The 115,343-nt window shown below is 68.1% G+C and carries 96 protein-coding genes, 1 tRNA gene and 2 pseudogenes (1 of these 99 running past the window's edge); 63 read left to right on the top strand and 36 right to left on the bottom strand.

Annotated elements, in window-relative coordinates; genetic code table 11:
• The 3 genes from J5T34_RS00755 to J5T34_RS00745 all read left to right on the top strand — a co-directional run.
• Positions 1-2,506, top strand: partial view of a hypothetical protein gene (locus J5T34_RS00755; RefSeq protein ID WP_208577521.1) — the 3' portion only. 503 nt of this gene lie to the left of the window's left edge; only the last 2,506 of its 3,009 coding nucleotides appear in the window; the start codon falls outside the window, past its left edge; its stop codon occupies positions 2,504-2,506.
• Between the two features lie 68 nt (positions 2,507-2,574).
• A complete protein-coding gene (locus J5T34_RS00750; RefSeq protein WP_208577519.1) occupies positions 2,575-4,419 on the top strand; it encodes a leucine-rich repeat domain-containing protein in 1,845 nt (614 codons plus the stop codon).
• 153 nt (positions 4,420-4,572) lie between these two features.
• Positions 4,573-5,385, top strand: a complete 813-nt coding sequence (locus J5T34_RS00745) for an aminotransferase class IV family protein (protein WP_208577517.1) — start codon at positions 4,573-4,575, stop codon at positions 5,383-5,385.
• Between the two features lie 44 nt (positions 5,386-5,429).
• Here the strand turns inward: J5T34_RS00745 and J5T34_RS00740 are convergent, their stop codons facing one another.
• Entirely contained in the window at positions 5,430-6,449 is a 1,020-nt protein-coding gene (locus tag J5T34_RS00740; RefSeq protein ID WP_208577515.1) for a Bug family tripartite tricarboxylate transporter substrate binding protein, read from the bottom strand.
• 425 nt (positions 6,450-6,874) lie between these two features.
• Between J5T34_RS00740 and J5T34_RS00735 the strand changes: the two genes are divergently transcribed.
• The 3 genes from J5T34_RS00735 to J5T34_RS00725 are packed head-to-tail and all read left to right on the top strand — an operon-like array spanning position 6,875 to position 10,203.
• On the top strand, positions 6,875-8,026 hold the full coding sequence (locus J5T34_RS00735; RefSeq protein WP_208577513.1) for an acyl-CoA dehydrogenase family protein: 1,152 nt from the start codon (positions 6,875-6,877) through the stop codon (positions 8,024-8,026).
• Positions 8,023-9,168, top strand: a complete 1,146-nt coding sequence (locus J5T34_RS00730; protein WP_208577510.1) for an acyl-CoA dehydrogenase family protein — start codon at positions 8,023-8,025, stop codon at positions 9,166-9,168. The genes J5T34_RS00735 and J5T34_RS00730 overlap by 4 nt, the downstream gene beginning before the upstream one ends.
• 51 nt (positions 9,169-9,219) lie before the next feature.
• Positions 9,220-10,203 (top strand): Bug family tripartite tricarboxylate transporter substrate binding protein, encoded by a 984-nt coding sequence (locus J5T34_RS00725; RefSeq protein ID WP_244258610.1) that lies wholly within the window; start codon positions 9,220-9,222, stop codon positions 10,201-10,203.
• Between the two features lie 35 nt (positions 10,204-10,238).
• Here J5T34_RS00725 and J5T34_RS00720 read toward each other — a convergent pair whose 3' ends face one another.
• Positions 10,239-11,216 (bottom strand): LysR family transcriptional regulator, encoded by a 978-nt coding sequence (locus J5T34_RS00720; protein ID WP_208577508.1) that lies wholly within the window; start codon positions 11,214-11,216, stop codon positions 10,239-10,241.
• A gap of 207 nt (positions 11,217-11,423) precedes the next feature.
• Here J5T34_RS00720 and J5T34_RS00715 point away from each other — a divergent pair, with 207 nt between their 5' ends.
• The 5 genes from J5T34_RS00715 (at position 11,424) to J5T34_RS00695 (ending at position 18,207) form a co-directional block, all read left to right on the top strand.
• Positions 11,424-12,197, top strand: coding sequence for an enoyl-CoA hydratase/isomerase family protein (locus J5T34_RS00715; protein WP_208577506.1), 774 nt, complete (start codon positions 11,424-11,426; stop codon positions 12,195-12,197).
• A gap of 23 nt (positions 12,198-12,220) precedes the next feature.
• Positions 12,221-13,438, top strand: coding sequence for a CaiB/BaiF CoA transferase family protein (locus tag J5T34_RS00710; protein ID WP_347880622.1), 1,218 nt, complete (start codon positions 12,221-12,223; stop codon positions 13,436-13,438).
• Positions 13,439-13,835: 397 nt separating this feature from the next.
• Positions 13,836-16,007 carry an alpha/beta hydrolase domain-containing protein gene (locus J5T34_RS00705; RefSeq protein WP_208577502.1) on the top strand — a complete coding sequence of 724 codons (2,172 nt, stop codon included), beginning with the start codon at positions 13,836-13,838 and terminating at the stop codon, positions 16,005-16,007.
• A gap of 29 nt (positions 16,008-16,036) precedes the next feature.
• Positions 16,037-17,698 carry a tannase/feruloyl esterase family alpha/beta hydrolase gene (locus J5T34_RS00700; protein WP_208577500.1) on the top strand — a complete coding sequence of 554 codons (1,662 nt, stop codon included), beginning with the start codon at positions 16,037-16,039 and terminating at the stop codon, positions 17,696-17,698.
• Between the two features lie 176 nt (positions 17,699-17,874).
• Positions 17,875-18,207: a four-helix bundle copper-binding protein gene (locus J5T34_RS00695; RefSeq protein WP_208577492.1), complete on the top strand. Its 333-nt coding sequence runs from the start codon at positions 17,875-17,877 to the stop codon at positions 18,205-18,207.
• A 112-nt stretch (positions 18,208-18,319) separates the two neighbouring features.
• Here the strand turns inward: J5T34_RS00695 and J5T34_RS00690 are convergent, their stop codons facing one another.
• From J5T34_RS00690 to J5T34_RS00680, 3 genes are all read right to left on the bottom strand, one after another.
• Positions 18,320-19,630: an MFS family transporter gene (locus tag J5T34_RS00690; RefSeq protein ID WP_208577490.1), complete on the bottom strand. Its 1,311-nt coding sequence runs from the start codon at positions 19,628-19,630 to the stop codon at positions 18,320-18,322.
• 430 nt (positions 19,631-20,060) lie between these two features.
• Positions 20,061-23,876: an AAA family ATPase gene (locus J5T34_RS00685; protein ID WP_208577488.1), complete on the bottom strand. Its 3,816-nt coding sequence runs from the start codon at positions 23,874-23,876 to the stop codon at positions 20,061-20,063.
• A complete protein-coding gene (locus J5T34_RS00680; protein ID WP_208577486.1) occupies positions 23,873-25,132 on the bottom strand; it encodes an exonuclease SbcCD subunit D C-terminal domain-containing protein in 1,260 nt (419 codons plus the stop codon). The genes J5T34_RS00685 and J5T34_RS00680 overlap by 4 nt, the downstream gene beginning before the upstream one ends.
• A 177-nt stretch (positions 25,133-25,309) precedes the next feature.
• On the opposite strand from J5T34_RS00680, the gene J5T34_RS00675 reads away from it, so the two are divergent.
• Positions 25,310-25,383, top strand: a tRNA-Cys gene (locus tag J5T34_RS00675).
• Positions 25,384-25,454: 71 nt separating this feature from the next.
• Here the strand turns inward: J5T34_RS00675 and dmeF are convergent.
• Positions 25,455-26,504: a CDF family Co(II)/Ni(II) efflux transporter DmeF gene (gene dmeF, locus J5T34_RS00670; protein WP_208577484.1), complete on the bottom strand. Its 1,050-nt coding sequence runs from the start codon at positions 26,502-26,504 to the stop codon at positions 25,455-25,457.
• Positions 26,505-26,928: 424 nt separating this feature from the next.
• Between dmeF and J5T34_RS00665 the strand changes: the two genes are divergently transcribed.
• Positions 26,929-27,501 carry an acyloxyacyl hydrolase gene (locus tag J5T34_RS00665; protein WP_208577469.1) on the top strand — a complete coding sequence of 191 codons (573 nt, stop codon included), beginning with the start codon at positions 26,929-26,931 and terminating at the stop codon, positions 27,499-27,501.
• A gap of 31 nt (positions 27,502-27,532) precedes the next feature.
• Here J5T34_RS00665 and J5T34_RS00660 read toward each other — a convergent pair whose 3' ends face one another.
• The gene (locus J5T34_RS00660; RefSeq protein WP_208577467.1) at positions 27,533-28,975 is read right to left on the bottom strand and encodes a PLP-dependent aminotransferase family protein; all 1,443 of its coding nucleotides are present in this window, start codon (positions 28,973-28,975) and stop codon (positions 27,533-27,535) included.
• A 330-nt stretch (positions 28,976-29,305) separates the two neighbouring features.
• On the opposite strand from J5T34_RS00660, the gene J5T34_RS00655 reads away from it, so the two are divergent.
• The 3 genes from J5T34_RS00655 (at position 29,306) to J5T34_RS00645 (ending at position 33,142) form a co-directional block, all read left to right on the top strand.
• Complete coding sequence (locus tag J5T34_RS00655) at positions 29,306-30,637, top strand: aspartate aminotransferase family protein (protein WP_208577465.1); 1,332 nt, start codon at positions 29,306-29,308, stop codon at positions 30,635-30,637.
• A 438-nt stretch (positions 30,638-31,075) separates the two neighbouring features.
• The gene (locus J5T34_RS00650; RefSeq protein ID WP_208577463.1) at positions 31,076-32,464 is read left to right on the top strand and encodes an amino acid permease; all 1,389 of its coding nucleotides are present in this window, start codon (positions 31,076-31,078) and stop codon (positions 32,462-32,464) included.
• Positions 32,465-32,794: 330 nt separating this feature from the next.
• Complete coding sequence (locus tag J5T34_RS00645; protein ID WP_208577461.1) at positions 32,795-33,142, top strand: DUF2917 domain-containing protein; 348 nt, start codon at positions 32,795-32,797, stop codon at positions 33,140-33,142.
• 46 nt (positions 33,143-33,188) lie between these two features.
• Here J5T34_RS00645 and J5T34_RS00640 read toward each other — a convergent pair whose 3' ends face one another.
• Positions 33,189-34,214 (bottom strand): hypothetical protein, encoded by a 1,026-nt coding sequence (locus J5T34_RS00640; RefSeq protein ID WP_208577459.1) that lies wholly within the window; start codon positions 34,212-34,214, stop codon positions 33,189-33,191.
• A gap of 307 nt (positions 34,215-34,521) precedes the next feature.
• On the opposite strand from J5T34_RS00640, the gene icmF reads away from it, so the two are divergent.
• From icmF to J5T34_RS00615, 5 genes are all read left to right on the top strand, one after another.
• Positions 34,522-37,836, top strand: a complete 3,315-nt coding sequence (gene icmF / locus J5T34_RS00635; RefSeq protein ID WP_208577457.1) for a fused isobutyryl-CoA mutase/GTPase IcmF — start codon at positions 34,522-34,524, stop codon at positions 37,834-37,836.
• Positions 37,837-38,026: 190 nt separating this feature from the next.
• Positions 38,027-38,443, top strand: coding sequence for an HIT family protein (locus J5T34_RS00630; RefSeq protein ID WP_347880626.1), 417 nt, complete (start codon positions 38,027-38,029; stop codon positions 38,441-38,443).
• Between the two features lie 59 nt (positions 38,444-38,502).
• Complete coding sequence (locus J5T34_RS00625; protein ID WP_347880625.1) at positions 38,503-39,384, top strand: 3-hydroxybutyryl-CoA dehydrogenase; 882 nt, start codon at positions 38,503-38,505, stop codon at positions 39,382-39,384.
• A 127-nt stretch (positions 39,385-39,511) separates the two neighbouring features.
• Positions 39,512-42,100, top strand: a complete 2,589-nt coding sequence (locus tag J5T34_RS00620; protein ID WP_208577447.1) for a hypothetical protein — start codon at positions 39,512-39,514, stop codon at positions 42,098-42,100.
• A 120-nt stretch (positions 42,101-42,220) separates the two neighbouring features.
• Positions 42,221-44,680, top strand: a complete 2,460-nt coding sequence (locus J5T34_RS00615) for a hypothetical protein (protein WP_208577445.1) — start codon at positions 42,221-42,223, stop codon at positions 44,678-44,680.
• A gap of 4 nt (positions 44,681-44,684) precedes the next feature.
• On the opposite strand, the gene J5T34_RS00610 is transcribed toward J5T34_RS00615, so the two are convergent.
• On the bottom strand, positions 44,685-45,353 hold the full coding sequence (locus tag J5T34_RS00610) for a Crp/Fnr family transcriptional regulator (protein WP_208577443.1): 669 nt from the start codon (positions 45,351-45,353) through the stop codon (positions 44,685-44,687).
• A 258-nt stretch (positions 45,354-45,611) separates the two neighbouring features.
• On the opposite strand from J5T34_RS00610, the gene J5T34_RS00605 reads away from it, so the two are divergent.
• From J5T34_RS00605 to J5T34_RS00575, 7 genes are all read left to right on the top strand, one after another.
• Positions 45,612-47,615: an AMP-dependent synthetase/ligase gene (locus J5T34_RS00605; protein ID WP_208577441.1), complete on the top strand. Its 2,004-nt coding sequence runs from the start codon at positions 45,612-45,614 to the stop codon at positions 47,613-47,615.
• A 151-nt stretch (positions 47,616-47,766) separates the two neighbouring features.
• Entirely contained in the window at positions 47,767-48,576 is an 810-nt protein-coding gene (locus J5T34_RS00600) for an ABC transporter ATP-binding protein (protein WP_432207616.1), read from the top strand.
• A gap of 55 nt (positions 48,577-48,631) precedes the next feature.
• A complete protein-coding gene (locus J5T34_RS00595; RefSeq protein ID WP_174108956.1) occupies positions 48,632-49,546 on the top strand; it encodes a branched-chain amino acid ABC transporter permease in 915 nt (304 codons plus the stop codon).
• A 30-nt stretch (positions 49,547-49,576) separates the two neighbouring features.
• A complete protein-coding gene (locus tag J5T34_RS00590; protein ID WP_208577437.1) occupies positions 49,577-50,653 on the top strand; it encodes a branched-chain amino acid ABC transporter permease in 1,077 nt (358 codons plus the stop codon).
• 116 nt (positions 50,654-50,769) lie between these two features.
• A complete protein-coding gene (locus J5T34_RS00585) occupies positions 50,770-52,107 on the top strand; it encodes an ABC transporter substrate-binding protein (protein WP_208577435.1) in 1,338 nt (445 codons plus the stop codon).
• Between the two features lie 209 nt (positions 52,108-52,316).
• The gene (locus tag J5T34_RS00580; protein WP_174108953.1) at positions 52,317-53,132 is read left to right on the top strand and encodes an ABC transporter ATP-binding protein; all 816 of its coding nucleotides are present in this window, start codon (positions 52,317-52,319) and stop codon (positions 53,130-53,132) included.
• A gap of 104 nt (positions 53,133-53,236) precedes the next feature.
• Complete coding sequence (locus J5T34_RS00575) at positions 53,237-54,484, top strand: phenylacetate--CoA ligase family protein (RefSeq protein ID WP_208577433.1); 1,248 nt, start codon at positions 53,237-53,239, stop codon at positions 54,482-54,484.
• Between the two features lie 51 nt (positions 54,485-54,535).
• Here J5T34_RS00575 and J5T34_RS00570 read toward each other — a convergent pair whose 3' ends face one another.
• Positions 54,536-54,955: a YbaN family protein gene (locus J5T34_RS00570; protein WP_347880624.1), complete on the bottom strand. Its 420-nt coding sequence runs from the start codon at positions 54,953-54,955 to the stop codon at positions 54,536-54,538.
• Positions 54,956-55,059: 104 nt separating this feature from the next.
• Complete coding sequence (locus J5T34_RS00565; protein ID WP_208577431.1) at positions 55,060-56,037, bottom strand: NAD(P)H-dependent flavin oxidoreductase; 978 nt, start codon at positions 56,035-56,037, stop codon at positions 55,060-55,062.
• 265 nt (positions 56,038-56,302) lie between these two features.
• Here J5T34_RS00565 and J5T34_RS00560 point away from each other — a divergent pair, with 265 nt between their 5' ends.
• Positions 56,303-58,849: a hypothetical protein gene (locus J5T34_RS00560; protein ID WP_208577429.1), complete on the top strand. Its 2,547-nt coding sequence runs from the start codon at positions 56,303-56,305 to the stop codon at positions 58,847-58,849.
• Between the two features lie 192 nt (positions 58,850-59,041).
• Here J5T34_RS00560 and J5T34_RS00555 read toward each other — a convergent pair whose 3' ends face one another.
• The 8 genes from J5T34_RS00555 to J5T34_RS00520 all read right to left on the bottom strand — a co-directional run bounded on the left by J5T34_RS00555 (position 59,042) and on the right by J5T34_RS00520 (position 66,785).
• Entirely contained in the window at positions 59,042-60,244 is a 1,203-nt protein-coding gene (locus J5T34_RS00555; protein ID WP_208577427.1) for a class I SAM-dependent rRNA methyltransferase, read from the bottom strand.
• A gap of 112 nt (positions 60,245-60,356) precedes the next feature.
• Positions 60,357-60,647 (bottom strand): DUF493 family protein, encoded by a 291-nt coding sequence (locus tag J5T34_RS00550; protein WP_053820987.1) that lies wholly within the window; start codon positions 60,645-60,647, stop codon positions 60,357-60,359.
• Between the two features lie 23 nt (positions 60,648-60,670).
• Entirely contained in the window at positions 60,671-61,876 is a 1,206-nt protein-coding gene (locus tag J5T34_RS00545) for a D-alanyl-D-alanine carboxypeptidase family protein (protein WP_208577425.1), read from the bottom strand.
• A gap of 114 nt (positions 61,877-61,990) precedes the next feature.
• Positions 61,991-62,635: an alpha/beta hydrolase gene (locus tag J5T34_RS00540; protein WP_208577423.1), complete on the bottom strand. Its 645-nt coding sequence runs from the start codon at positions 62,633-62,635 to the stop codon at positions 61,991-61,993.
• A 92-nt stretch (positions 62,636-62,727) separates the two neighbouring features.
• Positions 62,728-63,048, bottom strand: a complete 321-nt coding sequence (locus tag J5T34_RS00535; RefSeq protein WP_006578238.1) for a (2Fe-2S) ferredoxin domain-containing protein — start codon at positions 63,046-63,048, stop codon at positions 62,728-62,730.
• Between the two features lie 175 nt (positions 63,049-63,223).
• On the bottom strand, positions 63,224-65,350 hold the full coding sequence (locus J5T34_RS00530; protein ID WP_208577421.1) for an ATP-dependent helicase: 2,127 nt from the start codon (positions 65,348-65,350) through the stop codon (positions 63,224-63,226).
• A 285-nt stretch (positions 65,351-65,635) separates the two neighbouring features.
• Positions 65,636-66,187, bottom strand: a complete 552-nt coding sequence (locus J5T34_RS00525) for a TlpA disulfide reductase family protein (protein WP_208577419.1) — start codon at positions 66,185-66,187, stop codon at positions 65,636-65,638.
• Positions 66,188-66,260: 73 nt separating this feature from the next.
• Complete coding sequence (locus J5T34_RS00520; protein ID WP_208577417.1) at positions 66,261-66,785, bottom strand: thioredoxin fold domain-containing protein; 525 nt, start codon at positions 66,783-66,785, stop codon at positions 66,261-66,263.
• 125 nt (positions 66,786-66,910) lie between these two features.
• Here J5T34_RS00520 and J5T34_RS00515 point away from each other — a divergent pair, with 125 nt between their 5' ends.
• From J5T34_RS00515 to J5T34_RS00505, 3 genes are read left to right on the top strand one after another with little or no spacing between them, the layout of a single operon-like run.
• A complete protein-coding gene (locus tag J5T34_RS00515) occupies positions 66,911-67,495 on the top strand; it encodes a hypothetical protein (protein WP_208577415.1) in 585 nt (194 codons plus the stop codon).
• A 44-nt stretch (positions 67,496-67,539) separates the two neighbouring features.
• Positions 67,540-68,847 carry an MFS transporter gene (locus J5T34_RS00510; RefSeq protein ID WP_208577413.1) on the top strand — a complete coding sequence of 436 codons (1,308 nt, stop codon included), beginning with the start codon at positions 67,540-67,542 and terminating at the stop codon, positions 68,845-68,847.
• A gap of 42 nt (positions 68,848-68,889) precedes the next feature.
• Positions 68,890-69,549, top strand: a complete 660-nt coding sequence (locus J5T34_RS00505) for a LysE family transporter (RefSeq protein WP_208577411.1) — start codon at positions 68,890-68,892, stop codon at positions 69,547-69,549.
• Between the two features lie 293 nt (positions 69,550-69,842).
• Here the strand turns inward: J5T34_RS00505 and J5T34_RS00500 are convergent, their stop codons facing one another.
• Together J5T34_RS00500 and J5T34_RS00495 are read right to left on the bottom strand one after the other, a co-directional pair.
• Positions 69,843-71,381 (bottom strand): YifB family Mg chelatase-like AAA ATPase, encoded by a 1,539-nt coding sequence (locus J5T34_RS00500; protein ID WP_208577409.1) that lies wholly within the window; start codon positions 71,379-71,381, stop codon positions 69,843-69,845.
• Positions 71,382-71,667: 286 nt separating this feature from the next.
• Positions 71,668-71,898: pseudogene (locus tag J5T34_RS00495) on the bottom strand (accessory factor UbiK family protein); the annotation flags it as partial.
• Positions 71,899-72,279: 381 nt separating this feature from the next.
• On the opposite strand from J5T34_RS00495, the gene J5T34_RS00490 reads away from it, so the two are divergent.
• The 3 genes from J5T34_RS00490 (at position 72,280) to amt (ending at position 75,060) form a co-directional block, all read left to right on the top strand.
• A complete protein-coding gene (locus J5T34_RS00490; protein ID WP_208577407.1) occupies positions 72,280-73,050 on the top strand; it encodes a TorF family putative porin in 771 nt (256 codons plus the stop codon).
• 67 nt (positions 73,051-73,117) lie between these two features.
• Complete coding sequence (locus J5T34_RS00485) at positions 73,118-73,456, top strand: P-II family nitrogen regulator (RefSeq protein WP_006159494.1); 339 nt, start codon at positions 73,118-73,120, stop codon at positions 73,454-73,456.
• A gap of 74 nt (positions 73,457-73,530) precedes the next feature.
• A complete protein-coding gene (gene amt, locus J5T34_RS00480; RefSeq protein ID WP_208577405.1) occupies positions 73,531-75,060 on the top strand; it encodes an ammonium transporter in 1,530 nt (509 codons plus the stop codon).
• Between the two features lie 301 nt (positions 75,061-75,361).
• Here amt and J5T34_RS24025 read toward each other — a convergent pair whose 3' ends face one another.
• Positions 75,362-75,484 (bottom strand): hypothetical protein, encoded by a 123-nt coding sequence (locus J5T34_RS24025; RefSeq protein WP_279633719.1) that lies wholly within the window; start codon positions 75,482-75,484, stop codon positions 75,362-75,364.
• A 94-nt stretch (positions 75,485-75,578) separates the two neighbouring features.
• Here J5T34_RS24025 and gshA point away from each other — a divergent pair, with 94 nt between their 5' ends.
• The 9 genes from gshA to mnmH all read left to right on the top strand — a co-directional run bounded on the left by gshA (position 75,579) and on the right by mnmH (position 84,074).
• Positions 75,579-76,874: a glutamate--cysteine ligase gene (gene gshA, locus J5T34_RS00475; protein ID WP_149317153.1), complete on the top strand. Its 1,296-nt coding sequence runs from the start codon at positions 75,579-75,581 to the stop codon at positions 76,872-76,874.
• A gap of 57 nt (positions 76,875-76,931) precedes the next feature.
• Positions 76,932-77,918: a glutathione synthase gene (gshB, locus tag J5T34_RS00470; RefSeq protein ID WP_208577403.1), complete on the top strand. Its 987-nt coding sequence runs from the start codon at positions 76,932-76,934 to the stop codon at positions 77,916-77,918.
• A gap of 90 nt (positions 77,919-78,008) precedes the next feature.
• The gene (locus J5T34_RS00465) at positions 78,009-78,464 is read left to right on the top strand and encodes a PTS sugar transporter subunit IIA (protein WP_174108910.1); all 456 of its coding nucleotides are present in this window, start codon (positions 78,009-78,011) and stop codon (positions 78,462-78,464) included.
• On the top strand, positions 78,433-78,702 hold the full coding sequence (locus tag J5T34_RS00460) for an HPr family phosphocarrier protein (RefSeq protein WP_006579200.1): 270 nt from the start codon (positions 78,433-78,435) through the stop codon (positions 78,700-78,702). Before J5T34_RS00465 ends, J5T34_RS00460 begins: the two co-directional genes overlap by 32 nt.
• A gap of 50 nt (positions 78,703-78,752) precedes the next feature.
• Positions 78,753-80,534, top strand: a complete 1,782-nt coding sequence (gene ptsP / locus J5T34_RS00455; protein WP_208577401.1) for a phosphoenolpyruvate--protein phosphotransferase — start codon at positions 78,753-78,755, stop codon at positions 80,532-80,534.
• 214 nt (positions 80,535-80,748) lie between these two features.
• Positions 80,749-81,057, top strand: a complete 309-nt coding sequence (locus J5T34_RS00450) for a (2Fe-2S)-binding protein (protein WP_174108915.1) — start codon at positions 80,749-80,751, stop codon at positions 81,055-81,057.
• 120 nt (positions 81,058-81,177) lie between these two features.
• Positions 81,178-81,657 (top strand): bacterioferritin, encoded by a 480-nt coding sequence (gene bfr, locus J5T34_RS00445; protein WP_006579203.1) that lies wholly within the window; start codon positions 81,178-81,180, stop codon positions 81,655-81,657.
• 228 nt (positions 81,658-81,885) lie between these two features.
• The gene (gene selD, locus J5T34_RS00440; RefSeq protein ID WP_208577399.1) at positions 81,886-82,941 is read left to right on the top strand and encodes a selenide, water dikinase SelD; all 1,056 of its coding nucleotides are present in this window, start codon (positions 81,886-81,888) and stop codon (positions 82,939-82,941) included.
• Complete coding sequence (mnmH, locus tag J5T34_RS00435) at positions 82,941-84,074, top strand: tRNA 2-selenouridine(34) synthase MnmH (RefSeq protein ID WP_208577397.1); 1,134 nt, start codon at positions 82,941-82,943, stop codon at positions 84,072-84,074. The genes selD and mnmH overlap by 1 nt, the downstream gene beginning before the upstream one ends.
• A 180-nt stretch (positions 84,075-84,254) precedes the next feature.
• On the opposite strand, the gene J5T34_RS00430 is transcribed toward mnmH, so the two are convergent.
• The 3 genes from J5T34_RS00430 to gpmA form a co-directional block, all read right to left on the bottom strand.
• A complete protein-coding gene (locus tag J5T34_RS00430) occupies positions 84,255-85,004 on the bottom strand; it encodes a HesA/MoeB/ThiF family protein (RefSeq protein WP_208577395.1) in 750 nt (249 codons plus the stop codon).
• A gap of 77 nt (positions 85,005-85,081) precedes the next feature.
• A complete protein-coding gene (locus J5T34_RS00425) occupies positions 85,082-86,695 on the bottom strand; it encodes a S41 family peptidase (protein WP_208577393.1) in 1,614 nt (537 codons plus the stop codon).
• 176 nt (positions 86,696-86,871) lie between these two features.
• Entirely contained in the window at positions 86,872-87,618 is a 747-nt protein-coding gene (gene gpmA, locus J5T34_RS00420; protein ID WP_208577391.1) for a 2,3-diphosphoglycerate-dependent phosphoglycerate mutase, read from the bottom strand.
• A 152-nt stretch (positions 87,619-87,770) separates the two neighbouring features.
• Here gpmA and J5T34_RS00415 point away from each other — a divergent pair, with 152 nt between their 5' ends.
• From J5T34_RS00415 to J5T34_RS00395, 5 genes are all read left to right on the top strand, one after another.
• Positions 87,771-88,184, top strand: coding sequence for a rhodanese-like domain-containing protein (locus tag J5T34_RS00415; protein WP_208577389.1), 414 nt, complete (start codon positions 87,771-87,773; stop codon positions 88,182-88,184).
• 149 nt (positions 88,185-88,333) lie between these two features.
• Positions 88,334-88,591: a glutaredoxin 3 gene (gene grxC / locus J5T34_RS00410; RefSeq protein ID WP_006579210.1), complete on the top strand. Its 258-nt coding sequence runs from the start codon at positions 88,334-88,336 to the stop codon at positions 88,589-88,591.
• A 152-nt stretch (positions 88,592-88,743) separates the two neighbouring features.
• Positions 88,744-89,262, top strand: coding sequence for a protein-export chaperone SecB (gene secB / locus J5T34_RS00405; RefSeq protein ID WP_149317143.1), 519 nt, complete (start codon positions 88,744-88,746; stop codon positions 89,260-89,262).
• Between the two features lie 159 nt (positions 89,263-89,421).
• A complete protein-coding gene (locus J5T34_RS00400; RefSeq protein WP_208577387.1) occupies positions 89,422-90,447 on the top strand; it encodes an NAD(P)H-dependent glycerol-3-phosphate dehydrogenase in 1,026 nt (341 codons plus the stop codon).
• The gene (locus J5T34_RS00395) at positions 90,444-91,448 is read left to right on the top strand and encodes a tripartite tricarboxylate transporter substrate binding protein (RefSeq protein WP_208577385.1); all 1,005 of its coding nucleotides are present in this window, start codon (positions 90,444-90,446) and stop codon (positions 91,446-91,448) included. The genes J5T34_RS00400 and J5T34_RS00395 overlap by 4 nt, the downstream gene beginning before the upstream one ends.
• Before the next feature lie 69 nt (positions 91,449-91,517).
• On the opposite strand, the gene trmL is transcribed toward J5T34_RS00395, so the two are convergent.
• A complete protein-coding gene (gene trmL, locus J5T34_RS00390; RefSeq protein WP_208577383.1) occupies positions 91,518-91,988 on the bottom strand; it encodes a tRNA (uridine(34)/cytosine(34)/5-carboxymethylaminomethyluridine(34)-2'-O)-methyltransferase TrmL in 471 nt (156 codons plus the stop codon).
• Between the two features lie 61 nt (positions 91,989-92,049).
• Positions 92,050-92,796, bottom strand: coding sequence for a ComF family protein (locus J5T34_RS00385; protein WP_432207615.1), 747 nt, complete (start codon positions 92,794-92,796; stop codon positions 92,050-92,052).
• A 111-nt stretch (positions 92,797-92,907) separates the two neighbouring features.
• On the opposite strand from J5T34_RS00385, the gene J5T34_RS00380 reads away from it, so the two are divergent.
• The 8 genes from J5T34_RS00380 (at position 92,908) to J5T34_RS00350 (ending at position 99,735) form a co-directional block, all read left to right on the top strand.
• Positions 92,908-93,900, top strand: coding sequence for a methyltransferase domain-containing protein (locus tag J5T34_RS00380; protein ID WP_347880621.1), 993 nt, complete (start codon positions 92,908-92,910; stop codon positions 93,898-93,900).
• Between the two features lie 238 nt (positions 93,901-94,138).
• Entirely contained in the window at positions 94,139-94,651 is a 513-nt protein-coding gene (locus J5T34_RS00375) for a DUF2244 domain-containing protein (protein WP_174108913.1), read from the top strand.
• A gap of 65 nt (positions 94,652-94,716) precedes the next feature.
• Complete coding sequence (gene coxB / locus J5T34_RS00370; RefSeq protein ID WP_208577375.1) at positions 94,717-95,970, top strand: cytochrome c oxidase subunit II; 1,254 nt, start codon at positions 94,717-94,719, stop codon at positions 95,968-95,970.
• Positions 95,971-96,009: 39 nt separating this feature from the next.
• Positions 96,010-97,614, top strand: coding sequence for a cytochrome c oxidase subunit I (ctaD, locus tag J5T34_RS00365; protein WP_023263844.1), 1,605 nt, complete (start codon positions 96,010-96,012; stop codon positions 97,612-97,614).
• 107 nt (positions 97,615-97,721) lie between these two features.
• Positions 97,722-97,853 carry a cytochrome oxidase small assembly protein gene (locus J5T34_RS23870; RefSeq protein WP_217435719.1) on the top strand — a complete coding sequence of 44 codons (132 nt, stop codon included), beginning with the start codon at positions 97,722-97,724 and terminating at the stop codon, positions 97,851-97,853.
• Between the two features lie 21 nt (positions 97,854-97,874).
• Positions 97,875-98,501: a cytochrome c oxidase assembly protein gene (locus tag J5T34_RS00360; RefSeq protein WP_208577373.1), complete on the top strand. Its 627-nt coding sequence runs from the start codon at positions 97,875-97,877 to the stop codon at positions 98,499-98,501.
• Between the two features lie 22 nt (positions 98,502-98,523).
• A complete protein-coding gene (locus J5T34_RS00355; RefSeq protein WP_149317134.1) occupies positions 98,524-98,739 on the top strand; it encodes a DUF2970 domain-containing protein in 216 nt (71 codons plus the stop codon).
• Positions 98,740-98,874: 135 nt separating this feature from the next.
• Positions 98,875-99,735, top strand: coding sequence for a cytochrome c oxidase subunit 3 (locus J5T34_RS00350; protein WP_006579795.1), 861 nt, complete (start codon positions 98,875-98,877; stop codon positions 99,733-99,735).
• Between the two features lie 86 nt (positions 99,736-99,821).
• Here the strand turns inward: J5T34_RS00350 and J5T34_RS00345 are convergent, their stop codons facing one another.
• The 6 genes from J5T34_RS00345 to J5T34_RS00320 are packed head-to-tail and all read right to left on the bottom strand — an operon-like array spanning position 99,822 to position 108,763.
• Positions 99,822-101,114 (bottom strand): MFS transporter, encoded by a 1,293-nt coding sequence (locus J5T34_RS00345; RefSeq protein ID WP_208577371.1) that lies wholly within the window; start codon positions 101,112-101,114, stop codon positions 99,822-99,824.
• Between the two features lie 44 nt (positions 101,115-101,158).
• The gene (locus tag J5T34_RS00340) at positions 101,159-101,953 is read right to left on the bottom strand and encodes a peptidylprolyl isomerase (RefSeq protein ID WP_208577369.1); all 795 of its coding nucleotides are present in this window, start codon (positions 101,951-101,953) and stop codon (positions 101,159-101,161) included.
• A 24-nt stretch (positions 101,954-101,977) separates the two neighbouring features.
• A complete protein-coding gene (gene narI, locus J5T34_RS00335; RefSeq protein ID WP_208577367.1) occupies positions 101,978-102,661 on the bottom strand; it encodes a respiratory nitrate reductase subunit gamma in 684 nt (227 codons plus the stop codon).
• 48 nt (positions 102,662-102,709) lie between these two features.
• Positions 102,710-103,435 carry a nitrate reductase molybdenum cofactor assembly chaperone gene (gene narJ / locus J5T34_RS00330; RefSeq protein WP_208577365.1) on the bottom strand — a complete coding sequence of 242 codons (726 nt, stop codon included), beginning with the start codon at positions 103,433-103,435 and terminating at the stop codon, positions 102,710-102,712.
• A 1-nt stretch (position 103,436) separates the two neighbouring features.
• Positions 103,437-104,963, bottom strand: coding sequence for a nitrate reductase subunit beta (gene narH, locus J5T34_RS00325; protein ID WP_208577363.1), 1,527 nt, complete (start codon positions 104,961-104,963; stop codon positions 103,437-103,439).
• The gene (locus J5T34_RS00320) at positions 104,960-108,763 is read right to left on the bottom strand and encodes a nitrate reductase subunit alpha (protein ID WP_244258625.1); all 3,804 of its coding nucleotides are present in this window, start codon (positions 108,761-108,763) and stop codon (positions 104,960-104,962) included. Before J5T34_RS00320 ends, narH begins: the two co-directional genes overlap by 4 nt.
• Here J5T34_RS00320 and J5T34_RS23865 point away from each other — a divergent pair.
• A complete protein-coding gene (locus J5T34_RS23865) occupies positions 108,659-108,895 on the top strand; it encodes a hypothetical protein (protein WP_244258635.1) in 237 nt (78 codons plus the stop codon). The two genes, J5T34_RS00320 and J5T34_RS23865, sit on opposite strands and share 105 nt — an antisense overlap.
• 337 nt (positions 108,896-109,232) lie before the next feature.
• Here J5T34_RS23865 and J5T34_RS00315 read toward each other — a convergent pair whose 3' ends face one another.
• The gene (locus tag J5T34_RS00315) at positions 109,233-109,445 is read right to left on the bottom strand and encodes a twin transmembrane helix small protein (protein WP_006577163.1); all 213 of its coding nucleotides are present in this window, start codon (positions 109,443-109,445) and stop codon (positions 109,233-109,235) included.
• Positions 109,446-109,505: 60 nt separating this feature from the next.
• Here J5T34_RS00315 and J5T34_RS00310 point away from each other — a divergent pair, with 60 nt between their 5' ends.
• The 5 genes from J5T34_RS00310 to J5T34_RS00290 all read left to right on the top strand — a co-directional run bounded on the left by J5T34_RS00310 (position 109,506) and on the right by J5T34_RS00290 (position 113,932).
• Positions 109,506-110,321, top strand: coding sequence for an SURF1 family protein (locus J5T34_RS00310; protein WP_208577359.1), 816 nt, complete (start codon positions 109,506-109,508; stop codon positions 110,319-110,321).
• Positions 110,322-110,339: 18 nt separating this feature from the next.
• Positions 110,340-110,999, top strand: coding sequence for an SCO family protein (locus J5T34_RS00305; RefSeq protein ID WP_174108886.1), 660 nt, complete (start codon positions 110,340-110,342; stop codon positions 110,997-110,999).
• 10 nt (positions 111,000-111,009) lie between these two features.
• The gene (locus J5T34_RS00300; RefSeq protein ID WP_208577357.1) at positions 111,010-112,188 is read left to right on the top strand and encodes a COX15/CtaA family protein; all 1,179 of its coding nucleotides are present in this window, start codon (positions 111,010-111,012) and stop codon (positions 112,186-112,188) included.
• A complete protein-coding gene (gene cyoE / locus J5T34_RS00295; RefSeq protein ID WP_208577355.1) occupies positions 112,185-113,123 on the top strand; it encodes a heme o synthase in 939 nt (312 codons plus the stop codon). Before J5T34_RS00300 ends, cyoE begins: the two co-directional genes overlap by 4 nt.
• 170 nt (positions 113,124-113,293) lie before the next feature.
• Positions 113,294-113,932: an SCO family protein gene (locus J5T34_RS00290; RefSeq protein ID WP_244258605.1), complete on the top strand. Its 639-nt coding sequence runs from the start codon at positions 113,294-113,296 to the stop codon at positions 113,930-113,932.
• Between the two features lie 39 nt (positions 113,933-113,971).
• Here J5T34_RS00290 and J5T34_RS00285 read toward each other — a convergent pair whose 3' ends face one another.
• Entirely contained in the window at positions 113,972-114,865 is an 894-nt protein-coding gene (locus J5T34_RS00285; RefSeq protein WP_208577353.1) for a GntR family transcriptional regulator, read from the bottom strand.
• Between the two features lie 116 nt (positions 114,866-114,981).
• Positions 114,982-115,343: pseudogene (locus tag J5T34_RS00280) on the bottom strand (allantoinase); the annotation flags it as partial.

The following is a 115,343-nucleotide window of genomic DNA, read 5'->3' as shown; positions in this document are numbered from 1 at the left end:
ACAGCAATGCGTCGCGGCGATCGATCGGCACGACGGTCGGCAGGGCGAGCGGACGCTGACCGTCACGTTTGCGCTGGGCAAGCATACGCAGCGCGTCGAATTTCGCACCGCCCGCGCGGAGACACGTGAACAGGGCGAACGCGCATCGCGCGATCTCTACCGGATGGAGCGGGTGATTCGCGGTCAATACGCGGAACGGTTCGGCAACTACCGTTCGGCCAGAGAGATGATGGCGATCTTCAAGACCGTTACCGTGATCGAGGAAACCAGGCTGGAGCTCCAGAAGCGAGCGCATGCGCTGGTGCCGCAGCCGCACGACATCGCGGGCGGTCACCCCGTCGCCGGGCCTGAAGGAAATCTGCCGGCCAAGGCGTTCTATCTGTCCGTCGCGACCGAATCCGCAGCCCTTGCCAGCGATACGGCGAGGACCATCGACCTGGCCCTGTTGCTGTGCTCCGGCACGATCCTCACGCAAGCGCGGGATGTCGCCCTGAGGTTCACACAACCGGCAGCGCAAAGCTCGCATGACATCGCATCGCGCGACCTGCTCGAATATCACACGGCAGAAACCTTCGCCGTCGCCGAGCGCGCCATCTCCGCGTTGCTGCGCGATCACCGCGCGAGCGCGTTCCGCGACAGATTCAAGCTGGACATCGGTGCCTCGATCAAGGACATCGAACTGCTGGAGACGCATGCCGCCGAATTGGGCAACAGCAAAGGATGGCGAGAGGAAAATCTCGGCGATCGCCATGCGAGCACGAAGCCGAACGATGGTGCGCCCCCCGGCACGCAGATTGTCCTCTTCAACCGAAAACTGTCGCCGTCGGAAGTCGCCCTGCGCCTGCTCACGTTCGACGCAAGCAGCGTACGCAGCGACCGGATGCCGGTGTCGTCCATCGGCGTCGCGGCGGCCCGGGAAGGCAATGTGCCGCGCATGCTGTACAGGCTTTGCATCAACAAGTTTCCCGCCTGTCTGCGCTTTGACCTCGCGTCGGCCACCGCCGATATGCCGGGGCTTCTGACGAGGTTGCATTACCGAAGCCTCGACCAGCTCGCCGACGATCTGTACCAGACGGTCCATGACGACCGCATGCATCGGATCGCGGCGGAGGTCAGAGAAAAGATCGATGGGCAAGTACAACGGATGCGTGCCGACATGCGCGCGAACCTGCGCAGCGGACTGGTTGCCGAGGCCCATGCCGACGAGTTTCTCCGCGGCCTGCCGAACGGCTTGCCGCAGGCGGAGCTTGCGTTGCGACGCACCGCGTTCGAGCAGGGACGGGCGTGTCTGAAGCAGGCAGGCGGCAGCATCGATGCCGAGCAGCGGGAACGCCTTTTGCGCTCCTACGATAGGGGCCTGCAAGGCCAGGCGGCTGACAGAGAGGATCTGGCGATCGGTGTCCAGGCCCGGCTCGCCCATGAAGCCGGCAGGCGCGATGGCGCCTCGGTGCGGCAAGGGCCGGGCGCACAGGCCGATGCGGGATGGCGGCAGAGCATGACGTTCGCGCTGCATGACGCATTCGAGGCCGGCTTGCTTCCGCCTTCGTTCGCCGAGGCAGGGCGGTTGCATCTGCCATGCGCGGACGTCGTCGGCAAGCCCGCGTCCGCGCTCAGGCTGGCGGAGGCCCTGGTGGCGTTCATGCATGCGAGGCACGATTGGGCTGCTGCCCACGTCCAGGCGCAAGAGGCCAGGCGCCATCTGGAAGCATGGCGGTATCTGGCCGACAGTGGCGGCCTGCATGCCGACAGCGGCCGCGCCAAGGCATTCGAGGCCGCCCATGTCGGCGAAGCCAGAGCGAACCATCGTCAGATCCAATGCCGCGCCAACATGATGGCGATGCGCGACGTCATTCTGAATCTGTGCATGGACGCAGGGATGAGCCGAAACGAGGCCGACTATGTGATGGCAGCGTTGGATCAGGGTCAACGGGCCGATCTCGTTCGCCCGACCCAACATGTTTCCCTTCCCCCCGGCGAACTGGACCGACGGCTGGACGCGATGCGCGAAGCCGCACAGCGCGCCAGCGACATGGCGCTGCGCATGGACACGCTGGTCGACGAACGGGAAAGGGAACTGCGTGCGCGGACGGACCTGATGGTGGTAGGCCGGTCTACGCTTGGCGAATTCGACCGCTGGCACCGCGGGGAGATGCGCCATGCCGCGGACCTGCGTCCTCGTCCCGCTGTCCCGGACGCTGCGGAGCAGCCGCCCGCCATTGCCGGTGAACCGGTTCCTCCCGGTGCTGACCCCGGCGCCATCTCCGGCGCAATTGCGCAACCTCGCGCGGAAGTTGGACAGGCGGAACGGGGCGCCGCCCATACGGTGTCGCGAGCGCCGGGCAGGACGGTCTCGGACAGTGCGATGGGCAGCCGGCCGCGTGCCGCCGTGGCGCGGCTGGACGATGGCCCGACGGCGCAATCGCGGGCACGCCGGCACACCGATTCGGACGTCGATCCGCGCGTCGATCGACGCATCGATTCACTTGTCGATTCGCCGTCGAAGTAGTTCCGTGCAGCGTTCGGCAATGCCGGCCTTCCGTCGCGTTCAACGTAATCCACCACCAGGGGAATGGCATGACGATCAGTGAGTTGTCGCTCGATTCCTTCACGCAGTTCACCCATATCGCCGGCAGTCATGACGGCGCCAGGCAAATGTGCCAGGCCGGGGCATTCCGCTTTCAGGCCCATTGCTATCGGCTCCATTACCGCGCCGACGGACCGACCGTCGTGCGCGACGGGCCTGCCTCAGGCATGAAGGACTTCTTCGCACATCGATTGCTGAACGGCACGGTGTATTCGTACGCGTCCCAGCTGACCCGCCATCTGCGCTCGAGCCGGGAAGCGGTGCTCCAATGCATGGTGAAGGTGCTCGATGACTGGATGGCGACGCAGCCGGACCAGCGTTGCATCGAGGCAACCCGCCGCATCCTGTCCTGTCACGAGCGGCACGGCACCGTGCTCGATCTTCGCCATCTGGGCATGACGAGCGTTCCGCTGGTGCTCGGCTGGCTGGAGCAGCTCACGGCGCTGCGTCTGAGCGGCAATGCCCTGACCGCAGTGCCGCCGGCGGTGCAGAGATTGACCGGGCTGCGGGTGCTCGAGCTTGCCGACAACCGGATCGGCGAACTGCCCCCGTGGATGGGGGAATTGAAAGCGCTGCAGGTGCTGTCGTTGAGCGGAAACCGGCTGACTGCATGGCCGCAATGTATCGACAGGCTGCCCCAGCTCGCCTTCGTCTGGCTGGAGGACAATCGCATTGCCGAACTGTGGCCCGGGTCACCGTTCTACCCGGCAAAGTTCGAGGTCTTTCTGCGCGGTAACCCGCTATCGAACCATGCCGCGTACGATGCGGTGCTCGGCGTGGATGTGTGTCGCCGCTCGCCGCTCCATCACGAGGCGTTCGATGAGAATCGACCCGGTACGACGGACCATTTATGGCCCGCTGGCCGTTCGCAGCTTGGCCGGCTCGCGGTGCTGATCCACGGCGCGCCAGGCAATGCGGGTCCGGCATTGCCAGACGCGGCGGACACGCGGCAATGTGGCCCGGAACTTCGCGAAGATGTCGAGCGGCTGGTCGCCGATATGCAGGCATCGCTGGCGAAGCTGGAACGGTCGCGTACGCCGCCGATCCTGTTGCCGCGCTGGCCGCACATCATGGCGTACCGGCTCGAGCTTGTCAGGCGCCTTCTTGTCACCGACGCGGACCTGTATCGCCTGCATGCGCCGGAGCTCCGTGCGTCGGCGCGGTTCTCGGCCGAACTGCTGTTGGACAGGCTGGACGATCTCGAACTGGCGCTCGCGCAAATGCTGGTCGAACGCAGCCATGTTCCGGTACGCGTCGCCGCCGCGCTGGGCCGAAGCGTGCTGCGGATGGCATTGCTCAAGGAAACCGTGCGAGATGTCTGGTCCACGGACGCGCCGTCGCCGGCCCTGGAGCGGCGGGTGCAATACGATATGGCGTTTGCGCTTGACCTGCCCATCGAGGTCCGGCCTTACTTCTCCCTGGCCTGGTACGGAAACGAACACTACGGCGAGATATGGGCGCAATGTGTGCGGGACGGCGTGCTGACACGCGAATCCGCGCACGACTTCCGGCGGCTCGATGAATTCATGGCGGACTGGAAACCCTGGCAGGCCCTGATCCGACGTGTCCGCAGCACAGCCGTGGCCCGCGCCGACAGGACCGTGCGCGAACGGCTGGCGCAGGCCGATGCCGGGGGCGCCGAGTCGGCGCAGGCAGAGGACGCCGCCAGAGCGCAGCGCGCCGCCATCATGGCCGAGGCCGAGCGCGGCTTTCGTGACTTCTGCCGGGACGGCTTCCGTGCCTACCGCCGAGGTGGCGAGCAGGGCTTCGCGGCCTGGTGCCGGGAAGGCGAGCCGAATGCCGTCCCCGCACCCGCAACCGTGGCAGGCGCGTAAGCGCGATCGGGATCTTCAAGCGAGGCTTGACGATTCCGACAGAAATACTCGTTTCCGAAATTGCGCTCGATAGGCGAAAGTTCGCGCTGATCAATGATGTTCGGGCCCGCGACACGGCATCCGTCGTGTCGGGGTCCGAAGCAGGAGCGAGCAATGTCAGCGCAATGGAACCCCCCTATCGTTCATCTCGACGGCCGGCCCGCCTCGGCGGAAGCCTTGGCCCCGATCGCCTTCGCCGGCTATGCCCACTTCACCGCCATGCAGGTCCGCGGCGGGCGCATTCGCGGCCTGGATCTGCATCTGTCTCGACTGCAGTCCGCATCGATGGCGCTGTTCGGCACGGCGCTGTCCGACGAGCAGGTGCGGCAGCATTTGCGGACCGCCTTGCAGTCGGGCCCTGCCGATCTCTCGCTGACCGCGACGGTGTATTCGCCGGAAGGAGAATTCACGGCGCGGGGCGAGGGAGCGCCTCGACTGCTGATCCGGACCGGGCCGCCTTCGTCGGGCCCCACGGGGCCGCTGGCGCTCGATACGGTCGAGCACGAGCGGATCCTGCCCGGCATCAAGCACGTCGGCGAAATCGCCAAGACCTACTACCTGCGCCAGGCGGTTGCGCAAGGGTTCGACGATGCGGCTTTCGTCGACCGTCAGGGACGGCTCAGCGAAGGCACCATCTGGAACCTCGCGTTCTGGGATGGGGAGGCGGTGGTATGGCCGGTGGCCGAGATGTTGACGGGCACCACGATGGGCATCGTTCGGCGTCAGCTGGACCGTCTCGGTATCTCGCAGCGCTCGCGCGAGGTCACCATCACGGATTTGCCGTCGCTCTCCGGTGCCGTGGTGATGAACTCATGGACGCCCGGCGTGCCCGTCCGGCGCATCGGCGCGGTGGCGATTCCCGAGGCGCGGGATTTCCTGGCGCTGCTGCATCGTGCCTACGAAGCGGAACCGGCGGTGGCACCGTAGATGCGCCTCACCGCCTGGGCTCCTTGCTTCGCTTACTGCTTCCCTTACTGCTTCGGAATACCCGCCAACGTGGCGGCCGCCGACCAGCGTTTGATTTCGTCGAGCTGGAACTTGCGCAGCACGTCGGCGCCGCCGGCGAAGATCTGCCCATTGGTGCGGCCGATGAACTCGGCGGCTTCCTTGCTGTTGAAGATCTCCACCGCGGCCTGGCTCAGCTTGTCGACGATCGGCTTGGGCGTGCGGGCCGGCGCGAACAGCGAGACCCAGTTGATCATGTAGTAGTCCTTGAAGCCGAGCTCCTGCAGCGTCGGCACGTCGGGCTCCACGTCCAGCCGCTTGTCGCCGGTGACCGCCAGGATGCGCGTCTTGCCGGCCTGCGCCAGCGCCGCCGCGGCGGTGTAGTCGGACAGCGCGAAGTCGACCTGGCCGCCGGCGAGGTCCGCCACCGCCGGTGCCGCGCCCTTGTAGGGGATGGCCACCGCCTTGACGCCGGCCTGCTTCAGGAACAGCTCGGTGGCGATCTGATACGAGGCCGAGCCCGAGCCGTAGCTCAATTTGCCGGGCCTGGCCTTGCCGTCGCGGATCAGGTCCTGCACGGTGCGATAGGGCGAGCTGGCGGGCACCGACAGCACCATCGCGCCGTAATAAAGCCGCGCCACCGGCGCGAAATCCTTGATCGGATCGTAGGGCAGCGATTTGAACTGAACCGCATTGGTCGCCATTGGCGAGTTGCTGGCGACGAACAGCGTGTAGCCGTCGGGCGCGGCGCGTGCCACCGCTTGCGCCGCGATGAAGCTGTTGGCGCCGGGCCGGTTCTCGACCACGAACGGCTGGCCGAAGCGCGCCTCGAGCTTCTGCGCGAGAAAGCGCGCGGTGCTGTCCGAACCGGTCCCCGGCGGGAACGACACCACGATCTTGACCGGCTTGCTCGGATAGGCGGCCGCATCGCCCGCGCGCGCCGGCGAAGACGACAGCGCCGAGAGCGCCGCCACCGCGACCATCGATGCCGTCGTCAAAGACGCCAGCCGCACAACCTTCCAGGTATTCATCCACTGATGACGCATCGTTCTGTCTCCTTGCGGACGGTGTGATCCCGTCCTGTCGAACCAGTCCACAGACTAAGCGCGCACCGGCGGCCGGGGCAATTGTCGCAGGGGCATATCGCTTATGCGCATGCCGCATGGAGCCCTCGGAGCGCTGCCCTCTCCCGCTCGCGGGAGAGGGGTTGGGGAGAGGGCGAGCGACGGTCGTCATGTCACCGCCGTTTGGAACCACCTCCCTCTCCCCAACCCTCTCCCCCTAAGGGGGAGAGGGAGCAACCCATCGCGACAGCACGAGCAGGAGCGAGAGCAGGAGCATTCGCCGCAGACCGCCGCCGAACCGGATTTTTGTTATGCCGCCGCCGCGATGGGCGGCCCGTGTCCCCGTCGCTAAGCTGGCTGGCATCGCTGCATCGACGAACGCAGCGAATCAATCGACAGGAGGGGAAGTGGACACGGCCAGCCAAATCGTGATTCGACCGGCGCAGCCAGATGGGGATCTTGCGCCATTGCGAGCGCAGGTACGCGCTTTTCTCGCCGAGACCGTCGGCGATCGCCCGCCGCAGAAGCGGGCGCAAAGCTGGTCGGGCTTCGACCCCGCATTCAGTCTCGCGCTCGGCGCCAAAGGCTGGATCGGCATGACGTGGCCGAAGGCTTTCGGCGGGCAGGAGCGCTCGATGCTGGAGCGCTATGTCGTGCTGGAGGAGCTGCTGGCGGCGGGTGCGCCGGTGGGCGGCCATTGGGTGGCGGAGAGGCAGAGCGGTCCGCTGCTGATGCGCTACGCCGACCCCGAAGTCGCACGCGAGATCGTGCCCCGCATCACGCGCGGCGAACTGCGCTTCTGCATCGGCATGAGCGAGCCCGATTCGGGCTCGGACCTGGCGTCGATCCGCACCCGCGCCGATCGCGTCGATGGCGGCTGGGTCGTCAACGGCACCAAGCTGTGGACGTCGAACGCGCATCGCTCGCACTACATGATCGCGCTGGTGCGCACCGACCGCAGCGCCGACGACAAGCACAAGGGGCTGTCGCAGTTGCTGGTCGACATGCAGTCGGAGGGCCTGCAGGTGCGGCCGATCCGCAATCTGGCCGGCGAAGAGCACTTCAACGAAGTGGTGTTCGACAACGTCTTCGTGCCCGACCGGATGGTGATCGGCGAGCCGGGGCAGGGCTGGGCCCAGGTCACCGCCGAGCTGACCTTCGAGCGCAGCGGTCCGGAGCGCTATCTGAGCAGCTATGCGCTGCTGGCCGAGATGGTCGATCACGCCGATGCCGACGACGCGCGGCACGCGGTCGAGCTCGGCTATCTGGTGGCGGAGCTGAGCAATCTGCGGCAGATGTCGCGCGGCATCGCGGCGATGCTTCATCGCGGCGAGAACCCGCAACTGGCGGCGGCCAACGTCAAGGACCTGGGCGCGCTGTTCGAGCAGCGCATTCCCGAGGTTGCGCACCAGCTGTTCGGCCACGAGCTGCGTCCGGACGGTTCGTCCTTTGTCGCCACCCACTGCCATCTGACGCAAACCGTGCCCTCGTTCTCCCTGCGGGGCGGCACGCGCGAAATCCTGCGGGGAATCATTGCCAGAGGGCTGGGGGTCCGATGAACGAACGCGAACAGGAACAGGGACTCGAACTCGAACTCGAACTCGAGCAGATGCTGGCCGACAGCGCGCAACGGCTGTTCGGCAACGAAGTCACTACCGCGCAGCTGGAAGCGGCCGAGCGCGGCGAATGGCAGGCGCAGCTGTGGCGAACCGTGGAGGACAGCGGCCTGACGCGGCTGTTCGCCGGCGAGGACGACGGTGGCGCCGATGCCGACTGGCAGCAGGGCCTGCCCGCGCTGCTGGCGGCCAGCCGCACGCTGGCGCCGATTCCCTTTATCGACACCGCGGTGTGCGGATGGGTGCTGGCGCAGCTGGGCATCGCGATGCCCGATGGACCGATGGCATTGGCCGCGCACGTGGGCGGCACCGAATCGGAGCGGCCTTCGGCGCGCTCGAGCGCCGAAGGCTGGCGTCTCGACGGCACGGTAGACGTGCCCTGGGGCCGGCATGTGCGCCATGTGGTGGTGCGTGCGGTCGATCGCCAGCCGTTTGGGCGGGCCGTGTGGCTGCTGGTGCCGACCGCTGGGGCTCGCGTCGAGACCAGCGCCAATCTGGCCGGCGAGCCGCGCGACCGGCTGCGCTTCGACGACACGCTCGCTGCCGCCGCGGTGGTGGTGGAGAACCCGGCCGACGAAGCGATGCTGGGCGCAGGCGCTTCCTCGTCGCAACCCTCGCCGCTCGGCGTGCTGATGCGTGCGATCCAGATCGCCGGCGTCCTGGAGCGCGTGCTGAATCAGACCGTGCAGTACGCCACCGAGCGGATCCAGTTCGGCCGGCCGATCGCCAGGTTCCAGGCGATCCAGCAGCAGCTCGCGATGCTGGCCAACGAGGTGGTCGCCGCGCGCATGGCGGTGGCCAGCGCCTGCGCGGCAATGCGTGCCGCCGGCTGGGAAGGGCAGGCGATGGTGGCGAAGGTGGTCTGCGGCAACGCGGCCGGCCGCGCCGCCGCGATCGCGCATCAGGTCCATGGCGCGATCGGCTTCACGTACGAGCACACGCTGCACTGGTCGACGCGCCGGCTATGGAGCTGGCGCGCCGAGTACGGCAGCGAGGCGCACTGGGCCCGCGAGATCGGCACGCGCGCGATCCGCGAGGGCGGCGCCGCGCTGTGGCCGCGCATCACCGCGCCGCAGGCGGCCTGAGCCGCATGGCAAAAAACACAGGGATCAACAAGCCCACTTCAGGAGACATCGATGCGAGTACCGGGTTTGCTTCGGGCGCTGCTGCTTGCCAGCATTGCCTTCACCAGCGTCGTCGGGAGCGGCATGGCAGCTGCCGAATCGGCCAGCGAGTTTCCGTCGCGGCCGCTGCGCATCATCGTGCCGTTCACCTCGGGCAGCGGCTCGGACTCGTCGGCCCGCTTCTACGGCGAAGCGCTCGGTCGTGCATTGGGACAGCCGGTGGTGGTCGAAAACCGCCCCGGCGCCAACGGCGTGATCGGCATCCAGGCGCTCAAGAGCGCGCCGGCCGACGGCTACACGATCCTGCTGGCGAGCAATTCGCCGTTGTCGGTCAATCCGATCGTGCTGAAGAACCTGCCCTACGACCCGCTTGCCGATCTGCGTCCGGTGGCTGGCCTGAGCCGGAACATGAATGTCTTCCTGGTGCCGGTCGATTCGCCGTGGAAGACGCTGGCCGATGTGGTGGCCGCCGGCAAGAGCAAGCCGCTGAGCGTCGGCACGTATTCGGCGGGGTATCGGCTGGCCGCGGCATGGTTCGGCAATCTGGCCGGCATCAAGCTGGTCAATATTCCGTACAAGGGCCAGGCGCAGATCATGACCGACATCATCGGCAAGCAGCTCGACCTGGCGGTGGTCGACACCAGCGGCGCGCTGACGCTGATCCGGCAGGGCAAGGTGCGGGCCCTGGCGGTGTCGGGCGAGAAGCGCCACCACGAACTGCCCGAGGTGCCGTCGGTGCGCGAGCTCGGCTATCCGGATTACGTGCAATACAGCTGGGTCTCGTTCTACGTGCGGGCGCAGACGCCGGACGACATCGCCGACAAGCTGGCCACCGCGATGCAGTCGATCCTGAAGACACCCGAATCGATCGCCTTCCTGGCGACCAAGGGCAGCGACCTGATGCCCTATGGTCCGCAAGCCATGCGGTCCTTCCATCAGGCCGAGATCGCGCGCTTCCGGCGCGTCGCGCAGGCGGCCGGCATCCAGCCGGAATGACGGAACGACCGAACGACCGAACGACCGAATAAGGGCTACACCGGCAGCCCGCGCGCGACCTCGGTCAGCAGCGCGCGCAGCAGGGAGACGAAAGGATGGGTATGGACATTGTTGTGCCAGCACAGATGCACCGGAATGGCCAGCGCCGGGTCGTCGATCGGAATGAAGCGCACGCCCGGATGCCGGCACAGTACCGGCGCCAGATAGCCCGGCACCATCGCGTACATGTCGGTGCCGGTGATCGCGTCGGCGACGGCCAGATAGCTGGTCATCGTGCAGGCGATATTGCGCTGCTGGCCGTGCCGGGCGAAGTAGCGGTCGACCATGCGGGTGACGACACCGAACTGGGAGATGTCGAGGCACGGCAGCGGCGCGAGGTCCGCGGCCTGCGGCGTCCGGCCAAGCTGGATGTTGCCGGCATCGCACAGGCAGCCGAACGGCGCGTTGAACAGCAGTTCCGAGCGCAGGGCGTCCGATTCGACTGGGTAGAAGGCGACCATCACGTCGATCGCGCCGCTGGTCATCGCGCTCAGTCCGCTCGGCATCGGCACCGGATGCATGCGCACCCGCGCACGCGGCGCGACCTCGCGCAGCCGGGCCAGGAAGGCCGGCGCGATCAGCGCCTGCAGCGAGTCGTTGATGCCGATCGCATAGGAGCCGGTCTCCTGCGCGGGGTCGTAGCGATCGGTCTGCGTGTAGATGCTTTCGATCGTGCGCAGCGCGGTGTCGAGCGCCTGCTGCAGTTCCTGCGCGCGGCGCGTCGGCAGCATCCTGGCCGCGCTCTTGATCAGCAGCGGGTCGCCGAATTCCTCGCGCAGCCGCTCCAGCATGCGGCTGGTCGACGGCTGGCTGCTGTCGAGACGCCGCGCCGCCTCGCTGACGCTGCGGCTCTCCAGCAGCGCGGCCAGCACGACCAGCAGGTTCAGATCCTTGTGCCGCAATTCGGCCAGCGGCAGGCGCCGGTGGTCGCTGGCGGGCGTCGGCTCGCCCTCTCGATGGTCTCCGCTAGGCATCGTTCGATTCGCGTTGCGCTCCTGGTGAGCGGGTCCGGCAGGCCAATGCCTGCGCCCGCTTTCGCTTGGCTGGCCCGGATGAATCCGTCCGGACGGGTGGCGACATTATCCCGGACCTGCGCCGCGCCGGCCCATCGGCAATTTCCCAAGCCGCTTTCCTCGTCTCCGGCTTCCTTGCCACCGACTTCCTTGTCATAGCCCACTGCCATGGACAAACCTTCTCCCGTTACGCTGCACCGGATGCCGCAGGACCACGTCGCCCACGTGGTGCTGCAGCGCCCGCCCCATAACCATGTCGACGTCGACTGCATGGCCGCGCTGGCCGACGCCTTCGAGCAGGTCGACGCCGACGACGATTGCCGGGCCATCGTGCTGGCCGCCGAAGGCAAGTCGTTCTGCGCCGGCGCCGACTTCGGCACGCCCGACCCGTCGATCCGGCGCGACCCGAGCCCGTTCTACCGGCAGGCGATGCGGCTGTTCCGCACGCGCAAGCCGATCGTCGCCGCGGTGCACGGCGCGGCGATCGGCGCCGGCGTGGGGCTCGCGCTGGTCGCCGACTTTCGCGTGACCTGCCGCGAGGCGCGCTTCAGCGTCAACTTCAACCGGCTCGGTTTTCATCCCGGCTTCGGCCTGAGCCTGACCTTGCCGCGGCTGATCGGCGAACAGCGCGCCGCGCTGCTGTTCTACACCGGCCGCCGCATCGACGGGGCGACCGCGGTCGAGATGGGTCTGGCCGACGAGCTGGCCGAACAGGCCGACGTGCTGTCCCGCGCCCATGCGCTGGCCTGCGAGATCGCGTCCTCCGCGCCGCTGGCGGTCGAAAGCACGCGCGCCACGCTGCGCGCCGGGCTGGCCGATCGCATCGCGCAGATCAACCGGCACGAGCTCGAGGTCCAGCTGACCCAGTTCCCGACCGAGGACTTCCGCGAAGGCGTGGCCGCGATGGCGGAACGGCGTCTGCCCAATTTCCAGCGCCGCTGATGCGGCATCACAGGAGTGCGTCAGTGAACGAACACAATGCGGGCGGCCGCGCCGCCGTGGCGGGGCCGCTGGACGGCGTGCGGGTGCTGGATCTGTCCTCGGTCGTGCTGGGGCCGATGGGCACCCAGGTGCTGGCCGACATGGGCGCCGACGTGATCAAGATCGAAGCGCCCGAAGGCGACCTGATGCGTGCCAACGGCGTGGTCGAGCACGCGGGCATGAGCTCGATCTTCCTCGCCCTCAATCGCAACAAGCGCTCGGTGGTGCTCGACCTGAAGGACGAGCAGGGCGCCGCCGCGCTGCGCGCGCTGATTCCGACCGTCGACGTGCTGGTCCACAACATGCGGATCGGCGCGATAGAACGGCTGGGCTTCGGCTACGAGGCGGTGGCGCGATTGCGGCCCGATATCGTCTATTGCGCCGCCCCGGGCTTCGGCCAGGAGGGTCCCGATCGCGACAAGCCGGCGTTCGACGACATCATCCAGGCGGCCTGCGGCTTCGTCGGCGCGGCCAGCGCGTCCGGTGCGGACCCGCACTATCTGCCAAGCCTGATCGCCGACAAGACCACCGGACTCGCGGTGGCCAATGCCGTGCTGGCCGCGCTGTTCCGGCGCGAACGCCATGGCGAGGGCCAGTACGTCGAGGTGCCGATGCTGGAGACGATGGCAGCGTTCGTGCTGACCGAGCATATGGGCGGCATGATGTTTCCGTCGTCGAGCGCCAAGGCCGGCTATGCGCGGCTGCTCGAAGGCGGCCGCAAGCCGGTGCGCACCGCCGACGGCTGGATCAGCATGCTGCCCTACACCGAGCGGCACTGGAAGGCGTTCTTCCATGACCTGGGCCGCGACGATCTGGCCGAGCGCTATCAGATCGCCAGCCGGCGCGAGCGCAACGCGAACATCAAGGCGCTGTATGGCCATCTGGCCGAGCTGGCGCCGCTGCGCACGACCGCGCAATGGATGGCGCTGTGCGAGCGGCTCGATATTCCGGCCACGCCGATCTATCGGCTCGAGGATCTGCCGGGCCATCCGCATCTGGCGGCGGTCGGGCTGTTCGAGGAATCGGTACATCCGGTCGTCGGTCCGATCCGTCAGGTAAGGCCGACCACGCGCTTTGCCCGCACGCCGACCGCGATCCGGCGGCCGGCACCGTCGCTGGGCGAGCATACGGAGGAGGTGTTGCGCGAGGCCGGTGTCGGGGAGGAGCGGATTGCGGCGTTGATGGGGGCCGTGGGGCGCTGAAAAAAACCACCTCCCTCTCCCCAGCCCTCTCCCCCTGAGGGGGAGAGGGAGAACGCAAGGGGCAGGGCATCACGCCGCGGGTGTTCTCCCCTCTCCCGCTTGCGGGAGAGGGGCGGGGAGCGGGAGAACCCGTGGACGTCTTCGCCTTTGCGGTGGGTTTGCTCCCCTCTCCCGCAAGCGGGAGAGGGGCGGGGGAGAGGGCAGCCGCGCCATGCCGACCGCCATCGCCTGCCCAACCCAAAACACCCGCGAAACCGATTAAGCCAAAACCCCGCTGAATCCATCGAGATTATCCATTTCTCCTGCATCAATTCGCTTTCTAGACTTGGCGCCAACGCTCCGTCAGTGGGCGTGAAGACAAGCGACCCGAAGAAGAACCACCAGGGCAGGAGAAGACATGGAGATCAGGCACGCTCGCCGCGTCGGCACGGCGCGGGCGATGGGATGGGTATTGGCTGCCGTGACCGCGGCGTCCCTATTGGCCGGCTGCGGCAGCGACGATGACGGCCCGCCGGCCGGTGGCCCGCCCGGAGGCGGCGGGCAGCCGGTCACGCCGGCGATCACGCTGACGATTTCCGCACGCGAGGACTTTCCCGGCAACTTCGGCAGCGTCGGCGCCTACGAGAAGCTGACCGGCTCGCTGCACGGCGAGGTCGATCCGAAGGACCCGCGCAATGCCGTGATCCAGGACCTCGACCTGGCGCCGGTCAACGCGCGCGGCATGGTCGAGTACACCACCGAGTTCGTGATGCTCAAGCCGAAGGACATCGGCAAGGCCGGCGGCGTGCTGCGCTACGACGCGCCCAATCGCGGCAATATCCTGACCATGCCGAACCCGGCAGCGGTGCCCGGCGATGCCGTCTATTTCGAGCGCGGCTACGTGTTCCTGTACGCCGCGTGGCAGGGCGACGTGCCCAAGAGCTCGCCGGCCCGGCTGACGCTGACGGTGCCGGTCGCGCGCAACAAGGACGGCAGCAGCATCACGGGCCCCTACGCGACGGAACTGGTGCCCAGCGTCGCCACCTCGACAATGAGCCTGCCCGGCGGCGTGTTCAACGGCTCGATGATTCCCTACGCACCGGCGAGTCTGGACAACACGCAGCCCGGCTACACGCTGACGCGCCGCGTCAACGAGACCGATCCGCGCGTGCCGATCGCGCCGTCCGAGTGGAAGTTCGCCGACTGCGGCGCCAGCGGTGCGCCGTTTCCCGGCAAGCCAGACGGCAGCAAGGTCTGCCTGAAGGACGGCTTCCAGCCTGGCTATCTGTACGAGCTCACCTATGTCGCCAAGGACCCGAAGGTGATGGGCGTCGGTCTGGCCGCGCTGCGCGATACCGTGACCTTCTTCCGTCATCGCAGCGCCGACGCGGCGGGCATGCCCAATCCGATCGCCGGTGCGATCCGCTACGCGATCGGGCAGGGTACCTCGCAGTCGGGCAATGCGATGAAGACCTTCCTGCATCTGGGCTTCAACGCGGCGCTGGACGGCGGCAAGGTGTTCGACGGCATCTTCGCGCATGTGGCCGCGCGCCAGACCAATATCAACACGCGCTTCGCGGTGCCGGGCGGCGGCGGTGGCCTGCGCACCGACCATCGCGCCTTCGGCCAGACCGCGCCGCGCGGCCTGGCGCCCGACTACGAGGACGCAATCGCCGGCCGCACCGGCGGCGTGATGAAGCGCTGCAGCGAGACGCGAACCTGCCCGCGCTTCTTCCTCGGCCTGTCGGGCACCGAGTTCTGGCAGCTGCAGGGCTCGCCGGTGCTGACCGACGCCTACGGCTTCACCGATCTGACCCAGCCCGACAACGCGCGGATCTACTACTACGCCAGCACGCATCACGGCGGGCGCTCGGCGCAGATCAACTACAACCCCTCGCAGACCGTCTATCCGGCCGGCTCGATGATCGACTTCGCCGATACCTTCCGCGCGCTGTTCATCGCGCTGGAGGACTGGGTGGCGCGCGACATCGCGCCGCCGGACAACCAGGTGCCCCGCATCGCCGACGGCACGCTGGTGCGCCCCGACCAACTGCAGGTGCCGGTGATCAAGGGCGTCAGCTGGACCGGTGCAAGCGGAACCGTGCCGATCCCGGACTTCCGGTACCTGGGCCGCTACAACGGCTTCCCCTTGCTCGACTACGGCCCGCAGTACCGGCCGCAGGACGAGTCCGGCATCGCCACCGTGCTGCCGCCCGCCTATCTGGGCCGCGACTACGCGATCCTGGTGCCGCAGCTCGACCCGACGACGGGGCTGGCGAAAGCGGGCATCCGCGCGCTGGACGTGCAGGTGCCGGTCGGCACCAGCCTCGAATTCAACTACGTAGCCACGCCGGGCATCGTCGATCTGGTCAATCTGACCGGCAGCTATATCCCCTTCCACAAGACCGAGGCCGCGCGCACGGCGGCGGGCGACCAGCGGCCTTCGCTCGAAGCGCTGTACGGCGACCAGGCCGGCTATCTGGCCAAGCTGCGGGCCGCGGCCGATACGCTGGTGGCGCAGCGCTTCCTGCTGCCGGCCGACGCGCAGCGTGCGATCGCGCGGGCGCAGGCCAATCCGGTGTTGCCTTGAGGCGGTACCGACAGAACGGAGGAGACGAGATGGACAAGCCAGGAGACAAGCCAGGACCTTGGCGCGCGCCCGCGATGGCGGCGCTTGCCGCGATCGCCATGACGATGGCCGGCTGCGGCGGTGACGGCGGTGACGGCGACCGGCCGCCCGCACCGCCACCGACGGCGAACCAGCAACCGAAGTCCTGCGCGCAGATGGCGGCAGCGACGCTCGACGGCGCCACGGTGCAGGCGGCCACCGAAATTCCGGCCGGCAGCTTTTCGCCCAGCGCCGGCACCACGGTGACGGTGCCCGCCTTCTGCCGCGTGCAGGCTGTCGCCCGGCCGAGCAGCGATTCGGAGATCCGCTTCGAGGTCTGGATTCCGGCGGCGGCGCAATGGAACGGCAAGCTGCTCGTCACCGGCAACGGCGGCTACAGCCCGGCGCTGGGCTACCGGGCGATGGCGATGGGGCTGCAACGCGGCTATGCCACCGTCGGCGGCGATACCGGCCACCAGTCCGCCAATCCGAACGACATGCTGTTCGGCGTCAACCATCCGGAGAAGATCGTCGACTGGGGCACGCGCTCGATCCATGCGATCACGGTGCCGGGCAAACGCCTGGTCGCCGGCATGCACGCGCGCGACATCGAACGCGCGTACTTCTACGGCTGCTCGACCGGCGGCCACCAGGGCTATGCCGAGGCGCAGCGCTACCCCGACGATTTCGACGGCATCATCGCGGGCGCGCCGGGCAACAACCGGGTGCGGCTCAATGCCGGATTCCTGTGGCAGTTCCTGGCCAATCACCGGCCCAACGACAATCTGTCGCCGATCATCCCGGCGGCCAAGCTGCCGATGGTCACGCGTGCGGCGGTGGCGGCCTGCGATGCGGACGATGGCGTCACCGACGGCGTGGTCGACGACCCGCGGCAATGCGGCTTCGATCCGGCCACGCTGCAATGCACGGGCGCCGACGCCGACAATTGCCTGACGGCGGAGCAGGTGTCGGCCCTGAAGGCGATGTACGCAGGCGCGCGCAATCCCCGCACCCGCGAGCAGGTGTACCCCGGCTGGCCGAAGACCAGCGAGGCGCTGTTCACGGTCGGCGGCTCGCCGGTGGGCTGGAATACCTACTGGGGCACCACCGAGCCGACGCGCGCGGACTTCTGGCGCTACTGGGTCTTCGACAATCCGCAGTGGAACTGGTGGACCTTCGATTTCGACCGCGATCTGGCCTATGCCGATGCCAGGGTCGGCGCGATGGTCGACCAGAACAACCCCGATCTGTCGGCGTTCAAGGCCAGCGGCGGCAAGCTGCTGGTCTACAACGGCTGGCAGGACCCGGTGGTCAATGCGGTCGACACCATCGCCTACTACGATCGCGTCAAGGCCGCGCAAGGCTCGCAGGGGGCGGTGGACGAGTTCTTCCGGCTGTTCATGGTGCCGGGCATGGGGCACTGCTCGGGCGGACCGGGGACGACCCAGTTCGGCAATGGCGATACGCCGGCGCCGGTGGTCGACGCGAACCACGACATCCTGGAGGCGCTCGATGCGTGGGTCACGCGCGGCACCGCACCGGACCGGATCGTCGCCTCCGCGGTCAGCGGCGGCACGGTAACGCGCACGCGGCCGCTGTGCCCGTATCCGCGCAAGGCGGTCTATCTGGGCAGCGGCAGTACCGACGATGCGGCCAGTTTCTCGTGCCGGTAACGGCCAGCGTCCGCTGAAAGGCAGGCAGAAGTTGCAAGGCATGTAAGACCGATCCCGGGCGGGGACAAGGCGCGGATCGCGGCGGGCAGGGCGGACAACGCCGCGCCGCGGTGGTCCGCGCCTTGCTGCATTCGGCGTGTCGCCGATCCGGCGTCGACCGACCGAGGAGGGATGTCATGCCTCACGAGCAATATCAAGCCTGTATCGATGCCTGCACGCGCTGCGCGCAGGCCTGTCGCCACTGTGCGGCGTCCTGCCTGCAGGAACACGATGTGCAAAAGATGACCGAGTGCATCCGGCTGGACCTGGACTGCGCCGGCATTTGCGAACTGTCGGTGGCCTATATGTCGCGCGGCAGCGAACATTCGCGCCAGCTATGTGCGTTGTGCGCGCAGATCTGCGAACGCTGCGCCGAGGAGTGTGCGCGCCATCAGGCCCAGCATTGCCAGCAATGCGCACAGGCCTGCCGGGACTGCGCGCAGGCTTGCCGGCAGATGGCGGCGGCCTAGGCGGGTGCGAAGCGGCGGCGGGCAGGAGGGAGCCGGATCTTCTGGAGAGGAATCCGGCGTCCTGACAAAGCCAGGCCGCTGGGTCCCCGCGTCGGCGGGGACGACAGGCGGGTCAATCGTCGTGATGGAGGTACTTCGCCTGGCGCGGCAGCCGCATGCTGACCAGGAAGGCCAGCACCATCATCGCGGTCACGTACCAGTAGAAGGCGGACTCGTGTCCGACCGCCTTCAGGTTCAGCGCCACGTATTCCGCCGAGCCGCCGAACACCGCATTCGCAATCGCATAGGCCAGGCCGACACCGAGCGCGCGCACCTCGGGCGGGAACATCTCGGCCTTGACGATGCCGCTGATCGACGTATAGAGGCTGACCACCGCCATCGCCAGCGTGATCAGCACGAAGGCGACGGCCGGATTGGTGATCGTATGCAGCGCGGTCAGCACCGGCACCGTGATCAGCGCACCGAGCGCGCCGAACAGCATCATGTTGGTACGCCGGCCGATGCGGTCCGACAGCGCGCCGAAGATCGGCTGCATGCACATGTAGACGAACAGCGCGCCGGTCATCACGTAGCTGGCGGTCTTGATCGGCATGCCGGCCGTATTGACCAGGTACTTCTGCATATACGTCGTGAACGTATAGAAGATCAGCGAGCCGCCCGCGGTGTAGCCGAGCACCGTGAAGAAGGCCGCCTTGTGGTCGCGCAGCAGCGTGACGACGCTGCCCGCACCCTCGCTGTTGCGCGAGGCCGCGCTCGAGGTTTCCTTCAGCGTCCGGCGCAACAGCAGCGCCACCACCGCGGTGATCGCGCCGATCACGAACGGGATGCGCCAGGCCCAGGCCCGCAGTTCCTGCTCGGTGTACAGCTGCTGCAGCACGACCACCACCAGCACCGCCAGCAGCTGGCCGCCGATCAGCGTCACGTACTGGAACGACGAGAAGAAGCCGCGCCGGCCCTTGAGCGCGACCTCGCTCATATAGGTGGCGGTGGTGCCGTACTCCCCGCCGACCGACAGGCCCTGCAGCAGCCGCGCCAGCAGCAGCAGGGCGGGCGCCCAGGCGCCGATGCTGTCGTAGGTCGGCAGGCACGCGATCATCAGCGAGCCCGTGCACATCATCACGACCGAGATCAGCAGCGAATGCTTGCGGCCGTGGCGATCGGCGATGCGGCCGAACACCCAGCCGCCGATCGGCCGCATCAAAAAGCCCGCGGCGAACACGCCCGCGGTATTGAGCAGCTGCACGGTGGGGTCGGACTGCGGGAAGAACGAATGCGCGAAATAGATCGCGCAGAAGGCATAGATATAGAAGTCGAACCACTCGACGAGATTGCCGGACGACGCCGCGACGATGGCGAACACGCGGCGGCGGCTGTCATGGTCCGCCGGGCCGGCCGGAATGGTGGTGCTGGTCAGTTCTGTCATAGGAGATCGCTGAGTAGGACGCCGGCGATCATGCGCGGGCATGCGTGCGCCGGCGTCGGGCGAAGCGCGCGGCGGGGGCACCGCCGCTGCAACAGAGGCCGCCCGCGGGCCAGGGGGTTGGCAGGCGGCAGCATCGCGTAAGGGTAACCCCTAGGGTGGATGCTTGCACGGGGCGGGGACGCGGCCGCCGGGAGTCGGCGATGGCGGGTCACGGCATGGCGCGGGATGGCGAGCCATTGTTCGTGATCGCGAACACAGTGTCTGGTGGAGCGTTCGGGGAATGGCAGGCGCTGTTGCCCTCTCCCCCGCCCCCTCTCCCGCGCGCGGGAGAGGGGAGTACTACCACGTGGATCGAATCCCGATGGTTTGCTCCCCTCTCCCGCTTGCGGGAGAGGGGTTGGGGGAGAGGGCAACCCCCGCTCGCTACACCCTACGAACCCACCATCACCCGGCTCTGCCCGCCCGATAGCCTGCGCACCTCGATGCGCGTGCCGATCCGTTCGGTCATCTCGTGCACGTGCGAGATCACGCCGACCTTGCGGCCCTGGGCCTGCAGGCTGTCGAGCGCGTCCATCGCGACGCGCAGCGTGTCGGCGTCGAGGCTGCCGAAGCCCTCGTCGATAAACAGCGATTCGACGCGCACGCGATGCGACGACAGCGACGCCAGGCCCAGCGCCAGCGCGAGCGATACCAGGAACGACTCGCCGCCGGAGAGCGAATGCACCGAGCGGGCCTCGTCGGCCATGTCCTGGTCGATCACCAGCAGCGCCAGGCTCTGGCGTACGCGTTCGAGCCGGTAGCGGCGCGACAGCGTGGCCAGATGCCGGTTGGCGTAGCCGAGCAGGATGTCCAGCGTCATCTGCTGGGCATGGTTGCGGAATTTCTTGCCGTCGGCCGAGCCGATCAGTTCGTTGAGCACCTGCCAGGTGTGCGCGGCGGCCTGCTGCCGATCGATGCGCGCGATCAGCTCGCTGGCCTGCGCGCGCCGCTCGTCGTCGCGGCGCAGCGTGAAATCGGCCTCGGTCAGCGCCTGCTTGGCGCGCTCCAGCTCCGCGCGGGCCGCCGCGAGCGCGGCTTCGACGGTGACCGCGTCGTCCTCGCCGGGCCGTCGCGCCAGATGCCGTTCGCGCTCGGCGCGGCGCGTCTGCACGACGGCATGCGCGGCATCGACGTCGCGTTGCAGCGCGTGCAGCGCCGCTTCCTCGCGCGCCAGCCAGTCGGCATCGAGCGCCAGCAGCGCACGCAGGCCCGTTTCGTCGAGCGGGATGCGCGTGTCCTGTTCGTCGTCCTGTTCGTCGTCTTGCTGGGCGTCGTGCCCGCGCTGCCATGCCCCCAGCCACGCATCGAGCCGCGCCGCGGCGTCGCGTGCCTGCTCGTCCAGCGCCTTGCCTTGAGACCGGGCCTGCTCGGCGCGCGCGGTCTGTCGCGCCCGCTGTTCGCTGGCGGCCTGGCTCGCCCGCTGTGCCGCGTCGACGCGCGCCGCGGCGTCGGCACTGGCTTGCGTGAGTCGGGCCGCGATCGCATCGACCGCCAGGCCCGCATCGGGCGTGTCGGCAAACAGCGCGTCGCGGCGCGCGCGCTGCTCGGACAGGCGCGCGTCGGCGAACGCCAACGCTCCAGCGGCCTGGCGATGCGCTTCGACGGCATGCTCGTGCGCCTGCGTGGCGGTGGCCAGGGCGCCGTCGAGCTGCACGATGCGCTGGCGCTGCGCGTCGCGTTCGTCGCGATGCCGCGTCCACTGGCCTGCATCCGCCGCGCAGCGCGTGCGGAATGCCGCGGGATCGTCGTGCCACTGGTCTCGCCAGTCGACGCCGGCCGCCTGCCCCAGCGCGCCGCGGTCCAGGTCGTGCAGGGCTTGATCGCGCTGCGCCGCCGTTGCCGCCGCCGACTCGTTCGCCGCGCCATGGCGCAGCGCCAGTTCGGCGGCCAGCGCCTGGGCGCGCTGCAGCGCGCTGTCGGCCGCCGTCTGCTCGGCCTGGCAGGCGTCCAGGCGCGCGCGTGCGGCCTGCAATTGCTTGTCGAGCGCGCGCAGCGTGGCTTCGAGCGCGGCCGCGCTGCGTTGCTGCGCATCGGCGTCAGCCAGCTGCCGCGCAAACCAGTCGGTGCGTTGGTCGGCATCGATGGTTTCGGCCTGCGCGGCGAGCGTGTCGGCTTGCCACTCGCGTTCGGCCTGATCGCGCTGCTGCCGTGCCGCGGCGAGGCGCGAGTCCAGCTGCGTCAGCGCTTCGCCGTGGCTGTGCGCCAGCGCGGCGGCGCTGCGTTCGTCGGCGTCGAGCTGGGCCAGCGCCTGCTGGCACCGGCGGTATTCGTCCTCCAGCGCGCCGAGCGTGGCCTGCAGCGCCGCGCGCAGCGGCGAATCGTCATGCGCGTAGGGGTGTTCGCTGGCGCCGCAGACCGGGCAGGGCTCGCCCGGCTCCAGCGTCTCGCGCAATTGCTCGACGCTTTGCTGACAGGCGGCGAGCGCGCGTTGCCAGGAGCGTTCGGCCTGGGTGGCGGCCTGCTGTGCGGCGGGCCGCGCGGCGCGGGCGGCGTCGATGCGTTGCTGGCATTGCTGCCGTTGCGCGAACAGCGTGTCGCGCTGCTCGATGAGCTCCGCCAACCGCGCTTCGGCGGCAAGCCGGTCGCGCCAACGCGCCGCGGCCTGCTGCAGCGCGTCGCGGTGCCGCTGCAAATCGGACGCCCGGGCTGCGATGGCATCGCGGTCGTGCCCGGCCAGCGCGCGCTGCGCCTCGGCGTACTGTTGCTGCGCGGCTTGCAGGGATGCGGCGCCTGCGGCGAGCCGCGCCTGCGCCGCGGCCTCGTCGCGCTGCGCCGCGGCCAGCCGCTCGGCCAGTTGCCCGGCCTGCTGCATGGCGGCGGCGTGCCGGCCGTGCCAATCGTCGGCCTGCACGAACAGCGCCTGCCAGCGCGGCCATTGCGTGCCGAGGGCTTCGAGTCCGGCATGGCGGGCGAGCCAGTCCTCGGCGGCGGCCAGCGCGGCGCCGGCGGATTCCCGCTCGGCCCGCAGCCGCGCCTGTTCGCGGCGCGCTTCGTCCAGCGCCTGCGCGGCCTGCCGCTCCGCTTGCGCGGCGCGTTCGCGGTCCGGCGTCAGCGTCGCGATCACGGCGTCGAGTTCGCGCGCCTGTGCCAGGCGCGGCGCCATCTCGGCCTCGGCGCGGCGGGCCGCTTCCAGGGCCGCCACCGCGCGCTGCCATTCGGCCTGGGCGTCCTGCGCCGCGCGTTCCGACGCGGCCTGTGCTTGTGCCGCGCGCGCCAGCTCCTGGCGCTGCGCTTCGCCCGCCGCGGCGAGCCGGTCGACCTCGGCAACCAGCGTTCGCGCGCCCTGCGCCGCGTGCGCGTCGGCCAGCCGGGCGCGCCGCGGTGCCGCGGCATCGTATGCGGCGGCGGCGGCCTGGTGCCGGCCGATCGCCTGCTGTTCGAGGCGCGCCAGCTCGGCCGCGTCGGCATGCCAGCGCAACTGGGCCTCGTGTTGCCGCAGCCGTTCGTCCAGCGCGTTGACCGCGTCCTGCTGCTGCCGCCGTTGCAGCTCGCACTGCGCGCGCGTCTCGGCGTCCAGCGGCTGGTGCTGGGCGGCCTGCTCGCGCAACTGGCGCAAGGCTTCCTGCTCGGCCTTGTTGCGCTCGAAGGCGCGCCGCGAGATCGCCTCGAAGCGGCCGGTGCCGGTCAGCGCCTGCAGCAGCGCCGCACGTTCGTCGTCGCCGGCCTTCAGGAAGGCGAAGAACTCGTTCTGCGCCAGCAGCACCGCGCGCGTGAATTGCTCGAAGGTCAGTCCCACGCGTTCGACGATCGCGGCCTGGACCTCGCTCTTGAGCCCGCCGCCGACCGGCTCTTCGCCGGGCAGCCGCGCCAGCGACATCTGGGTCGGCTGCAGCTTGCCGCCGGCCCGGGTGCGCGCGCGCCGCACGCTCCAGCGGGCGCGGTAGGCCTGGCCGTCGCCGCCGACGAAGTCGACTTCGGCGTGGCCCTCGGCGGCGCCGCGGCGCAGCAGCGTACGCGTGTCGTGGGCGCCGATGGTCTCGCCGGCGACATCGGGCAGCACCGTGGCGCGGCCGCCGACGCGGGCCACGCGCGGGGTCTCGTCGTACAGCGCCAGACACAGCGCATCGAGCAGCGTGCTCTTGCCGGCGCCGGTGGGGCCGCAGATCGCGAACAGGCCGGCCGAGGCCAGCGGTTCGGCGGTGAAGTCGATGTCGAACTCGCCCGACAGCGAGGCGAGGTTGCGGCCGCGAATGGCGAGGATCTTCATGGCGCGGCCACCTCGTCCGGGGCGTGCAGCAGTTCGGCCAGCGCGGCCGCCAGCGTGGCGGGCGCCTCGGCGCCATGCCGCTCGCGATACAGCGAGGCGAACACCGCGGCCGGGTCGAGCCGGTTCAGGTCGTCGAGCGACAGCATCGGTGCGGCCGTGTCGCCGGCCGCGACGGCGCTGACCTCGATGCGCGCCAGGCGAACCGGCTTGCCGTCGAGCGCGGCCTCGATCTTCGCGCGCAGCGTCGGTTCGGGCGCGTCCAGTGCGACGCGGACCTGCAGATAGGGCTGCAGGGCGTCGGGCAACGGCGGCAGGTCGAGCGCGCGCAGCGCGTCGAGCGCCTGTTCGACCGGCCGGGGCGTCAGGGGCACGCGCATCAGATCGACTGGCCTGGGCACCGGGATCGCGTGCCACTCGGCCAGCGTCTCGCCGTCGAGCCGGGCGCTGACGACCTGGTGCGGGTAGTGGATCTCGGAGAACGACATCGGCAGCGGACTGCCGCAGTAGCGGATGTGCTCGTGACGGCCGACCTTCTGCGGCCGGTGCAGATGGCCTAGCGCGACATAGGCGATGGCCGGATCGAAGATGCCGGCCGGCAGCGCCTCGGCGCCGCCGATCACGATGCGCCGTTCCGAATCCTCCGAGACTTCGCCGTCGCGCATGTGGCAGTGGCCGAGCGCGACGATGGGCTGGCCGGGTTGGCGGCGGGCGAGCGCCAGCTCGAGCGCGCTGCGATAGAGCGCGGCGACGCCGGCCTGGTAGGGGTCGGCGTCGGTGCCAGTGTCATCGTGAGCCGCCTCCACACGCGGCACATCGCTGGGACGCAGGAACGGGATGGCCAGGCACCACGCAGCGATCCGGCCGCCCACATCGCGCACCGGCACCACCAGTTTTTCGACGTCGATCGCGCCGTCGGGCAGCCGGTGGACCTGGCCGACGCAGGCCGCGCCGAACCAGTCCAGGAACGGCGCGGGCGCCTCCAGCCGCGCCGGCGAGTCGTGATTGCCGGCGATCATCACGATCGCCAGATGGGGGCGCCGGCGCCGCGCCTCGGTCAGGAAGCGGTACAGCTGCCGTTGCGCCGCGGCCGACGGATTGGCGGTGTCGAAGATATCGCCGGCGACCAGCAGCAGGTCGGTCGCCTCGGCGTCCAGCGTATCGAGCAGCCAGTCGAGGAACTGCTGGTGTTCGTGGGTACGGTCGTAGTGATGCAGGGTCTGGCCGAGGTGCCAGTCGGAGGTGTGCAGCAGTCGCATGCCTGGGGGGCGGAGTGGCCTTTCAACGATGGCCGAGACGATAGCAGAGATCGGTGCCCGCTCCGGCTCATCGTCGATCCGGGCCGGCTCGGCCCCATACGATGGCCGCCTGCACGATCGGGAGAATCGGGCTACACTTCGGCCCGCGCTGTCCGCAGCGCACCGCTTCAGACCAGCGGCGGGGTGGCAGAGTGGCATGCCACGGCCTGCAAAGCCGTGTACGACGGTTCGATCCCGTTCCCCCGCCTCCAGACTTCCTGCCCGCGCCGATGCGATCGGCGCGAGCCAGCGCCGCTAGCCGGCCGCGATCAACCGGCCCGGATCAACCGGCCGGCGTCATCATCGCGCCATCGTCGCAGCGCGCGATTTCCACCGTCACATGCGCCAGTTCCTCGTGCACGCCCAGCGCGGTACGCACGCGCGCCGGCGTCAGCGTGGGATCGTGCGTGACCAGCGCGACGATGCAGGCGAACTTGTCCTTGCCGACCCGCCAGACGTGCAGGTCGGTCACGCGGGTGCCGTCGCGGCCCTGGTCGAAGCCCGCCAGCACCTCGCGCACCTCGTCGACCACCGGGTGGTCCATCTCGCGATCGAGCAGCACCGCGGAGGTCTGGCGGATCAGGCCCAGCGCCCAGTGTCCGACCAGCACCGCGCCGACGATGCCCATCACCGGATCGAGCCAGTTCCAGCCCAGCCACCAGCCGCCGGCCAGCGCCAGCAGCGCCAGTACCGAGGTGGCAGCGTCGGCCAGCACGTGCAGGTAGGCCGAGCGCAGGTTCAGGTCGTGGCCATGCGCATGGCCATGCCCGTGCGCGTGGTGGTGGCCGTGGTGGTGACCGTGATCGTCGTGGTGATGGTCGCGATGGTGGTGGTGATGGTGGTGATCATCGTGGTCGTGCCCGTGGTGATGATGGTGGTGCGCGCCGCCCAGCAGCCAGGCGCTTGCCAGATTGACCAGCAGGCCGAGGCAGGTGACCGTCATCGCCTCCGGATAGCGGATCGCCGCCGGGGCGAACAGCCGCTCGATCGACGCGAAGCCCATCAGCGCCGCCACGCCCATCAGGAAGACCGCGCTGGCGAAGCCGGCCAGCACCTCGATCTTCCAGGTGCCGAAGGCGAAGCGGCGGTCGTTGGCGAAGCGGCGCGCGGCGGCATAGGCGAACACCGACAGACCGATCGCGAGCGCATGCGAGCTCATGTGCCAGCCGTCGGCCAGCAGCGCCATCGAGCCGAACCACCAGCCGGCGCCGATCTCCGCCACCATCGCCGCCGCCGTCAGCAGCAGCACCAGGCGCGTGCCGCGCTCGCCGGCGGCGTTGCCGCGATCGAAGACATGCGAATGGGTCCAGGGGGACAGATCGTGGGTATGCATCGGTTGGCCTCTTTTTCGATGGCCGCAAGGGTAGCAGGATGCGCGCCGCGGCAGGCGCAAATCCCTGCTGGCGGTGCGCCGACCGGGGCCGGCCCTAAAGTTCGGCGGGTGATCGCACGTTTACCCCCAGACGCAAAATGGATTTATCGCCGCATAACATACATTCATGAATGCATGTATCATCCGAGTCACGATTTTGCGTAATTTCGCTCTTTGCTTGCCAAAAGTACGATGACTTATCGATTCATTGCCGGTTGCATGGTGGCGTGGCTCGGCTTGTGCGCCACCGCCGGGTGGCTGATCGAGCGGCTCTGGGCCTAGTCCCCGGGCCGTTCGTGCGCCGCCGATGCGGGTGGCGTTTCCTGCCTGGCACGGACTGTGCCAGTGCCTTCGCCGGCATCTTTCAACTCCTCTCCCCTCGACCATGACACAACAACAAGAACGGGCGGCGCGTTCGCTGCGCCGATCGGCCGCGCTATGCTGCGCCGCCGCAGCGCTGCTCGTCGCCGCGCCTGCCCAGGCAGATCCCGCCGTCCATGTGGCCTACGGCCGCGACCCCGGCCACGGTCTGAACAAGTACGAGATCGGCCTGAACTGGGATTCGGGCTTCGCCTACGGCAATCCGCAAGGCTGGCTGGCCAAGCTGCAATGGGAAGTCGAACTGGCCCGCTGGAACGCGCGCACCGGCAACAACCGCCGCGACGTGACCGAGCTCGGCTTCTCGCCGATCCTGCGCGTCGAAAAGCATGGCTGGAGCGTGGTGCCGTTTGCCGAGCTGTCGGTGGGCCTGCGCCTGATGAGCGCCACCTCGACCTCGGACTCGCACGACTACAGCACGGCGTTCCAGTTCTCGGACATGGTCGGTGTCGGCGTGGCGTTCGGCCCGCAAAAGCGTGCCGAGGCGGGCTTCCGCTTCCAGCACATCTCGAACGCCAGCATCAAGCGGCCGAACCCGGGTACCAACTTCTATACCGGCTACGTGCGTTACCGCTTCTGAGAACGCCTGCAGTCGCAAACGGCGTGCGCGGCTAGCTCGCAGCGCGCACGCCGTCGAAGAAGTCCCACAGCGCCGGCGCATCGCTGGTCGCGATATTGAAGCGGATCCACGGCGAATCGGTCTCGTCCGGCGCGAAATAGCTGCCCGGAGCGAGCCACACGCCGTGCGACAGCGCGCGCGTCGCCAACTGTCCGCCGGACAGCCCGCGCGCCGCCGCCGCCGCGCCGTCGGGCGCGCCGCGGACCCGTGCCCAGGCGAACATGCCGCCTTCCGGGCGCAGCAGCACTTCGAGGCCATGCGCCTCCATCTTCTCGGTGACCCGGTCCTGCTGGGCGCGCAGGCGTGCGGCCAGCGCGTCCACATGGCGCGCGTAGTGGCCACCGGTCAGCACCGCATAGACCAGCCGCTCGGTGACCTCCGAAGACGTCAGCCCGACCGCCATCTTGGTGCGGGCGAACGCCTTGGCCAGCTCCGGGCTCGCCGCCAGATAGCCGACGCGCAGCGACGGCGTGATGGTCTTCGAGAACCCGTTCACATAGACCACGTGCGACAGCCCGTCCATCGCCGCCAGCATCGGCGCGCCGGCCGGCGCCAGTTCGCGGTAGATATCGTCCTCGACCACCAGCAGCCGATGCTGCTCGGCCAGCTGCAGCACGCGGTGCGCGTTCATGCTGGTCAGCGTGCCGCCGGTCGGATTCTGCAGCACCGTATTGACGAACAGCGCGCGCGGCCCGTGCCGGCGGATGGCGACGTCGAGCGCGTCGGTGTCGAGCCCGGCCGCGCCGCGCGGCACGCCGACCACTTTCAGCCCCGCCAGCCGCAGGATCTGCAGCAGATTGCAGTAGCACGGGTCCTCGACCAGCACGGTATCGCCGGCACGCAGCAGCGTGCGCACCACCAGGTCCAGCGCCTGGGTCGCGCCCTGCGTCAGCACGACCTGCTGGGACTGCATCGGCATGCCGTACTGCGCCAGCCGCGTGGCGATGTGCTCGCGCAGCGGGGCGAAGCCGTAGGGGTGGCCATAGCCCGATACCTGCCCGGCCGGCACGCGGGCGGCGGCGCGGATCGCCTGGTGCAGGCCCTCCTGGTTGAGCCAGTCGCCCGGCAGCCAGCCGGCCCCGGCCTTGATCGGCACCGAGTGGTCGGCGAACACGTCCGACAGCAGCCAGGCCGCATTCAATGCCGGGGTTTCCCAGCGCGGGCTGGGGGCCTGTTCGGAACTGGCCTGGCGATGCGCCACCGTGTAGCCCGAGCCGGCGCGCGCGGCGAGATAGCCGAGCGCGGTCAGCCGGCCATAGGCCTCGGCCACCGTGAAGGTGCTGACGCCGTGCTGCGCGGCGAAGCGCCGCACCGAGGGCACGGCGATGCCGGGGCGCAGCGCGCGCCGGTCCACCAGCGCCGCGATGCCGGCGACGATCTGTTCGGTCAGCGTGTCACCGCCACGGCGGCTGCGGGTCAGTTCGAGCTGGATCATGCGACCGCATTGTGCGAGGGTTGCCTGTACAGTTCAAGCGTGGCGAAGGGCGACGCCTTGCCGTTGCGGCATGCCGCGATGGCGCCTATTCCGGGCGGATGCGGTCATGCGAGCGCCCTGGCGGGCGGGGCTGTCGTCGCCTGACCTGTACGGTTCGTGCGGAAAAACCTGTACGGTAAGGCGAGCATTTCACGACCGTATATTTTTAGCTTGCGCCGGGCTCGCTACAGTGGCCGGATCGCACTGTCGCACCATCGCGCGCTCCGGCACGATGGTCGATACCCCGGGGCGACACCCCGACGACACCCGGACAAAACCAAGGAGGAAGTAATGGACGCCGCCAAGACAGTGATTCCCGATCTCGATGCGCTGTGGATGCCGTTTACCGCCAACCGTCAGTACAAGGCGGCGCCGCGGCTGCTGGCTTCGGCCAGCGGCATGTATTACACGACCCACGACGGCCGCAAGGTGCTCGACGGCTGCGCCGGCCTGTGGTGCGTGGCCGCAGGGCACTGCCGCAAGGAGATCGCCGACGCGATCGCGCGCCAGGTGCAGACGCTGGACTATGCACCGCCGTTCCAGATGGGACATCCGCTGTCGTTCGAGGCGGCCAGCAAGGTGGCGGCGATCATGCCGTCCGGCCTGGACCGCATCTTCTTCACCAACTCGGGCTCCGAGTCGGTCGATACCGCGCTGAAGATCGCGCTGGCCTACCACCGGGCCCGCGGCGAAGCGCAGCGCACCCGCTTCATCGGCCGCGAGCGCGGCTATCACGGCGTCGGCTTCGGCGGCATGGCGGTCGGCGGCATCGGTCCGAACCGCAAGGCCTTCTCGGCCAACCTGATGCCGGGCACCGACCATCTGCCGGCCACGCTCAATATCGCCGAGGCGGCCTACTCCAAGGGCCAGCCGGCCTGGGGCGCGCACCTGGCCGACGACCTGGAGCGCATCATCGCGCTGCACGATCCGTCCAACGTCGCCGCCGTGATCGTCGAGCCGCTGGCCGGCTCGGCCGGCGTGCTGGTGCCGCCGGTCGGCTATCTGGAGCGGCTGCGCGAGATCACCAGCAAGCACGGCATCCTGCTGATCTTTGACGAGGTGATCACTGCCTTCGGCCGGCTGGGCGCCGCCACCGCGGCCGAGCGCTTCAAGGTCACGCCGGACCTGATCACGATGGCCAAGGCGATCAACAACGCGGCGGTGCCGATGGGCGCGGTGGCGGTGCGGCGCGAGGTGCACGACACCGTGATCGACGCCGCGGCAGCGGGCGCGATCGAACTGCCGCATGGCTACACCTATTCGGGCCACCCGCTGGCCGCCGCTGCGGCGATCGCCACGCTGGACCTGTACCGCAGCGAGGACCTGTTCGGGCGCGCGGCCAAGCTGGCGCCGCTGTTCGAGGAGGCCGCGCACGGCGTGCGGGGCGCCCCGCACGTCAAGGACATCCGCAACCTCGGCCTGGTCGCCGGCATCGAACTCGAGCCGCGGCCGGGACAGCCGGGCGCGCGCGGCTACGAGGTCTTCCTCAAGTGCCTGGAGCGCGGCGTGCTGGTGCGCTACACCGGCGACATCCTGGCCTTCTCGCCGCCGCTGATCATCACCGAGGCGCAGATCGCCGAGATGTTCGACACGGTGCGGCAGGTGCTGAAGGACGTGCAGTAAGGCGGCGCAGCCGCGTTCGTGCGGTCGGCCGGTTTTCTCCCCTCTCCCGCTTGCGGGAGAGGGGCGGGGGAGAGGGCAGCGGGGCGGTGAACATGCCGTCGCGGTTTGACACCACCCCCTCTCCCCAACCCTCTCCCCCGTGAGGGGGAGAGGGAGAACACCTACCCCTCGAATTATTCTTCCCCCCTTCATCTCCTGCCCAGAACCCCAAAGCCCGCCTCCATAAGTGACGGTTCGGCTCGAGCGGTTCGCTAAACTAGGCGCCTTTTTTTGCCCCGGCCGGCACACCTTGCCGGCCCGCGGGCTGCTCGCGCGTCCGCCCAGGCGGCGGCGCGTGCGGGCACTGGCGACCGGTCATCCACAGGCCGGCCAACTCGATCCAGGCGACACCGCGTGACCGACCCCGGGGCGGATGCCGCCAATGCAGGAGATCCCTTCATGAGCTTGTTCCGCACCAAGGACATCGAAACGATGCTGGCCGCGAGCCGCGACGATGGCTTGAAAAAGGTGCTTGGCCCGGTCGATCTGGTGATGATGGGCATCGGCGCCATCATCGGCACCGGCATCTTCGTGCTGACCGGTACCGGCGCGCTGACCGCCGGCCCGGCGCTGACGCTGTCCTTCGTGATCGCCGCGCTGGCCTGCGGTTTCGCCGCGCTGTGCTACGCCGAATTCGCGACCGCGATCCCGGTGTCCGGCTCGATCTATACCTACAGCTACGCCACGCTGGGCGAGATCGTCGCCTGGATGATCGGCTGGGACCTGCTGCTCGAATACGGGCTGGCGACCTCGGCGGTGTCGGTGGGCTGGTCAGGCTATTTCCAGTCGCTGCTGTCCGGCTTCGGCGTGCATTTGCCGGCGGCGCTGACCGCCGCGCCCGGCGCGGTGCCCGGCGTGCCGACGGTGCTGAACCTGCCGGCGGTGCTGATCATGCTGGCGATTACCTGGGTGGTGTCGTACGGCGTGCGGGAATCGGCGCGGGTCAACAACATCATGGTGGCGATCAAGGTCGCGGTGGTGCTGCTGTTCATCGCGGTCGGCGTCTGGCATGTCAAGCCGCTCAACTGGCAGCCCTATGCGCCGTTCGGCTTCGCCGGCATCGTCAATGCGGCCGCGCTGGTGTTCTTCGCCTTCATCGGCTTCGACGCGGTGACGTCGGCAGCGGAGGAGGTGCGCAACCCGCGCCGCGACCTGCCGATCGGCATCATCGGTTCGCTGGCGGTCTGCACGCTGCTCTATGTCGCGGTGGCGGCGATCATGACGGGCATCGTGCCGTTCCCCAAGTTCGAGGGCATCGACCATCCGGTCTCGCTGGCGCTGCAGTACGCCGGCGAGAACTGGGTCGCCGGCTTCGTCGACCTCGGGGCGATCCTCGGCATGACCACCGTGATCCTGGTGATGACCTATGGCCAGACCCGGATCCTGTTCGCGATGTCGCGCGACGGGCTGCTGCCGGCCAAGCTATCGCAGGTGCACCCGGTGCACGCGACGCCGTTTCACGCAACCTGGGCGGTCGGCATCGTGTTCTCGTCCATCGCCGGCCTGGTGCCGTTGAACGTGCTGGCCGAGCTGATCAATATCGGCACGCTGTCGGCCTTCGCGCTGATCTCGATCGCGGTGCTGGTGCTGCGCAGAACCCGGCCGGATCTGCCGCGCACCTTCCGCTGCCCGGGCGTGCCGGTGGTACCGCTGCTGTCGGTGGGCTTCTGCCTGTTCCTGATGGCGCATCTGCAGCCGTTCACCTGGATCGCCTTCCTGCTGTGGCTGGCGCTCGGTCTGCTGATCTATTTCGGCTATGCGCGGCGCAACGCCGTGCTGCATCGCTAGGGCGCCGGTCCTGGCTGTCCGTAACTGTCAGAAAAAACGCCGGAACAGTACTTGGGAAACTGTTCGGAACTGTCGCTGGGATTGCCGCACCGGCTGTCCATAATGCAATCGTGCATCGGAGCACGGGGTGGCGCGGCCGTCGGTGCGGTCGGCCACATCGGCAAGAGGCCGGTGCGGCGAGCAACAACCGCCGGACAATACCGAAAGGCTTCGCGGCCATCGCTGCCCAATATGCCCGCCTTGGCAACACCGGTCCGCTGCCGCGCGACCGGCGGGCGGCAAGCCTGGCAAGGCCGGCTCCGCTCGATGCGCATCGACAGGAGCAGCACCATGCAGGAACTCAGGGACTTCGAACTGGACGAGGTTGGCACGCCAGTCAGCTGGCGCGCGCGGCCGGGGCAGCGCATCGTCGCCCGGCACGGACACATCTGGTTGACGGTGGAGGGGCAGCGCCGCGATGTCTGGCTGGCGCCGGGCCAGTCCTTCGCGCTGCCCGAGGGCGCCTGGATCTGGATTTCGGGCGACGCGCCGGGGGCGCGCTTCACCGTGGCCCAGCAGGCTGCGCCGTTGTCCTGGCGCGGGCTGCTTGCACTGCTGCGCCGGCGGCCGCGGCCGGACCCGGTACGGCTACCGGAGCCGTCAGCGGGCTGGTGGCCGGCGCGGCATCTGTCGCGATAACGCGGAACGTCCGGCCCGGACGGGGGCGGGGCCGGACGGGGGGGGCTCAGCGTGCCGGCGGCGCCGTCGACAGCGTGGCGGCGCCCGCCTGCCACAGCGGCTCGAGCCGCTGCCGCTCGTTGTCGGCGGCCTGCGGCGACAACGACGGCGTCCGGCACAGCAGCACCGCGGTCTGGCCCGCCTCCGGCAGCGGCACCCACCAGACCCGGCCGTACTGCAGGCGGCCGCTGTCGCCGGCGATGGAAAAGCTGGCCCAGTTGGCGCGGTGATTCGCCAGCCGTACCGTGCCCTGGGCAATGACCTTGGCGCTGGCGCCGGTCAGCGCCTTCAGTTCCTCGGTCGCGCGCGCGGCCACCGCCGCGCTTGCACTTTCCTTCGCCCCTTCCTTTGCACTGTCTTTCGGCAGCGGGCGCGCCAGCAGGTCGATGGTCGACAGGCCGTTGCCGCCCTGGCTGGTGAAGGCGAAGATGGCGTTGTCCGGCAGCAGCTTTTCCCGGGCCGGATCGCGCTCCCAGGACAGCGGCATGCGCAGCATCAGGTCGATCGCACCCGCCTGCCGGATTCCCTTGGTGGTGTAGCTCCTGGCCATCGGCGAGGCCAGTTCGGCGGCGGGTTTGTCCTCGTAGACCGCGGCCAGCAGCAGCTGCAGCGATGCCTTCTCCATGTCGCCCTGGGCGCTTTCGCGCACGCGCTGCAGATAGGCCTGCATCGCGGGCTCGGAGGCCAGTGCCGACTGCATCGCTTCGCGGTCCATTTCCAGCACCTTGGTCGCCAGCCGGGCACGGTCGGTCGCCGGCAGCGGAATGTCCTGGAACAGCCGGGTCACCATGGCCAGCGCATCCGGATACTGGCGGTCGAACGCCGCCCGCACCTGCTGGATGTCGTTGCGCAGCGACGGGTATTTGGCCGCGGCGCGCTCCAGCGTGGCGTTCTGGTTGGTCAGGTAGCCGTACAGGCTGGTCAGACCCGAGATGGCCGCAGGCGTGTAGTCCCACGCGATGGCGCTGGCAGGCAGGCCGATCAGGCCCGCCAGCAGCGCAAGGCGCGGCAGCCACGGCACGCAATGCCGCATAGGAATCTCCCTTCAGTAGGTCGACACGGCCGGCTGTGCGTGTCCTTTGTTGTGCCGACCGGAGGTCCGAGTCCCGGCGGATGCTTTGGATTGTAGCCGAAGGCAGGGGGCGTCACGTGCCGTTTGCTGCCCGCTGGTCACGTCCGGCAGGTGAGCCTACAATCGACTGGCCCGCCGGCGGGAGAGCCGGCCCGGGGCAACCCAAGACAACCCAAGACAATATGGCCAGCAATGGCCGCACAACGCGATGGCCGGTGCTTCGGCGGCGCAGTCTGTCCGCCCGCCCCGGCCTCACCGGGTGGAGACCATGACCGATCTTTCCGACCTGCAAAAGGCAGGCGCCGAAGCCGAGGCCGCTACCGTGGCGCCGGCACCCGCGCCAGCCGGCGCGCCGACCCACAAGGTCCGCTTCGTCACGGCCGCATCCTTGTTCGACGGCCACGATGCTTCGATCAACATCATGCGCCGCATCCTGCAGGCGCAGGGCTGCGAGGTGATTCACCTCGGCCACAACCGCTCGGTCGAGGAAGTCGTCGCGGCCGCGCTGCAGGAGGACGTCCAGGGCATTGCGGTATCGAGCTACCAGGGCGGCCACGTCGAATACTTCAAATACATGGTCGACCTGCTGCGCGAGCGCGGCGGCGCTCATATCCAGGTGTTCGGCGGCGGCGGCGGCGTGATCGTGCCGGCCGAGATCCGCGAGCTGCAGGACTACGGCGTGGCCCGCATCTACAGCCCCGAGGACGGTCAGCGCATGGGCCTGGCCGGCATGATCGCCGACATGGTGCGGCGCTGCGACTTCGATCTGTCGCGCCACGCGCCGGCGACGCTCGATTCGCTGCGCGCCGGCGACCGCCGCGCGCTGGCGCAGTGGATCACCGTGCTGGAAAACGGCAAGGCCGACCCCGCGATGGCGGCCGCGCTGCATGCCGACGCCGCCGCCATCGCGACCCCGGTGCTGGGCGTGACAGGCACCGGCGGCGCTGGCAAATCGTCGCTGACCGACGAGCTGATCCGCCGTTTCCGCCTCGATCAGCAGGACAGCCTGCGCATCGCGGTGATCTCGATCGACCCGTCGCGCCGGCGTACTGGCGGTGCGCTGCTGGGCGACCGGATCCGCATGAACGCGATCCACCATCCGCAGATCTACATGCGATCGCTGGCCACGCGCGACGCTGCCAGCGAGGTGTCGCGCGCGCTGCCGGACGCGCTGGCGGCCTGCAAGGTGGCCGGCTTCGATCTGATCGTGGTCGAGACCTCGGGCATCGGCCAGGGCGACGCGGCGATCGTGCCCCATGTCGACCTGTCGCTGTACGTGATGACGCCCGAGTTCGGCGCCGCCAGCCAGCTCGAGAAGATCGACATGCTGGACTTTGCCGATTTCGTCGCGATCAACAAGTTCGACCGCAAGGGCGCGCAGGACGCGTGGCGCGATGTCGCCAAGCAGATGCAGCGCAACCGCGAGCAATGGCATGCGCGCGCCGAGGACATGCCGGTCTACGGCACCCAGGCCTCGCGCTTCAACGACGACGGCGTGACGATGCTGTACCTGGGTTTGCGCGAGGCGCTGGCCGAGCGCGGCCTGGTGCTGCGCGACGGCACGCTGCCGCGGCTGGCGGGGCGGCAGAGCACCGGCCGCAATGCCATCGTGCCACCGGCGCGCAGCCGCTATCTGGCCGAGCTGGCCGATACCGTGCGGGCCTATCACCAGCGCGTGGCCGCGCAGAGCCGGATCGCGCGCGAACGGCAGCAGCTGCGCGAGTCGCGGCGGATGCTGGCGCAGAGCAACGCCTCCGCGGGCGCGCAGGCACAGCAGGCCCTGCAGGCACTCGAAGCCGAACGCGAATCCGCGCTGGGCGAGACCGAGCGGGCGCTGCTGGCCGGCTGGCCGGCGCTGCGCGATGCCTACAGCGGCGACGAGCACGTGGTCACGATCCGCGGCAAGGAGCTGCGCACCGGGCTGGTCACCACCACGCTGTCCGGCACGCGGCTGCGCAAGGTGGTGCTGCCGCGCTTCACCGACGAGGGCGAACTGCTGCGCTGGCTGATGCGCGAGAACCTGCCCGGCTACTTCCCCTACACCGCCGGCGTGTTTCCGTTCAAGCGAGAGAACGAGGACCCGACCCGGATGTTCGCCGGCGAGGGCGATGCCTTCCGCACCAACCGCCGCTTCAAGCTGGTCTCCGAGGGCATGCCGGCCAAGCGGCTGTCGACCGCGTTCGATTCGGTCACGCTGTACGGCGAGGACCCGGACCTGCGTCCCGACATCTACGGCAAGGTCGGCAATTCCGGCGTCTCGATCGCAACGCTCGACGACATGAAGGTGCTGTACGACGGCTTCGATCTGATCGATCCGCAGACCTCGGTATCGATGACGATCAACGGGCCGGCCCCGGCGATCCTGGCGATGTTCATGAACACCGCGATCGACCAGCAGCTGGACCGCTTCCGCCGCGAGCAGGGCCGCGAGCCCGATGCCGAGGAGGCCGCGAAGCTCCGCGCGATGGTGCTGCAGAACGTGCGCGGCACCGTGCAGGCCGACATCCTGAAGGAGGACCAGGGCCAGAACACCTGCATCTTCTCGACCGAGTTCTCGCTGAAGGTGATGGGCGACATCCAGCAGTACTTCGTCGATCATCAGGTGCGCAACTTCTACTCGGTGTCGATCTCCGGCTATCACATCGCCGAGGCCGGCGCGAATCCGATCTCGCAGCTGGCCTTCACGCTGGCCAACGGCTTCACCTATGTCGAGGCCTATCTGGCGCGCGGCATGCATATCGACGACTTCGCGCCCAATCTGTCGTTCTTCTTCTCGAACGGCATGGACCCCGAGTACAGCGTGCTGGGCCGCGTCGCGCGCCGCATCTGGGCCGTCACGCTGCGCGACAAGTACGGCGCCAACGAGCGCAGCCAGAAACTGAAGTACCACATCCAGACCTCGGGCCGCTCGCTGCATGCGCAGGAGATCGACTTCAACGACATCCGTACCACGCTGCAGGCGCTGATCGCGATTTACGACAACTGCAATTCGCTGCACACCAACGCCTACGACGAGGCCATTACCACGCCGACCGCCGAGTCGGTGCGGCGCGCGCTGGCGATCCAGCTGATCATCAACCGCGAATGGGGCGTGGCCAAGTGCGAGAACCCCAATCAGGGCAGCTTCCTGATCGAGGAGCTGACCGACCTGGTGGAAGAGGCGGTGCTGCAGGAGTTCGAGCGCATCGCCGAACGCGGCGGCGTGCTCGGCGCGATGGAGACCGGCTACCAGCGCGCGAAGATCCAGGAAGAGTCGATGTATTACGAGCAGCGCAAGCATGACGGCTCGCTGCCGATCATCGGCGTCAATACCTTCCGCAATCCGGATGGCGATCCGACGCCGGCCACGCTCGAACTCGCGCGCTCCAGCGAGGACGAGAAGCAGAGCCAGCTGCGGCGGCTGGAGGATTTCCACGCCCGCCATGCCGACGCGGCGCCGGCGATGCTGGCGCGGCTGCGCCAGGCGGTGATCGACGACGAGAACGTGTTTGCGGTGCTGATGGATGCGGTGCGGGTCTGCTCGCTCGGGCAGATCACGCATGCGCTGTTCGAGGTCGGCGGACAGTATCGGCGCAACATGTAGCGTCCGCCGAAGGGCCGCGACCGCGCCCGGCCATCCGTGCCCGGCGCGGTCGTTCTCTTTCGCGGGCAGATTCGCACGACCGTGCGTTAAACTCGCAGGCTGCGTTGCCAGCCGCATGTTCAGCGGATTTCCCGCGCGATTTCAGCGGACCATCGCGGCGCAGTCGCACATTCCCGAACCGGAGCACACGGTGTACGACCCGAACAATATCTTTGCCCGAATCCTGCGAGGCGAGCTGCCTTGCCACAAGGTCTACGAAGACGCCGACACGCTGGCCTTCATGGACATCATGCCGCAGTCCGACGGCCACGTGCTGGTGCTGCCGAAGGAGGCCGCCGCCGAGCTGTTCGATCTGTCCGAAGGCGCCGCGCAGGCCGCGATCCGCACCACGCAGCGCGTCGCGCGCGCGGTGCGCGAGGCGTTCCAGCCCGATGGCCTGTCGATCGGCCAGTTCAACGGCACCGCCGCCGGCCAGACCGTGCCGCACGTGCACTTCCATATCGTGCCGCGCTACGCCGACCGCCCGCTGCGCGGCCACGCCAGCGAGCCGCAGGATCCGGCGGTGCTGCAGCAGCACGCCGCGCGCATCGTCGCGGCGCTGGGCTGATCCGCTCGCATGACCTCGGCCCGGTCCAGGACCGCCCGCATTTCCTCCATTCCAGTTCCATTCGCAAGCAGGGAGACAGCATGACAATCCAAACCGTCGGCATCATCGGCGCAGGCACCATGGGCAACGGCATCGCGCAGGCGTGCGCGGCGGTCGGACTCGATGTCGTGATGGTCGACATCAGCCAGGCTGCGGTCGACAAGGGCATCGCCACCATCGCCGGCAGCCTGGACCGGCTGATCAAGAAGGACAAGATCACCGAGGCCGACAAGAACGCGGCGCTCTCGCGCGTGCGCGGCTCGACCGCCTACGAGGACCTGAAGGCCGCGCAGATCGTGATCGAGGCCGCCACCGAGAACTACGAGCTCAAGCTCAAGATCCTGAAGCAGATCGAAGCGCTGGTCGGCGACGACACCATCGTCGCGTCCAATACCTCGTCGATCTCGATCACCAAGCTGGCCGCGGCGATCACTCGCTCCGAGCGCTTCATCGGCATGCACTTCTTCAACCCGGTGCCGATGATGGCGCTGGTCGAACTGATCCGCGGCCTGCAGACCAGCGACGCCACGCACGCGGCCGTCGAGCAGCTGTCGAAGCAGCTCGGCAAGTATCCGATCACGGTGAAGAACAGCCCGGGCTTCGTCGTCAACCGCATCCTCTGCCCGATGATCAACGAGGCGTTCTGCGTGCTGGGCGAAGGGCTCGCATCGCCAGAGGAAATCGACGAAGGCATGAAGCTGGGCTGCAATCATCCGATCGGTCCGCTGGCGCTGGCCGACATGATCGGGCTCGACACCATGCTGGCGGTGATGGAGGTGCTGTACGCCGAGTTCGCCGATCCGAAGTACCGGCCCGCGATGCTGATGCGCGAGATGGTGGCCGCCGGCTATCTGGGCCGCAAGACGGGCAGAGGCGTCTACGTCTACAACGGGGCGAAATAGCAATCCAGGTCCGGCGTGCCGGACACCGCGCAGCGCGTTTTAATGCGTAAACGCAGAGTGTTTTAGCAAAGCTGGATTTGCTTTTGGTTCATATGATTGCGCGATTCAATGTCGGAGTCGCACGATCATGACCATGGAGTTCACGACCATTCAGCTGCGCGAGCAGCTGGATGGCGACCGCAACAACCTGCTGGCCGATCTGCTCGGCGCGCACCAAGGGGTCTTCTACATCAACGGTGGCGGCACCTTCAAGCTCGAATATGTCACCGAGGGCAAGCTGACCCGGCTGGCCGTCACACGGCAGCACGCCGACGGCGCGTCCTGGCTGCAGAAGGTGAAATGCCTGGCCATCGACCTGTGGGGCGACAACGGCCAGCGCAAGCTCCAGCAGGCGTTTCGAAACGTGCACGGCATCGCGAACCAGATCGCCAGGGATCTGCAGCATGATCGCGACACGGTGATTGGCCGGATTTGTCCGGACGGAGCGATCGGCACGATGCTCGACAGCGTGGGCCTGTGCCCGCCCGACGCCGAGACGCTGGCCTGGAGCGCCAAGCGCGCGCCGTACAGCCCGATTGCGCTGGACCGGCTGGACCCGCATCACACCCGCCTCGATGACGACAGGCTGGTGCTGGCCTTCCGACACCACAACGACACGATTGAACTGGTCTTCACCGGCCATCCGGGCGAGCAAGGCGCGCGTGCGCTCGCGCGGCTGCATGCGCTGGCCACCGGAACGGGGCCCTGCGCCGAGCGCTTCGGCAAGTATGCCGACTTGCGCCAGTTGCTGGGGCAGTTCGTTCGGGCCAGCATCGAGGACGAGGCGCCGGCCGAACTGGCCAGGATCGTCCGCGCGCGGGTGCTGCGCGAGGTCCCGCTTGTCCTTCACGTGGAAAGCCGCGATCGACTCGGCCACCCGCCCGGCTATCTGTACGCCCCCATCCTTGCTTCCGACTCCGCGATCGCCGACGAAACCGGGGCGGCCATCGAACTGGCGCTACAGCGCCTGTCAAGGGACCTCGTCCTGCTGGCGGCCTCGAAGGCAAACAGGATCATGCAGGAAGATGGGTGTTGGCCCGTGCCTGCGCGGCCGATCGTGGAGAAGTATGCGGATATCGCGATGGAGCGGGCGCAGGCGGCTGCCCGCGACCAGCTCGCCGGCCATTCGCGCGAGGCATTCCGCCGGCGCGTGGAGCAGCAGGTCGGCGCCACGCCGCAGGAATGCGCATCGTTGCAGGCATGCAGCCAGCAGCGGGGCAAGCCCGGTGCCGGGCCGGCCTCAGGCCATGTGCCCCGACACGCCGCATTCGTCGGGATTCCCGAAGGTGGGGTCCGCGGCATGGCGGCGATGGTCTTCCAGCAGAACGTGTCGTTGCTGAAGACGTTGTGGTTGAATCTGACCCACCCGCGAGCGAAGGCGCATGCCGTCGCCCCCGACGCGAAACAGGTGCTGCATGCCGGCGAGACGCGATACCTGCGCGATGCCGCCTCGGGCGAGGTGGTCAAGCGCCACGCCGTGATGTTGCGCGCCTATCCGATGGCACTGCATTTCCCGATCGGCGCCAATGTGCCGATCGCCAGGTCGAAGCTGGCAGATCTGGCGGCGGCGAAGACCTATCTCGGCCTGCCGAAGCTGTACGAGCAACTTCATACGACGATCCATGACGACCACATGCACATCGCCGTGGTGCCCCAGGTGCGGCTGGCCGTCGATCAAGCGGTCCGCGACATGCGCAACGAGCGCCGCGAGACGCTGGCCGGCCTGCTGGCGGGGGATTCCTTGTCGGCACCGCTAGCCGGGATGCTGGGCGAAGACGTGCGCCGGGATGTCGTCGCCGCCGTGGTCGCCACGCGCATGGCTTTCCTCGAGGCACGCGCGGCGCGAGACGTGTGTGCCACGGCGATGGTCCACGATGTCGCGGCAAAAAAGGCGCTTGCCGTGATCGAGGCGCCCTCGCTGCCAATGCTCCGGGCCATGGCGCATGCGGACGCTGCCGCCAGGTCGGCGCACCATGCGAGCAGGCGAGCGGACGAGGCGCTGAGCCAGGCGACGGCTCACCTGGGCCGGCTTTGCGGCGGCGTCGATGCACAGGTTTGGGCGGAGGCGTCAGGCATCCTGAGCGACAGCGACCATGCCCGATCCACGCATCCTCACTCGGTCTTGTCGCACGCGTTTGCGTCGCTGATTCCGCAGATCGATCAGGAGCACGAACGACTGATGGCGGACGAGACCGCCTTGCGCCGGCGGCTGGATACGATGCGCATTGGCAAGGCGACACTGGGCGAGTTCAACGCGTGGACGCGGGCCGAGGTCGAGCACTTCTGGCGGGCCGGCCGCCCCGCCGCGGGCCTCGCGGCGGATCCGGCCGCCGATCCCGCCGCCGGTCAGCCGGCGAACCCAACGCAACCAGCCGAACCGGCGCTCACGTCGTTGCCCGGTACGCGGCTGGCCCGTGCCGAGACGGCCCAGCAGGCCGCCTATTGGTGGTATCTCGCTTCATTGGGCGGCGAGCCGGTGGCGGCGAACGGTGCCTTGCTGGCCGACGGCATCGAGTCCCTCAATTTGACGGTGCTGGACGCGAGCGGCCGCCCGCGCTCGCTCGGCGGCATCGACGCCGCATCGATCGATGAGGACCGCGATTGCGGTCCTCCCGCCGACCTCGTGCATGACCGCAATCGATACAGCATCTCCACGGCTGCCGCACGCCTTGTCTGACGGCCCCTTACGGACATTCGATGCGTGAGCGCCTGCGGAAGAAACGTGCGCTTTCCGAAAAGTGGCCTGCCAGCGATCCGTACGATGACCGCCTCGCTCACCCTATGAGGATCGAAAGTCATGGCGACATTTACGGGAACGGTGGAGAAGACGAATTACGCGCACTACTACAGGGACGTGCAAAGCAATCCAGGCGACTTCGTGAAGCGGGTCTTGCAGGATGCGAAGGTCGGGGATGGCCCCGCGGCGGCAGAGCCGAGCGGCACATTCAGGGTCGGCAACGACACCTTCAGGCTGACGCTGACGACCCAAGGCAAGACCCAGAAGCTGTGCATCAAACGTGAGGTCGAGGACGGCAAGTCGTGGCTGCACATGCGCATGGTGGGGCTGATGGATGCGCTGTTCTTCCGCAGCAGCACGCGCATCATGGAACGCGCATTGCGCAGCGAAGCCACCATCAAGACCGCCATGGTGACGGTCATGCGCCCGAAGGCGCAGCGCATCGTCAAGCAACTCTGGCCCGAGACGGACGTCGCGAACGCCGAAGCGCGTCCAGGTTCTTCCGCGGCCGGGGGCAGCGCGGCGCCGGCGGAACGGCGCCCGATAACGGAAGGCTGCCTCGAAACGCTGGTGCCGCTCAATCCCGGAGAAATCGATGCGTGGATGCGCTGTCCCGACGGCGGTCCGGTAAGCCTGGACCATATCGACCGAGGCAGAAGCAGAATCGAGGACGGCATTCTGATCCTGTCCTTCAAGCGCGGCAGCGACGCCATCGAGTTTCGTCTTCAGGCTCGGCCTGGCGGCATGGTCAGGGGCGCGGAGCGTGTTGACCGGGACATGCAACGGTTGCTGGGAATCGCCAGGGGGGACAGAGAGGACTGCGACTATCGGAACATGGCCGAATTGATGGGCCGGTTCATGGTGGCGACCATCGAAGACGAAGCGCCTCGGCAGCTGGAGGAAGCGGTTCGCCACATCGTTGAGGAAAACCGGAACAACGATGCCGCGCCGCTGCTGAGCGGGAAGGTCAAGGCCGATCGCACGCTGGAACCGGATCGCGCGACGCGGCGAGCCATTGCCCAGGCAGTCGACGAAACGATGGCGTCGTGCCGCGCGGCAGCGCAACAGCGCTTCCAGTCGATCCTCGACGGCGCGTGCCGCGACAAGACCGACACGTTGGTGTCCGCGGCGCTGGATGCACGCGAGAAGCTGATCGAGACCATCGGGCAGAAAGTCAGCCCCTTCCTGGCCCAAAGGCGGCTTGCCGCGTTCGTGCGACAGGTCGTGCAGGAGCGCGGCGTGGACGATATGGCGGCCACGGCCTTGCACACGAACATCACAGTGGGCAGCCCCTTGCCGTCGCGCGTGCGGCTGGCGCAATACACCCGCAAGCCTGACTGGCTGGAGCGCCTGTCCGGCGAGGAGCCGGGCGTGGAGGTGCTCGCCGTCGCGTCGCGGGAGGACGGCGATGCCCTGCGTTTCGTGCCGTTGGGCCGGACCGACATGGCGACGTGGGCCTGGAAAACGATCAAGCTGACCAAGGTGCCAAAGGACGTCGAAAGCGATGCCAAGGCGCTGCATCGAACCGTTTTCGACCAATCGCTGGGGCGGTTCTACGAGGGCGAAATCCGGCCGCTTCTCGATCAGGGCGTGGAAGCATTTCTTCGGGATTTCGGCTTCCAGGCTGCGAACGACAGGGCCGGCAGAGGTGCCGCAAAGCAGCTGCTGCTGACGCTGATGGGCAGCGTGCGGATCGGCAATACCACGCTTGGCTACCTTCATCGCTGGGCCGACGAGGCAGCTGGAGCAAACCATGGCGTACCCGCGCAGGCCAATGCTCGTGCCGATCGGGTCATCGTGCCGGAAGAGGTCGGGCTGCGTGACAGCCTGATCGCAGCGAACCCGATCTCGGAGCGTCAAGCCGCGGCATACGCTCTCAGGCAGGATCTGCGGTACGCGGTGGGCTCGATCGCCAACGTCACCGAGTCGGACAGCAACAAGCCGGTCACGCTCTACACCGGCGGCAAGTTCAAATCCGTACAGCCGTTTGCCACGACCGCAGTGCGTACGACGAGCGGCGAGTCGCAGGAGTTGCATCCGATCGACAACGGCAACAAGAAGGACATCGAAAAAGGGAAGGAAAAAGATAAGGAAAAGGGCAAGGAAAAGAGCAAGGAAGAGAGCAAGCAGCAGCCGCACCCGACTCCGTCCCCCGCGCCCAAGACCGTCACGGTGCCGCCGTCCGCGCCTCCGTCCTTGAACGTTCCGCCGTCAGCGCCGTCTTCCTCTTCCGCTGCATCTTCCACGGTGCCGCCGTCCGCGCCGCCGCACACGGAAGCGAAGGCGCCGACCGCCAACAAGGAGGTGCCGGCCGAAAGGCAGGTGCCGGCGGAGAAGCAGGTGTCAGTCGAGAAGGAGGTGTCAGTCGAGAAGCAGGTATCCGTCGAGGAGCAGGTATCCGTCGAGAAGCAGGTATCCGTCGAGAAGCCGGTGTCAGCCGAGAAGCCGGAGCCGGCCGAAAGTCCGGTGCAGGCCAATAACGAGGTGCCGGCCGAGGACAAGGTGCCGGCCAACGCCTGATGCCTCATTCCCCGTACTGACGCAAGCCTTCGAGATCGAGCACCTCGATCTCGCCATAGTCGACCCGAACCAGGCCCTGCTGTTCGAGCACCTTCAGGGCCTGGTTTGCCCGCTGCCGCGAAATGCCGGCCAGCAGTCCGATCTCCTCCTGCGAAATTTCCAGCTTGGTGCCGATGCCCGGATAGAGGTGTTCGTTGAACAGCGACGACACCGCGCGCGCCACGCGCGAGTCGATATCGAGCAGGCGCTCGTACTCGACCGCGGCAATGAACTGGCCGAGCCGCTCGTTCAGCTGGGTCAGCAGAAAGCGCGTGAAGGGCAGGCTGGTATCGAGCAGCCATTGAAAGGTTTCCCGCGGCAGGAACGCGATGCGCGAATGGCGCAGCGCCATCACGTCGTACTTGCGGATCTCCTGCTTCAGCGCGGCGCCTTCGCCGAACCACCCGCCGGTCGGCACGCCGGTGAAGGTCACCGACTTGCCCGATGGCGACACCGTGGTGATCTTGACGATCCCCTCCAGCACGCCCAGCCAGTGCTCGGCCATCTCGCCCTTGTGGCAGACGTAATCGCCGGGGTTGAATTCGCGCACGAACATGGCCTGCCGCACGCGCCGGCGCTGTTCGTCGCTGAGGTCGGCGGCCCAGATGCACCGGTCCAGAAAGTCGTTGAGCATGCCTGCGAGACTCCGGCAGGGAGTCCGATATGGACTCCGCTAGGGATTAACCCGGAATTGTCACCGACGTGACAACCGGGGGGAGGGGCATCGGCTATCTTACGTTCACCACGGACCGACCCGCGCGCGATGGCGCGGCCACGATATCCCTGGCGTGTCGCGGCCCCTGGCCGTCGGGCGACCAGGGGCAAGTATAACGATCGGCCCCGGCGCTTGGCACCGGCGGGAACCCACCCGCCGGAGGGACAGGAGACAGCGATGCAGGACAGGTCGGCAACGACCTTCCCGCGACTGCTGCTGGCGCATGCGCAGCAGCGGCCGGATCATCCGGCCTATCGCGAGAAGGATCTCGGTATCTGGCAGACGAGCAGCTGGTCGCAGGCGGCGCAAGAGGTACGTGCGCTGGCGTGCGGGCTGGCCGCGCTCGGCTTCGGCCGCGGCATGAACCTGGCGGTGATCGGCGACAACCGTCCCCGGCTGTACTGGGCGATGACCGCCGCGCAGGCGCTGGGCGGCGTGCCGGTGCCGCTGTACCAGGACGCGATCGCCAGCGAGATGGTCTACGTGCTGCGCGACGCCGACATCGCGTTCGCGGTGGTCGAGGATCAGGAGCAGGTCGACAAGCTGCTCGAGGTCGAGGCCGAACTGGCCGCGCAGGGTGGTGCGGTGCGGCATCTGGTCTACGAAGACCCGCGCGGGCTGCGCGATTACGATCATCCGTCGCTGATGTCGTACGAACGCCTGCAGGAGATCGGCCGCGAATACGACCGCGCGCATCCGGGCTTCTTCGACCAGGCCGTGGCCGCCGGCGACCCCGACGATACCGCGATCATCCTGTACACCTCGGGCACCACCGGCAAGCCCAAGGGCGTCTGCCATTCGCACCGGGGCCTGATCGGCGCGGCGATGCATGGCTGCGAGTTCGACCGGCTCGGCCCGGACGACGACGTGCTGTCGTACCTGCCGATGGCCTGGGTCGGCGACAACCTGTTCTCGTACGCGCAGGCGCTGGCCGCGGGCTTCACCGTCAACTGCCCGGAATCGCGCGAGACCGTGATGACGGATCTGCGCGAGATCGGCCCGACCTACTACTTCGCGCCGCCGCGCATCTACGAAAGCCTGCTGACCCAGGTGATGATCCGCATGGAGGACGCCGGCTGGGTCAAGCGCAAGCTGTTCGACTGGGCCATGGCCGTGGCGCGCCGCTGCGGCGCCGACATCCTCGACCGCCGTCCGGTGCCGCTGCTCGAGCGGATGCGCTACGCGCTCGGCGAATCGCTGGTCTATGGTCCGCTGCGCAATGTGCTGGGCATGAGCCGCATCCGCGTGGCCTATACCGCCGGGGAGGCGATCGGCCCGGACCTGTTCCGCTTCTATCGCTCGATCGGCATCAACCTGAAGCAGTTCTACGGCCAGACCGAGACCTGCGCCTATGTCTGCCTGCAGCCGGACGGCCAGGTCAAGTTCGATTCGGTGGGCCCGGCCGCGCCCGGCATGGAGATCCGCATCGCGGAGAACGGCGAGGTGCTGGTGCGCGGCGTCGGTTTGCTGAAGGCGTATTACAAGCGCGACGACGCGACCCGCGAGGCGATCAACGACGAGGGCTACTTCATGACCGGCGACGCCGGCGTGATCGATGCCGACGGCCATCTGAAGATCATCGATCGCGCCAAGGACGTCGGCAAGCTGGCGGACGGCTCGATGTTCGCGCCCAAGTACATCGAGAACAAGCTCAAGTTCTTCCCGTACATCAAGGAGGCCGTGGCCTTCGGCACCGGCCGCGATCGTGTCTGCGCGTTCGTCAACATCGATTTCGAGGCGGTCGGCAACTGGGCAGAACGGCGCCATCTGCCCTACGCCGGCTATATCGACCTCGCCGCGCAGCCGCAGGTGATCGAGCTGATCACCGAATGCGTGGAGCAGGTCAATGCGGACCTGGCCAAGGACCCCGCGCTGTCGGGCTCGCAGATCGCGCGTTTCCTGATCCTGCACAAGGAGCTCGACCCCGATGACGACGAACTGACCCGCACGCGCAAGGTGCGCCGCGGCTTCATCGCGGAGAAGTACGCGGTGCTGATCGAGGCGTTGTACGACGGTCGGCCGGAGCAGTTCATCGAGACGCGCGTCAAGTTCGAGGACGGGCGCGAAGGCAGCGTCAGCGCGACGCTGAAGCTGGTGGATGCGAAACGCTTCCCGCCGGCGGGATCGGCGCAAGCCGCACAGGCAACGCCGGCGGCAGCCCCCGCCGAGCAAGCGGCATAGCAGGGGCAGGAGGATGACGCAGATGGCGTGGCAAGGCGTGGAGCGGCGGGCCGACGGCTCGCCCGAATGGACCGGCCCGAGCACGGGCGCCAGTGACGGTGCCGCCGGCGAACCGCTGGCCGAAGGCGGCGTGGCGATCGCGGCGGAGTCGATGCCCAACCAGGAGGCGACAGAGGCAACATCGACGCGGCAAGGCGACGTGATTCTCGACCTGCAGCATATCTCGCTGGCGTTCGGCGGCGTCAAGGCGCTGACCGATATCTCGTTCGATGTGCGCGAACACGAAATCCGCGCCATCATCGGCCCCAACGGCGCCGGCAAGAGTTCGATGCTGAACGTGATCAACGGTGTCTATCACCCGCAGCAGGGACGCATCGTGTTCCGCGGGGAGGAACGGCGCAAGATGAATCCGACCGCCGCCGCGCGCCAGGGCATCGCGCGCACCTTCCAGAACATCGCGTTGTTCAAGGGCATGACCGTGCTCGACAACATCATGACCGGGCGCAACACGCGCTTTCGCTCCGGCCTGCTGGCCAACGCGCTGTGGTGGGGCCCGGCCCGCAACGAGGAGATCGCGCACCGGCGCAAGGTCGAGGAGGTGATCGACTTCCTCGAGATCCAGTCGATCCGCAAGACCCCGGTGGGACGCCTGCCCTATGGCCTGCAGAAGCGCGTCGAGCTGGCGCGGGCGCTGGCGGCCGAGCCGGAGCTGCTGCTGCTCGACGAACCGATGGCCGGCATGAACGTCGAGGAGAAGCAGGACATGTGCCGCTTCATCCTGGACGTCAACCAGCAGTTCGGCACCACCATCGTGCTGATCGAGCACGACATGGGCGTGGTGATGGACATCTCAGACCGCGTGGTGGTGCTCGACTACGGCAAGAAGATCGGCGACGGCACGCCCGAGCAGGTCAAGTCCAACCCCGAGGTGATCCGCGCCTACCTGGGCGCATCGCACTGAACGGCATGGCCGCTTGCGCAGGGCCGACCCTTCGTCTTCCATCGAGACCACGCCGATGACCTTCTTCTTCGAAATCCTGCTCGGCGGACTGCTGTCCGGGCTGATGTATTCGCTGGTGGCGCTCGGCTTCGTGCTGATCTACAAGGCCTCCGGCGTGTTCAACTTCGCGCAGGGCGCGATGGTCTATTTCGCCGCACTCGCCGTGGTGGGCCTGATGGACAAGGGCATGCCGATGTGGGCGGCGGTGATCGGCGCCTTCTTCGTGATGACGCTGGTGGGCATCGGCACCGAACGCTTCGTGCTGCGCAAGCTGGTCAACCAGCCGCCGATCACGCTGTTCATGGCGACCATCGGCCTGTCGTTCTTCCTCGAAGGGCTCGGGCCCTTGCTGTTCGGCAACGAGGTGCGGCCAATCCAGCTGGGCATCGTCGACGAACCGATCGAGGCGATCCTGACGCGCTTCAATATCGTGATCTCGAAGTTCGACCTGGCGGCGGCGGGCATCGCCGGCGTGCTGGTTGCCACCCTCGCGCTGTTCTTCCAGTACACCAAGGTCGGCCGCGCGCTGCGCGCGGTGGCCGACGACCACCAGGCGGCGCTGTCGCTGGGCATTCCGCTGCAGCATATCTGGGCCATCGTCTGGGGCGTGGCCGGCTTCGTCGCGCTCGTCGCCGGCATGCTGTGGGGCTCGCGCAATGGCGTGCAGTTCGCGCTGACGCTGACCGCGCTGAAGGCGCTGCCGGTGCTGATCCTCGGCGGTTTTACCTCGGTGCCCGGCGCGATCGTCGGCGGGCTGATCATCGGCGCGTCGGAGAAGCTGGCCGAGATCTATATCCCGCCGGTGTTCCAGTCGATGTTCGGCGGCAACTTCGGCGGCATCGAAGGCTGGTTCCCCTATGTGTTCGCGCTGCTGTTCCTGCTGGTGCGGCCCGAAGGGCTGTTCGGCGAAAAACATATCGACCGCGTGTGACACGGCGTATTGCCGCGACAAGGAGTTCGCATGTTCTATCGTGAAGCCGGCCAGTTCAAGACCGACTATGTCGCCGACAGCCAGATCTTTCCGATCCGGCAGGACCGCATCGGCTTCGCCGTGCTGCTGGCGGTGGCCTTCGTCGGCGTGCCGCTGATCGGCAGCGAGTACTGGTTCTCGGCGATCCTGATCCCGTTCCTGATCTTCTCGCTCGCCGCGCTCGGGCTCAATATCCTGACCGGCTACGCGGGCCAGCTGTCGCTCGGCACCGCGGCCTTCATGGCGGTGGGCGCGTATGCCGCCTACAACTTCCAGTTGCGCATCGAGGGGCTGCCGGTGCTGCTGACCTTCGTGCTGGCGGGGCTGTCGGCCGCGCTGGTCGGCGTGGCCTTCGGCCTGCCTTCGCTGCGGATCAAGGGCTTCTACCTCGCGGTGGCGACGCTGGCGGCGCAGTTCTTCGTGGTGTGGGCGCTGACCAAGTTTCCCTGGTTCTCGAACAACAGCTCCTCGGGCGTGATCACCGCGCAGCAGCTGGACCTGTTCGGCCTGCCGATCGACACGCCGATGCGCAAGTACCTGTTCGTGCTGGCGATCGTCACGGTGCTGGCGCTGGTCGCCAAGAACCTGGTGCGCTCGTCGACCGGACGCGCGTGGATGTCGGTGCGCGACATGGACGTGGCTGCCGAGGTGATCGGCATTCCGCTGATGCGCACCAAGCTGCTGGCCTTCGCCGTCAGCTCGTTCTACTGCGGCGTGGCCGGCGCGCTGTATGCGTTCTGCTACCTCGGCTCCGTCGAGCCGGACGGCTTCTCGCTGGACCTGTCGTTCCGCGTGCTGTTCATGATCATCATCGGCGGGGTCGGCAGCATTCTGGGCTCCTTCCTCGGCGCCGCGTTCATCCTGCTGCTGCCGATCCTGCTCGACAACATGCTGCCGCCGCTGGCGGCGCTGCTGCACCTGCCGTTCACCAACGCGACGGTCTCGCACATCCAGATGATGGTGTTCGGCGGCCTGATCATCTTCTTCCTGATCGTCGAGCCGCACGGCCTGGCTCGGCTGTGGCAGATCGGCAAGGAGAAGTTGCGGTTGTGGCCGTTCCCGCATTGACGCCGTGTCGACGGGGCACGCTTCAATGTCATGCAAACGGGTAGTTGGATGCCAACGCCATACGAACGCGCTAACCACGCGATAACAACGCACCTGCCAAGGTGAAGGAGACAGTGATGAGCAACCTGATTCGCAATGCCCAGCGCGTCGCGCTGGCAGTCGGCGCGGCCGCCGCGCTGCTGGTGCCGGCGCTGCCGGCACAGGCCCAGAGCGGCGAGCAGTTCATCGCGCTGCCGAGCTACCGGGTCGGGCCCTACGGCGCCAACGGGCAGTCCTGGTATGGCGGCTTCATCGACTATCTGAACTACGTCAACCTGAAGGAAGGCGGCATCAACGGCGTCAAGCTCAGCTGGGAAGAGTGCGAGACCGAGTACAACAACGCCAAGGGTGTCGAGTGCTACGAGCGGCTGAAGGGCAAGAACCCGACCACCAAGGGCACCGCCTACCATTCGATGTCCACCGGCATCTCGTATGCGCTGGTCGACAAGACCGCGGCCGACAAGGTGCCGCTGGTGATGATGGGCTATGGCCGCACCGACGCGGTCGACGGCTCGGTGTTTCCCTATGCCTTCCCGCTGGTGACCACCTACCAGATGCAGGTGTCGGCCATCGTCAAGTACCTGGCCAGCAAGACCGGCGGCTCGCTGGCCGGCAAGAAGATCGTCTACCTGTATCACGACTCGGCGTACGGCAAGGAGCCGATCGTCGCGCTGCAGGCCGAGGCCAAGCTGGGCAAGTTCGATCTGATCGAGATCCCGGTCGCGCACCCGGGCAACGAGCAGGGCGCGCAATGGCTGCGCATCCGCCAGGAGCGGCCGGACTACGTGATCTTCTGGGGCTGGGGCGTGATGAACCAGACCGCGCTGAAGGCGGCGCAGAAGGTCGGCTATCCGCGCGACAAGATGATCGGCTCGTGGTGGGCCGGCTCCGAGGAAGACACCGTGCCGGCCGGCGACGCCGCCAAGGGCTACATGAGCGCGACCTGGAACGTGGCGGGCAAGGGCGTACCGCTGATCGCCGACATCGAGAAGGTGGTCTACGGCGGCGGCAAGGGCAATATGCAGGACCGCAACAAGATCGGCTCGGTGCTGTACAACCGCGGCGTGTCGGCCGCGGTGGTCACGGTCGAGGCGATCCGCGTCGCGCAGAACAAGTTCGGCAAGGGCAAGCCGATGAGCGGCGAGCAGATGCGCTGGGCGTTCGAGAACCTGAACCTGACCAACGCGCGGCTGCAGCAGCTCGGCGCCACCGGCCTGCTGCCGGAGATCAAGACCAGCTGCGAAAACCACGAGGGCTCGGGCAAGGTCAAGATCCAGCAATGGGACGGCGCCAAGTGGACCGTGGTGTCGGACTGGATCGAAGGCAACAAGAGCCTGATCCACCCGCTGTTCAAGGCCAACGCGGCGCAGTACGCGAAGGAGAAGGGGATTACGCCGGCTTGCGCGAAGTCGTGATGCGCTGAACACGCTCCGCCATCCCCATGGTGTTCTCCCTCTCCCCCTCAGGGGGAGAGGGAGGTGGTTTGCAGACGCGAAGGCATGGCCACTGCCCTTGCCCTCTCCCCCGCCCCTCTCCCGCAAGCGGGAGAGGGGAGAACACCCCAGGCATGCATGCGCCTAGCACGCTGACCCCAGCGCGCGCGATATCACTACCGAGGTCCACCATGACCCTGCTGTCCATCAACAACATCGAAGTCATCTACGACCACGTGATCCTGGTGCTCAAGGGCGTGTCGCTCGACGTGCCCGAGGGCAGCATCGTGGCGCTGCTGGGGGCCAACGGGGCGGGCAAGACCACCACGCTGAAGGCGATCTCGAACCTGCTGCGCGCCGAGCGCGGCGATGTGACCAAGGGCTCGATCGAATACCGCGGCGCGCGCGTCGACCAGCTGACGCCGAACGATCTGGTCAAGCGCGGCGTGATCCAGGTGATGGAGGGCCGCCACTGCTTCGCCCATTTGACCATCGAGGAAAACCTGCTGACCGGGGCCTACACGCGCGGGCTGTCGCGCGGCGAGACGCGCGACGAGCTCGAGAAGATCTACACCTACTTCCCGCGCCTGAAGCTGCGCCGCAAATCGCAGGCCGGCTATACCTCGGGCGGCGAGCAGCAGATGTGCGCGATCGGCCGGGCCATGATGGCCAAGCCCAACATGGTGCTGCTCGACGAGCCGTCGATGGGGCTGGCGCCGCAGATCGTCGAGGAGATCTTCGAGATCGTGCGTGACCTGAATCAGCGCGAAGGCGTCAGCTTCCTGCTCGCCGAGCAGAACACCATGGTCGCGCTGCGCTATGCCGACTACGGCTACATCCTCGAAAACGGCCGCGTGGTGATGGATGGCGAAGCCGAGGCGCTGCGCACCAACGAGGACGTCAAGGAGTTCTACCTCGGCGTGGCCGCCAACGATGCCGACGGTGGCGGCCGCAAGTCGTTCCGCGACGTCAAGAGCTACCGCCGGCGCAAACGCTGGCTGGCCTGAGCGGCCGCGGACACGCGGGACCGCGCGGCCTCCTGCGCCGACACATTGCCTTGCCCGGCCGTGGCGACACCGCCCGGCACCCATTCACACCGACATCCGCCACCATGTCAGAACACTTCGACGCTCTCGAGACGCGCGACCCCGCCGCGCGCGAACAGGCCCTGCTGGCCGCGCTGTCGCGCCAGGTCGCGCATGCCAGGACGCACGCGCCTTACTTTGTCGAGGCGCTGCGCGATGTCGATCCGCAAACGCTGACGTCGCGCGAGGCGCTGGCCGCGTTGCCGGTCACGCGCAAGGCGCAGCTGAGCGCGCTGCAGCAGGCCAATGGCCCGCTCGGCGGACTGAACGCGACACCGCTCGGCGCACTGCGCCATATCTTTCAATCGCCCGGTCCGCTGCACGAACCCGACGGCCACGGTCCGGACTGGTGGCGCACCGCGCGGGCGATGTACGCGGCGGGCTTTCGTCGCGGCGAGCTGGTCTACAACACCTTCTCGTATCACTTCACGCCGGCCGGCATGATGATGGAAACCGGCGCGCACCGGCTGGGCTGCTGCGTGTTCCCGGCCGGCGTCGGCCAGACCGAGTCCCAGGTGCAGGCGCTGTCGATGCTGCGGCCCGCCGCCTACGCCGGCACGCCGTCCTTCCTGAAGATCCTGCTCGAGCGCGGCGCCGAGCTGGGCCAGCCGTGCAGCCTGGCCAAGGCCCTGGTGTCGGGCGAAGCGCTGCCGCCTTCGCTGCGCGCGTGGTTCGTCGAACGCGGCATCAAGGTGCATCAGATGTACGGCACCGCCGATGTCGGGCTGATCGCCTATGAAAGCGAGGGCGCCGACGGCTGGGTGGTCGACGAGGGCGTGCTGGTCGAAATCGTCGAGCCGGGCGGCACGCGGCCGATGCCGGAGGGGGAGGTCGGCGAGGTGGTGGTCACGGTGCTGGGCAACGAGGACTATCCGCTGATCCGCTTCGGCACCGGCGACCTGTCGGCGATCGTGCCCGGATCGTCGACGACACCGAGCCCGTGCGGCCGCACCAATATCCGGCTGCGCGGCTGGCTCGGACGCGCGGACCAGACCACCAAGGTCAAAGGGATGTTCGTCCATCCGGGCCAGATCGGCGAGGTGATGCGTCGCCATCCCGAACTGCGCGCGGTGCGCCTGGTGGTGACCGGCGCGCCCGGCGCCGACGTGATGACGCTGCATTGCGACGCCACGCGGGACGATCAGGCGCTGGCCGATGCGATCGTCGTGTCGATGCGGGACGTGATGCGGCTCAAGGGCGAGGTGAAGTTCGTGCCGGCCGGTTCGCTGCCGCAGGACGGCAAGGTCATCGAGGACGCGCGCAGCTACGACTAGTCCGGATCCGCCGAACCGCCCCGACCGCTACCGCTACCGGTACCGGTACCGCTAGCGTCGCGGCGGCGGTTCGGGGTTCGAAGGCGAGGCCGACCTGCCATAGCCGCCACGCGGCCGTGTCGGCAGATACAGCAGATAGGCGGTCGCCACGACGCCGATTGCCAGCACCGCGATCGAGAACGCCGGTCTGGCGCGCAGCAGCCAGGCGGTGGTCGGCAACGAAATCCACATCATCGCGATTGCCAGGATCTTGGCGCGCAGCGGGATGCTGCGGTGGCGCTGCCAGTCGTGCACGATCGGCCCGAGCCGGGGATGGCGCATCAGCCAGTCATGAAAGCGTTCGGAGCCGCGCGCGAAACAGGCCGCGGCGAGCAGCACGAACGGCGTGGCGGGCAGCACCGGCAGGAACACGCCGAGCACCGCCAGCAGCATGCAGACGATGCCGAGCGTGGCCCAGGCCGCGCGGACGATGCGTTCGCGGCGGCTGCGCCGGATCTCGGCAATGACGACAGGGGGTTTGTCCAGCGGGGAATCTCCGGCGGTCGGCAGGATCGACCGCGGTCGCGGTCATCCGGTCATCCAGCGGCGCACAGACGCGCCTTGGCCGCATCGTACTCGGCCTTCATGCTCGCGACAATCTCGCCGGCCGACTGGATCGCGTCGATCTGCCCCACGCCCTGACCGGCGCCCCAGATATCCTTCCACGCCTTGGCCTTGGAGCTGCCGCTGGAGAAGTCCATCTTGCTCTTGTCGGCCTGCGGCAGGTTCTCCGGATCGAGCCCCGAATTGAGGATGCTCTCGCGGATGTAGTTGCCGTGCACACCGGTGAACAGGTTGGTGTAGACGATATCGGCCGCCGCCGCACTGGTGATCGAACGCTTGTAGGCGTCGCTGGCATGCGCTTCCTGCGAGGCGATGAAGCGCGTGCCGACATAGGCGAAGTCCGCGCCCATCGCCTGCGCGGCCAGCACGGCCTCGCCGGTGGCGATCGAGCCCGACAACGCGATCGGGCCGTCGAAGATGCGGCGCACCTCGCCGACCAGCGCGAACGGCGACAGCGTGCCGGCATGGCCGCCGGCGCCCGCGGCGACCAGGATCAGGCCGTCGACGCCCGCCTCGATCGCCTTCTCGGCGTGGCGCAGGTTGATCACGTCGTGCAGCACGATGCCGCCATAGCTGTGCACCGCGTCGATCATCTCCTTGACCGGCGCGCGCAGCGAAGTGATGAAGATCGGCACCTTGTGCTCGACGCAGACGCGCACGTCCTGCTCCAGCCGCGCGTTGGACGCGTGCACGATCTGGTTGACCGCGATCGGGCCGACCCTGGCATCCGGATTGGCCGCGCGGTACGCCGCCAGCTCCTGCTGCATCTGCGTCAGCCATTCGTCGAGCAGCTCGGCCGGGCGCGCGTTCAGCGCCGGAAACGAGCCGACGATGCCGGCCTTGCACTGGGCCAGCACCAGTTCCGGATAGCTGACGATGAACATCGGCGACGCGATCACGGGCAGCGTCAGGTTCTGCAGGGCTGGGGGGATGTGTTTGGCGGCGGGCATGGTGTCTCCTGAACCACGGAAGCGAGGCGTGGCATCGGTGTTCTGAACGGTCGTTCGATTATAGGGAGTTTCTTCTGCTCGCCGTTAGAAGCGACGGTCTAGGAACAGAACGGCGCGCGACCCTGTGCGGCGCCCGGCAGCCGACCCGAAATGACCGCGAAGCCCGGCCGTTCCAGTGCCAATGAAGACGTCGATTTCGCAATAGTGCCGGTGGGGGCAGGACTCGACAATCGGATCCCCTTGCCAGGAGACTCCGATGAAAAGAATGCGCCTGACCGGACCCGAGCGGTCCGCCGCCGACTGGTCCGCGAACCTGCCATCCCCGCTCCCGTCCACGCCTCCGTCCCCGCCTCCGTCCCCGCCCCAATCCATGCAGCCGGCTGCGTTGCCGCTGCCGAGCCAGGCTCCCGCCGCCATCCGTCTCGAGCCTGCCGCCAGGCCGGCCGACGGCGGGCGCGACTGGTGGCAACTGGCCCAACCGCTGGCGCGCGTCGCCCGATTTCTGCCCTTGCGCGACGGCGTTCGTCTGGCGGCGACGAGCGCGACCCTGCGCGGCATCGTGCGGCCGCATATCGGTATCGAGCGGACCCGCGCACAGCAGGTCGGCTCGCTGTGGCGCCTGCGCGAAGTGCTCGGCAGCCTGGCCCGCATGCCGGTCGACGATCAGGGCAGGCTCGACGTGCTGCTCGCCCTGCTCGAGCGGCTGCGCTGGCTGCCGTGGAAGGAAGCCCTGGCGGGATGGCAGGCGGTCCTGAAAGCGGGCGGCGAAGGTTTGGCGACGGCGCATGCGCGCGCCAGCCTGTGCGCCGGCCTGGCGCAACACGTGCGCCGTACCCTTGCGCAGTGGGCAATTGGCGAACCGTACCGGCGCCTGTGCCCGCTCCCGTTCCTTCCATTTGACCGTCCCGACTGTCCGGATGCCGGGACGGTGCTCGCCGCATGCGCGCACGGTCTCGATGCCCTGCGCGAGTTCGCCAGCGCGCTGCACGACCCCAGGCGGCAGACCCACGCCATGCTCACGGTCCATGGTGCGCTGGCGTTCCTGCATGCCAAGGCTGCCCTGCCCTGGGACCATCAGCGTTGGCCGTTCGACATCGCCGTATGGCTCGAACGCATTGCGACCCTGAACCGGTCCGACCGTCGCGCCGCGCTCGATGCGGCCGCGGGCTGCGCGTTGATCATGGTGCCGGCGCAGGCGCGCGCCGCCCGTGCCGAGGCGGTGTGCCGGGCGGTGCTGGCCGAAGCGGCCCGCTGGGCCCCGGCCGATCGCGTCATGGCGTGGCAAGCGCTGGCGACGATCAATCCGCTGATCGATGCGCCGCCCATCGGACTGGTCGCCGGCCCCGACCGAATCTGGCGCGCCGTGATGGCCGATGCGGCGAGCCTGCCGGGGACCGAGATCGTGGCCCTGGCGAGCGCCGTGCTCGACGATGCCGGGCCGGCCGAGGTCCTCGGACCCGAGGCGCTCGCGCAGGACATCTGGGAACTGGCCGGGCTGCCGCAACTCGCTTCGTCCCAACGCGCCGCGCTGTGGGCCGCGGCCGCCCCCTTGCTGCCGCGCGAACGCCTGTGGCAAGCCAGGGAGACGTTGCTCGACGATTGCATTCGCCACGGCCTGGATGCGGCAAGACGCGAGCCGCTTTACCGGCTGACCGCGCAGATGTCGGCAGGCTGGACCGGCGACCCGCAATGGCTGCCCAGCCAGTTGGAAGTGCAACGGCGTGCCGACTTGCTGGCGCCGCACGCCCCCGAACTGGCCGCCGTCTTGTATCGGCCCTTGATCGACCAGTTTCCCCGCATCCATGGCGCGATGATCCTGCTGCCCGGCAATCCCGTCTCGTTGACGTCGTCGGCATGGGCGGAGCGGCTGCTGAACGGCATCCTGCTCCTGCCGGCGCAATCCCTGCGTGACGACTTGAGCGGCAGGCTGCTTCCCTTTGTCGAGCGCAAGCGGTCGCAGGCGCTGCTGGCGTCGCGCTTCGATGCACTGGGCCCGCGCATGCGGTTGCACTGGCTGATCCGGGCGAGCGCCGGCCACCGCTGGGTCGACCTGACAGCGGTCAACGGCATGCTGGAGGCGTTGGCCGCGCTGGAGCACGACGATATGGAACGCCGCAAGCGGGCGGCGTCGATGACGGAGGTGGCGGAGATCCTGGTCGCCCATGCGTCGGGCGCGAAAGCCGCTGCGCGCTGCCTTGCCGGTTTGCTGGACCGCATCGCCGATCTCGATCTGGGCAGCGAGCCCGCCCTGGCCCAGGCTTTGGCCGCCCTGGCCATCGTGGCCCTCCATCGCGCGGTGGCCTCCAGGTCCAACGGGGACCCGCCGGCCGATGCGCTGTCGGAGGCCGAACTGCGCCAGCTGGTGGTCGACGTCGACCGTGCGTTCGCCAGGCTCGCGGCCATACCGGCAGAGCAGCGGCAAGCCGCGCTGCGGCTGCTCGCAACACGCAATGCCGAGCACGGCTGGAATGTGGAGCGGACGGCGTTTGGCACCAGGCACATGCTGAGACTGATTCGTTCGCTGCCACCAATGCTGCGCGTGCCGCTGTTGCTGGACCGGCTACACGCCTCTGTCGGAGGCAGGAACCTCTGGCGGGACGAAATGATGCAATGGTGCGAGGCGGTTGACGAGATACCGCTGCAGGACCGGTCGGCCTTGCTTTTCGCCACCGCGCCATTGTTCTGCGAAGAACCGATCTTCCTGACACGCGGCGATGGGGGCATGGCGGATCTGAAGGCCCAGTGGCGCGTGATGCGCGCACAGTGGCAGCAGGCCATGGTCTCGCTGGCGGCCCTCGATCCTGCGCCGTAAGCGCTCGCCGTGCGCCGAGCGGCAAAAAAAAGCCCCGCGTCCGGGGCGGGGCAATTACCACGAAGACTGATACATCGACGGCGGGCACCTGCCAATGCCGAAGCCGTCAACGGCATGGTAGAGCGGCAATATGACGATCCGGCGTCGAGCCGGTGACGTCTCGATGAAGGGATCGCCTGGGCTGCCTGGCGCTCACACGCGCTGCAGCAGCAGCCCCTTCAGATATTCGCCTTCGGGGAAGGCCGCCAGCATCGGATGGTCGGTGCCGGCCGACAGGCGGCGCAGGATGCGCGCATCGACGCGCGCGTCGGTCGCCGCGCCGGCGACGATCTTGTGGAACAGCTCCATGCCGATCGCGCCCGAGCACGAGTAGGTGAACAGCAGCCCGCCCGGGCGCAGCAGCTGCATGCCGACCAGATTGATTTCCTTGTAGGCGCGCGCGGCGCGGTCGATATGCTGGGCCGACGGCGCGAACTTCGGCGGGTCCAGCACGATCAGGTCGAACTGGCGTTCCTCGGCGCGGAACTGCCGCAGCGACTTGAACACGTCCGCGTCGAGCCAGGTCGCGCGCGCCGCATCGAAGCCGTTCAGCGCGACATTGCCCTCGGCGATCTTCAGCGCCTCGCCCGACGAGTCGATCGACACCACCGAGGCCGCGCCGCCGCGCAGTGCCGCCAGCGAGAAGCCGCCGGTATAGCAGAAGCAGTTCAGCACCTCGCGCCCGTCGGCCAGATCGCCGACCAGCTTGCGGTTGTCGCGCTGATCGACATAGAAGCCGGTCTTGTGGCCGTTGCGGACATCGACGTAGTAGCGCACGCCGTGTTCGGTGACCGACAGCTCCGGGTCGGGTTCGGCGCCGGCCAGCACGCCGGTCACCAGTTCGAGTCCCTCGCGCTCGCGCACCGCGGCGTCGGAGCGCTCGTAGACGTTCGGGCAGCCGGTTTCCTTGATCAGCGCCTGCACGATCGCGTCCTTCCACTGCTCGACGCCGGCGGCGTTGAACTGGCAGACCAGCTGCGCGTGCTCGGTGCCGCGGCCGGCGCCGTAGTAGTCGACCACCAGGCCCGGCAGCCGGTCGGCCTCGCCGAACACCAGCCGCACCGCATCGCTGTCGCTGACCCACTGGCGGCGATGCGCGACCGCGGTGGCGACGCGGCGCTTGATCAGCGCATGATCGACCGGCTCGTTCTCGTCGAAGGTCCACACACGCGCGCGAATCTGCGAGTGCGGGCTGTAGGCCGCCTTGGCGAGGAAGCGCCCGTCGGCGGCGCGCACCGTGATGGTCGCGCCGAGCTCGGCGCGACCCTCGACGCGGTCGATGCCGGTCGCATAGATCCAGGGATGGCGGCGCAGCAGGGATTTTTCCTTGCCGGGCTTCAGGGTCAGCGTATTCATGATTCGAGGGAGGCAGCGAGCGCGAGATCCGTGCTCACTGGTTGCTCCCCTCTCCCGCTTGCGGGAGAGGGGCCGGGGGAGAGGGCAAGCAGCGTTGAAAGCCGCTGAAACGTTACAGCACCACCTTGACCATCGGATGCGCGGTCAGGGCGCGATACAGATCGTCGAGCTGCTCGCGGCTGGTGACCCAGACCGTCACGGTCAGGCCCAGGTAGTTGCCGTTGCGCGAGGGGCGCATTTCCATCTTGCCGGCATGAAAGCCGGGGTCGAATTCCTGCACCAGCGTGACGATGGCCTCGGCGAAGCCGTCCTGCATGGCGCCCATCACCTTGATGGGGAAATCGCTCGGGTATTCGATCAGCGAAGGCTGGTCGCGCCCGTTGTCGGTGTTGTCGGCGCTCATCGCGGCGGCCTCCTTGTTGCGTATTACTTGCGCTTGAACCACAGGCGGATGGTGTCCCAGATGCGGCCGAAGAAGCCGGCTTCCGGCACCTCTTCCAGCGCCACCACCGGGAATTCCGCCACCTTGCTGGTGCCGTCCATCAGCTTGACGGTGCCGACCTGCTGGCCGGCCGAGATCGGCGCCACCAGCAGCTCCTGGCGTTCCAGCACCGGCTTCAGACGGCCCGCGGTGCCCTTCGGCACGGTCACATAGGTCTCGTCGCGGACGCCGATCTTGATGGTGTCGTTCTTGCCCTTGTAGATGTCCGGCGTGGCCAGCACCTGGCCCTTGTCGTACAGGCGCAGCGTGTCGAAGAACTGGAAGCCGTAGTTCAGCACCTTCAGGCTTTCCTGCGTGCGGACCTGTTCGCTGGTGGTGCCGATCACGATCGAGATCAGCCGGCGCGAGCCGTTCGGCACGTTGGCCAGCGGGCGCTTGGCCGAGGAAATCAGGCAGTAGCCCGCCGAGCGGGTGTGGCCGGTCTTGACGCCGTCCACGGTCGAATCGATGTACAGCAGGCGGTTGCGGTTGGGCTGCTTGATCTTGTTATAGGTGAACTCCTTCTGCGAGTACATGCTGTAGTACTCGGGGAAGTCCTGGATCAGGCGCGTGGTCAGGATCGCCAGGTCCGCCGCGGTGGTGTAGTGGTTCGGGTCGGGAATGCCGTCGGTATTCGTGAAGTGCGTGCTCTTCATGCCCATGCGCTGGGCCTCGCGGTTCATCATCGCGACGAAGCCTTCCTCCGAGCCGCCGACCGCTTCGGCCAGCGCGAGCGCGGCATCGTTGCCCGATTGCACGATCAGGCCCATCAGCAGGTCCTGCACCGTGACCGGCTTGTTCGGCTCGATGAACATGCGCGACTCGTCGCTCTTGACCTTCAGCACGAGATTGGTCGGCACCACGGCCTGGTCCAGCGTCAGGCGCTTTTCCTTCAGCGCCTGGAAGGCCAGGTAGGCGGTCATGATCTTGGTCAGCGAAGCCGGTTCGATGCGGGCGTCGGCATTCTGCGAGCCGAGCGCCTGGCCGCTGGTGACATCAAAGAGCATCCACGCCTTGGCTGCCACCTGCGGCATCGGCACGGCCTGCGCGCGCACCGTCAGCGGTGCGCTGGCGAGCGCGAGCGCGGCGGCGCTGGCCAGCAGGGTGTGGGCGATGCGGTGGGAGAACAGCGGCGAAGCTTGATTGAACATGTTTTCAGGTTCCGACAAGAGAGAAAGGGCAGCATCGCGCCGCCACGCGGACGTGGCGGCGGGGCAAGGAACGGCGGCCACGGATTGCCATGGCCGCCCGCTCAATGCCCGGGCTCAGCGCTGCCACGCATTGACGACGAGCTGCTTGATCAGATGCAGCTTGCGATGGAAGAAATGGTCCGCGCCGGGGATCACCGTGACCGGCAGCTCCTGCGGCCGCGCCCAGTCGAGCACGCTGGCCAGCGGCACGGTCTCGTCCTGCTCGCCATGGATCACGATGGTGTCGGCGGGAACGTCGGCGACCTGCCAGCGCGAGGCCGCGGTGCCGACCATTGCCAGGCGCTCGGCCGGCGTGCCGGCCTCGGCCAGGCGCCGCGCCACATGGCTGACGACGAAGCTGCCGAACGAGAAGCCGGCCAGCGCCAGCGGCAGCGTCGCCGCGTCGGCGGACCAGTCGCGCTGCTGGCGCATCCATGCGATCACCGCCAGCAGGTCGTCCTGCTCGCCCTGGCCGTTGTCATGCTGGCCGGCGGTGCCGCCGACGCCGCGAAAGTTCGGCCGCACGGTGGCATAGCCCAGCTGCACGAAGGCGCGCGCCAGCGTCTGCGCGACCTTGTTGTCCTTGGTGCCGCCAAACAGCGGATGCGGATGGCCGACCAGCGCGAGGCCGCGCACCGGCGCGGCCTGCGGCAGGTCGACCGAGACGTCGATCGCGCCGGCGGGACCGGCAACGGTGAGTACCTGGGTATGCGCGTTCATGGCAGGAAGGCAAAAATCCGGGAACGAATCCGGGAACGAATCGGGAACGAAAGTGGGCGGCGATGGCGGCGGATGCGGTCCGAGCGCGGCGCTCAGCGATCCACCATCAGACGTTCGACCGGCTTGCCGTGGATCAGATGGCTGTCGATGATTTCGTCGATGTCCTGCTCGTCGACGAATGTGTACCAAACGGCCTCCGGGTAGACCACCAGTACCGGGCCGAGTTCACAGCGGTTCAGGCAGCCGGCCTTGTTGATCCGCACCCGGCCCTCGCCGCCGGCGATGCCCAGCTCCTTGCAACGCTTCTTGGCGTATTCCTGCATCGCCTTGGCGTTGTGGTTGGCGCAGCAGTTTTCGCCCGGCTCGCGCTGATTCAGGCAGAAGAAGACGTGGTGCTGGTAGTAGCTGCTCATGCGTGGGAGGGCGTGCGGCACGTGCGGCGGAGCCGCGCGCGGCCTAGTGCCGGTCGGAACGGTGGGAAGCTCGGAATTATACGGCGAGCCGGGGGCCGTTTCGACCGCACGGCGGCGTCTGCGGCGCGGAACCGTGCCAGGTGTTAGCTATGACGCACAGCATTTGCGCCGACGTTCATCGCCACATATTGCGCATGCGCGCCGCCAGATCGACGGCCGGCAGCGACGCGCGCTGTGGGGCCGCATCGACGGGCGGGGGCGGCGGCCAGGCCCGGCTGTGGAAATGCGGCATCACGCGATTGGGCAGGAAGCGCGTGCGCGACGCATAGACGTGGCGATCGCCCATGCCGGGCTGCTGATGCACGTAGAAGCGCTGCGGCACGACGATGTCGAGATGGTCGCGGGCGCGGGTCATCGCGACATAGAGCAGACGGCGCTCTTCCTCGATCTCCTCGGTCGTGCCGGTGGCCAGGTCGGACGGCAGGCAGCCGTCGACCGCGTTCAGCACGTAGACCGCCTTCCACTCCTGGCCCTTGGCCGAATGGATCGTCGACAGGATCAGATAGTCCTCGTCGCGCAGCGGCACGCCCGATTCGTCGCTGGAGGCGTCAGGCGGGTCCAGCGTCAGCTCGGTCAGGAAGCGTTCGCGCGAGCCGTAGGTGGCCGCGATGCGCGCCAGCTGCTGCAGGTCGGCGGCGCGTGCGGCGGCATCGTCGTGCAGGCGTTCCAGGTGCGGCTCGTACCAGCGCAGCACGCGTTCGAAGTCGACCGGCCATGCCGCCGCCGGCGCCATCGCCTCGCGCGCCAGCGCGACCAGTTCCGACCACGTTTCGGCCGCCGCCGGCGGCGCTTCGAACGATTCGAGCGCGAACAGCGGATCGTTGGCCAGCTCCAGCCCGTCCAGCACGCGCGCTGCCGTTTTCGGCCCGACGCCCGGCATCAGCTGCAGCGTGCGAAAGCCCGCCATGCGGTCGCGCGGATTCTCCAGCCAGCGCAGCGCCGCCAGCATGTCCTTGACGTGGGTCGACTCGAGGAATTTGAGGCCGCCGAACTTGACGAACGGGATGTTGCGGCGGACCAGTTCGAGTTCGAGCTGTGCGCTGTGATCGGCGGCGCGAAACAGCACCGCCTGCGCCATCAGCGCCAGCCCTTCCTCGCGCCGCGCGAGGATGCGCTCGACCACGAAGCGGGCCTGCTCGGTCTCGTCGTTGACCACCACCACGCCCGGTTTTTCGGCGCTGGCGCGGTCGGACCACAGGTCCTTGGTGAAACGCTCGGCCGCCAGCCCGATCACCGCGTTGGCGGCGGCCAGGATCGGCTGCGTCGAGCGATAGTTGCGCGACAGCGTGACCTGTCCGGCCGGCGGCGAGAACCGCTGCGGGAAGTCGAGGATATTGCGCACGGTGGCGCCGCGGAACGCGTAGATCGACTGCGCGTCGTCACCGACCACGGTCAGGCCGCGGCCGTCGGGTTTGAGCGCGAGCAGGATCGACGCCTGCAGCGCATTGGTGTCCTGGTATTCGTCGACCAGCACGTGGTCGAAGCGCTCGCCCATGTCGCGCGCCAGCGCCGGCTCGGCCAGCGCCTGCGCCCAGTACAGCAGCAGGTCGTCGTAGTCGAGCACCTGCTGCTTCTGCTTGGCCTCGACATAGCCGGCGAACAGCGCGCGCAGTGCGTCCGCCCACATCGCATAGCGCGGAAACTGCCGCTGCAGCACCTCTTCCAGCGGCAACTGGGTGTTGACCACGCGCGAATAGATCGCCAGGCACGTTTCCTTGCGCGGAAAGCGCGCGTTCTGTGCCGACAGGCCGAGGTCGTGGCGCACCACGTTGATCAGGTCGGCCGAATCGCCGCGGTCGCTGATCGTGAAGGACGGCGACAGGCCCAGCGTTTCGGCATATTCGCGCAACAGGCGCGCGCCGACCGCGTGGAAGGTGCCGGCCCATTGCAGCGCGGCGCGGCCGGGATTGGCCGACGAGGCGGTGCCGTTGCGTTTGGCAAACGCCTGGTCGACGATGCGCTCGACGCGCCGGCCCATCTCGACCGCGGCGCGGCGCGAGAAGGTCAGCAGCAGGATGCGGCGCGGATCGGCGCCGCCCAGCAGCAGATGCGCGACCCGGTGCGCCAGCGTATTGGTCTTGCCCGAGCCCGCGCCGGCGATGATCAGCAGCGGCCGGTCGGTGGCGTGCTCGACCGCTTCGCGCTGCTCGGGGTTGAGCGCGGCGAGATAGTCGGCCGGATCGGCCGGGTCGGCGGGGGCGGCCGGAGCGGAGGCGGGAGCAGGAGCGAGAGCGACGGACACAGGAGCGGGCGAGGGCGAAAAGCGGAAATGTTCGCCGCAGACTGTATATCCATACAGATGTGTTGGGCAAGCGGGGGATTGCCGAAGGGACGTGAAGGGCGCTTTTGCTGTGGTGACGCCCGAGTTGCCCTCTCCCCCGGCCCCTCTCCCGCGAGCGGGCGAGGGGAGCAAACCGGCAGCCTTGCCGAGTGCTTGCGGGGTTCTCCCTCTCCCGCTTGCGGGAGAGGGGCGGGGAGAGGGCAAGGGCGCCGGCATACCGCCACCGACCCTCTCCCTGTCAGCTCATCAAACCGCCTTGCCCAGCGCCTGATCCAGCAGCTTGTGCAGGCTGTCCCATTCCGGCTCGCCCACATAGCGCTTCAGGATGCGGCCGTCCTTGTCCACCACGAAGGTGGTTGGCGTCAGCTGCACGTCGCCGAAGGCCTTGGCCGCCGAGCCGTCCGAGTCGAGCGCGACCTTGAACGGCAGCTGGCGCGTCTCGGTGAAATTGGTCACATACATCGGCGGGTCGTAGCTCATCGCCACCGCGACGAAGTCCAGGCCCTTGTCCTTGAACTGCTGGTAGGTGCGCACCATGTCCGGCATCTCCTTGACGCAGGTGGTGCAGCTGGTGGCCCAGAAGTTGACCATATAGACCTTGCCCTGCAGCTGCGCGGTGCTGACGCGCTCGCCGGACAGCAGCACGAAGGTGGCCTGCGGGGCGTGCCGGGCCGGCGTCAGCGCGCGGTAGCCGAACCAGCCGAGCAGGACCAGCACCAGCAGGCCCACGATCAGCGGCCAGCGCTTGCGCGGCGCGGCGGAGGCGGGACGTTCCGGTTGGGAGGCGGACGAAGTCATGATGGGCCGACCGAAGGAAGGGGGAGAAGCCGCCATTCTAGCGCTGGGGGTGGGGAGGGCGCTGGCGTCATGGTCAGCGTCCGCCGGTCGTCGTCGCGACCGCGGCACGCGCGGTGTCGAGCGACTGTTCCAGATAGGCACCGTAGAAATCGGGCTGCATGCCGCGCAGCGGCGGCGCGGCCGGGCGGCCTCTGCCGTCGAGGAACAGCACCGTCGGCGCGAAGCGGATGCCGTGCGCGCGGGCCCAGGCTCGGGCCGTGGTGACCCGGCCCTCGGCGTCGCGAATCGGCGTGGCGGCGCTCATGTCGAGCTCGCGCGCCGCGATCTGGCCGGCGGCGGCTTGCGGTCCCAGGTAGTTACGCCGTACCGCCTCGCAATAGCCGCAGTTCGGCAGCGTCACCAGCACCACCAGCGGTTCGCCGCGCTGGCTGGCCGCGCGGGTTTCCGCCGCCAGGTCGCTGACCGCCGGCAGATGCGCGGCGCCCGCCGCCTGCGCCGGGGGCGCGGCCAGCGTCAGCAGCAGGCCGGTCAGCAGGGTCAGGGCGGCGCCCCCCCGCCATGCCGCGCCGATGCCGCGTGCCGAAAAGTCCAAAAACATAATGAAATATCGAGATTAGAAAGACACTGCGCCAGTGCCTGATCCCCGATAATAGCGGCTTGGCTGCACCCCTGCCGGGGTGGCCTGCCGTACCCTTTTTCCGACCCGTCTTTCCCCGACTTTCGATGTCTCGCCTTTCGTTCCTCCGCCGGCCGGCCCGGTGTTGCGCCGGCCTGGCGGTGGCCGCGCTGCTCGCCTGCTCGCCGCGCTACGACTGGCGCACGATCCAGTCCAACGAGGGCGGGTACGCCGCGCTCTATCCGGGCAAGCCGACCAGCGCCGCGCGCGATGTCGCCATTGCCGGCCGCAAGTTGCCGATGACGATGGAGGCGGCGCGCGTCGACGAGACGCTGTTCGCGGTCGGGGTGGTCAGCCTCCCGGGCGACGACGCGGCGCTGCGCGCGGAGGCGTTGTCGGCGATGCAGACCGGTCTGCTCGCCAATCTGGGCAACGCGCCGACCGAGCCGGTGCAGACGCGCGCGGTCACCGTGATGTCGTCGGCCCAGCCGCCGGTGGCGCTGCCCGGGATCGAGATCCGGGTGGCCGGCGTCTCGCCGCAGGACAAGACGCCGCGCCGGCTGACCGCGCGGCTGGTCGCCAAGGGCAGCAAGGTCTACCAGGCGGTCGTGCTAGAGGCCGGCGATGCCGCGCGCGACCAGCGCCAGGCCGAGCAGGTCGAGCAGTTCCTGGCCGGCTTCCATCCGTTCTGATGCGTTCCCGTACCGGCCCGCGCAGCAGCCGTCCCGGCTTGTCCATGCGTCCGTCCTCGCTGCTGCGCCGCGGCGAGGGGGCGCTGGTGTTCGTCTGCTTCGCCGCGGCCTACGTGCTGTCGTACGGACTGCGCACCATCAACGCGGTGATCGCGCCCGAGCTGATCGCCGACATGCGGCTGTCGAACGCCGACCTGGGCCTGCTGTCGTCGGCCTACTTTCTGGCCTTCGCCGCGATGCAGCTGCCGGTCGGCCAGTGGCTGGACCGGCGCGGCGTGCGGCGCGTCGAAACCGTGCTGTTGCTGATCGCCGCCCTCGGCGCGCTGGTGTTTGCCCTGGCCGGCTCCGCGGCGAGCCTGTGGCTGGGGCGGGCGCTGATCGGCGCCGGCGTGTCGGCCTGCCTGATGGCTTCCTACACCGCCTATCGCCGCTGGTTTCCGACCGCGCGGCAGAGCCAGCTGTCGGTCTGGATGCTGGTCGCCGGCAGCGGCGGCGCGCTGATGACGACGCTGCCGGTGCAGGCGGTGCTGCCATGGCTCGGCTGGCGCGGCGTGTTCCTGGTGATGGCCGGCCTGCTGCTGGTGTCGGCGCTCGCGCTGTATCGGGGCCTCGCGCGGGTCGAGCGGCGCAGTGCGCGGCTGGCGCGCGGCGCCGAGCGGACCAGGGCGTTCGTCGACAGCGCGGACGGCCTTCACGACACGCCCGCGCTGCCGACCGGCGAGATGGCCGGCGGCTATCGCGCGCTGCTGCGCCATCCGGCCTTCGTCCGCGTGCTGCCTTTCGGCCTGCTGAATCAGGCGGGCTTCATGGCGGTGCAGACGTTGTGGGTCGGCCCGTGGCTGGTCGACGTGCTCGGCTTCGCGCCGGACCGCAGCGCGCAGATCCTGTTCCTGTTCAATATCGCGCTGCTGTCCGGCTATCTGCTGCTGGGCTGGCTGGCGCCGCGGCGCGCGCGCGACCCGGTCGAGTCCGCGCGGCTGGTGATGATCGGCGCCGGGCTGACGCTGGTGCTGCAGGCGGCGATCGTCGCCTGGACCGCGCCGGCGGCCTGGCTGCTGTGGCCGCTGCTCGCGATGTGCGCGAGCACGCTGTCGCTGATCCTCAGCACGCTGAGCCTGGCGTTTCCCGCCGAGGTGGCGGGGCGCGCCAATACCACCTACAACCTGCTGGTGTTCGGCGGCAGCTTCCTGATCCAGTGGGGGCTGGGCGTGGCGATCGACCTGTTCCGCGGGGCCGGGCTGCCGCAGGCCGACGCCTTCCGCGCGGCGCTGGGCGGCCTGCTGGCGCTGCAGCTGGCCGGGTATCTGTGGTATGCGCTGGTGCCGCGGCTGTGGCGGCGGGCCGCGGTCTGAGCGTCGCCGATTGAATCTGGAAAAACAGGAAGGGAGCAAATCATGCGTTGGGAAATCTGGCTCGCCTATTTCGCGGCCTGCTGGGCGATCGCCGTCTCCCCGGGCTCGGGGGCCGTGCTATCGATGAGCCACGGGCTGTCCTATGGGCTGCGCAAGACCACCACGACGATCCTCGGCCTGCAGACCGGGCTGCTGATCGTGCTGCTGGTCGCCGGCGGCGGGCTCGGTGCGCTGCTGATCGCGTCCGAGCATGCCTTCGCGGCGGTCAAGACGATCGGCGCGCTGTACCTGATCTATCTGGGCGTACAGCAATGGCGGGCACGCGTCGAGCTGGAGCCGGCCGAAGCGAACGGCGAGGGCAAGGCCGCGAGCGGCATCCGCGTGGCCGCGATGAGTCCGCGCCGGCGTTTTGCCACCGGCCTGCTGACCAATGTCACCAACCCGAAGGGCATCGTGTTCATGGTCGCGGTGCTGCCGCAGTTCATCGATGCAGCGCGGCCGCTGGCGCCGCAGCTGGCGATCCTCGCCGTGACGATGTGCGCGGTCGACCTGATCGTGATGCATGGCTACGCGCTGCTGGCCTCGCGCATGCAGGGGCTGTTCCGCGACGCGCGCGCGATGCGCTGGCAGAACCGCGTGTTCGGCAGCGTGCTGATGGCGGTCGGCGCCGCGCTGTTCTTCGTGCGGCGCCAGCCGGGCTGAGCGATGTCGGAGGGAGCCGGCTGGCGATCCCCGGGCCGGTTTGCTTCAATGGTGGTTACCTCGCCCCCTGGAGCCACCGATGCCGCGCCGCGCCGACCATACCGTTCCACCGATAGAAGACCCGCCCCCGCCCGGCGTGCCGCCGGATCATCCGCCGATCGAGGACGAGCCCGAACCGCCGGGCGAGCCTCCCGAGGCGCGCAGGTTTGATTGACAGCAACGCGCCGCCACCCCGCCGGTTTGCTCCCCTCTCCCACAAGCGGGAGAGGGGAGCCGATGACCACCGTGAGTCGCTAAACCGGGCGCAGCACCCGCCGGTACTGCACGGCCTCTGCCGCATGCGCCGCGTCGATGACGTCCGCGCCGCCCAGATCCGCAATGGTGCGCGCCACCTTAAGCACGCGAAAGTAGGACCGCGCCGACCAGCCCAGCCGCGCCATCGCCGCGCGCAGCAGCCCCTGCGCCTGCTCGTCCAGCGGGCAATGCCGGTCGATCTGCTGTCCCGCCAGTTCCCCGTTGGGTTTGCCCTGCCGTTCCAGCTGCCGCGCCCGGGCCGTCAGCACGCGCGCTCGGATCGCCGCGCTGTCCTCGCCGGGCGGACCGTCCAGCGTCTCCTGCTGGCTTTGCGCCGGCACCTCGATCTGCAGGTCGATCCGGTCCAGCAGCGGCCCGGACAGCCGCGACTGGTAGCGCTGGACCTGGTCGGGCGTGCAGCGGCAGGCGCGGGTCGGATGGCCCTGGTAGCCGCAAGGGCAGGGGTTCATCGCCGCGACGAACTGGAAGCGCGCCGGAAATTCTGCCTGCCGCGCCGCGCGCGAGATCGTGATGCGGCCAGACTCGAGCGGCTCGCGCAGGACCTCGAGCACGCGCCGTTCGAACTCCGGCAGCTCGTCCAGGAACAACACGCCGTGATGCGCCAGCGAGATCTCGCCGGGGCGCGGATCGCCGCCGCCGCCGACCAGCGCCGCCGCCGAGGCGGTATGGTGCGGCGCGCGGAACGGCCGGCGGCCCCAGCGCTCGGCCTGGAAGCCGGCTCCGGTCAGGCTCAGCACCGCGGCGGATTCGAGCGCCTCCTGCAGCGTCATCGGCGGCAGCAGCCCGGGGAAGCGCTGCGCCAGCATCGACTTGCCGGTGCCTGGCGGGCCGATCAGCAAGGCCGAATGTTGGCCGGCGGCAGCGACCTCCATCGCGCGCCGGGCTTGTGCCTGGCCGCGAACGTCGCGCATGTCCGGCATGCCGGCCAGCGTGCCGCCGGAAGGAGCCGACGCGACCGGCCGGGCGCGCGCCAGCGGCGGACCGGTGCGGGCCAGGTGCGCGCAGACCTCCGGCAATGAGGCGGCCGCCAGCACGGTAACCGAGTCGACCAGCGCGGCCTCCGCGCCGTTGCCGGCCGCCACCACGAAGCTGCGTGGCGCGCCGCCCGCTGCGCCGGCGTGATCGCGCGCCAGCCCCATCGCCATCGCCAGCGCGCCGCGCACCGGCCGCAGCGCGCCCGACAGCGACAGTTCCGCGGCGAATTCGTAGCCCTCCAGCGCCGGTGCCGGGATCTGGCCGCTGGCGGCGAGGATGCCCAGCGCGATGGCCAGGTCGAAGCGGCCCGATTCCTTGGGCAGATCGGCCGGCGCCAGATTGACGGTGATGCGGCGGTTCGGGAATTCGAAGCCGCAGTTCAGGATCGCCGCGCGCACGCGCTCGCGGCTCTCGCGTACCTCGGTCTCCGCCAGCCCGACGATGGCGAAGGCCGGCAAACCGTTGGCCAGATGGGTTTCGACCGAGACCGGCGGCGCGTCGATGCCGGTCAGTGCGCGGCTGCGCAGGACGGCGAGGTGCATGGAGGCGATCCGGGGAAAAGGGAGAAAGGAGAGGGGGGAACGGCGTTCCGGCATGTCACCGATCTATTAACGCCGCCGTAAACGCAGAAGGCCGCCGGTTGCCCGGCGGCCTTCGCGCGGTGTGGGTCTGCCTGGGTCAGCCAGCCAGCCCCGGGTTGGTCGGCCCGGTGCCCGGCTCGGGCGTGGTCGAGCCCGGTACCGACGTGGCCGAAGCCGCCGAGCCCGGCGTGCCGACGCCGGCGGTGCCGACCGTGGCCGGCCCCACGCCAGCGGTCCCCGTCATGCCGGCGCGCCGTTCCAGATCGGCGACGCGCATTTCCAGTTCCTCGAGCCGCGCCCGCGTGCGGGCCAGCACCTGCGACTGCACGTCGAATTCCTCGCGCGTGACCAGATCGAGCTTGGCAAAGCCCTGGGTCATCATGCTGCGCACGTTCTTTTCGATGTCCTTGGCGGGCGAATTGCGCAGGACCTCGCTGACCTTGCTCTGCAGGTCGTTGAAGAGATCGGTCGGTTTCATCGTTTCTCCTTCTGCACCGTCGGGGTGCATCGATCGGGGGCGGCGGGGGCGACCGGACGGGCGCATCTGCACGTTATCGGTGCAGCGCGCGCCCGTGGCGGCGGCCGGCACCAGCCGGTGGCATGGGCCGATTATGGCCCGTGAAGCGCGCGGGGAAAAGCGGCTTCGACCTGGCGGACACAGCATTTAACCCGGCACGGCCCGTGCGGCCCCGTGTGGCGGGCTTTCTGAAGGCAGATTGAAACCGTCCTGCGACCGGCGCCACGCGCGCGTCGCCGCGGCAGTCGATGCGCGTCCGCGGCCCTCCTCATCCTGGCATGGCAGTTGCAGTATCCGGCTGACAAAGAAGTCCCGAGCCCAAAGGAAAAGGAGAAGAAATCCATGAAGACGCTGGCCCTCGCCATCGGCGCGCTGACGCTGTGCGGTTCCGCCACCACCGCGCTGGCGCAGAGCGCGCCCGCGACCGCCGAAGCGGCCTCGCCGCATACGTTCACGGCGAACGTGACGCTGGCCTCCGAATACCGCTACCGCGGCATCATGCAGACCAATCGCCGGCCGGCGATCCAGGGCGGCTTCGACTACAGCCATGTGAGCGGCTTCTACGCGGGCAACTGGAATTCGAGCATCAGCTGGCTGAACGACAGCAACGACGAGGTGTCGGCGCCGATCGAGATGGATTTCTACGCCGGCTTCAAGAACACCTTCGGCGACGGCAAGTGGAACTACGACGTCGGCGTGCTGCAGTACTACTACCCCGGCGACTATCCGGCCAACTTCACGCGGCCGTACACCACCGAGATCTACGCGGGCATCGGCTACGGTCCGGTGTTCCTCAAGTACTCGTACGCGCCGACCAATCTGTTCGGCTTCTACGACAGCAAGAACAGCTGGTACGTCGACCTGGCGGCCAATGTGCCGCTGGAATTCTGGGGCCTGACGCTGAACGCGCACGTCGGCTACCAGAAGGTGCAGAACGTGGCGGACGCCTCGTACACCGACTGGAAGCTCGGCCTGACCAAGGACCTGGGCAACGGCTTCTCGGCGGCGGTCGCGTACATCGACACCAATGCGAAGCGCGGCGTCTACACCAACACCTCCGGCCGCTACATGGGCAAGGCCACGGTGGTCGCGACGCTCACCAAGACTTTCTAAACAGAAACAGGATCAGCACGAGCGGGTGCCCCGGTCGCAACGGGGCTGCGCTGTCAGGAGAACACGGATGAAACTGATCATCGCCGTCATCAAGCCGTTCAAGCTCGACGAGGTGCGCGAGGCGCTCTCGGATGTGGGCGTGTCCGGCATCACCGTCACCGAGGTCAAGGGCTTCGGTCGGCAGAAGGGCCATACCGAGCTGTATCGCGGCGCCGAATACATCGTCGACTTCCTGCCCAAGGTCAAGATCGAGGTGGCGGTGCCCGACGACGTGGTCGATCGCGCCATCGAGGCGATCGAGAAGTCGGCCCGCACCGGGAAGATCGGCGACGGCAAGATCTTCGTCGCGCCGATCGAGCAGGTCATCCGGATCCGTACCGGGGAGACCGGCGGCGACGCCCTGTAACGGCACGCCGACGCGAACACACGAGCCACACAAGCGCCACACAAGCGCGAACAGAGCGACAAGAGGGTATGCAGATGACTAGCTGGTTCAAACGATTGCTGACTGCCGGCGCCATGGCGCTGGCGCTGGGCACGGCGGGCATGGCCCTGTCGGGCCCGGCCGCGGCGCAGGACAAGCCCGCCGCCGAGGCTTCGGCCGCCGTCACGGCGCCGGCCGCCCCGGCTGCCGCAACCGCCGCCCCGGCAGCGGCCCCCGCGCCGGCCGCGGAAGCCGCGGCGCCGGCCGCCGCGCCGACGCCGAACAAGGGCGATGTCGCCTGGCTGCTGATGTGCACGGCCTTCGTGATCCTGATGACGCTGCCGGGCCTGGCGCTGTTCTACGGCGGCCTGGTCCGTTCGAAGAACATGCTGTCGGTGCTGATGCAGTGCCTGGTGATCTTCTCGCTGGTCGCGCTGCTGTGGGCCATCTACGGCTACAGCTTCGCCTTCACCGAGGGCAACGCCTTCTTCGGCGGCACCGATCGGCTGTTCATGAAGGGCCTGACCCCGGAAGCGGTCACGGCGACCTTCAGCAAGGGCGTGGTGATTCCGGAGCTGGGCTTCTTCGCCTTCCAGTGCGCGTTCGCCGCGATCACCTGCAGCCTGATCATCGGCGCCTTCGCCGAACGGGCGCGCTTCTCGGCGGTGCTGGTGTTCATCGTGCTGTGGTTCACCTTCGCCTACATCCCGATGGCCCATATGGTCTGGTTCTGGCCGGGTCCGGATGCGTACACCGATGCGGCGGCGGCCGAAGCGGCCACGGCCAAGGCCGGCTGGCTGTTCCAGAAGGGCGCGCTCGACTACGCCGGCGGTACCGTGGTGCATATCAACGCCGCGGTGGCGGGTCTGGTCGGTGCCTACATGTTCGGCAAGCGCATCGGTTTCGGCCGCGAGGCGCTGCGCCCGCACAGCCTGACCTTCACGATGGTGGGCGCCTCGCTGCTGTGGTTCGGCTGGTTCGGCTTCAACGCCGGCTCGGGCCTGGAAGCGAACGGCGGCGCCGCGCTGGCCTTCGTCAACACGCTGCTGGCGACCTGTGCCGCGGTGCTGGCGTGGACCTTCGGCGAGTGGATCACCAAGGGCAAGCCGTCGATGCTGGGCGGTGCGTCGGGCGCGGTCGCCGGCCTGGTGGCGATCACCCCGGCAGCGGGCTTCGTCGGCCCGATGGGCTCCATCGTGATGGGCCTGGTGGCCGGCCTGCTGTGCCTGTGGGGCGTGACCGGCCTGAAGCGGATGCTCGGCGCGGACGATTCGCTCGACGTGTTCGGCGTGCACGGCGTCGGCGGCATCGCCGGGGCGATCCTGACCGGCGTGTTTGCGGCGCCGAGCCTGGGCGGTGTCGGCATCTACGACTACGTCGCCAACAAGGTATCGGACAACTATTCGATCGCCAGCCAGGTCTGGGTGCAGACCGAAGGCGTGCTGACCACCGTGGTGTGGTCGGCGGTGGTGGCCTTCGTCGCCTTCAAGCTGGTGGACCTGCTGATCGGCCTGCGCGTGCCCGAGGACGAGGAGCGCGAAGGTCTGGACATTACTTCGCACGGCGAGACCGCCTACGAGGCCTGATCGGAACGAACGCGCGATGCGGGGCCCCACGGCTTGCCGCCCCCGCATCGGCAACGGTGTTGTGCTGGAGAGCTGATTGGGAATCTTCTCTCAGGAGTTTTGCCCGGCCGCGTGCCGGGCTTTTTTATTGGCCGGCCGCCCGCAAAGCCAGCGCCGGCGCGGGATACCGGGCAGATAGGCAAGCACTGTTCGCCATCCGCTTAAATCCGAATTCAAAATCCTTCATTTGTGTTAAGGACAGCACCCGCATAGAGTGCAGGTGAGGCAGTTTCCTCCACCTGCAGAACGCTCCCCGTATCTGTCAGGCCACTTGAAACGCGGCGATGCCGCGTTTTTTTTTGCCCTGAAGACGGCGCTCCTCGCGCTCTTTGAAATCGGCGGCCCATCCCCATATTGTTAGCCCAAGGCGGAAACGATCGGACATTGACCGGTCCCGCCGGCATTGGCATGCGAACTGCATGCAATTGGCCGTTCCTCTACAATCGGGGCGGACGATAAAGACGATCAATAGGATGGATATGGTCCCGCACCTCATCACCGCGCTGAACGGCCCGCTGCTCGAACTGGAAAAGAAGATACTGGACGCCACCCCGTCCATCGAGCGGTGGTTCCGTCTGGAATGGCAGGAGCATACCCCTCCGTTCTACTGTTCGGTCGATCTGCGCAATGCCGGCTTCAAGCTGGCCCCGGTCGATACCAACCTGTTCCCCGGCGGTTTCAACAATCTGGCGCCCGAAATGCTGCCGCTGGCCGTGCAGGCCGCGATGGCGGCGATCGAGAAGATCTGCCCGGATGCCAAGAACCTGCTGCTGATCCCCGAGCGCCATACCCGCAACATGTTCTATCTGCAGAACGTGGCGCGGCTGTCGCTGATCATGCGCCAGGCCGGCCTCAATGTCCGGCTGGGCTCGCTGTCCGAGGACATCACCGAACCGACCCCGATCGAGCTGCCCGACGGCCAGACCCTGGTGGTCGAGCCGCTGACCCGGCTGGGTACCAAGGACCGCCGGCTGGGCCTGAAAGACTTCGACCCCTGTTCGATCCTGCTGAACAACGACCTGTCGGCCGGCGTGCCGCCGATCCTGGAAAACATCAACGAGCAGTACGTGCTGCCGCCGCTGCACGCGGGCTGGTCGACGCGGCGCAAGTCCTCGCACTTCTCGGCCTACGACGAGGTGGCCAAGAAGTTCGCCAAGCTGATCGACATCGACCAGTGGATGATCAATCCGTATTTCGCCAAGGTCGGCGGCATCGACTTCCATGAGCGGGTCGGCGAGGACGCGCTGGCGGACGCGGTCGAGGGCGTGCTCAAGAAGATCGCCAAGAAGTACCGCGAGTACGGCATCAAGGAAACGCCGTACGTCGTGGTCAAGGCCGATGCCGGCACCTATGGCATGGGCGTGATGACGGTGCGCGATCCGGCGGAGGTCAAGGGCCTGAACCGCAAGGAACGCAACAAGATGAGCGTCGTCAAGGAAGGCCTCGAGGTCAACGACGTGATCATCCAGGAAGGCGTGCATACCTTCGAGAAGGTCAACGAGGCGGTGGCCGAGCCGGTGGTCTACATGATCGACCGCTACGTCGTTGGCGGCTTCTACCGGGTGCATACCGGCCGCGGCGTCGACGAGAACCTGAACGCGCCGGGCATGCATTTCGTGCCGCTGGCGTTTGCGCCGAACAGCATTCCCGACACCCATGCGAAGCCGGGTGCCGCGGTGCCGAACCGGTTCTACATGTATGGCGTGGTGGCGCGGCTGGCCTTGCTGGCGGCCTCGCTGGAACTGGAAAAGACCGACCCCAATCCGATCCTCTGATCGCCCGCCCCGGCGCCGGGGCGCTGCCAACGGGACCATCAACCGGAACACGCCAGCATGCGCATTCTGTTCATTACCGATCCGCTCGAGACCTTCAAGACCTACAAGGACTCCACCTACGCGATGATGACCGAGGCCGCCTCGCGCGGCCACGAGCTGTTCTTCTGCCTGCAGTCGCAGCTGTCGCTGGTCGGTGGTGCCGTCGAGGCGGTGGCGCAGCGGCTGCATCTGACGGGCGCCGGCGATGATCACGGCCACGATCACCCTGCCTGGTTCCGCCTCGATGCCGCCGCCGCGATGCCGGTGCCGTCGTTCGACGCGGTGCTGATGCGCAAGGACCCGCCGTTCGACATGGAATACGTGACCAGCACCTGGCTGCTGGAACTGGCCGAGTCGCAGGGCGCCAACGTCTTCAACAAGCCGCAGGCGATCCGCGACCATTCCGAGAAGGTGGCGATCGCGCAGTTCCCGCAGTTCATCACGCCCACGCTGGTCACGCGCGATGCCGCCCGGATCCGCGCCTTCCACGCCGAGCATCGCGACATCATCGTCAAGCCGCTGGACGGCATGGGCGGCATGGGCGTGTTCCGCGTCGGTGCCGACGGCATGAACCTGGGCGCGATCATCGAAACGCTGGGCGCGAACGGCGTGCGTACGTTGATGGCGCAGCGCTATATCCCGGCGATCAAGGACGGCGACAAGCGCATCCTGCTGATCGGCGGCGAGCCGGTGCCGTACGCGCTGGCGCGGGTGCCGATGGCCGGCGAGGTGCGCGGCAATCTGGCGGTGGGGGGCACGGGCCGCGCCCAGCCGTTGTCCGAACGCGACCGCGAGATCGCGCAGACGCTGGCGCCGGTGCTGTGGCAGCGCGGCCTGCTGCTGGTCGGGCTCGACGCGATCGGCGACTACCTGACCGAGGTCAACGTGACCAGCCCGACCTGCTTCCAGGAGATCATGCAGCAGACCGGTTTCCCGGTTGCCGGCATGTTCATCGACGCACTGGAGCGGGCGGTCGCAGCGCGCGCCGCTGCGAAGGGCGCCTGAGCGTCGGCGCCTGCGCGCTCCAGCACACTGCGCGCGGCGTCGCCGTTACCCCGCCTGCTACAATCGCGCCAATCCACAGGATTCACCATCATGGCAGGCATTCTGATCATCGCGCACGCGCCGCTCGCTTCCGCGCTGCGGGACTGCGCCGCGCATGTCTATTGCGGCGAGCCGAAGCGGCTCGAGGCGATCGACGTCGCTCCCGATGCGGAGCCGGCGGCCGTGCTGGCCGAGGCGCGGCGGTGCCTCGCCTCGGTGATCGAAGACAATGGGGCGCTGGTGCTGACCGACATCTTCGGCGCCACCCCCGCCAATATCGCCGCCCGGCTGGCCGAGCCGGGCCGGATCAAGGTGCTCGCCGGCGTCAATCTGCCGATGCTCGTGCGGGCGATCTGCTACCGCTCCGAAAAGCTGGACCAGCTCGCCACCAAGGCGCTCGCCGGCGGCTCGCAGGGCGTGCTGCAGATCGGCTCGACCACCGTACAGAACCAGATCGCCAACCACCCCGACAAGTATGCTGCAGAGGGACGTCACCATCATCAATAAGCTCGGGCTGCATGCCCGCGCCTCCGCCAAGCTCACGCAACTGGCGGGCAGTTTTGTCAGTCAGGTCAGAATGTCGCGCAACGGGCGCCAGGTCGACGCCAAGAGCATCATGGGTGTGATGATGCTGGCCGCGGGCATTGGCTCGACGGTCACGATCGAGACCGAGGGACCCGACGAGCAGGAGGCGATGGACGCGCTGACCGCGCTGATCGCCAATCGGTTCGGCGAGGGAGAATGAGGGCGCAGGCCCTGTCCGGATTTCACCAACGTTCCTGAACGGAGCGGTTCATGCCATTCGCCCTGCACGGCATCCCAGTCTCGCGCGGCGTAGCGATCGGGCGCGCCCACCTGCTGGCGCCCGCCGCGCTCGACGTGTCCCATTACCTGGTCGACGAAGACCGGCTCGAGGACGAGGTGCAGCGCCTGCGCAACGCGCGGGCCGCGGTGCGGGCCGAACTGGCGGCGCTCAAGCGCGACCTGCCGCGCGATGCGCCGGAGGAGATGGGCGCCTTTCTCGACGTGCACGCGATGATTCTCGACGACGAGATGCTGTCGCGCGAGGCCGAGAGGCTGGTCCGCGAGCGCCGCTACAACGCCGAATGGGCGTTGACGACGCGGCTCGAGGATCTGATGCGCCAGTTCGACGAGATCGAGGACGAGTACCTGCGCGAGCGCAAGGCCGATATCGAGCAGGTGGTCGAGCGGATCCTGAAGGTGCTGGCCGGCGCGCCGGTACTGACGCCGGCGCCGGTGCCCGCGATCGCGGCCGACGGCCAGCCGGCGCCGGGGGTCATCGTGGTCGCCCACGACATCTCGCCGGCGGACATGCTGCAGTTCCGCCATACCGTGTTCCACGGCTTCGTCACCGACCTGGGCGGGCGCACCTCGCATACCGCGATCGTCGCGCGCAGCCTCGACATTCCGGCCGCGGTCGGCGTGCAGAACGCCAGCGAGCTGATCCGTCAGGACGACTGGATCATCATCGACGGCGATGCCGGGCTGGTGATCGTCGATCCGACGCCGATCATTCTCGAGGAGTACCGGCACCGGCAGAGCGAGCGGGCGCTGGAGAACAAGCGGCTGCAGCGGCTGCGGCATACCCCGGCGGTGACGCTGGACGGCATCGAGATCGATCTGCTGGCCAATATCGAGATGGCCGAGGACGCCTCCGCCGCGCTGGCAGCAGGCGCGGTGGGCGTGGGCCTGTTCCGCTCCGAATTCCTGTTCATGAACCGGCGCGGCGAACTGCCCGGCGAGGACGAGCAGTTCGAGGCCTACCGCGCCGCGGTCGAGGCGATGCGCGGGATGCCGGTGACCATCCGCACCATCGACATCGGCGCCGACAAGCCGCTGCTGGATTTTCGCGACGGGCGCGACGGCCGCGGCGAGGAATACGAGACCGCGCTGAATCCGGCGCTGGGTTTGCGCGCGATCCGCTGGTCGCTGTCCGAGCCGGCGATGTTCCTGACCCAGCTGCGCGCGCTGCTGCGCGCCTCGGCCTTCGGACCGGTGCAGCTGCTGTTCCCGATGCTGGCGCATGCGCGCGAGATCGACCAGACGCTGGAGCTGCTGGCGCGCGCCAAGCACGAGCTCGATCAGCGCGGGGTCGCCTACGACCCGAATCTGAAGGTCGGCGCGATGATCGAGATCCCGGCCGCGGTGCTGCTGCTGCCGCTGTTCCTGCGGCGCATGGACTTCCTGTCGATCGGCACCAATGACCTGATCCAGTACACGCTGGCAATCGACCGCGCCGACAACGCGGTCGCGCATCTGTATGACCCGCTGCATCCCGCCGTGCTGCAGCTGATCGCCCGGACCATCCGCGAGGCCAACCACGCCGGCGTGCCGGTCGCCGTCTGCGGCGAGATGGCGGGCGACCCGGCGATGACCCGGCTGCTGCTCGGCATGGGCCTGCGCGAGTTCTCGATGCATCCGGCCCAGCTGCTGCGCGTCAAGCAGGAGATCCTGCATGCCGACTGCGGGCGGCTGGAGGGCCTGGTCGAGCAGGTGCTGTGCGCGTACGAGCCGGAAGAGGCCGCGGCCGCGCTGGCCAGACTGTCGCAACCCTGAAACCGGCGGGGTTATAGGGCGGCGTATTTATGCTTCGTGCGTCTCTTCTGTTTCTGGGAGGTGATGCGGTAAGCCCTTGATTTCGCAGCAAAGTGATGCCGATTCCCTTTAGTGTTTCTGTTTCTTAATGGGAATTGTTATCATTTTTGATCTCTGTTATTCTGCCTCCACCAGTCAGGACATGCCGGTGTCCGCGCTGCCCCAAGGAGGCTTTGTGTACGTCTGCATCTGCAACCAGGTAACCGATCGCGAGATTCATGGCGCCGTCCAGCTGGGCGTCTCCACGCTCGACGAGCTGGCCGAAACGCTCGGCGTCGGCACTTGCTGCGGCCGCTGCCGTGATTGCGCGCAGCAGGTCCTTGCCGAGGGCGTTGCAGCGTCCTGCCACAGCGCCTCCGCCGTGACGGCCCAGACCGTCCACGTCGTCCAGTTTTCCTCCTGTTCCTCGTCGGGACCGCGTGCCATAATGGACACACGGGACCCGGCAGTCGCGAACGACCAGCAAACCGAGCTGGTTGCCTGAACACGCTGGCCGATCGCAGAGCGGCGATCGGCGCGTGTCTTCGTCGTTTTCCTCTGACTGCACGCGGCGCAACCAGCGCCGCGTCGTGTTTTTGCGGGCCCGTAGCAATTAGGAGCCCCCATGAAAGGTGACAAGAAGGTCATCCAGTATCTGAACGCGCAGCTCACCAACGAGCTGACCGCGGTCAACCAGTATTTCCTGCACGCCCGTATGTATCGCCACTGGGGCCTGAAAAAGCTCGGCGACGTGGAGTACAAGGAATCGATCGGCGAAATGAAGCATGCCGACCGGCTGATCGACCGCATTCTGATGCTCGACGGACTGCCCAACCTGCAGGACCTGCACAAGCTGCTGATCGGCGAAGACACGCCCGAGATGCTCAAGTGTGACCTGAAGCTGGAGCAGACCGCTCACGTGACGGTCAAGGAAGGCATCGCCTACTGCGAATCGGTCGGCGACTATGTCAGCCGCGAGATTCTGGTCGACATCCTGACCGATACCGAAGAGCACATCGAGTATCTGGAAACCCAGCTGGATCTGATCGACAAGGTCGGCCTGCAGAACTATCTGCAATCGCAGATGGAGCCGGGCGAGCAGTAAGCCCGGCCGCGGCAGGACCCGCAAGGCCCCGCGACGCCAGTTTCCGGGCCAGGCGGTCGTCAGCGGCGCCTCACCGAGCCGCCCGCCGCCGCGCGCTTCGCGGCTTGAATCCCTCTCATTCCCATTCGGTTTCTCATCTCCGGTCCCGACTTGCCGGTCCATTGCCGGTCACCGATCTTCAGCACTGCCGCCCCCTCCGCGGTCCGATCTTCCAGCGAGGACACCTTCATGCCGGAACCCATCCGATTGACGCAATACAGCCACGGCGCCGGCTGCGGCTGCAAGATTTCGCCGCAGGTGCTCGACGTGATCCTGGCCGGCAGCGGGCCGCAGCATCTCGATCCGCGGCTGTGGGTCGGCAATGCCTCGCGCGACGACGCGGCGGTCTACGCGATCGATGGCACCGACGATGGCCGCGCGCTGGTGTCGACCACCGACTTCTTCATGCCGGTGGTCGACGACCCCTTCGACTTCGGCCGCATCGCGGCCACCAATGCGATCAGCGACGTCTATGCGATGGGCGGCGATCCGCTGCTCGCGATCGCGATCCTGGGCTGGCCCGTCAATGTGCTGCCGCCCGAGGTCGCGCGCGAAGTGGTGGCCGGCGGGCGGCGCGCCTGCGACGAGGCCGGCATCGCGTTGGCCGGCGGACATTCGATCGACGCGCCCGAGCCGATTTTCGGGCTGGCCGTGACCGGCATCGTCGAGCGTGCACATCTGAAGCGCAACGACACCGCGCGCGCCGGTTGCCGGCTGTATCTGACCAAGCCGCTGGGCATCGGCGTGCTGACCACCGCCGGCAAACAGGGCAAGCTGCGCGACGAGCATAGCCGGCTGGCGACCGACTGGATGTGCCGCCCGAACCGTCTCGGCAGCCGCTTCGGCCGGCTGGAAGCGGTGCGCGCGATGACCGACGTGACCGGCTTCGGCCTGCTCGGCCATCTGGTGGAAATGGCGGACGGCAGCGGGCTCACCGCGCGGCTGGACCATGCCGCGGTGCCGCTGCTGCCGGGCGTGCGCGAGTACGTCGCGGCCGGCTGCGTGCCCGGCGGCACCCAGCGCAACTTCGCCAGCTACGGGCACCGCATTGCCTGTGTCGATGGCGAACTCGATGCGGCACGGCGCGCCGTGCTGTGCGACCCGCAGACCAGCGGGGGGCTGCTGGTCGCGGTCGAGCCCGCGGGCGAAGCGAAATTCCTTGCCGTCGCGGCGGAGTGCGGCCTCACGCTCGAATGCATCGGCGAGATGACCGAGCGCGGCGATCACGCGGTGATGGTGTGCTGATGGACAGTCTGCCTGCGTCAGCGGCGGTGACCGCCCGGCCGGACAGCGCCGACTATCGCGCGCTGCTGCTGTCCGGCGTGCCGATGCTGGACGTGCGCGCGCCGGCCGAGTTCGCGCGCGGCGCCTTTCCGGGCGCGGTCAATCTGCCGCTGATGGACGACGACGAACGCCACCGCGTCGGCTGCCGCTACAAGGAGGAAGGCCAGCAGGCAGCGATTGAACTCGGCCACACGCTGGTCGGCGGCGAGGTCAAGGCGAGGCGAGTGGCCGCCTGGGCCGAGTTCGCGCGGCGCCATCCCGACGGCTATCTGTACTGCTTCCGCGGCGGGCTGCGCTCGCAGATCTCGCAGCAATGGCTGCGCGAGGCCGGCATCGACTATCCGCGCGTGATCGGCGGCTACAAGGCGATGCGGACCTTCCTGATCGACACGCTCGATGCCGCCGTGACCGAATGCGACTGGCTGGTGCTGGGCGGGCTGACCGGCAGCGGCAAGACCGCGCTCTTGGCCGAGCTCGACAACGGCGTCGATCTCGAAGCCCATGCGGCGCATCGCGGCTCCAGCTTCGGGCGCCGCGCGCGTCCGCAGCCGACCCAGATCGATTTCGAGAACGGGCTGGCCATCGATCTGCTGCGGCGGCGCGCGGCCGGCGCCGCCGCGCTGGTGGTCGAGGACGAGGGCCGATTCATCGGCAGCCGCGACGTGCCGCCGCGCCTGTACGCCCGCATGCAGGCAAGCCCGCTGGTCTGGCTCGACGAACCGTTCGAGGCGCGCGTCGAACGCGTGCTGCAGGACTACGTGGTCGATCTGGCGGCGGAATTCATCGCCGCGCATGGCGCGGACAAGGGCTTCGAGGCGTTCTCGGAACGGATGCGCGACGCGCTGGCCGGCATCGCGCGCCGGCTTGGCGGGGCACGCTACCAGCGCCTGGCCGCGCTGCTCGCGCATGCATTGCAACGCCAGGCACAGAGCGGCGAGGTCGACGAGCACCGCCTCTGGATCGCGGTGCTGCTGCGCCATTACTACGACCCGATGTACGACTACCAGCGCGAGGCCAGGGAGAGCCGCATCGCCTTTCGCGGCGATCGCGCGGCGGTACGGGAATATTTGCGGGAGCGGGCAGGGCGCCGCTAAGTCCGAATGAACAGACGCAACTCGCACGCCGGCTGGTGTTCCCCTCTCCCGCGTGCGGGAGAGGGGTAGGGGAGAGGGAAACAGGCTTCCGCCATGCCGACGCGGTAGCCATGACGACCGCCCTTGCCCTCTCCCCCGGCCCCTCTCCCGCAAGCGGGAGAGGGGAGGAACATCATGGCCTCAATGCCCGCCGCAAACCTCGCAATCAGGCGTGCGCGCGAGCGCCATCGTCGTCCATTCCATGCGGAACGCATCGACCATCAGCAGCCGCCCCGCCAGCGTCTCGCCGACACCGGCGATCAGCTTCAACGCCTCGGCCGCCTGCACGGTGCCGACCATGCCGACCAGCGGGGCGAACACACCCATGGTCGCGCAGGCCGCCTCGGGCGCGTTTTCCGACGGCGGAAACAGGCAGGCGTAGCACGGCGCCTCGTCGCGCCGGCGGTCGAACACGCTGATCTGCCCGTCGAAGCGCAGCGCGGCCCCGGAGACCAGCGGCACGCGATGCGCGACGCAGGCGCGGTTGACCGCATGGCGCGTGGCGAAGTTGTCGCAGCAGTCCAGCACCACGTCGGCGTCGCGCACCAGCGCATCGAGTTCGCTGTCGCCGACGCGCGCCGGCACCAGCCGCACATCGATCTCGGGATTGATCCGCAGCATGCCCTCGCGCGCCGACTCGACCTTGGGCCGGCCGACGTTGGCGGTGGTATGCAGGATCTGGCGTTGCAGATTGGTCAGGTCGACATCGTCGTTGTCGACCACGACGATGGTGCCGACGCCGGCCGAGGCCAGGTAGGGCAGCGCCGCGGCGCCAAGGCCGCCGGCGCCGATCACCAGCGCGCGGCCGTTCAGCAGCCGGCTCTGGCCTTCGATGCCCAGTTCATCGAGCAGGATGTGCCGCGAGTAGCGCAGCAGTTGGTCGTCGTTCATCGGGCGGGCGGCGGGACCGGGGTCCCGCCGCGATGCGTCGGTCTACGCGTTGTACAGACGTGGTTCAGGCGTTCCGCTCAGGGCGCCTTGCCGGTCGGCGTGCCGAGCGGCTTGCCCATCGGCGCGCTGGCCGGCGGCTTGCTGTCCGGCTTCACTTCCGGTGCGGCCGGCTTGGCGTCCGGCGCCGGGGCCCGCTTGGACGGATCGGCCTTGACCGGTCCCTTGGGCGCCTTGCTGTCGGACACGGGCGTGGCTTCGAGCTTCGAATGCGAGCGCTTGACCGGCTGGCCCTTCAGCTGGGCGATGGCCTGCTGCAGCATGAAGTCCTCGGCGGAGCCGAACTCGACCGGCTTCTTGCGCCGATCCTTCTCGCGTTCCTCCGGCGACTTCTTCGCGTTCTCTTCCTCGAGCCGGCGCAGTTCCTCGACGCGGCGCTGCTCGCGCTCGGTCATCTCGGCTTCCTCGGACTCCTGCTTGTTGTGCAGGTGGCGCTCGGTATCGATTTCGCGCGTGATCAGCGCGTCGTCCGGATCGCCTTCCGGGTTCTGATCGACCGGAATGTCCGGACGGATGCCCTTGGCCTGGATCGACTTGCCCGACGGCGTGTAGTAGTACGCGATGGTCAGCTTGATGCCGGTGTCGTTGGTCAGCGGCCGCACGGTCTGCACCGAGCCCTTGCCGAACGTGGTCTTGCCCATGATCAGCGCGCGCTTGTGGTCCTGCAGCGCGCCCGCGACGATTTCCGAGGCCGACGCCGAATAGGCATTGGTCAGCACCACCATCGGGATCTTCTTGAACAGCGGCGGCAGTTCCTTCAGCGGATCGTCCTCGACCGAAGACAGCCGGTAATTGTTGAAGTTGGTCTTGTAGACCCGCTTCGCGTCGGGCACCTGGCCGTTGGTCGAGACCACGGTCACGTCCTCGGGCAGGAAGGCCGCCGACACGCCGACCGCGCCCTGCAGCACGCCGCCGCCGTTGTTGCGCAGGTCCAGCACCAGACCCTTCATGTTCGGATTTTTCTGCGCCAGCTCGGCCAGACGCCGGCCCAGGTCGGACACGGTGCGTTCCTGGAAGCTGGTCAGGCGGACCCAGCCGATGGTCGGATCGACCATCTTGGCCTTGACCGACTGCACGCGGATCTCGGCGCGCGTGATCGACACCGGGAAGGTACGTTCCTCGCTCTTGCGGTAGATCGTCAGCGTGACCTTGGTGCCGGGCTCGCCGCGCATGCGCTTGACCGCCTGTTCGAGCGGCAGGCCGCGCACCGGCTTGTCGTCGATGCGGGTGATCAGGTCGCCGGGCTGGATGCCGGCGCGGAAGGCGGGCGTGTCCTCGATCGGATTGATGACCTTGACCAGGCCTTCCTCCTGCGAGATCTCGATGCCGAGGCCGGCGAAACGGCCCCGCGTGCCTTCCTGCAGTTCCTTGAAGTCCCTGGCGTCCAGATACGACGAATGCGGGTCGAGGCTGGCCACCATGCCCTTGATGGCTTCGGTCAGCAGCTTCTTGTCGTCGACGGGTTCGACGTACTCGCGCTTGATCTGCCCGAAAATGTCCGCCATCAGCCGCAACTGCTCCAGGGGCAGCGGCCCCGAGGAATTCTGTGCGGTCGCGGAAAGCTGCAGCGTGGCGAGCACGCCGGCAACGAGTCCCGCGGAGACAAGGCTGATGTTCTTGAGCGTCTTACGCATGTGGGCTGCCTGAACGTTGGATGGCGCCGGGCAGGGCGCCGTGGATTGCGCCGGTTGCGGCGTGGCGCAAGGGGCGCTGCCGGTCCGGTCTGACCGACAGTATAAGAGCGGGCGGAAAAAAAGGCCGCGCCGCGATGCGGCGCGGGCCTTGATGCGCCGGGCCTGGCGCGTCCGGCTCAGCGCGCCTTGCCCTGGCTGGCGACAGCGGCCAGCGAGGCGGCGATCGCATCCTGGTCGCCCAGGTAGTAATGCCGGATCGGCCGCAGCTCGGCGTCGAGCTCGTACACGAGCGGCGTGCCGTTCGGAATGTTGAGGCCCACGATATCATCATCGGAAATCTGGTCGAGGTACTTCACCAGCGCGCGGATGCTGTTGCCATGGGCGGCGATCACCACGCGCTTTCCGGCTTTGATGTCCGGTGCGATCGATTCGTTCCAGAGCGGCAGCACGCGGGCCACCGTGTCCTTCAGGCATTCGGTCAGCGGAATCAGTTCGCGCGGCACGTTGGCATAGCGCGGATCGTCGAACGAGGCGCGCGGGTCGGTCGGCTCCAGCGCGGGGGGCGGCGTGTCGTAGCTGCGGCGCCAGACCAGGACCTGCTCGTCGCCGAACCTGGCGGCGGTCTCGGCCTTGTTCAGGCCGGCCAGCGCTCCGTAGTGGCGCTCGTTCAGGCGCCATTCGTTGCGAACCGGGATCCACATCAGATCCATCTCGTCCTGCACGTGCCACAGCGTGCGGATTGCGCGCTTGAGCACCGAGGTATAGGCCACGTCGAAGGCGAAGCCGGCGTCCTTCAGCAGTTGACCGGCTTGGCGGGCCTGCTGCGCGCCGGTCTCGGTCAGGTCCACGTCGACCCAGCCGGTGAAGCGGTTTTCCAGATTCCAGGTCGATTCGCCGTGGCGGATGAGAACGAGTTTGTACATGCTGCTTCCAAAGAGTGAGAATGCTGCGCGCGCCGCTTGCCAGCCGTTCGCCAGGCACTCCGCGACACGGGAACCGAGCCCCGCGGAGATGGGCCTGGGCGCGAAACCGGCTATTTTATAATGCCGCCGACACAACCCACCGGAAACCCAACGTGAATTTCTTCGCCGACTACAACAACCTTGCCCTGATCGCCCTCGCGGTGGTGTCGGGCGGCCTGCTGGCCTGGCCCACCATTTCGCGCAGCGCGGGCGGCAAGACGGTCAATGCGACCACGGCGACGCAGCTGATCAACAAGCGCGGCGCCGTCGTCGTCGATATCCGCGAACCGGCCGAATATGCCAAGGGCCACCTGCCGCAGGCCAAGAGCGCGCCGCTGGCCGAGCTGGCCAATCGCGCCGCCGGCCTTGCGAAGGACAAGTCCGCCCCCATCATCGTCGTATGCCAGACCGGCCAGCGTTCGTCCAAGGCACACGCGGCGCTCAAGCAGGCCGGCTTCGGCGAGGTCTATTCGCTCGAAGGCGGCGTGGCCGCCTGGCAGCAGGCCGGTCTGCCGCTGGTCAAGTAAGCGGGCGGGCCGCGCCGGGCCGGGGGGAAGGCGCTGCCGGCAGGCTCGGCCCGACGCTGGTAAAGTCCAGAGATCGACATGTCGACCGGCCGCCGCCCAGATGCCGTGGCGGGGCCGGTCCGAACCGCAAGATGCAAGGAGATAAGCGCATGGCCCGCGTCGTCATGTACAGCACGATGGTGTGTCCGTATTGCCAGATGGCCGAGCGCCTGCTGCGCTCGAAGGGCGTCGAGACGATCGAGAAGATCATGATCGACCGCGAGCCCGGCAAGCGCGAGGAAATGATGAGCCGCACCGGTCGCCGTACCGTCCCGCAGATCTATATCGACGACCGCCACGTCGGCGGCTTCGACGATCTGTCCGCGCTCGATCGCCAGGGGGGCCTGGCGCCGCTGCTGGCAGCCTGATCGGCCCCGGGCGCGGATGAATTCGTCATCCGCGTCATGTACCATATGCGTTTTCCAACCGGACCACGCGGTGGGCCGCCGCCAGTGCGCGCGGCCGCCTGCGGCCCGTCCCCTTCCCCCACGTTCGATTCCCGCCTTTCGGGCAGCCATCCATGAGCGACCAGCAAACCAATCAGCAGCAGGACGATCAACCGTACTTCAATATCCAGCGCGTCTATCTGAAGGACATGTCGCTGGAGCAGCCCAATTCGCCGCAGATCTTCCTCGAAACCGAAGCGCCTTCGGTCGAGGTGCAGGTCAATGTGGGCGCCTCGCAGCTGACGGACGGCATCTTCGAGGTCGTCGTGACGGGCACGGTCACCACCAAGGTGCAGGACAAGGTCGCCTTCCTGGTCGAGGCCCATCAGGCCGGCATCTTCGATATCCGCAACGTGCCGGACGAACAGCTCGATCCGCTGCTGGGCATCGCCTGCCCGACCATCCTGTATCCGTACCTGCGCAGCAATATCGCCGACGTGATCACGCGCGCGGGCTTCCAGGCCATCCATCTGTCCGAGATCAATTTCCAGGCGCTGTACGAGCAGCGCCTGCAGGCGGCGATGGAGCAGGCGCAGGCCGAAGGCGGCGGCGCCGGCATCGTGATGCCCGACGGTACGCAGGCGCGTCACTGATCGCTGCCAACTCTGCCGGCGGAACGGGGCTGCGGCCCCGTTCCGCCTTTTTGCGTCTACAGTTCGGCGTGCCGGCCGGCGTTGTGCCGGCAGCGGCTCCACCCCCCGATCACCGCATCGACCACCGCATCGATGACCCCATCGACTACCGCATCGACCATGAACCTTGCCTTTCTCGGAGCCGGCGCCTGGGGCACCGCGCTGGCCAGCCATGCCGCTAGCGCGCATCAGGTCGTGCTGTGGGGGCGGGACGCCGGGCAGCTCGCCGCGATGGCCGCCTCCGGCGTCAATGCGGCCTATCTGCCGGGCGTGCCGCTGTCCGACCGCCTTGCCTATGAAGCGGATTTCGCCAGGGCGGCCGCGCACGCGCTGCGCGCGCCCGACGGGCTGGTGATCGTCGCCACGCCGGTGTCGGGCCTGCGCGAGATGACGCGGCGCCTGGCCACCGAGGCCGCCGCGCACGGCGTGCCGCTGCGCATGCTGTGGCTGTGCAAGGGCTTCGAGGCGGGCACGCACGCGATGCCGCATCAGATGGTGGCCGAGGAACTGGCCGCGGCCGGCGCGTCGGTGCCGGTCGAATACGGCGTGCTGACCGGGCCGAGCTTCGCGCGCGAAGTTGCGCTGGGACTGCCGTGCGCGCTGACCGTGGCCGGCAACGCACCGGCGGTGGCCGAACTCGCGCAGCGCGCCTTCCATCATCGCGCGATGCGCATCTACGGCAGCGACGATCTGGTCGGCGTCGAGGTCGGCGGCGCGGTCAAGAACGTGCTGGCGATCGCTACCGGCGCCAGCGACGGGCTCGGTCTCGGGCTCAACGCGCGCGCCGCGCTGGTCACGCGCGGCCTCGCCGAGATGACGCGGCTGGGGCTGGCGCTTGGCGGGCGCGCCGAGACCTTCATGGGCCTGGCGGGCATGGGCGACCTGATCCTGACCGCGACCGGCGATCTGTCGCGCAACCGCAAGGTCGGCCAGCAGCTGGCCGGCGGCAGGACGCTGGAGCAGGTGCTGGCGGACCTTGGCCACGTTGCCGAGGGCGTGCGCTGCGCGCAGGCGGTGGCGGCGCTGGCGGACCAGCACGGCGTCGAGATGCCGATCACGCGCGCGGTCTGCGCGGTGCTGTTCGAAGGGCTGGCGGTGGCCGACGCGGTCGCGCAGCTGCTGCAACGCGACGCGCGCGACGAATGACGGTACCGATTCGCCTGAAACAGCGCCGGCATTGGCTCGGCGCGCTGGCTGCCTGCGGCGGTGCGCTGGCCTTGCCGCGAACGCTGCTGGCGGCCGACAAGGACTGGCCCGCGCGGCCGATCCGCATGGTGGTGCCGTTTCCGCCCGGCTCGTCCCCGGACCTGATCGCGCGGTTGGTCTGCGAACCGCTGGCGCAGGCGCTGGGCCAGCCGGTGGTGATCGAGAACCGGCCGGGCGCCGGCGGCAATATCGGCACCGGCCAGGTCGCGCGCGCCGCGCCCGACGGCTATACGCTGCTGTTCACCATCAACGGTCCGCTGGTCACGGCGCCGACGCTGTCGCGCCATCTGCCCTACGATCCGGTGCGCCAGCTGGCGCCGGTGACGCTGGTGGCAACGTCCCCCAATGTACTGGTGGTCGACCCACGCACCGGCGTGCGCGATCTGCGCGAATTCGTCGCGCTGGCACGTGCCCGGCCCGGCGCGCTGAACTACGGCTCGGTCGGCAACGGCAGCGCCGCGCATCTGGCGATGGAGCAGCTGAAGGCGCGTGCCGGCATCTCGCTCGAACACATCCCGTATCCCGGCTTTCCGCAGATCGCTGCGGCGATGATCGGCGGGCAGATTCAGGCTGCCTTCATGGTGCCGGCGATCGCGATGCCGCAGGTCAATGCCGGCAAGCTGCGCGTGCTGGCGGTCACCACCAGCGGGCGCACCAGCCTGTTGCCCTCGGTACCGACCGTGGCGGAATCGGGCTATCCCGGCTTCGAGGCGATCTCGTGGCAGGCCGTGCTGGCACCGGCGGGAACACCGGCGCCGATCGTCGATCGGCTCTATCGCGAGCTGGTGAAGATCATCGGCAGCGACGGTGTGCGCGCGCAGATGCGGGCGCAGTACTTCATGCCGGCCGGCACCGCACCGGCGTCGCTGCGCCAGACCATGGCAACCGAAAAGGCGCGCTGGGACCAGGTCATCCGCGCGGCCGGCGTGCAGCCGGAATAGGCCTGAACCGGAATAGTCCTCGACCGGAATAGTCCTCGAGCGGTCCTCAAGAAAGGGCAGACCCCAGGGTCAGGCGCCGCCGGCGAAGCCCTGCTGGCGCCAGGCCTCGAACACCACCACCGCCGCCGTGTTCGACAGATTCAGGCTGCGGTTGTTGGGCCGCATCGGCAAGCGGATGCGCTGCGACGGCGCGAACCATTCGCGGCGCTCCGGCGCCAGGCCGCGCGTCTCCGAGCCGAACACGAACCAGTCCCCGGGGGCGAAGGCGACCTGGCCGAACGGCGTCGAGCCATGCGTGGTCAGCGCAAACATGCGGGCCGGATCGGGGCGTTCGTCGGCGAGAAAGGCGTCCCAGTTCTCGTGCACCTTCATGCTGGCGTACTCGTGATAATCGAGGCCGGCGCGGCGCATGCGCGCGTCGTCCAGCGGAAAGCCGAGCGGCTTGACGAGGTGCAATTGGGCGCCGGTGTTGGCGCACAGGCGGATCACGTTGCCGGTGTTCGGCGGGATCTCGGGTTCGACTAGGACGACATGGAACATGGCGCGCGCAGCTTACCGTGCCGGGGCGCCGCTGTCATCCCGCGGCTGTTATTGAACGTCATCACGACGGCGCCGGCGTGCGCAGCGCCACCAGCGCGGTAACGCGCGCCGCGCCGTGGCGCTTGAGCACGGCGGCCGCGTCGGCCAGCGTGGCGCCGGTGGTCATCACGTCGTCGACCAGCGCAATATGCCTGCCGTGCAGGCGGCGTGGGTCGGCATGGCGCGCCAGCGCGAAGGCGCCGGCGACATTCAGATGGCGCCGCTCGGACGCCAGCCCGGTTTGGGGGGCGGTGCTGCGCGATCGCACCAGCAGGTCGGCGCTGGCGGCTGCGCCGACAAGCGGTGCCAGCCGGCGAGCGATTTCCCACGCCTGATTGAAGCCGCGCTCGGCGAGCCGCGCCGGGGCCAGCGGGATCGGCACGACGAGGCCGGGTTTGTCGTTCCCATCGAACGTGGAAGGGTCGATCGGATCGCCCGATGGCAGGAACCGTCGTGCGGCCCACGCCGACGCGAGCTCCCGCGCCAGCCAGCCCGCCAGCGGCAGCACGCCGCCGAACTTCAGCGCCAGCACCAGCGCCTCGCGCGGCGGCGCATAGTCGCCCAGCACGATGGTGGCGTCGAACGGGGGCGGCTGGTACCGGCACATCGCGCAGAGGCCGGCGCTCGCCAGTGGCAAGGCGCAGCGCACACAGCGCGGCGTCGGCGTCAGCAGGTCGTCGGCACAACCGACGCAGACCACGTCGGCCTGCACCTGACCGCACAGCACGCAGGCGCACGGCAGCCACCAGTGCGCCAGCCGCTCGCGCAGGGCGCCGGCAAGCCGGGCGAGGCGCGCGTATACTGTCGCCCCAGCAGTCACCCCACCTGTCGGCCCGGCGCCTGCGCGCGTACCCGCTGCGCCTTCGCGGCGCGCCCCGCCGTGCCGATCCTCGTCCTTGCCGCCGCTTCCGTGTCCACGCCTCACGCCGACTCCCCCGAATCCTATCTGCCGCCCGCGCGGCTGACCCGGCTTGCCTTCGATCGGCGCAGCCGCGATTTCGCCCAGCTCGATTTCCTGCTCGGCGAGATCGGCCGGCGCATGCAGGAGCGCATGCCGCTGATCCGCATCCAGCCCGAACGCGCGCTCGATATCGGCTGCGGCCAGGGGCAGGGCCTGGCGGCGCTGCGCGCGCAGTATCCCGATGCGCAGATCGCCGGCCTCGATATCTCGGCCGCGATGCTGGCACAGGCGGCGCAGCGCGATCCGCAGCGGCAGCCCGGCTGGCTCGGCCGCCTGCTGGGCAAGCGGCCGACCTTCGATCTGGTGCAGGGCGATCTTGCCACGCTTCCCTTTGCCGAGGCGACGTTCGATCTGCTGTGGTCCAACCTGGCGCTGCACTGGCATCCCGAGCCGCATCGCGTCTTTCCGGAATGGCATCGCGTGACGCGGACCGATGGCCTGGCCCTGTTCTCGCTGTTCGGCCCGGACACCTTGCGCGAGCTGCGCGATGCCTTCGCCGAGGTCGACGCCGAGCCGCATACGCTGCGCTTTGTCGACATGCACGATATCGGCGACATGCTGGTTCACAGCGGCTGGTCGACGCCGGTGATGGACATGGAAACGCTGACCGTCACCTACGAGACGCCCGAGCGGCTGCTGCGCGACGTGCATGCCTTCGGCGGCATGCGCCGGCCCGGGGGCGGCGCCGAGGAGCAGCGAGGCTCGCGGGGGCTGAAGGGCCGCCACTGGCACCAGGCGCTGCTGGCGGCGCTGGAGCGTCGGCGCAATCGCGACGGCGTGATCGCGCTGACCTTCGAGATCGTCTACGGGCACGCGTGGAAGCTGCCTCCCAAGGGCGGTCAGGTCCGCGACGAACTGGGCCGTACCGTCGTGCCGATCGACCGCATCGGCCGCGGCCGCCCGCGCGGCTGAACCCCAGTGCAGCGCGCCGCCGCACTGCCTTCGTGCATCGTCGCGCTGTGGCGTGGGCGCCTTGCCGCGCCGGGCTTGGCTTGTTACGGTTGACGAAGCGCCCTATAATGCGCCAGTTTGTCGCAGTGGTCCCCTGGCACAGAAGATCGGCGTTTTAGCACCGAAGCAGTGCAGCAGTGCGGTGAAGCCGGCAGAATTCCAGGCGTGCAACCGATGCAGCGATGCAGAGTGGTTGGCGATGCAGGAACTCGGTATCGCACTCCAGACGGCGCGTGACGGGCCCGGTGAACGTTCAAACGGAGCCCATGCCGTGCCGAACAACGACTGGCTGATGAAGCGAAATTGCTCGCTGTCTCCACGCCAGGTCGGCTGGTTTTACCTCTCCATCGTCAGTATTTCCCTTGCCATCGCCCTGTTCTTCGCGTGGCGAGGAGCATGGCTCGTGCTGCCCTTTGCGGGGCTCGAGCTGGCCGGGCTCGGCGTGGCATTGCTCGCCTATGCACAGCATGCGACAGACTACGAGCGCGTCACGCTCAGCGAGGGCAGGTTGGTGGTCGAAAAGGCCAGCGCCGGTGAGGTGACCCGCGACGAATTCAACCCGCACTGGGTGCGGGTCGAACTGGGCGAATCGTTTCCGGCGCTGGTGGTGGTGCGCTCTGGAACGCACGCTGTGCAGGTGGGGTGTTTTCTGGACCCGTACAAGCGACGAAAGTTCGCGCAGGAACTCGTTTCAGCCTTGCACGCCTTGTAAAAAAAGGGCGGCACCGCTGGGAGCGAGGGGCAGATTCGAATCTGTAATTTGGGTAGAGACAACAAATGAAAATGTGGAAGAAGGCATCCGCAGCGTGTCTGGCAGGCGCTTCCCTGCTCGCCAGCCAGGCAGCCCTCGCTGTCGAAGACATGCCGGGCGGTCCCGCCGTTCGTCAGTTGAACCTGACCGAGCCGGTCACCAAGATCGCCGAGCAGATTCACTGGCTGAACTGGATGATGCTGATCATCTGCACGGTGATCTTCATCGCGGTGTTCAGCGTGATGTTCTATTCCATCTTCACGCACCGCAAGGCCAAGGGCTCCAAGCCCGCCTCCTTCCACGAAAGCATCACGGTCGAGGTGGTCTGGACCATCATCCCGTTCCTGATCGTGATCGGCATGGCGCTGCCGGCGACCAAGACCGTGGTCGCGATGAAGGACACCACCAACTCCGACATCACCATCAAGGCCACCGGCTACCAGTGGAAGTGGGGCTACGACTATCTGAAGGGTGAGGGCGAGGGGATCTCCTTCGTGTCCACCCTGACCACCCCGCGCGAGCAGATCAACAACGAGGCGCCCAAGTCGAACACCTACCTGATGGAGGTGGACAACGAGATGGTGGTGCCGGTCAACAAGAAGATCCGCATCGTCACGACCGCGAACGACGTGATCCACGCCTGGATGATCCCGGCCTTCGGCGTCAAGCAGGATGCGATCCCCGGCTTCGTGCGCGACACCTGGTTCCGCGCCGAGAAGACCGGCGTCTACCGCGGTCAGTGCGCCGAGCTGTGCGGCAAGGAACACGCCTTCATGCCGATCGTGGTGCGCGTGGTGACCGACGCCGAATACACCAAGTGGGTCGACGAGAAGAAGAAGGCGATGGCCGCCGCGGCCGACGATCCCAACAAGACCTGGACCCTGGACGAGCTGAAGGTGCGCGGCGAGAAGGTCTACGCCGCCAACTGCGCGGTCTGCCACCAGCCCAACGGCAAGGGCGCCGGCGCCTTCCCGGCGCTGGACGGCTCCAAGATGGTCAATGGCCCGCAGGCCGACCAGATGCACATCCTGCTCGAGGGCAAGGGCGGCATGCCGTCGTGGAAGCAGCTGTCCGACACCGAGCTGGCTGCCGTGATGACCTACACCCGCAACGCCTGGGGCAACAAGACGGGCGAAGTGATCCAGCCGGCCGACTTCGTCAATGCGCGCGCGGGCAAGTTCCCCGAGGGCGGCGGCGCCAAGTCGGCGCAGGGCGCACCGGCGGACGCCAAGCCCGCCGCCGAACAAGCCAGCGCGGGCGCCCAGGGCGCCGCGAGCTGAGCGCGTGGACGTTAGAACAGGAATTCAGGAGTTTTCGCGATGAGTACTGCTACCCCGGACGCACTCGCCCATCCGCACGACCACGCGCATGACGAACACCACGATCATCCGCATGGCTGGCGCCGCTGGCTGTTTGCCACCAACCACAAGGACATCGGCACGCTGTACCTGCTGTTCTCCTTCACGATGCTGATCTCGGGCGGCGTGCTCGCGCTGCTGATCCGCCTGGAGCTGTTCGAGCCGGGGCTGCAGTTCTTCCGCCCCGAGCTGTTCAACCAGTTCACCACGATGCACGGCCTGGTGATGGTGTTCGGCGCGATCATGCCGGCCTTCGTGGGCTTCGCGAACTGGATGATCCCGCTGCAGATCGGCGCCTCCGACATGGCGTTCGCGCGGATGAACAACTTCAGCTTCTGGCTGATGCCGCCCGCCGCGCTGCTGCTGGCGCTGTCGTTCTTCGTGCCGGGCGGCGCCACCGCCGCGGGCTGGACGCTGTACGCGCCGCTGTCGGTGCAGATGGGCCCCGGCATGGACATGGCGATCTTCGCCATGCACATCATGGGGGCCTCGTCGATCATGGGTTCGATCAACATCATCGTCACCATCCTGAACATGCGCGCGCCCGGCATGACGCTGATGAAGATGCCGATGTTCTGTTGGACCTGGCTGATCACCGCCTACCTGCTGATCGCCGTGATGCCGGTGCTGGCGGGCGCCATTACCATGGTCCTGACCGACCGCCACTTCGGCACCAGCTTCTTCTCGGCGGCCGGCGGCGGCGACCCGGTGATGTACCAGCATATCTTCTGGTTCTTCGGCCACCCCGAGGTCTACATCATGATCCTGCCGGCGTTCGGGATCATCTCCCAGGTGGTGCCGGCGTTCTCGCGCAAGCGCCTGTTCGGCTACAGCTCGATGGTCTACGCGACCGCCTCGATCGCGATCCTGTCGTTCATCGTCTGGGCCCACCACATGTTCACCACCGGCATGCCGGTGACCGGCCAGCTGTTCTTCATGTACGCGACGATGCTGATCGCGGTGCCGACGGCCGTGAAGATCTTCAACTGGATCGCCACCATGTGGAAGGGCTCGATGACCTTCGAGACCCCGATGCTGTTTGCGATCGGCTTCATCTTCGTGTTCACCATCGGCGGCTTCACTGGCCTGATCCCGGCGGTGGCACCGATCGACATCCAGATCCAGGACACCTACTTCATCGTGGCGCACTTCCACTATGTGCTGGTGGCCGGCTCGCTGTTCGCGCTGTTCGCGGGCTTCTACTACTGGGGTCCGAAGTGGAGCGGGTTCATGTACAACGAGACCCGCGGCAAGGTCCACTTCTGGGGTTCGATCATCTTCTTCAACATCGCCTTCTTCCCGATGCACTTCCTCGGGCTGGCCGGCATGCCGCGCCGCTATGCGGACTACGCGATCCAGTTCGCGGACTTCAACGCGATCTCGTCGCTGGGCGCGCTGGGCTTCGGCCTGATGCAGGTGTATTTCTTCTTCTTCGTGGTGCTGCCGTCGTACCGCGGCGGCGAAGTCGCGGCCGACAAGCCGTGGGAAGGCGCCGAGGGCCTGGAGTGGACCGTGCCGTCGCCGGCGCCGTTCCACACCTTCGAGGTGCCGCCGCAGGTCCGGTAACGGCATTCGGCAAGGCGGGGTGGCGGGCATACGGGGTTGCAGGTTGCGGCCCCGCCCGCCGCACCGGCCACGGCGGCCACCGCGGCCGCTCCCTATTCGAGAATTCGATGCAGCATCCAAACAAAAGCCCATCGCCGACCGATCGCAAGGCCGCCAATCGCCGTCTCGGCCTGATCCTGCTGTCGATCGTGCTGGTCTTCTTTTTGGGTTTCTTCGCCAAGATGACCTGGCTTGGCTGACCCCCGCTGCAAGGTATCGAGATGAGCACGAAGCAGCCGGTTCCGACCGGCGACGTCGACGACAAGCGTTTCAACCGCGGCATGATGCTGCGGCTGCTGGTGATCGTGGCTGTGATGTTCAGCTTCGGCTATGCGCTGGTGCCGCTGTACAAGAAGATCTGCGAGATCACCGGCATCAACGTCGTCACCACGCGCGAGCTCTACGGCGCCAGCGCCGGCAAGGTCAGCCAGAACACGCAGGTCGACACCAGCCGCACGGTCACGGTGGAGTTCGATTCCAACGCCCGCGGCCCGTTCGCGTTCCGTCCGGTCAAGACCAGCATGCAGGTCCATCCGGGCGAGATGGCGACCATCGTCTACGAGGTCGCCAACGGGCAGAGCCGCGATATCTCGGCGCAGGCCATTCCGAGCTACGCGCCGAAGCAGGCGACCCAGTATTTCAAGAAGCTCGAGTGCTTCTGCTTCCAGCAGCAGACGCTGAAGGCAAAGGAATCGCGCGAGATGCCGGTGGTGTTCGTGATCGACCCCGACCTGCCCAAGGACGTCGAGAACATCACCTTGTCGTACACATTCTTCGAGATCGGCACCCCGCTGGCGCCCGCGCCGCAGGGCCATCTCGACCAGCCGCCGGCCAGCGCCGGCAGCTGAACGCAGTAGAGGAGGGGCTGCCATGGACGAACTGAAGGACGCGGTCAAACGCAAGATGTCGTTCTGGCAGACGCTGCGCGCGGTGTTCTGGTCGTTCATCGGCCTGCGCAAGGGTGCGGAACACGATCGCGACATGGCGAACCTGAACCCGATCCATGTGATCGTCGCCGGTGTGCTGGGCGCCGTGATCCTGGTGGTGGTGCTGATCGGCATCGTCCGCCTGGTGGTTGGCGGATAGGCAGGCGATCAGGCGGGCAGGCGAGCAGGCGAGCAGGCAAGCCGGCCGGAACAGGCAACAGAAGACAGAGCGTCGTCCGCCCTCGGGCAGCCGGCGTATAACGATGAATCAGAGATCTGAGCTGGAGAAAACAGAATGAGTGCGAATCGCGCAAACGCTCCGTACTACTTCGTACCGGGCCCGTCGCGCCATCCGATCACGGCGAGCCTCGGCCTGCTGCTGACCGCCGCCGGGGCGGCAGGGTGGGTCAACGGCCAGCCGTGGGCGCCCTATGTCTGCGTGCTGGGCATCCTGTGGTTCCTGTTCGTGCTCAAGAGCTGGTTCGGCGACGCGATCGGCGAGTCGGAAGGGGGCATGTACGGCCGCCGCATCGACATCTCGTACCGCTGGTCGATGGGCTGGTTCATCTTCTCCGAGGTGATGTTCTTCGGCGCCTTCTTCGGCGCGCTGTTCTACGCCCGCGTCTACACGATGCCGTGGCTGGGCGACCTGAACAACAAGATCCTGTGGCCCGATTTCGCCGCGGTGTGGCCGAACGCCGGTCCGGCCGGCACGGTCGAGCCGTACGAGGCGATGGGCCCGTGGCCGATCCCGACCATCAACACGGCGCTGCTGCTGATGTCGGGCGTCACGCTGACCTGGGCGCACCACGCGCTGCTGGCCGGCAAGCGCAGCCAGGTCGTGCAGGGCCTGGTGCTGACGATCCTGCTGGGCGCGGTCTTCATGGGCTTCCAGGTCTATGAATACATGCACGCCTACGCGGACCTGAACCTGAAGCTGACCTCGGGCATCTACGGTTCGACCTTCTTCCTGCTGACCGGCTTCCACGGCTTCCACGTGACGATGGGCGCCATCATGCTGACGGTGGTGCTGATCCGCGTGCTGAAGGGACATTTCACGCCGGACCATCACTTCGCCTTCGAAGGCGCCGCCTGGTACTGGCACTTCGTCGACGTGGTCTGGCTGTTCCTGTACGTCGTGGTGTACTGGCTGTAAGCGGGCACCCGCTCGCAGGAGCAAGGAAGGGGGCGCATCGCGCCCCCTTTTTCATTGGGCGGGTTTGCGGGATTTGCGACCTTGCCTCAGGCGGCACCGGCCCGCACAACGCCCCCGCCGCCCATCACCGGCGTACGCCGCACCTCGGCGAAATAGATCAGGATCAGCGACACCCAGACGATGCCGTAGAGCAGCATGAAGCAGCTCGAGCGGACTCGCGTCAGGTCGATCAGCGCGCCGAACAGGATCGGCAGCAGGAAGCCGCCGACGCCGCCGGCCAGTCCCACGATGCCGGTGACCACGCCCATGTTCCCGGCGAAATCGTCGGCGACATACTTGAACGTCGACGCCATGCCGAACGCGAACACCGCGCCCAGCACGAAGGTCAGCACGACGAAGGCCGCCATCGGCGTGTGCAGCGCGATCGTCAGCGGACCGTCGATGGTGTGGATCGTGAAATCGGTCGGCGGATACGACAGCAGGAACAGGCAGATCCACGCGACCCACAGGCCCCACCACGTCACGCTGTGCGCGCCCAGCCGATCGGCCAGCAGCCCGCCGACCGCGCGCAGCACCGAACCGGGCAGCGAGAACCCCGCGGCGAAGGCGGCGGCCGCCATCAGCGTCATGCCGTACTGGCCCTGCAGATACTGCGGCATCCACAGCGACAGCGCGGTGAAGCCGCCGAAGGTGATCGAGTAGTACTGGCACAGCCGCCAGACCCTGGGATCGCGCAGCACCCTGAACGATTCGGTCCAGGAGCCGCCCTGCTTGCCGGCGCCCGGGTCGCGTGCCGAGGCGAGCCAGAACAGCACCGCGGTGACCAGCAGCGCCACCGCATAGACGCGCGGCACGGCGCGCCAGCCGTAGGCCTGCTGCAGCGCCGGCGTGATGAACAGGTTCACCGCCGCGCCGACGGTGCCGGCGCCGAAGAAGCCCATCGCAAAGCCGCGCTTCTCGGCCGGGAAGAAGCGCGCCACATAGGGCGTGCCCACCGCGAACGACGCCCCGACGCAGCCGAGGAACAGCCCGATCAGCAGGAACTGCCACAGCGCGGTGGCATAGCTGACCGCAAACACCGGCAGCGCGCAGACCGCCAGCAGCACCGTCATCACGATGCGGCCGCCGAAGCGGTCGGTCCACGCGCCCAGCGGCAGCCGCATCAGCGCGCCGGTCAGCACCGGCGTCGACGTCAGCAGGCCGAATTGCGTGCTGTTCAGGCCCAGCTCGTCGCGCAGCGGCACGCCGATGACACCGAACATCATCCAGACCACGAAGCAGACCATGAAGGCCAGCGTGCTGGCGATCAGCACCGACCACGCCTGCGCCGACACCCTGGTGCCGCTGCCGACCGCCGTCACGTTCGCCGTCGAACTCATGTCGTTCTCCTCGGGGAGCTTCAGGATCGATGATCGCCGCTGCGCTACTGCACCAGCGGGCCGTTGGCCTCGCCCAGCTCCACGCCGACGAGGCTGGCCTGCGAGGCGAGGATCGCGATGTACTGCTGGTTCGCCTTGTGCCGCACGCGCTCGCCGAGAAAGCGCGCGATCTCGGCCCTGGCCTCGTCGAACGGCACCGCCTCGCCGGGCACGCGGCGCTCGACCCGCACGATATGGAAACCGAAGCGCGTTTTGACCAGCCCCGGCAGTACGCCCAGCGCCTGGCCGTCGAACAGCGCCTGCTCGAACTCCGGCACGCTGTCGCCGCGCAGCAGCTGGCCGAGGCTGCCGCCGACGCCCGCCGACGGGCAATTCGACATCTCGCGCGCGGCCGCCTCGAAGTCCTCGGGCTGCGCCAGCAGCTGCCGCAGCGTCTGCTCGGCCTGGTGCCGGACCGGCGCGAGCGCGCCGCCGCCGGTGACCGCAAACAGGATATGGCTCGCGTAGACGATGTCGTTGCGCCGGAACCGCGCGGGGTGGCCGTCGTAATAGCGGCGGCAATCGGCCTCGGTCGGCGCCGGCACGCTGACCTCGCGCGCGATCAGTGCGTCGACCGCTGCGTCGACCGTGGCGTCGTCGAGCTCGGCCCCGGCACCGACAATGCCCAGCGCCACCGCGCGTTGCCGCAGCAGTTCGCGGATCGCCAGCGCGCGCCGGGCGTTGGCGATCGCGTCCGGGTCTTCGGGGTACAGCAGGCTCTCCGCGTGGATCGCATCGGCGCCGATCGCAACGCCATTGACGCTGGCCGGGGCGATGGCCGCCATGGTGGTGTCGTTCATCACGATGTCTCCATCACGGCAGGGTCAGCGCTTGCGCACCAGCTGGAACGGCCGCACCAGATAGGCGACCGTGCCCATGCCGCTCCAGATATGGATCATCCGCGTGAACGGCGACACCAGGAACAGCGTGAAGCCGAGCAGGATATGCAGCTGGTAGGTCAGCGGCACGCCGCGCAGCATGTCGGCGGCGGCGGGCTGGAAGGTCACGATGCCCTTGACGTAGCTGGTCAGCGATTCGAACAGCACGCCGTCCATATGCCGCATCGACAGCACCACGGTCCACAGCCCGAGCGCCAGCTGCACCCACAGCATCAGCACGATCACGATGTCCGAGACGCGGCTGTTGCGGCGGATCCGCGCGTCGAACATCCGCCGCCAGATCAGGATCGACAGGCCAATGATGGCGACCACGCCGGCCGCGCCGCCGCCGACCATGGCCAGCAGCTGATGGCCCGAGGCCGACAGGAACGGCGATACCAGCCAGTGCGGTGCCAGAAAGCCGACGAAATGGCCGATCACGACCACGAGGATGCCCCAATGGAACAGATTGCTGCCGATCTGCAGCGAGCGGTGCCGCAGCAGCTGCGAGGTGTCGCTCTTCCAGGTGTACTGCTCGCGGTCGAAGCGGATCAGGCTGCCGAGCAGCAGCACCACCAGGCAGATATAGGGGTAGATGCCAAACAGGAACGTATGCAGGTAGTGCGTCATGGCGGCCCTCGTTCGGAATGGTTCGGCGCGCGATTTCAGCGCGGGGTTTCAACGCACCGGGCGCTTGTCGTAGAAGCGGACCGGCTCTGCCGCGGGCTGCCCGGCGCCGACAAAGCGGACCGGCTCGTCGGCGTAGGCCGCGTCGAGTTCGCGATAGTCGGCCGCGCTCGGCACGCGCGCGGCATCGTCCGCGTCCGCCGCCGCGAGGTCGGGCAGCGTGACAGCAGGCGGGCGCTCGCCGATCATCCGCAGCAGCGTGCCGAGCAGCAGCGCGTAGTGGCTGCGCCGCTGCGCCAGCTGGGTCGCGATCGACTGCAGGATCTCGCCGGTCTCCGCCAGCAGCGCCAGCGCATCGGGCCCCGGCAGCCGCGACAGGTATTCGAGGAAGACGGGCAGGTAGTCCGGCAGATGGCCCGGCTGCAGCCGCAGCCCGTGCCGTTCGTACATCTGCAGCAGATCGACCATCGCCTGTCCGCGATCGCGCGATTCGCCATGCACGTGTTCGAACAGATGCAGCGAGGTCGCGCGGCCGCGATCGAACAGCGCGACATAGTTCTCCTGCAGCGTCAGCGGCCCGCGCGCGGCCAGATAGTCGAGAAAGCGTGCGATGTCGGTGCGGCTGTCGCGCGGCAGCGAGCGGTCCCCGCCCACGCGCCGGCGCGCCTCCGGCACGGCGTCGAGCAGCGCGGGCTCGGGATAGTCGAGCAGCGCCGACAACAGCGAGAAGGTGGCCGGCGAGGGGGCTGCGGAACGCGGGAAGACGTCGGCGAACATGTCAGAACTCCTGGCGGATCGGGATCTTGCGATTGCCCTTCTTGGTGCTGAACAGGCTGGTCTCGGAGCGTCCGTCCGAGCAGCCGTTGCCGAACGAGAAGCCGCACGAGGAGCGCAGGTCGAAGGCATCCTCGGCGTATTCGCGGTGCGAGGTCGGGATGACGAAGCGGTCCTCGTAGTTGGCGATCGCCAGATAGCGGTACATCTCCTCGACCTGCGCGACGTTCAGCCCCGCCTGCGTCAGCACGCCGGGCGCGTCGATGCCGTCGACATGCCGCGCACGCATATAGGCGCGCATCGCCAGCAGCCGCTCCAGCGCCAGCTTGACCGGCGCCTCGTCGCCGGCGGTCAGCAGGTTGGCCAGGTAGCGCAGCGGAATGCGCAGCGAGCCGACGTCGGGCAGGTAGCCGTTGATGCCGAGCTCGCCACTGTTGGCGGCGGCGTTGATCGGCGATAGCGGCGGCACGTACCAGACCATCGGCAGCGTGCGGTACTCGGGATGCAGCGGAAAGGCGATCTTCCAGTCGATCGCCATCTTGTAGACCGGCGACTTGCGCGCGCCCTCGATCCAGCTGGCCGGCACCCCGTCGCGCTCGGCCTGCGCCGCCACCTCGGGATCGTTGGGGTCGAGGAACAGCGACAGCTGCGCCTCGTACAGGTCCTGTTCGGACTCGACGCTCGCCGCCTGTTCGATGCGGTCCGCGTCGTACAGCAGCACGCCCAGATAGCGGATGCGGCCGACGCAGGTCTCCGAGCAGACGGTCGACTCGCCGGCCTCGATGCGCGGATAGCAGAAGATGCATTTCTCCGCCTTGCCGCTGTGCCAGTTGAAGTAGATCTTCTTGTAGGGGCAGCCCGACACGCACATGCGCCAGCCGCGGCATTTGTCCTGGTCGACCAGCACGATGCCGTCTTCCTCGCGCTTGTAGATCGAGCCGGACGGACACGCCGCCACGCAGGCGGGATTCAGGCAGTGCTCGCACAGGCGCGGCAGGTACATCATGAAGGTGTTCTCGAACTGCCCGTAGATGTCCTTCTGCACCTGCTCGAAGTTGTAGTCCTGCGAGCGCTTCTCGAATTCGCCGCCGAGGATTTCCTCCCAGTTCGGGCCCCATTCGATCTTCTCGAGGCGTTCGCCGCTGATCAGCGAGCGCGGCCGCGCCACCGGCATCGCGCGGCTGTCGCCCGCGTCCTGCAGATGCGCGTAGTCGAAGGTGAACGGCTCGTAGTAGTCGTCGATCTCGGGCAGGCGCGGATTGGCGAAGATCTGCGCCAGGATCCGCCACTTGCTGCCCAGGCGCGGCTCCAGCCGGCCGTTGGCCTTGCGGGTCCAGCCGCCGCGCCAGCGCTGCTGGTTCTCCCAGTCCTTCGGGTAGCCGATGCCGGGCTTGGTCTCGACGTTGTTGAACCAGGCGTACTCCATGCCCTCGCGGCTGGTCCAGACGTTCTTGCAGGTCACCGAGCAGGTATGGCAGCCGATGCATTTGTCCAGGTTCATCACCATGGCGATCTGCGCGCGCACTTTCATCGGGCCTCTCCTTCGCGGATCTTGTGTTCGGTGGCCGGATTCAGCGGATCGGGCGGGGCATCGTCGAGCCAGTCCACGCGCCGCATCTTGCGCACGATCAGGAATTCGTCGCGGTTGGCGCCGACGGTGCCGTAGTAGTTGAAGCCGTACGAGAGCTGCGCGTAGCCGCCGATCATGTGGGTCGGCTTGAGCGAGACACGCGTCACCGAGTTGTGGATGCCGCCGCGCCCGCCGGTAATCTCGGACCCCGGCGTGTTCACGATCTTCTCCTGCGCGTGGTACATCATCACCATGCCGCGCGGCACGCGCTGGCTGACCACGGCGCGCGCGCACAGCGCGCCGTTGGCGTTGTAGCACTCGATCCAGTCGTTATCGACGATGCCGACCTGCCTGGCGTCGTCCTCGGCGATCCACACGATGGGTCCGCCGCGCGACAACGTCAGCATCAGCAGGTTGTCGGTGTAGGTACTGTGGATGCCCCACTTCTGGTGCGGCGTGATGAAGTTCAGCACGATCTCGGGATTGCCGTTCGAGCGCGTGCCGACCATGCCCGCATAGCTGCCGGTGTCGATCGGCGGCTTGTAGACGCACAGCGATTCGCCGAACGCGCGCATCCACGCATGGTCCTGGTACAACTGCTGACGCCCGGTCAGCGTGCGCCACGGAATCAGCTCGTGCACATTGGTGTAGCCCGCGTTGTACGACACGTGCTCGGACTCGATGCCGCTCCAGGTCGGCGACGAGATGATCTTGCGCGGCTGTGCCTGGATGTCGCGGAAGCGGATCCGCTCGTCCGCGCGCGCCTGCGCCAGGTGCGTGTGGTCGGTGCCGGTCAGCGCCGACAGCGCCCGCCATGCCTTGACCGCGACCGCGCCGTTGGTCTCCGGCGCCAGCGACAGGATCACCTCGGCCGCGTCGATCGCCGAATCGATGCGCGGCCTCGGGCCGGCGTGGTCGGGATCATTCGAATCGGGCGTGCGCTGGTTCAGCTCGCCCAGCCACCGGACCTCGTCCTCGGTATTCCAGGCGATGCCCTTGCCGCCGTTGCCCAGCTTGTCCATCAGCGGCCCCAGCGAGGTGAAGCGGCGATAGGTGGCCGGATAGTTGCGCTCGACCACGGTCACCGACGGCATCGTGCGGCCGGGCTGCGGCTCGCATTCGCCGCGCTTCCAGTCGCGGACATCGAAGGGCTGGGCCAGCTCGGCCGGCGTGTCCTTGCCGATCGGCGACAGCACCACGTCGCGCTCGACGCCGAGATGGCCTTCCGCGAGTTCGGAGAAACGCCTGGCGATGCCCTTGAAGATCTCCCAGTCGCTCTTCGATTGCCAGGCCGGATCGACCGCCGCCGACAGCGGATGGATGAACGGATGCATGTCGGACGTGTTCATGTCGTCCTTCTCGTACCAGGTCGCCGTCGGCAGCACGACGTCGGAGTACATGCAGGTGGTCGACATGCGGAAGTCCAGCGTCACCAGCAGGTCCAGCTTGCCCTCGGGCGCGCGCTCGTGCCAGGCCACCTCTTCGGGGCGCGGCACCTCGCCATGACGCCCCTCGCCGATCTGCTCGCCCTGCACGCCATGCGTGGTGCCCAGCAGATGCTTGAGGAAGTATTCGTGCCCCTTGCCGGACGAGCCCAGCAGGTTCGAGCGCCAGACGAACAGATTGCGTGGGAAGGCGCGCGGATCGTCGGGGTACTCGCAGGCCATGCGCAGCGCGCCGGACTTCAGGCCGTCGGCGACGACGCTGCCGGCCGAGGCCGGATCGGCGAGTCGGTGGCCCAGCTCGCGGCCCAGCTCCAGCGGGTTCTGCAGCAGTTGCGGGGCGGACGGCAGCCATCCCATCCGTTCGGCGCGCACGTTGTAGTCGATCGGCGCGCCATGGAACTGCGACTTGTCGGCCAGCGGCGACAGCAGGGCGCCGGGGTCCATCGGGTCGTAGCGCCACTGGTCGGTATGCGCGTAGAAGAACGAGGTCGCGTTCATCTGGCGGGGCGGGCGATACCAGTCGAGGCCGAACGACAGCGGCGTCCAGCCGGTCTGCGGACGCAGCTTTTCCTGGCCGACGTAGTGCGACCAGCCGCCGCCCGACTTGCCGACGCAGCCGCACATGATCAGCAGGTTGATGATCGCGCGGTAGGACATGTCCATATGGAACCAGTGGTTCAGCCCCGCGCCGAGGATCACCATCGACTTGCCCTCGGTCTTGTGCGCGTTCTCGGCGAACTGCCGCGCCACCGCGATCACGTCGGCGCGCTTGACGCCGGTGATCGCCTCCTGCCAGGCCGGCGTGTACGGCAGGTCGTCGTCGTACGAGGCGGCGACATCGCGGCCGCCCAGGCCCTGGTCCAGCCCGTAGTTGGCGATGAACAGGTCGTAGACCGTGGCGACCAGCATGTCGCCGTTGCGCGTGGCAATGCGGCGCGCGCCGATCCGGCGCGACAGCACCGAGGCATGGCCGGTATTCGGAAAGTGCGGATGCGGGACGTTGCCGAAATAGGGAAACTGCACGTCGACGACCTCGTCGTGCCCCTGCGCCAGCGACAGCCGCGGCACGATCGGCGTGCCGTCGGCGCTTTCCATCCGCAGATTCCACTTGCCGGCGTCTTCGCCAGGCTTGCCGTCCTGCTGCTGACCCCAGCGGAAACCAGCCGAGCCGAGCGGGACGACCACGCGCTCGGTGGTCTCGTCGATCATCACGGTCTTCCACTCGGGCCGGTTGGCCTGTCCGAGCGCGTCGTCGAAATCGGCGGCACGCACCAGCCGCTCGGGCACATAGCCGTCGCCATGCGGCACCAGCCGGACCAGGCACGGCATGTCGGTATAGCGGCGGCAGTAATCGACGAAGTAATGGCTGCGGCCGGCCGCCAGATGGAATTCCTTCAGCACGACATGGCCCAGCGCCAGCGCCAGGGCCGCGTCGGTGCCCTGTTTCGGATGCAGCCAGATATCGCCGAACTTGGCGCCCTCCGCATAATCGGGAAAGATCGACACCACCTTGGTGCCGCGATAGCGGACCTCGGTCATGAAGTGCGCATCGGGCGTGCGCGTCTGCGGCACGTTCGAACCCCACATCACGATGAAGGTCGAGTTGTACCAGTCGGCCGATTCCGGCACGTCGGTCTGCTCGCCCCACGTCTGCGGCGAGGCGGGCGGCAGATCGCAGTACCAGTCGTAGAAGCTCAGGCAGACGCCGCCCAGCAGCGACAGATAGCGCGCGCCGGCGGCGTAGGACACCATCGACATCGCCGGAATCGGCGAGAAGCCGACCACGCGGTCCGGGCCATGCCGGGCGATGGTATGGACGTTCGCGGCGGCGACGATCTCGTTGACCTCGTCCCAGCTCGAACGGACGAAGCCGCCCAGCCCTCGACGCGCCTGGTAGCCGCGCCGCGCCTGCTCGTCGTCGACGATCGAGGCCCAGGCCTGGACCGGCTCCATCGACTGGCGGCGCTCGCGCCACAGCTTGACCAATGCGCTGCGCACCAGCGGATATTTGAGCCGGTTGGCGCTGTACAGATACCAGGAATAGGAGGCGCCGCGCGAGCAGCCGCGCGGTTCGTGATTGGGAAGATCGGGACGGGTTCGCGGATAGTCGGTCTGCTGGGTTTCCCATGTCACGATGCCGCCTTTGACATAGATTTTCCAGGAACAGGAACCGGTGCAATTGACCCCATGCGTGGAGCGCACGATTTTGTCATGCTGCCAGCGCTGGCGATAACCGTCCTCCCATTTTCTGTCTTCGTCGGTGACGGCACCGTGTCCATTGGAGAATGCGATGCGCTCCGTCGAAAAGTAACGCAAGCGGTCGAGAAAATGGCTCATGACGGCTCCGATCGTGCCCGCGTGTCGGCGCTGCGGAAAACCGCGGCAACAGCCATCCCGCACGTGCATGCGCACGCGCACCGACGAGGCGATTTATGGGGCGGCTTTTGATAGTAGTGGGCGAACGCGAAATTGCAAATTCGCGTGCAAGCCACATTAACATGCCATATCGATCGGTAAAAACGGAACGAAAAGTTTCTTTGATCTGAATCAAAATGGGCGAATGACGCAGCGGCTCGCGTTTCATTCGCATGATTTACAAATCGCGTTTCAGTTATGTACCGAAATGCCGGTGATCGCGGCGACACGGATGCAGGGGCGGCCCGCCGCGGCGATCCTTTAGAATGCTGGATTGCCGTGCGTTCCCTGCCAGCACAAGAAGCAAGCGCCGCAGGAGTCCACCCCTGCGGCGCTTGCTTTTTGTCGGCTGTCTTGAAGCTGCCCGGTGCTACGGCCCCGTGCGGATGCCCGTGCTTTCGATCCATCCCATCCAGTACGAGAACAGGATGAACAGGAACAGCGCGATCGACAGGCCGACTCGTACCGTCAGCGAACGGACCATATGCGCGCTCGACTTGCCACGGTCGCGCATCATGAAGAACAGGGCGGAAGCCAGGCTGGAGACGATCAGTATGAAGGCGATGACGATGACGATGCGCATGGCGGCGGTCGGGGCAATGGTGCGTCATTATCGCACCGCGTCTGTGGGGCCGTTCCCGCGATGAAACTGCTGCGCGCGCTGAGCCCGGTTCCGACGGTGGCCGCTCTGGCGGTCATCGCGGTGACCTGTGCGCTGGGCAACTGGCAGCTCGGCCGCGCTCACGACAAGATCGCTCGCGCCGAGCGCCTGCGGGCGCTGGCCGATGCGCCGCCGCTGCGGATCGGCACGGCGCCGCCCCCGCTGCCCGCGGCCGAACTGGTCTCGCGCAACGTAGTCGTGCGCGGACGCTTCGATCCGGCCCACACCGTGCTGCTGGAAAACCGGCCGCACGGCAACGGGCAGGACAGCCGCTCCGGCTTTCTGGTGCTGACGCCGCTGCGGCCCGACGATGCGGCCGGCACAGAAGCCCCCCGCGCCGTGCTGGTGCTGCGCGGCTGGCTGCCGCGCGATGCACAGGACCGCACCCGCATTGCGCCGTTCCCGACGCCCGAGGGCACGGTGACCGTGCAGGGCGTGGCACTGGCCGACGTGCCGAAGGTCTATCAGCTGGGCGGCCCCGACGCCCAGCGCGGCGAGCGCATCCGGCAGAACCTGGACCTGGACGCCTTCGCCGCCGAACTGGGTACGCCCCTGCAGCCGTTCGTGCTGCAGCAGCGCAGCGACAGCGGCGATGGCCTGGCGCGCGACTGGGCGCCGGCCGACCTCGGCGTCGAGCGCCACTACGGCTATGCGTTTCAGTGGTATGGTCTGGCCGCGCTGACGCTCGTATTGCTGGTGGTGCTGACCTGGCGGCGTGCCCGCCGCCGCGCCACGCCGGCGGATGACGGCCGGGCCACGGCCACGGCGCCCGCGGGCGGCGCCCGCCACGACGATTAATCACTCCGACGACTATCCATGCCTTCCGATCCCGCCACGGCCAAGCCGGCCGCGCCGCAAGACTCCCGCAGCGATCCGCGCATCGATGCCCGCACGCGCCGCGGACGGATCCAGATGCTGTTGCTGCTGCTGGTCTGCGCCTCGCCGGTCATCGCCTCGTATCTGACCTACTACGTGTTCCGGCCGGCCGGCGGGCAGACCAACTACGGCACGCTGATCGAACCGCAGCGCCCGGCGCCGGCGGTGCGCGTGACCGACGAGCGCGGCCAGGCGGTGCCGCTGCAGGACTTCAAGGGCAAGTGGCTGCTGGTGTCGACCGACAGCGCCGCCTGCGACGAGGCCTGCGCGAAGAAGCTGTTCACGATTCGCCAGATCCGCGCCGGACAGGGCAAGGAACGCGAGCGCATCGTGCCGGTCTGGCTGATCGGCGACGACGGCCCGATCGATCCGCGGCTGAGCGCCGCCTACAACGAGCCCTATGCCGGCGTGCGCTTCCTGCGCATGAACCGGGAGCAGATCCGCGGCTGGCTGCCGCCCGCCGAGGGACAGCCGGCCGAGGCCACGCTGTACCTGGTCGACCCGCTCGGCAATCTGATGATGCGGTTCCCCAAGGACCCGGACCCGAAAAAGGTGCATTCGGACCTCAGCCGCCTGCTCAAGTACAACCGCATCGGCTGATGGAGGGCCCATGCTGACTCAACTCGCCCTGATCGGCCTGCTGCTGGCGCTGCTGCCGCTCAGCTATGTGCTGGCCCGCGGCAGCCGCGACAAATACCGCAAGCTGGTCTGGATCACCGCCTTCCTGACGCTGGACCTGATCATGTTCGGCAGCTTCACGCGGCTGACCGACTCCGGCCTGGGCTGCCCGGACTGGCCGGGCTGCTACGGCCATTCGAACCCCTATGCGGCGGTCGAGCATATCCGCGCGGCCGAAACGGCGCTGCCGAGCGGGCCGGTGACCTGGGCCAAGGCCTGGATCGAGATGCTGCACCGTTACTTTGCGATGGCGGTGGGCGTGCTGATCATCGCGCTGGCGGTGCTGGCCTGGAGCAAGCGACGCGAACTGAAGCAATCGCCGTGGTTCGCCACCGGCGTGCTGCTGCTGGTCTGCGTGCAGGGCGCCTTCGGTGCCTTCACGGTCACGATGAAGCTGCAGCCGATCATCGTGGTGACCCATCTGCTGCTCGGCATGGCGCTGCTGGCCGCGCTGATCTGGCTGGGTTCGCGCAGCGACCCGCCGCGCGCGATTGCCCCCGCGGCGGCGCGCCTGCGCTGGCCGGGACGGATCGCGCTGGCGCTGCTGGTGCTCCAGATCTTCCTCGGCGGCTGGGTCAGCACCAATTACGCGGTGCTGGCCTGCACCGACTTCCCGCTGTGCAACGGCCAGTGGATTCCGGAAATGGACTTTCGCCATGGCTTTACGCTGTGGCGCCCGCTCGGCATGACGGCAGACGGCGCCTACATTCCCCATTCGGCGCTGGTGGCCATCCATTGGGTGCACCGGGGGTTTGCCGTGGTGGTGCTGGGCTATCTGGCGTGGTTCGCGCTGCGGACCCGCCATTTCGCGCCGCTGGCGCGCGCTTCGCACTGGCTGCTGGCGGTGCTGGTGTTGCAGTTGGCGACCGGTTTGTCGAATATCGTGCTCGATTGGCCGCTTTTGCCGGCAGTCGCCCACAATGGCGGCGCGGCGGTGCTGCTGATGCTGTTGGTCCGGCTCAATTACAATATTGGGCTTGCGACCCGTGCCGTCACTGCCGCGGCCCCCGCTTCATTCGATCGCGCCGCTGCCGACCGGGTTGCCGATGCTGCCCCGGCCCCCGATGCCGCCGGCGCAAACCGCCCGGCCGACACCGCGCGCGCCTCATGAAAGACAAGACTCCCGTGGCCACCACCGCTACCCAGACCCAGCAACCGCCCAGCCGGCTGCGCCACCTCGCCCGCCAGTACGCCGCGCTGACCAAGCCGCGCGTGACGCAACTGGCGGTCTTCTGCGCCATCATCGGCATGTTCCTGGCCACGCCGGGCATGGTGCCGTGGCGCGTGCTGATCGGCGGCGCCGCCGGCATCTGGCTGCTGGCCGCCGGCGCGTTCGCGATCAACTGCCTGGTCGAACAGAAGGTCGACGCGCTGATGCGCCGCACCGCGTGGCGGCCGTCGGCCACCGGCGAGATCGGCACCAGCCAGATCCTGATGTTCTCGCTGGTGCTGGGCGGCGCCGGCATGTGGCTGCTGCACGTGTTCACCAACGATCTGACGATGTGGCTGACGTTCGCCACCTTCGTCGGCTACGCGGTGGTCTACACGATCCTGCTCAAGCCCGCCACGCCGCAGAACATCGTGATCGGCGGCCTGTCCGGCGCGATGCCGCCCGCATTGGGCTGGGCCGCGGTGGCCGGCGACGTGCCGGCCGAGGCCTGGTTCCTGGTGCTGATCATCTTCACCTGGACCCCGCCGCACTTCTGGGCGCTGGCGCTGTACCGCCGTGCCGACTATGCGAAGTCGGGCCTGCCGATGCTGCCGATCACGCACGGCGAGCGCTTCACGCTGCTGCACATCCTGCTGTACACGCTGGTGATGATCGCGGCCACGCTGCTGCCTTTCGTCTACGGCATGAGCGGCTACATCTATCTGGTGGCGGCGCTGGTGCTGGGCGGCATCTTCCTGGCCTATGCGTGGAAGCTGTACCGGCAGTACTCGGATGCGCTGGCGCAGCGCACCTTCCGCTTCTCGATCCTCTATCTGTCGCTGCTGTTCGCCGCGCTGCTGATCGACCACTACTTCAAGTTCGTGCCGCAGCCGTGATGGCGTGATGGCATCACGGCCGCGATGCCGCGATGGCCGCGACAAGATGTCGCGGCGGCGGCCCGCTGCGCCGCGATCGGCGATACTAGCCGCTGCCGCCAGCGCGCCTGCCGCGCCACCTCCGGCTCTCCATGCCGACACGCTGACAAGCCGATAACCGAACCGACACCATGCGCACTGCCTTGTTTTCCTCGCCCGTCTTCCCGTCCCTGGCCAGTCTGCCGCGCATTCTGCGGATCGCGCTGCTGGCGCTCGCGCTGGCGGGCTTGGCCGCCTGCGGCCAGCAGAAGCCGACCTTCCAGAATATCGACGTGACCGGCGGCAGCGAATTCGGCAAGGACTTCAAGCTGACGGACCACACCGGCAAGGAGCGCACGCTGGCCGACTTCAAGGGCAAGGCGGTGGTGATGTTCTTCGGCTATACCCATTGCCCCGACGTCTGCCCGACCACGATGGTCGAGTGGAAGAACGTGATGGAACAGCTCGGCCCCGACGCCGATCGCGTCCAGGTGCTGTTCATCACCGTCGATCCGGAGCGCGACACGCAGCAGCTGCTGGCCCAGTACGTGCCGGCCTTCGATCCGCGCTTCCTGGGCATGCGGCCCGCCGACGAAGCGGCGCTGCGCCAGCTGACCAAGGACTTCAAGGTGTTCTACGCCAAGGTGCCAGGCAGCGCGCCCGGCAACTACACGGTCGACCATTCGGCCGGCAGCTATGTGTTCGACCCGGAAGGGCGGCTGCGGCTGTTCATCCGCCATGGCCAGGGCACCGAGCCGATCGTCAAGGACATGAAGCAGCTGCTGTCCTGATTGCCCCGATTGTGCCGAATGGCCCGGGCAGGGCCGGGCTCAGCCCTTGTTGAAGATGCTGTAGAAGTCCGGCGCGCCGGCCTCGGTCACCGTCAGGTCCAGCGACCCTTCGATATGCTCCAGATGCTCGCGCATCAGCGCGCGGGCCGCGCTCTCGTCGCGCTTCTCGATCGCCCCGATCAGATCGCGGTGCTCATGCTCCGGGCAGGCCGGCGCGCCCGGCCGGTCGTACAGCGTGATGATCAGACAGGTCAGCGAGACCATCTCGCGGATGACCTTCTCCAGAATGGCGTTGCCCGCCATCTCTGCCAGCAGGATGTGAAACTCTCCCGATAGCCGGATCACCGCGGCGCGGTCGCCGCGTGCACGCGCCGCGTCCTCCTCCTGCACGTGCCGCTGCAGGCTGCGGACCTTGGCGGGCGTCGCGTGGCGAGCCAACGTGGCGGCCAGTTCGGGCTCGATGACCTGGCGCGTCTGGAACACCTGATGCGCCTCCTCGACCGTCGGGCTGGCGATGAAGGCGCCGCGGTTCGGCACCAGCGTGACCAGCTTCTCGTGCGCCAGCCGGGCGAACACCTGGCGGATGCGCGCCCGGCTGGCCCCGGTGACCTCGCACAGCCGTTCCTCGACCAGCTTGGTGCCGGCCAGCAGCCGGTGTTCCATGATCGCGGACAGCAGGCTCAGATAGATCGCCTCGGTGGCCGAGGCTTCCGCGGTGCCGCTTTCCGGCGTCTCGGCTGCATTGGCGGCTGCATTGGCGGCTGCGTTGACTGCCTCGGCGGTCATGGTCTGCGCGTCTTCAGCGGGCGACGAGGCGGTGCGGGACGCCGTCTTGCGGGCGGCGGATTTGCCGGCGGCGGTCTTGCGCGCGGCCGGCGTGGGCGCCGAGGCGGCGGCCGTCTTGCCGCCGTTCGACTTGCGAAGTGATGACATTGTGACGATGCGCGGTGGACTTTGTCACCGCGATTGGCGACGAACGATCCGCATATCGTACACAAAGCGGGCGGCACCGGCCCGAAACGTCCCATCTCGCCATTTGCCCCGCTCCTTCAGAGCGCCAGCGACAGATCGCCCTGCACGGCGGTCAGCGTCGCCTGGGGCGTGGGTCCGGCATACGGATGCGTCTCGATCCAGTGCCGCGCGATATCGATGCGGCGTGCGATCCAGACCTTGTCGTGCGATTGCACGTAGTCGAGAAAACGCTGCAGCGCGCGGAAGCGGCCGGGGCGTCCGAGCAGCCGGCAATGCATGCCGATCGACAGCATCTTCGGCTGGTTCAGCCCCTGCGGATCGCCTTCGGCGTACAGCACGTCGAACGCGTCCTTCAGATACTGGAAGAACTGCTCGCCGGTATTGAAGCCCTGCGGCGTGGCAAAGCGCATGTCGTTCGAATCGAGCGTGTAGGGCACCA

Source organism: Cupriavidus gilardii (assembly GCF_017598945.1).
GTDB lineage: Bacteria > Pseudomonadota > Gammaproteobacteria > Burkholderiales > Burkholderiaceae > Cupriavidus > Cupriavidus gilardii_E.
Note: the sequence above shows the minus strand (reverse complement) of the source record. Positions and strands in the feature narration are given on the sequence as shown.

Excerpts from the sequence above, each read along its gene's own strand:
- J5T34_RS00750 (WP_208577519.1), top strand. The coding sequence starts at position 2,575 with ATGACGATCAGTGAGTTGTCGCTCGATTCCTTCACGCAGTTCACCCAT.
- J5T34_RS00745 (WP_208577517.1), top strand. The coding sequence starts at position 4,573 with ATGTCAGCGCAATGGAACCCCCCTATCGTTCATCTCGACGGCCGGCCC.
- J5T34_RS00740 (WP_208577515.1), bottom strand. The coding sequence starts at position 6,449 with ATGCGTCATCAGTGGATGAATACCTGGAAGGTTGTGCGGCTGGCGTCT.
- J5T34_RS00730 (WP_208577510.1), top strand. The coding sequence starts at position 8,023 with ATGAACGAACGCGAACAGGAACAGGGACTCGAACTCGAACTCGAACTC.
- J5T34_RS00725 (WP_244258610.1), top strand. The coding sequence starts at position 9,220 with ATGCGAGTACCGGGTTTGCTTCGGGCGCTGCTGCTTGCCAGCATTGCC.
- J5T34_RS00720 (WP_208577508.1), bottom strand. The coding sequence starts at position 11,216 with ATGCCTAGCGGAGACCATCGAGAGGGCGAGCCGACGCCCGCCAGCGAC.
- J5T34_RS00715 (WP_208577506.1), top strand. The coding sequence starts at position 11,424 with ATGGACAAACCTTCTCCCGTTACGCTGCACCGGATGCCGCAGGACCAC.
- J5T34_RS00705 (WP_208577502.1), top strand. The coding sequence starts at position 13,836 with ATGGAGATCAGGCACGCTCGCCGCGTCGGCACGGCGCGGGCGATGGGA.
- J5T34_RS00700 (WP_208577500.1), top strand. The coding sequence starts at position 16,037 with ATGGACAAGCCAGGAGACAAGCCAGGACCTTGGCGCGCGCCCGCGATG.
- J5T34_RS00695 (WP_208577492.1), top strand. The coding sequence starts at position 17,875 with ATGCCTCACGAGCAATATCAAGCCTGTATCGATGCCTGCACGCGCTGC.
- J5T34_RS00690 (WP_208577490.1), bottom strand. The coding sequence starts at position 19,630 with ATGACAGAACTGACCAGCACCACCATTCCGGCCGGCCCGGCGGACCAT.
- J5T34_RS00685 (WP_208577488.1), bottom strand. The coding sequence starts at position 23,876 with ATGAAGATCCTCGCCATTCGCGGCCGCAACCTCGCCTCGCTGTCGGGC.
- J5T34_RS00680 (WP_208577486.1), bottom strand. The coding sequence starts at position 25,132 with ATGCGACTGCTGCACACCTCCGACTGGCACCTCGGCCAGACCCTGCAT.
- dmeF (WP_208577484.1), bottom strand. The coding sequence starts at position 26,504 with ATGCATACCCACGATCTGTCCCCCTGGACCCATTCGCATGTCTTCGAT.
- J5T34_RS00665 (WP_208577469.1), top strand. The coding sequence starts at position 26,929 with ATGACACAACAACAAGAACGGGCGGCGCGTTCGCTGCGCCGATCGGCC.
- J5T34_RS00660 (WP_208577467.1), bottom strand. The coding sequence starts at position 28,975 with ATGATCCAGCTCGAACTGACCCGCAGCCGCCGTGGCGGTGACACGCTG.
- J5T34_RS00655 (WP_208577465.1), top strand. The coding sequence starts at position 29,306 with ATGGACGCCGCCAAGACAGTGATTCCCGATCTCGATGCGCTGTGGATG.
- J5T34_RS00650 (WP_208577463.1), top strand. The coding sequence starts at position 31,076 with ATGAGCTTGTTCCGCACCAAGGACATCGAAACGATGCTGGCCGCGAGC.
- J5T34_RS00645 (WP_208577461.1), top strand. The coding sequence starts at position 32,795 with ATGCAGGAACTCAGGGACTTCGAACTGGACGAGGTTGGCACGCCAGTC.
- J5T34_RS00640 (WP_208577459.1), bottom strand. The coding sequence starts at position 34,214 with ATGCGGCATTGCGTGCCGTGGCTGCCGCGCCTTGCGCTGCTGGCGGGC.
- icmF (WP_208577457.1), top strand. The coding sequence starts at position 34,522 with ATGACCGATCTTTCCGACCTGCAAAAGGCAGGCGCCGAAGCCGAGGCC.
- J5T34_RS00620 (WP_208577447.1), top strand. The coding sequence starts at position 39,512 with ATGACCATGGAGTTCACGACCATTCAGCTGCGCGAGCAGCTGGATGGC.
- J5T34_RS00615 (WP_208577445.1), top strand. The coding sequence starts at position 42,221 with ATGGCGACATTTACGGGAACGGTGGAGAAGACGAATTACGCGCACTAC.
- J5T34_RS00610 (WP_208577443.1), bottom strand. The coding sequence starts at position 45,353 with ATGCTCAACGACTTTCTGGACCGGTGCATCTGGGCCGCCGACCTCAGC.
- J5T34_RS00605 (WP_208577441.1), top strand. The coding sequence starts at position 45,612 with ATGCAGGACAGGTCGGCAACGACCTTCCCGCGACTGCTGCTGGCGCAT.
- J5T34_RS00600 (WP_432207616.1), top strand. The coding sequence starts at position 47,767 with ATGCCCAACCAGGAGGCGACAGAGGCAACATCGACGCGGCAAGGCGAC.
- J5T34_RS00595 (WP_174108956.1), top strand. The coding sequence starts at position 48,632 with ATGACCTTCTTCTTCGAAATCCTGCTCGGCGGACTGCTGTCCGGGCTG.
- J5T34_RS00590 (WP_208577437.1), top strand. The coding sequence starts at position 49,577 with ATGTTCTATCGTGAAGCCGGCCAGTTCAAGACCGACTATGTCGCCGAC.
- J5T34_RS00585 (WP_208577435.1), top strand. The coding sequence starts at position 50,770 with ATGAGCAACCTGATTCGCAATGCCCAGCGCGTCGCGCTGGCAGTCGGC.
- J5T34_RS00580 (WP_174108953.1), top strand. The coding sequence starts at position 52,317 with ATGACCCTGCTGTCCATCAACAACATCGAAGTCATCTACGACCACGTG.
- J5T34_RS00575 (WP_208577433.1), top strand. The coding sequence starts at position 53,237 with ATGTCAGAACACTTCGACGCTCTCGAGACGCGCGACCCCGCCGCGCGC.
- J5T34_RS00565 (WP_208577431.1), bottom strand. The coding sequence starts at position 56,037 with ATGCCCGCCGCCAAACACATCCCCCCAGCCCTGCAGAACCTGACGCTG.
- J5T34_RS00560 (WP_208577429.1), top strand. The coding sequence starts at position 56,303 with ATGCGCCTGACCGGACCCGAGCGGTCCGCCGCCGACTGGTCCGCGAAC.
- J5T34_RS00555 (WP_208577427.1), bottom strand. The coding sequence starts at position 60,244 with ATGAATACGCTGACCCTGAAGCCCGGCAAGGAAAAATCCCTGCTGCGC.
- J5T34_RS00550 (WP_053820987.1), bottom strand. The coding sequence starts at position 60,647 with ATGAGCGCCGACAACACCGACAACGGGCGCGACCAGCCTTCGCTGATC.
- J5T34_RS00545 (WP_208577425.1), bottom strand. The coding sequence starts at position 61,876 with ATGTTCAATCAAGCTTCGCCGCTGTTCTCCCACCGCATCGCCCACACC.
- J5T34_RS00540 (WP_208577423.1), bottom strand. The coding sequence starts at position 62,635 with ATGAACGCGCATACCCAGGTACTCACCGTTGCCGGTCCCGCCGGCGCG.
- J5T34_RS00535 (WP_006578238.1), bottom strand. The coding sequence starts at position 63,048 with ATGAGCAGCTACTACCAGCACCACGTCTTCTTCTGCCTGAATCAGCGC.
- J5T34_RS00525 (WP_208577419.1), bottom strand. The coding sequence starts at position 66,187 with ATGACTTCGTCCGCCTCCCAACCGGAACGTCCCGCCTCCGCCGCGCCG.
- J5T34_RS00520 (WP_208577417.1), bottom strand. The coding sequence starts at position 66,785 with ATGTTTTTGGACTTTTCGGCACGCGGCATCGGCGCGGCATGGCGGGGG.
- J5T34_RS00515 (WP_208577415.1), top strand. The coding sequence starts at position 66,911 with ATGTCTCGCCTTTCGTTCCTCCGCCGGCCGGCCCGGTGTTGCGCCGGC.
- J5T34_RS00510 (WP_208577413.1), top strand. The coding sequence starts at position 67,540 with ATGCGTCCGTCCTCGCTGCTGCGCCGCGGCGAGGGGGCGCTGGTGTTC.
- J5T34_RS00505 (WP_208577411.1), top strand. The coding sequence starts at position 68,890 with ATGCGTTGGGAAATCTGGCTCGCCTATTTCGCGGCCTGCTGGGCGATC.
- J5T34_RS00500 (WP_208577409.1), bottom strand. The coding sequence starts at position 71,381 with ATGCACCTCGCCGTCCTGCGCAGCCGCGCACTGACCGGCATCGACGCG.
- J5T34_RS00490 (WP_208577407.1), top strand. The coding sequence starts at position 72,280 with ATGAAGACGCTGGCCCTCGCCATCGGCGCGCTGACGCTGTGCGGTTCC.
- J5T34_RS00485 (WP_006159494.1), top strand. The coding sequence starts at position 73,118 with ATGAAACTGATCATCGCCGTCATCAAGCCGTTCAAGCTCGACGAGGTG.
- amt (WP_208577405.1), top strand. The coding sequence starts at position 73,531 with ATGACTAGCTGGTTCAAACGATTGCTGACTGCCGGCGCCATGGCGCTG.
- J5T34_RS24025 (WP_279633719.1), bottom strand. The coding sequence starts at position 75,484 with ATGTCCGATCGTTTCCGCCTTGGGCTAACAATATGGGGATGGGCCGCC.
- gshA (WP_149317153.1), top strand. The coding sequence starts at position 75,579 with ATGGTCCCGCACCTCATCACCGCGCTGAACGGCCCGCTGCTCGAACTG.
- gshB (WP_208577403.1), top strand. The coding sequence starts at position 76,932 with ATGCGCATTCTGTTCATTACCGATCCGCTCGAGACCTTCAAGACCTAC.
- J5T34_RS00465 (WP_174108910.1), top strand. The coding sequence starts at position 78,009 with ATGGCAGGCATTCTGATCATCGCGCACGCGCCGCTCGCTTCCGCGCTG.
- J5T34_RS00460 (WP_006579200.1), top strand. The coding sequence starts at position 78,433 with ATGCTGCAGAGGGACGTCACCATCATCAATAAGCTCGGGCTGCATGCC.
- ptsP (WP_208577401.1), top strand. The coding sequence starts at position 78,753 with ATGCCATTCGCCCTGCACGGCATCCCAGTCTCGCGCGGCGTAGCGATC.
- bfr (WP_006579203.1), top strand. The coding sequence starts at position 81,178 with ATGAAAGGTGACAAGAAGGTCATCCAGTATCTGAACGCGCAGCTCACC.
- selD (WP_208577399.1), top strand. The coding sequence starts at position 81,886 with ATGCCGGAACCCATCCGATTGACGCAATACAGCCACGGCGCCGGCTGC.
- mnmH (WP_208577397.1), top strand. The coding sequence starts at position 82,941 with ATGGACAGTCTGCCTGCGTCAGCGGCGGTGACCGCCCGGCCGGACAGC.
- J5T34_RS00430 (WP_208577395.1), bottom strand. The coding sequence starts at position 85,004 with ATGAACGACGACCAACTGCTGCGCTACTCGCGGCACATCCTGCTCGAT.
- J5T34_RS00425 (WP_208577393.1), bottom strand. The coding sequence starts at position 86,695 with ATGCGTAAGACGCTCAAGAACATCAGCCTTGTCTCCGCGGGACTCGTT.
- gpmA (WP_208577391.1), bottom strand. The coding sequence starts at position 87,618 with ATGTACAAACTCGTTCTCATCCGCCACGGCGAATCGACCTGGAATCTG.
- grxC (WP_006579210.1), top strand. The coding sequence starts at position 88,334 with ATGGCCCGCGTCGTCATGTACAGCACGATGGTGTGTCCGTATTGCCAG.
- secB (WP_149317143.1), top strand. The coding sequence starts at position 88,744 with ATGAGCGACCAGCAAACCAATCAGCAGCAGGACGATCAACCGTACTTC.
- J5T34_RS00400 (WP_208577387.1), top strand. The coding sequence starts at position 89,422 with ATGAACCTTGCCTTTCTCGGAGCCGGCGCCTGGGGCACCGCGCTGGCC.
- J5T34_RS00395 (WP_208577385.1), top strand. The coding sequence starts at position 90,444 with ATGACGGTACCGATTCGCCTGAAACAGCGCCGGCATTGGCTCGGCGCG.
- trmL (WP_208577383.1), bottom strand. The coding sequence starts at position 91,988 with ATGTTCCATGTCGTCCTAGTCGAACCCGAGATCCCGCCGAACACCGGC.
- J5T34_RS00375 (WP_174108913.1), top strand. The coding sequence starts at position 94,139 with ATGCAGGAACTCGGTATCGCACTCCAGACGGCGCGTGACGGGCCCGGT.
- coxB (WP_208577375.1), top strand. The coding sequence starts at position 94,717 with ATGAAAATGTGGAAGAAGGCATCCGCAGCGTGTCTGGCAGGCGCTTCC.
- ctaD (WP_023263844.1), top strand. The coding sequence starts at position 96,010 with ATGAGTACTGCTACCCCGGACGCACTCGCCCATCCGCACGACCACGCG.
- J5T34_RS23870 (WP_217435719.1), top strand. The coding sequence starts at position 97,722 with ATGCAGCATCCAAACAAAAGCCCATCGCCGACCGATCGCAAGGCCGCC.
- J5T34_RS00360 (WP_208577373.1), top strand. The coding sequence starts at position 97,875 with ATGAGCACGAAGCAGCCGGTTCCGACCGGCGACGTCGACGACAAGCGT.
- J5T34_RS00355 (WP_149317134.1), top strand. The coding sequence starts at position 98,524 with ATGGACGAACTGAAGGACGCGGTCAAACGCAAGATGTCGTTCTGGCAG.
- J5T34_RS00350 (WP_006579795.1), top strand. The coding sequence starts at position 98,875 with ATGAGTGCGAATCGCGCAAACGCTCCGTACTACTTCGTACCGGGCCCG.
- J5T34_RS00345 (WP_208577371.1), bottom strand. The coding sequence starts at position 101,114 with ATGAGTTCGACGGCGAACGTGACGGCGGTCGGCAGCGGCACCAGGGTG.
- J5T34_RS00340 (WP_208577369.1), bottom strand. The coding sequence starts at position 101,953 with ATGAACGACACCACCATGGCGGCCATCGCCCCGGCCAGCGTCAATGGC.
- narI (WP_208577367.1), bottom strand. The coding sequence starts at position 102,661 with ATGACGCACTACCTGCATACGTTCCTGTTTGGCATCTACCCCTATATC.
- narJ (WP_208577365.1), bottom strand. The coding sequence starts at position 103,435 with ATGTTCGCCGACGTCTTCCCGCGTTCCGCAGCCCCCTCGCCGGCCACC.
- narH (WP_208577363.1), bottom strand. The coding sequence starts at position 104,963 with ATGAAAGTGCGCGCGCAGATCGCCATGGTGATGAACCTGGACAAATGC.
- J5T34_RS23865 (WP_244258635.1), top strand. The coding sequence starts at position 108,659 with ATGCTGCCAGCGCTGGCGATAACCGTCCTCCCATTTTCTGTCTTCGTC.
- J5T34_RS00315 (WP_006577163.1), bottom strand. The coding sequence starts at position 109,445 with ATGCGCATCGTCATCGTCATCGCCTTCATACTGATCGTCTCCAGCCTG.
- J5T34_RS00310 (WP_208577359.1), top strand. The coding sequence starts at position 109,506 with ATGAAACTGCTGCGCGCGCTGAGCCCGGTTCCGACGGTGGCCGCTCTG.
- J5T34_RS00305 (WP_174108886.1), top strand. The coding sequence starts at position 110,340 with ATGCCTTCCGATCCCGCCACGGCCAAGCCGGCCGCGCCGCAAGACTCC.
- J5T34_RS00300 (WP_208577357.1), top strand. The coding sequence starts at position 111,010 with ATGCTGACTCAACTCGCCCTGATCGGCCTGCTGCTGGCGCTGCTGCCG.
- cyoE (WP_208577355.1), top strand. The coding sequence starts at position 112,185 with ATGAAAGACAAGACTCCCGTGGCCACCACCGCTACCCAGACCCAGCAA.
- J5T34_RS00290 (WP_244258605.1), top strand. The coding sequence starts at position 113,294 with ATGCGCACTGCCTTGTTTTCCTCGCCCGTCTTCCCGTCCCTGGCCAGT.
- J5T34_RS00285 (WP_208577353.1), bottom strand. The coding sequence starts at position 114,865 with ATGTCATCACTTCGCAAGTCGAACGGCGGCAAGACGGCCGCCGCCTCG.